Annotated in this window: 104 protein-coding genes, 10 tRNA genes, 3 rRNA genes, 3 pseudogenes, 1 riboswitch and 1 other annotated feature (2 of these 122 only partly in view); of the genes and pseudogenes, 89 read left to right on the forward strand and 31 right to left on the reverse strand. The window is 46.4% G+C overall.

The window, feature by feature from the left end; genetic code table 11:
- The 5 genes from rfbA to N4599_RS09100 all read left to right on the forward strand — a co-directional run.
- Nucleotides 1-380, forward strand: the 3' portion of a protein-coding gene (gene rfbA, locus N4599_RS09080; RefSeq protein ID WP_260899233.1) for a glucose-1-phosphate thymidylyltransferase RfbA. 490 nt of this gene lie to the left of the window's left edge; 380 of the gene's 870 nt are visible here — the last part of the coding sequence; its start codon lies beyond the left edge, outside the window; the stop codon is at nt 378-380.
- Between the two features lie 14 nt (nt 381-394).
- Nucleotides 395-970, forward strand: coding sequence for a dTDP-4-dehydrorhamnose 3,5-epimerase (gene rfbC, locus N4599_RS09085; protein WP_003715806.1), 576 nt, complete (start codon nt 395-397; stop codon nt 968-970).
- Between the two features lie 2 nt (nt 971-972).
- The gene (gene rfbB / locus N4599_RS09090; RefSeq protein WP_007124444.1) at nt 973-1,956 is read left to right on the forward strand and encodes a dTDP-glucose 4,6-dehydratase; all 984 of its coding nucleotides are present in this window, start codon (nt 973-975) and stop codon (nt 1,954-1,956) included.
- A gap of 110 nt (nt 1,957-2,066) precedes the next feature.
- Nucleotides 2,067-2,909, forward strand: a complete 843-nt coding sequence (gene rfbD / locus N4599_RS09095; RefSeq protein ID WP_260899236.1) for a dTDP-4-dehydrorhamnose reductase — start codon at nt 2,067-2,069, stop codon at nt 2,907-2,909.
- A 108-nt stretch (nt 2,910-3,017) separates the two neighbouring features.
- Entirely contained in the window at nt 3,018-5,885 is a 2,868-nt protein-coding gene (locus tag N4599_RS09100; protein ID WP_260899238.1) for a GH25 family lysozyme, read from the forward strand.
- 132 nt (nt 5,886-6,017) lie between these two features.
- Here N4599_RS09100 and N4599_RS09105 read toward each other — a convergent pair whose 3' ends face one another.
- Together N4599_RS09105 and N4599_RS09110 are read right to left on the reverse strand one after the other, a co-directional pair.
- Nucleotides 6,018-6,446, reverse strand: coding sequence for a hypothetical protein (locus tag N4599_RS09105; RefSeq protein ID WP_260899240.1), 429 nt, complete (start codon nt 6,444-6,446; stop codon nt 6,018-6,020).
- A gap of 144 nt (nt 6,447-6,590) precedes the next feature.
- Nucleotides 6,591-7,856, reverse strand: a complete 1,266-nt coding sequence (locus tag N4599_RS09110; protein ID WP_260899242.1) for an LCP family protein — start codon at nt 7,854-7,856, stop codon at nt 6,591-6,593.
- Nucleotides 7,857-8,072: 216 nt separating this feature from the next.
- On the opposite strand from N4599_RS09110, the gene N4599_RS09115 reads away from it, so the two are divergent.
- The 4 genes from N4599_RS09115 to N4599_RS09130 all read left to right on the forward strand — a co-directional run bounded on the left by N4599_RS09115 (nt 8,073) and on the right by N4599_RS09130 (nt 14,745).
- On the forward strand, nt 8,073-10,991 hold the full coding sequence (locus N4599_RS09115) for an LTA synthase family protein (RefSeq protein ID WP_260899244.1): 2,919 nt from the start codon (nt 8,073-8,075) through the stop codon (nt 10,989-10,991).
- Between the two features lie 214 nt (nt 10,992-11,205).
- A complete protein-coding gene (locus N4599_RS09120) occupies nt 11,206-12,783 on the forward strand; it encodes a peptide chain release factor 3 (protein WP_260902532.1) in 1,578 nt (525 codons plus the stop codon).
- Between the two features lie 149 nt (nt 12,784-12,932).
- Nucleotides 12,933-14,138, forward strand: a complete 1,206-nt coding sequence (locus tag N4599_RS09125) for a polymerase (protein WP_260899246.1) — start codon at nt 12,933-12,935, stop codon at nt 14,136-14,138.
- On the forward strand, nt 14,125-14,745 hold the full coding sequence (locus N4599_RS09130) for a YveK family protein (RefSeq protein ID WP_260899248.1): 621 nt from the start codon (nt 14,125-14,127) through the stop codon (nt 14,743-14,745). Before N4599_RS09125 ends, N4599_RS09130 begins: the two co-directional genes overlap by 14 nt.
- 40 nt (nt 14,746-14,785) lie before the next feature.
- Here N4599_RS09130 and N4599_RS09995 read toward each other — a convergent pair.
- Nucleotides 14,786-16,027: pseudogene (locus N4599_RS09995) on the reverse strand (transposase).
- Nucleotides 16,028-16,257: 230 nt separating this feature from the next.
- Between N4599_RS09995 and N4599_RS09140 the strand changes: the two are divergent.
- The 4 genes from N4599_RS09140 (at nt 16,258) to N4599_RS09155 (ending at nt 21,342) form a co-directional block, all read left to right on the forward strand.
- Entirely contained in the window at nt 16,258-17,304 is a 1,047-nt protein-coding gene (locus N4599_RS09140) for a D52 family tumor protein (RefSeq protein WP_260899251.1), read from the forward strand.
- 10 nt (nt 17,305-17,314) lie between these two features.
- A complete protein-coding gene (locus N4599_RS09145; RefSeq protein ID WP_260899253.1) occupies nt 17,315-19,270 on the forward strand; it encodes an McrB family protein in 1,956 nt (651 codons plus the stop codon).
- The gene (locus N4599_RS09150; protein WP_260899255.1) at nt 19,260-20,984 is read left to right on the forward strand and encodes a nuclease domain-containing protein; all 1,725 of its coding nucleotides are present in this window, start codon (nt 19,260-19,262) and stop codon (nt 20,982-20,984) included. Before N4599_RS09145 ends, N4599_RS09150 begins: the two co-directional genes overlap by 11 nt.
- 79 nt (nt 20,985-21,063) lie before the next feature.
- Nucleotides 21,064-21,342 carry a helix-turn-helix domain-containing protein gene (locus tag N4599_RS09155; RefSeq protein ID WP_260899257.1) on the forward strand — a complete coding sequence of 93 codons (279 nt, stop codon included), beginning with the start codon at nt 21,064-21,066 and terminating at the stop codon, nt 21,340-21,342.
- A 296-nt stretch (nt 21,343-21,638) separates the two neighbouring features.
- On the opposite strand, the gene N4599_RS09160 is transcribed toward N4599_RS09155, so the two are convergent.
- On the reverse strand, nt 21,639-22,145 hold the full coding sequence (locus N4599_RS09160) for a cupin domain-containing protein (RefSeq protein WP_260899259.1): 507 nt from the start codon (nt 22,143-22,145) through the stop codon (nt 21,639-21,641).
- A gap of 335 nt (nt 22,146-22,480) precedes the next feature.
- Between N4599_RS09160 and N4599_RS09165 the strand changes: the two genes are divergently transcribed.
- The 4 genes from N4599_RS09165 (at nt 22,481) to N4599_RS09180 (ending at nt 24,979) form a co-directional block, all read left to right on the forward strand.
- Nucleotides 22,481-22,669, forward strand: a complete 189-nt coding sequence (locus tag N4599_RS09165) for a hypothetical protein (protein ID WP_260898847.1) — start codon at nt 22,481-22,483, stop codon at nt 22,667-22,669.
- Nucleotides 22,659-23,015 (forward strand): IS66 family insertion sequence element accessory protein TnpB, encoded by a 357-nt coding sequence (gene tnpB, locus N4599_RS09170; protein WP_260898845.1) that lies wholly within the window; start codon nt 22,659-22,661, stop codon nt 23,013-23,015. The genes N4599_RS09165 and tnpB (N4599_RS09170) overlap by 11 nt, the downstream gene beginning before the upstream one ends.
- Before the next feature lie 66 nt (nt 23,016-23,081).
- Nucleotides 23,082-24,623 (forward strand): IS66 family transposase, encoded by a 1,542-nt coding sequence (tnpC, locus tag N4599_RS09175; protein WP_260898843.1) that lies wholly within the window; start codon nt 23,082-23,084, stop codon nt 24,621-24,623.
- A 101-nt stretch (nt 24,624-24,724) separates the two neighbouring features.
- Nucleotides 24,725-24,979 carry a type II toxin-antitoxin system Phd/YefM family antitoxin gene (locus N4599_RS09180; protein ID WP_260899261.1) on the forward strand — a complete coding sequence of 85 codons (255 nt, stop codon included), beginning with the start codon at nt 24,725-24,727 and terminating at the stop codon, nt 24,977-24,979.
- A 148-nt stretch (nt 24,980-25,127) separates the two neighbouring features.
- On the opposite strand, the gene N4599_RS09185 is transcribed toward N4599_RS09180, so the two are convergent.
- On the reverse strand, nt 25,128-26,246 hold the full coding sequence (locus N4599_RS09185; RefSeq protein WP_260899263.1) for an ATP-binding protein: 1,119 nt from the start codon (nt 26,244-26,246) through the stop codon (nt 25,128-25,130).
- A 314-nt stretch (nt 26,247-26,560) separates the two neighbouring features.
- Between N4599_RS09185 and N4599_RS09190 the strand changes: the two genes are divergently transcribed.
- The 10 genes from N4599_RS09190 (at nt 26,561) to N4599_RS09235 (ending at nt 36,111) form a co-directional block, all read left to right on the forward strand.
- Nucleotides 26,561-27,256 (forward strand): GntR family transcriptional regulator, encoded by a 696-nt coding sequence (locus N4599_RS09190; RefSeq protein WP_260899265.1) that lies wholly within the window; start codon nt 26,561-26,563, stop codon nt 27,254-27,256.
- Nucleotides 27,257-27,271: 15 nt separating this feature from the next.
- Complete coding sequence (locus N4599_RS09195) at nt 27,272-28,270, forward strand: ADP-ribosylglycohydrolase family protein (protein ID WP_260899267.1); 999 nt, start codon at nt 27,272-27,274, stop codon at nt 28,268-28,270.
- A 21-nt stretch (nt 28,271-28,291) separates the two neighbouring features.
- Nucleotides 28,292-29,671: a purine-cytosine permease family protein gene (locus N4599_RS09200; RefSeq protein ID WP_260899269.1), complete on the forward strand. Its 1,380-nt coding sequence runs from the start codon at nt 28,292-28,294 to the stop codon at nt 29,669-29,671.
- Nucleotides 29,664-30,545 (forward strand): PfkB family carbohydrate kinase, encoded by an 882-nt coding sequence (locus tag N4599_RS09205; RefSeq protein WP_260899271.1) that lies wholly within the window; start codon nt 29,664-29,666, stop codon nt 30,543-30,545. Before N4599_RS09200 ends, N4599_RS09205 begins: the two co-directional genes overlap by 8 nt.
- 145 nt (nt 30,546-30,690) lie before the next feature.
- Nucleotides 30,691-31,545, forward strand: coding sequence for an alpha/beta hydrolase (locus N4599_RS09210; protein WP_260899273.1), 855 nt, complete (start codon nt 30,691-30,693; stop codon nt 31,543-31,545).
- 120 nt (nt 31,546-31,665) lie between these two features.
- On the forward strand, nt 31,666-32,676 hold the full coding sequence (locus tag N4599_RS09215) for a LacI family DNA-binding transcriptional regulator (protein WP_260899275.1): 1,011 nt from the start codon (nt 31,666-31,668) through the stop codon (nt 32,674-32,676).
- A gap of 219 nt (nt 32,677-32,895) precedes the next feature.
- Nucleotides 32,896-33,636 carry a glutamine amidotransferase gene (locus tag N4599_RS09220; protein WP_260899277.1) on the forward strand — a complete coding sequence of 247 codons (741 nt, stop codon included), beginning with the start codon at nt 32,896-32,898 and terminating at the stop codon, nt 33,634-33,636.
- Between the two features lie 26 nt (nt 33,637-33,662).
- Nucleotides 33,663-34,640 carry a DMT family transporter gene (locus tag N4599_RS09225; protein ID WP_260899279.1) on the forward strand — a complete coding sequence of 326 codons (978 nt, stop codon included), beginning with the start codon at nt 33,663-33,665 and terminating at the stop codon, nt 34,638-34,640.
- Between the two features lie 14 nt (nt 34,641-34,654).
- Entirely contained in the window at nt 34,655-35,710 is a 1,056-nt protein-coding gene (locus N4599_RS09230; RefSeq protein WP_260899281.1) for a linear amide C-N hydrolase, read from the forward strand.
- Between the two features lie 260 nt (nt 35,711-35,970).
- Nucleotides 35,971-36,111, forward strand: coding sequence for a hypothetical protein (locus tag N4599_RS09235; protein ID WP_260899283.1), 141 nt, complete (start codon nt 35,971-35,973; stop codon nt 36,109-36,111).
- Between the two features lie 55 nt (nt 36,112-36,166).
- Here the strand turns inward: N4599_RS09235 and N4599_RS09240 are convergent, their stop codons facing one another.
- A complete protein-coding gene (locus N4599_RS09240; RefSeq protein WP_260899285.1) occupies nt 36,167-36,796 on the reverse strand; it encodes a sunset domain-containing protein in 630 nt (209 codons plus the stop codon).
- 169 nt (nt 36,797-36,965) lie between these two features.
- On the opposite strand from N4599_RS09240, the gene N4599_RS09245 reads away from it, so the two are divergent.
- The 5 genes from N4599_RS09245 to N4599_RS09265 all read left to right on the forward strand — a co-directional run bounded on the left by N4599_RS09245 (nt 36,966) and on the right by N4599_RS09265 (nt 42,167).
- A complete protein-coding gene (locus N4599_RS09245; RefSeq protein ID WP_260902535.1) occupies nt 36,966-37,040 on the forward strand; it encodes a KxYKxGKxW signal peptide domain-containing protein in 75 nt (24 codons plus the stop codon).
- Nucleotides 37,041-37,091: 51 nt separating this feature from the next.
- A complete protein-coding gene (locus tag N4599_RS09250; RefSeq protein WP_260899286.1) occupies nt 37,092-37,277 on the forward strand; it encodes a hypothetical protein in 186 nt (61 codons plus the stop codon).
- A gap of 57 nt (nt 37,278-37,334) precedes the next feature.
- The gene (locus N4599_RS09255; protein ID WP_260899288.1) at nt 37,335-37,610 is read left to right on the forward strand and encodes a hypothetical protein; all 276 of its coding nucleotides are present in this window, start codon (nt 37,335-37,337) and stop codon (nt 37,608-37,610) included.
- A 110-nt stretch (nt 37,611-37,720) separates the two neighbouring features.
- The gene (locus tag N4599_RS09260; protein WP_260899289.1) at nt 37,721-39,490 is read left to right on the forward strand and encodes a L,D-transpeptidase; all 1,770 of its coding nucleotides are present in this window, start codon (nt 37,721-37,723) and stop codon (nt 39,488-39,490) included.
- 232 nt (nt 39,491-39,722) lie between these two features.
- A complete protein-coding gene (locus N4599_RS09265; protein WP_260899291.1) occupies nt 39,723-42,167 on the forward strand; it encodes an SEC10/PgrA surface exclusion domain-containing protein in 2,445 nt (814 codons plus the stop codon).
- Nucleotides 42,168-42,237: 70 nt separating this feature from the next.
- On the opposite strand, the gene N4599_RS09270 is transcribed toward N4599_RS09265, so the two are convergent.
- A complete protein-coding gene (locus tag N4599_RS09270) occupies nt 42,238-42,762 on the reverse strand; it encodes a hypothetical protein (protein ID WP_260899292.1) in 525 nt (174 codons plus the stop codon).
- A gap of 225 nt (nt 42,763-42,987) precedes the next feature.
- On the opposite strand from N4599_RS09270, the gene N4599_RS09275 reads away from it, so the two are divergent.
- Nucleotides 42,988-44,130, forward strand: coding sequence for an AI-2E family transporter (locus N4599_RS09275; RefSeq protein ID WP_260899294.1), 1,143 nt, complete (start codon nt 42,988-42,990; stop codon nt 44,128-44,130).
- 56 nt (nt 44,131-44,186) lie between these two features.
- Here the strand turns inward: N4599_RS09275 and N4599_RS09280 are convergent, their stop codons facing one another.
- Nucleotides 44,187-44,876: a hypothetical protein gene (locus N4599_RS09280; protein ID WP_260899296.1), complete on the reverse strand. Its 690-nt coding sequence runs from the start codon at nt 44,874-44,876 to the stop codon at nt 44,187-44,189.
- A 326-nt stretch (nt 44,877-45,202) separates the two neighbouring features.
- Complete coding sequence (locus tag N4599_RS09285) at nt 45,203-45,919, reverse strand: MucBP domain-containing protein (protein WP_260899298.1); 717 nt, start codon at nt 45,917-45,919, stop codon at nt 45,203-45,205.
- A 139-nt stretch (nt 45,920-46,058) separates the two neighbouring features.
- On the opposite strand from N4599_RS09285, the gene N4599_RS09290 reads away from it, so the two are divergent.
- Nucleotides 46,059-46,655: an ECF transporter S component gene (locus N4599_RS09290; protein WP_260899300.1), complete on the forward strand. Its 597-nt coding sequence runs from the start codon at nt 46,059-46,061 to the stop codon at nt 46,653-46,655.
- A gap of 195 nt (nt 46,656-46,850) precedes the next feature.
- Here the strand turns inward: N4599_RS09290 and N4599_RS09295 are convergent, their stop codons facing one another.
- A complete protein-coding gene (locus N4599_RS09295; protein ID WP_260899302.1) occupies nt 46,851-49,067 on the reverse strand; it encodes an ATP-dependent Clp protease ATP-binding subunit in 2,217 nt (738 codons plus the stop codon).
- A 267-nt stretch (nt 49,068-49,334) separates the two neighbouring features.
- Here N4599_RS09295 and N4599_RS09300 point away from each other — a divergent pair, with 267 nt between their 5' ends.
- The 28 genes from N4599_RS09300 (at nt 49,335) to msrA (ending at nt 71,533) form a co-directional block, all read left to right on the forward strand.
- Nucleotides 49,335-49,520, forward strand: a complete 186-nt coding sequence (locus N4599_RS09300) for a hypothetical protein (RefSeq protein WP_062812986.1) — start codon at nt 49,335-49,337, stop codon at nt 49,518-49,520.
- A gap of 118 nt (nt 49,521-49,638) precedes the next feature.
- On the forward strand, nt 49,639-49,905 hold the full coding sequence (locus N4599_RS09305; RefSeq protein WP_003712636.1) for a phosphocarrier protein HPr: 267 nt from the start codon (nt 49,639-49,641) through the stop codon (nt 49,903-49,905).
- Nucleotides 49,905-51,635 (forward strand): phosphoenolpyruvate--protein phosphotransferase, encoded by a 1,731-nt coding sequence (gene ptsP / locus N4599_RS09310; protein WP_191364045.1) that lies wholly within the window; start codon nt 49,905-49,907, stop codon nt 51,633-51,635. The genes N4599_RS09305 and ptsP overlap by 1 nt, the downstream gene beginning before the upstream one ends.
- Before the next feature lie 241 nt (nt 51,636-51,876).
- On the forward strand, nt 51,877-53,094 hold the full coding sequence (locus tag N4599_RS09315; RefSeq protein ID WP_260902537.1) for a glycosyltransferase family 4 protein: 1,218 nt from the start codon (nt 51,877-51,879) through the stop codon (nt 53,092-53,094).
- Nucleotides 53,095-53,096: 2 nt separating this feature from the next.
- Nucleotides 53,097-54,128 (forward strand): glycosyltransferase family 4 protein, encoded by a 1,032-nt coding sequence (locus N4599_RS09320; RefSeq protein ID WP_191364044.1) that lies wholly within the window; start codon nt 53,097-53,099, stop codon nt 54,126-54,128.
- Nucleotides 54,121-55,140 (forward strand): lysylphosphatidylglycerol synthase transmembrane domain-containing protein, encoded by a 1,020-nt coding sequence (locus N4599_RS09325; RefSeq protein WP_260899307.1) that lies wholly within the window; start codon nt 54,121-54,123, stop codon nt 55,138-55,140. The genes N4599_RS09320 and N4599_RS09325 overlap by 8 nt, the downstream gene beginning before the upstream one ends.
- A 48-nt stretch (nt 55,141-55,188) precedes the next feature.
- Nucleotides 55,189-55,437, forward strand: coding sequence for a DUF1797 family protein (locus N4599_RS09330; RefSeq protein WP_191364042.1), 249 nt, complete (start codon nt 55,189-55,191; stop codon nt 55,435-55,437).
- A gap of 361 nt (nt 55,438-55,798) precedes the next feature.
- Nucleotides 55,799-57,373: ribosomal RNA gene (locus tag N4599_RS09335) — 16S ribosomal RNA — on the forward strand.
- A 375-nt stretch (nt 57,374-57,748) separates the two neighbouring features.
- Nucleotides 57,749-60,672: ribosomal RNA gene (locus tag N4599_RS09340) — 23S ribosomal RNA — on the forward strand.
- A gap of 82 nt (nt 60,673-60,754) precedes the next feature.
- Nucleotides 60,755-60,871 (forward strand): 5S ribosomal RNA (rrf, locus tag N4599_RS09345).
- The 16S, 23S and 5S rRNA genes sit together here with 9 tRNA genes alongside, the layout of an rRNA operon.
- Nucleotides 60,872-60,917: 46 nt before the next feature.
- A tRNA-Ser gene (locus tag N4599_RS09350) sits at nt 60,918-61,009 on the forward strand.
- A gap of 4 nt (nt 61,010-61,013) precedes the next feature.
- Nucleotides 61,014-61,085 (forward strand) — tRNA-Glu (locus N4599_RS09355).
- A 5-nt stretch (nt 61,086-61,090) separates the two neighbouring features.
- A tRNA-Val gene (locus N4599_RS09360) sits at nt 61,091-61,163 on the forward strand.
- Between the two features lie 33 nt (nt 61,164-61,196).
- Nucleotides 61,197-61,269 (forward strand) — tRNA-Phe (locus N4599_RS09365).
- 5 nt (nt 61,270-61,274) lie between these two features.
- Nucleotides 61,275-61,357 (forward strand) — tRNA-Tyr (locus N4599_RS09370).
- Between the two features lie 5 nt (nt 61,358-61,362).
- A tRNA-Trp gene (locus N4599_RS09375) sits at nt 61,363-61,433 on the forward strand.
- 17 nt (nt 61,434-61,450) lie between these two features.
- Nucleotides 61,451-61,525, forward strand: a tRNA-His gene (locus N4599_RS09380).
- A 46-nt stretch (nt 61,526-61,571) separates the two neighbouring features.
- Nucleotides 61,572-61,642: transfer RNA gene (locus N4599_RS09385), tRNA-Cys, on the forward strand.
- 14 nt (nt 61,643-61,656) lie between these two features.
- A tRNA-Leu gene (locus N4599_RS09390) sits at nt 61,657-61,741 on the forward strand.
- A gap of 193 nt (nt 61,742-61,934) precedes the next feature.
- Nucleotides 61,935-62,123, forward strand: a complete 189-nt coding sequence (locus tag N4599_RS09395; RefSeq protein ID WP_260898847.1) for a hypothetical protein — start codon at nt 61,935-61,937, stop codon at nt 62,121-62,123.
- A complete protein-coding gene (tnpB, locus tag N4599_RS09400) occupies nt 62,113-62,469 on the forward strand; it encodes an IS66 family insertion sequence element accessory protein TnpB (RefSeq protein ID WP_260898845.1) in 357 nt (118 codons plus the stop codon). The genes N4599_RS09395 and tnpB (N4599_RS09400) overlap by 11 nt, the downstream gene beginning before the upstream one ends.
- Before the next feature lie 66 nt (nt 62,470-62,535).
- Nucleotides 62,536-64,077, forward strand: a complete 1,542-nt coding sequence (gene tnpC, locus N4599_RS09405; RefSeq protein ID WP_260898843.1) for an IS66 family transposase — start codon at nt 62,536-62,538, stop codon at nt 64,075-64,077.
- A gap of 727 nt (nt 64,078-64,804) precedes the next feature.
- Complete coding sequence (nrdD, locus tag N4599_RS09410) at nt 64,805-67,042, forward strand: anaerobic ribonucleoside-triphosphate reductase (protein ID WP_191364204.1); 2,238 nt, start codon at nt 64,805-64,807, stop codon at nt 67,040-67,042.
- Between the two features lie 14 nt (nt 67,043-67,056).
- On the forward strand, nt 67,057-67,644 hold the full coding sequence (nrdG, locus tag N4599_RS09415; protein ID WP_191364205.1) for an anaerobic ribonucleoside-triphosphate reductase activating protein: 588 nt from the start codon (nt 67,057-67,059) through the stop codon (nt 67,642-67,644).
- Nucleotides 67,645-67,655: 11 nt separating this feature from the next.
- On the forward strand, nt 67,656-68,567 hold the full coding sequence (locus N4599_RS09420; RefSeq protein ID WP_260899310.1) for a SufD family Fe-S cluster assembly protein: 912 nt from the start codon (nt 67,656-67,658) through the stop codon (nt 68,565-68,567).
- A 338-nt stretch (nt 68,568-68,905) separates the two neighbouring features.
- Nucleotides 68,906-69,568, forward strand: a complete 663-nt coding sequence (apf, locus tag N4599_RS09425; RefSeq protein ID WP_191364207.1) for an aggregation-promoting factor — start codon at nt 68,906-68,908, stop codon at nt 69,566-69,568.
- Between the two features lie 558 nt (nt 69,569-70,126).
- Nucleotides 70,127-70,987 carry a MetQ/NlpA family ABC transporter substrate-binding protein gene (locus N4599_RS09430; protein WP_191364208.1) on the forward strand — a complete coding sequence of 287 codons (861 nt, stop codon included), beginning with the start codon at nt 70,127-70,129 and terminating at the stop codon, nt 70,985-70,987.
- A gap of 21 nt (nt 70,988-71,008) precedes the next feature.
- A complete protein-coding gene (gene msrA / locus N4599_RS09435) occupies nt 71,009-71,533 on the forward strand; it encodes a peptide-methionine (S)-S-oxide reductase MsrA (protein ID WP_191364209.1) in 525 nt (174 codons plus the stop codon).
- A 247-nt stretch (nt 71,534-71,780) separates the two neighbouring features.
- Here msrA and N4599_RS09440 read toward each other — a convergent pair whose 3' ends face one another.
- A complete protein-coding gene (locus tag N4599_RS09440; protein WP_260899353.1) occupies nt 71,781-73,475 on the reverse strand; it encodes a phosphoenolpyruvate carboxykinase (ATP) in 1,695 nt (564 codons plus the stop codon).
- A 126-nt stretch (nt 73,476-73,601) separates the two neighbouring features.
- On the opposite strand from N4599_RS09440, the gene N4599_RS09445 reads away from it, so the two are divergent.
- Nucleotides 73,602-74,111 carry an acyl-CoA thioesterase gene (locus N4599_RS09445; RefSeq protein ID WP_191364211.1) on the forward strand — a complete coding sequence of 170 codons (510 nt, stop codon included), beginning with the start codon at nt 73,602-73,604 and terminating at the stop codon, nt 74,109-74,111.
- Between the two features lie 161 nt (nt 74,112-74,272).
- On the opposite strand, the gene N4599_RS09450 is transcribed toward N4599_RS09445, so the two are convergent.
- Nucleotides 74,273-74,836 carry a L,D-transpeptidase gene (locus N4599_RS09450; RefSeq protein WP_191364212.1) on the reverse strand — a complete coding sequence of 188 codons (564 nt, stop codon included), beginning with the start codon at nt 74,834-74,836 and terminating at the stop codon, nt 74,273-74,275.
- Nucleotides 74,837-75,021: 185 nt separating this feature from the next.
- On the opposite strand from N4599_RS09450, the gene N4599_RS09455 reads away from it, so the two are divergent.
- On the forward strand, nt 75,022-75,945 hold the full coding sequence (locus N4599_RS09455) for an IS30 family transposase (protein WP_260899373.1): 924 nt from the start codon (nt 75,022-75,024) through the stop codon (nt 75,943-75,945).
- A 25-nt stretch (nt 75,946-75,970) separates the two neighbouring features.
- Nucleotides 75,971-76,111 (forward strand): annotated as a pseudogene (locus N4599_RS09460) (transposase); the annotation flags it as partial.
- 174 nt (nt 76,112-76,285) lie between these two features.
- Here the strand turns inward: N4599_RS09460 and N4599_RS09465 are convergent.
- Nucleotides 76,286-78,574, reverse strand: a complete 2,289-nt coding sequence (locus N4599_RS09465) for a mucin-binding protein (RefSeq protein WP_260899385.1) — start codon at nt 78,572-78,574, stop codon at nt 76,286-76,288.
- A 145-nt stretch (nt 78,575-78,719) separates the two neighbouring features.
- Here N4599_RS09465 and N4599_RS09470 point away from each other — a divergent pair.
- Nucleotides 78,720-79,404, forward strand: a pseudogene (locus tag N4599_RS09470) (PHP domain-containing protein).
- 37 nt (nt 79,405-79,441) lie between these two features.
- On the opposite strand, the gene N4599_RS09475 reads toward N4599_RS09470, so the two are convergent.
- Nucleotides 79,442-79,939 (reverse strand): GNAT family N-acetyltransferase, encoded by a 498-nt coding sequence (locus N4599_RS09475; RefSeq protein WP_260899394.1) that lies wholly within the window; start codon nt 79,937-79,939, stop codon nt 79,442-79,444.
- A 223-nt stretch (nt 79,940-80,162) separates the two neighbouring features.
- Nucleotides 80,163-80,345 carry a hypothetical protein gene (locus tag N4599_RS09480; RefSeq protein ID WP_191364163.1) on the reverse strand — a complete coding sequence of 61 codons (183 nt, stop codon included), beginning with the start codon at nt 80,343-80,345 and terminating at the stop codon, nt 80,163-80,165.
- A 190-nt stretch (nt 80,346-80,535) separates the two neighbouring features.
- On the opposite strand from N4599_RS09480, the gene N4599_RS09485 reads away from it, so the two are divergent.
- A complete protein-coding gene (locus tag N4599_RS09485; protein ID WP_260899414.1) occupies nt 80,536-81,894 on the forward strand; it encodes an amino acid permease in 1,359 nt (452 codons plus the stop codon).
- A 198-nt stretch (nt 81,895-82,092) separates the two neighbouring features.
- Here the strand turns inward: N4599_RS09485 and N4599_RS09490 are convergent, their stop codons facing one another.
- Nucleotides 82,093-82,554, reverse strand: coding sequence for a Fur family transcriptional regulator (locus N4599_RS09490; RefSeq protein WP_003713856.1), 462 nt, complete (start codon nt 82,552-82,554; stop codon nt 82,093-82,095).
- A 128-nt stretch (nt 82,555-82,682) separates the two neighbouring features.
- On the opposite strand from N4599_RS09490, the gene N4599_RS09495 reads away from it, so the two are divergent.
- From N4599_RS09495 to N4599_RS09520, 6 genes are all read left to right on the forward strand, one after another.
- Complete coding sequence (locus N4599_RS09495; protein ID WP_260899448.1) at nt 82,683-84,119, forward strand: MFS transporter; 1,437 nt, start codon at nt 82,683-82,685, stop codon at nt 84,117-84,119.
- 180 nt (nt 84,120-84,299) lie between these two features.
- Nucleotides 84,300-84,836: a DNA-3-methyladenine glycosylase I gene (locus tag N4599_RS09500; protein WP_260899452.1), complete on the forward strand. Its 537-nt coding sequence runs from the start codon at nt 84,300-84,302 to the stop codon at nt 84,834-84,836.
- Between the two features lie 49 nt (nt 84,837-84,885).
- Nucleotides 84,886-84,994: riboswitch (SMK box riboswitch) on the forward strand.
- Nucleotides 84,995-86,182 (forward strand): methionine adenosyltransferase, encoded by a 1,188-nt coding sequence (gene metK, locus N4599_RS09505; RefSeq protein WP_191364160.1) that lies wholly within the window; start codon nt 84,995-84,997, stop codon nt 86,180-86,182.
- Nucleotides 86,183-86,230: 48 nt separating this feature from the next.
- Nucleotides 86,231-86,442 (forward strand) — a binding site (T-box leader).
- 60 nt (nt 86,443-86,502) lie between these two features.
- Entirely contained in the window at nt 86,503-88,923 is a 2,421-nt protein-coding gene (gene leuS / locus N4599_RS09510) for a leucine--tRNA ligase (RefSeq protein WP_260899472.1), read from the forward strand.
- A 59-nt stretch (nt 88,924-88,982) separates the two neighbouring features.
- The gene (locus tag N4599_RS09515; RefSeq protein ID WP_191364158.1) at nt 88,983-89,246 is read left to right on the forward strand and encodes a type II toxin-antitoxin system HicB family antitoxin; all 264 of its coding nucleotides are present in this window, start codon (nt 88,983-88,985) and stop codon (nt 89,244-89,246) included.
- Between the two features lie 106 nt (nt 89,247-89,352).
- The gene (locus tag N4599_RS09520; RefSeq protein WP_260899485.1) at nt 89,353-91,002 is read left to right on the forward strand and encodes a putative polysaccharide biosynthesis protein; all 1,650 of its coding nucleotides are present in this window, start codon (nt 89,353-89,355) and stop codon (nt 91,000-91,002) included.
- A gap of 110 nt (nt 91,003-91,112) precedes the next feature.
- Here N4599_RS09520 and N4599_RS09525 read toward each other — a convergent pair whose 3' ends face one another.
- Nucleotides 91,113-91,973: an NAD(P)H-hydrate dehydratase gene (locus tag N4599_RS09525; protein ID WP_260899523.1), complete on the reverse strand. Its 861-nt coding sequence runs from the start codon at nt 91,971-91,973 to the stop codon at nt 91,113-91,115.
- 80 nt (nt 91,974-92,053) lie between these two features.
- Here N4599_RS09525 and pepV point away from each other — a divergent pair, with 80 nt between their 5' ends.
- The 6 genes from pepV to N4599_RS09555 all read left to right on the forward strand — a co-directional run bounded on the left by pepV (nt 92,054) and on the right by N4599_RS09555 (nt 98,574).
- A complete protein-coding gene (gene pepV, locus N4599_RS09530; RefSeq protein ID WP_260899526.1) occupies nt 92,054-93,454 on the forward strand; it encodes a dipeptidase PepV in 1,401 nt (466 codons plus the stop codon).
- 53 nt (nt 93,455-93,507) lie between these two features.
- The gene (locus N4599_RS09535) at nt 93,508-94,005 is read left to right on the forward strand and encodes a universal stress protein (RefSeq protein ID WP_191364154.1); all 498 of its coding nucleotides are present in this window, start codon (nt 93,508-93,510) and stop codon (nt 94,003-94,005) included.
- A 158-nt stretch (nt 94,006-94,163) separates the two neighbouring features.
- Nucleotides 94,164-95,555: a L,D-transpeptidase gene (locus N4599_RS09540; protein ID WP_260899570.1), complete on the forward strand. Its 1,392-nt coding sequence runs from the start codon at nt 94,164-94,166 to the stop codon at nt 95,553-95,555.
- Between the two features lie 139 nt (nt 95,556-95,694).
- Complete coding sequence (locus N4599_RS09545) at nt 95,695-96,825, forward strand: glycoside hydrolase family 73 protein (RefSeq protein ID WP_260899575.1); 1,131 nt, start codon at nt 95,695-95,697, stop codon at nt 96,823-96,825.
- 187 nt (nt 96,826-97,012) lie between these two features.
- On the forward strand, nt 97,013-97,726 hold the full coding sequence (locus N4599_RS09550) for a helix-turn-helix domain-containing protein (protein WP_087215825.1): 714 nt from the start codon (nt 97,013-97,015) through the stop codon (nt 97,724-97,726).
- A 38-nt stretch (nt 97,727-97,764) separates the two neighbouring features.
- The gene (locus tag N4599_RS09555) at nt 97,765-98,574 is read left to right on the forward strand and encodes an IS3 family transposase (protein ID WP_239835030.1); all 810 of its coding nucleotides are present in this window, start codon (nt 97,765-97,767) and stop codon (nt 98,572-98,574) included.
- A gap of 94 nt (nt 98,575-98,668) precedes the next feature.
- Here N4599_RS09555 and N4599_RS09560 read toward each other — a convergent pair whose 3' ends face one another.
- Nucleotides 98,669-99,301 carry a deoxynucleoside kinase gene (locus tag N4599_RS09560; RefSeq protein ID WP_003714379.1) on the reverse strand — a complete coding sequence of 211 codons (633 nt, stop codon included), beginning with the start codon at nt 99,299-99,301 and terminating at the stop codon, nt 98,669-98,671.
- A 177-nt stretch (nt 99,302-99,478) separates the two neighbouring features.
- Here N4599_RS09560 and N4599_RS09565 point away from each other — a divergent pair, with 177 nt between their 5' ends.
- From N4599_RS09565 to N4599_RS09595, 7 genes are all read left to right on the forward strand, one after another.
- Nucleotides 99,479-100,084, forward strand: a complete 606-nt coding sequence (locus N4599_RS09565; RefSeq protein ID WP_260899598.1) for a hypothetical protein — start codon at nt 99,479-99,481, stop codon at nt 100,082-100,084.
- A 61-nt stretch (nt 100,085-100,145) separates the two neighbouring features.
- Entirely contained in the window at nt 100,146-101,165 is a 1,020-nt protein-coding gene (rbsR, locus tag N4599_RS09570) for a ribose utilization transcriptional repressor RbsR (protein WP_191364150.1), read from the forward strand.
- A gap of 31 nt (nt 101,166-101,196) precedes the next feature.
- Nucleotides 101,197-102,114: a ribokinase gene (gene rbsK, locus N4599_RS09575; RefSeq protein ID WP_003714384.1), complete on the forward strand. Its 918-nt coding sequence runs from the start codon at nt 101,197-101,199 to the stop codon at nt 102,112-102,114.
- A gap of 66 nt (nt 102,115-102,180) precedes the next feature.
- Entirely contained in the window at nt 102,181-102,417 is a 237-nt protein-coding gene (locus N4599_RS09580) for a hypothetical protein (protein ID WP_191364149.1), read from the forward strand.
- Nucleotides 102,395-103,087, forward strand: a complete 693-nt coding sequence (locus N4599_RS09585; protein ID WP_260899625.1) for a CPBP family intramembrane glutamic endopeptidase — start codon at nt 102,395-102,397, stop codon at nt 103,085-103,087. Before N4599_RS09580 ends, N4599_RS09585 begins: the two co-directional genes overlap by 23 nt.
- A 515-nt stretch (nt 103,088-103,602) precedes the next feature.
- Nucleotides 103,603-104,154 carry an RNA polymerase sigma factor gene (locus N4599_RS09590; protein ID WP_191364148.1) on the forward strand — a complete coding sequence of 184 codons (552 nt, stop codon included), beginning with the start codon at nt 103,603-103,605 and terminating at the stop codon, nt 104,152-104,154.
- Nucleotides 104,155-104,735: 581 nt separating this feature from the next.
- Nucleotides 104,736-104,819: transfer RNA gene (locus N4599_RS09595), tRNA-Leu, on the forward strand.
- Between the two features lie 1,039 nt (nt 104,820-105,858).
- Here N4599_RS09595 and N4599_RS09600 read toward each other — a convergent pair.
- From N4599_RS09600 to N4599_RS09660, 13 genes are all read right to left on the reverse strand, one after another.
- Nucleotides 105,859-106,452: a hypothetical protein gene (locus N4599_RS09600; protein WP_260899636.1), complete on the reverse strand. Its 594-nt coding sequence runs from the start codon at nt 106,450-106,452 to the stop codon at nt 105,859-105,861.
- A gap of 650 nt (nt 106,453-107,102) precedes the next feature.
- Nucleotides 107,103-107,474, reverse strand: coding sequence for a hypothetical protein (locus N4599_RS09605; protein WP_260899638.1), 372 nt, complete (start codon nt 107,472-107,474; stop codon nt 107,103-107,105).
- 452 nt (nt 107,475-107,926) lie between these two features.
- On the reverse strand, nt 107,927-108,331 hold the full coding sequence (locus N4599_RS09610) for a hypothetical protein (RefSeq protein WP_260899649.1): 405 nt from the start codon (nt 108,329-108,331) through the stop codon (nt 107,927-107,929).
- Nucleotides 108,332-108,491: 160 nt separating this feature from the next.
- A complete protein-coding gene (locus N4599_RS09615; protein ID WP_260899652.1) occupies nt 108,492-109,556 on the reverse strand; it encodes a hypothetical protein in 1,065 nt (354 codons plus the stop codon).
- A 14-nt stretch (nt 109,557-109,570) separates the two neighbouring features.
- Nucleotides 109,571-109,828 carry a hypothetical protein gene (locus N4599_RS09620; RefSeq protein WP_260899655.1) on the reverse strand — a complete coding sequence of 86 codons (258 nt, stop codon included), beginning with the start codon at nt 109,826-109,828 and terminating at the stop codon, nt 109,571-109,573.
- Nucleotides 109,828-110,286 carry a hypothetical protein gene (locus tag N4599_RS09625; RefSeq protein WP_260899658.1) on the reverse strand — a complete coding sequence of 153 codons (459 nt, stop codon included), beginning with the start codon at nt 110,284-110,286 and terminating at the stop codon, nt 109,828-109,830. The genes N4599_RS09620 and N4599_RS09625 overlap by 1 nt, the downstream gene beginning before the upstream one ends.
- The gene (locus N4599_RS09630; RefSeq protein ID WP_260899661.1) at nt 110,277-110,543 is read right to left on the reverse strand and encodes a hypothetical protein; all 267 of its coding nucleotides are present in this window, start codon (nt 110,541-110,543) and stop codon (nt 110,277-110,279) included. Before N4599_RS09630 ends, N4599_RS09625 begins: the two co-directional genes overlap by 10 nt.
- A gap of 170 nt (nt 110,544-110,713) precedes the next feature.
- Nucleotides 110,714-111,028, reverse strand: coding sequence for a hypothetical protein (locus N4599_RS09635; protein WP_260899675.1), 315 nt, complete (start codon nt 111,026-111,028; stop codon nt 110,714-110,716).
- Nucleotides 111,029-111,216: 188 nt separating this feature from the next.
- On the reverse strand, nt 111,217-111,501 hold the full coding sequence (locus N4599_RS09640; protein WP_260899687.1) for a helix-turn-helix domain-containing protein: 285 nt from the start codon (nt 111,499-111,501) through the stop codon (nt 111,217-111,219).
- A 17-nt stretch (nt 111,502-111,518) separates the two neighbouring features.
- A complete protein-coding gene (locus N4599_RS09645; protein ID WP_260899691.1) occupies nt 111,519-111,740 on the reverse strand; it encodes a hypothetical protein in 222 nt (73 codons plus the stop codon).
- Between the two features lie 17 nt (nt 111,741-111,757).
- Nucleotides 111,758-112,423 carry a Rha family transcriptional regulator gene (locus N4599_RS09650; RefSeq protein ID WP_260899694.1) on the reverse strand — a complete coding sequence of 222 codons (666 nt, stop codon included), beginning with the start codon at nt 112,421-112,423 and terminating at the stop codon, nt 111,758-111,760.
- Nucleotides 112,424-112,543: 120 nt separating this feature from the next.
- Nucleotides 112,544-112,891, reverse strand: a complete 348-nt coding sequence (locus tag N4599_RS09655) for a hypothetical protein (RefSeq protein WP_260899711.1) — start codon at nt 112,889-112,891, stop codon at nt 112,544-112,546.
- A gap of 12 nt (nt 112,892-112,903) precedes the next feature.
- Nucleotides 112,904-113,146 carry a helix-turn-helix domain-containing protein gene (locus N4599_RS09660; RefSeq protein WP_260899713.1) on the reverse strand — a complete coding sequence of 81 codons (243 nt, stop codon included), beginning with the start codon at nt 113,144-113,146 and terminating at the stop codon, nt 112,904-112,906.
- A 124-nt stretch (nt 113,147-113,270) separates the two neighbouring features.
- Between N4599_RS09660 and N4599_RS09665 the strand changes: the two genes are divergently transcribed.
- The 3 genes from N4599_RS09665 to N4599_RS09675 all read left to right on the forward strand — a co-directional run.
- Entirely contained in the window at nt 113,271-113,693 is a 423-nt protein-coding gene (locus N4599_RS09665) for a helix-turn-helix domain-containing protein (protein ID WP_260899717.1), read from the forward strand.
- Nucleotides 113,694-113,773: 80 nt separating this feature from the next.
- Nucleotides 113,774-114,205, forward strand: a complete 432-nt coding sequence (locus N4599_RS09670) for a hypothetical protein (protein ID WP_260899722.1) — start codon at nt 113,774-113,776, stop codon at nt 114,203-114,205.
- Between the two features lie 418 nt (nt 114,206-114,623).
- Nucleotides 114,624-115,343 carry the 5' portion of a site-specific integrase gene (locus N4599_RS09675; protein WP_260899738.1) on the forward strand. It continues 366 nt past the right edge of the window, so 720 of the gene's 1,086 nt are visible here — the first part of the coding sequence; the start codon lies at nt 114,624-114,626; the stop codon falls past the right edge of the window.

The following is a 115,343-nucleotide window of genomic DNA, read 5'->3' on the forward strand; positions in this document are numbered from 1 at the left end:
CAAAGAGCAACTATGCGGTTACCGGCCTATACTTCTACGACAACGACGTAGTTGATATTGCCAAGCACATTCAGCCGTCTGCCCGGGGCGAGCTCGAAATCACCGACGTCAATAAGGAATACCTGCGCCGGGGTAAGCTCGACGTCAAGCTGATGGGGCGGGGCTATGCCTGGTTAGACACCGGGACCCATGATTCCATGCTGGAAGCGGCCAACTTTATCGCCACGATTGAACGGCGGCAGAATCTCAAGGTCGCGGCCCTCGAAGAAATTGCCTACCGGATGGGCTACATCGACAAGGACCAGCTGGTCAAGCTGGCTCAACCGCTAAAGAAGAATGATTATGGCCAATACCTCTTACGGCTGGCTAAGGAAGATTAAGGAGCGAGTAATTAATGTCATTGAAAGTTATTGATACGTCATTGCCTGATGCCAAGATTGTGGAAACCGATGTCTTCGGTGACCACCGGGGCTTCTTTACCGAAACCTACACGAAGAATAAGTTTGAAGAAGCCGGCATCAACGTTGAATTTACCCAGGACAACCAGTCATTGTCCGTGGAACCAGGAGTCCTGCGGGGGATGCACTACCAGTTGGCACCGTACTCCCAAACTAAGTTGCTCCGGGCCGTTACCGGGGCCATTTACGACGTCATCGTTGATATTCGGAAGGGCTCACCAGCTTACGGCAAGTGGGAAGGCTTCATCTTGAGTGAATACAACCACCGCCAGCTCCTGGTGCCGAAGGGATTCGCGCACGGTTTCGTTACCCTGACGCCTAATGTTAACGTTGCCTACAAGGTTGATGGCTACTACGCACCGGAAGCTGATCGCGGGATCGCCTTTGATGACCCTGACCTGGACATCAAGTGGCCAATGCCGGTTGACCACCTGATTCTCTCCGAAAAGGATCAGCACCACCCATCATTCAAGGACGCCGAAATTAACTTCACTTACGGGGAGGACAAGTAAACATGAATATTTTAGTTACTGGTGGGGCCGGCTTTATCGGTTCTAACTTTATTCACTACATGCTGGAAAAGCACCCGGATGACAACCTGATCAACCTTGACCTCTTAACCTATGCGGGGAACATCCACAACCTGGACGACGTTAAGGACAACCCACACTACCACTTTGTTAAGGGAAACATCGTCAACCGGGAGCTCGTCACCCACCTGGTGCACGAATTCAACATCGACCACATCGTCAACTTCGCGGCCGAATCGCACGTTGACCGGTCAATCTTGCACCCCGAAGTTTTCGTGGAAACCAATGTTCAGGGGACCCTGGCTCTCTTGGATGTAGCCAAGCGCGAGGGGGTTGAGAAGTTCCTGCAGGTTTCCACCGACGAAGTTTACGGGACCCTGGGAGCCACCGGCTACTTCACCGAGGAATCGCCACTGCAACCAAACTCACCGTACTCCGCAAGCAAGGCCTCTGCTGACATGATGGTTCGGGCCTACTACGAGACTTACGGTCTGAACGTCAACATCACCCGTTGTTCCAACAACTACGGGCCATACCAATTCCCTGAAAAGCTGATTCCGCTGATGACTTCTAACGGAATGGAAGGTAAGGACCTGCCAATTTACGGGAATGGTAAGAACATCCGTGACTGGCTCTACGTTTCCGACCACTGCCAAGCGATTGACCTGGTCCTCCGTGATGGTAAGCCGGGTGAAATTTACAACGTTGGTGGTCACAACGAACGGACCAACAATGAGATCGTCCACCTGATTGTGGATAACTTGGGAATTTCCGAAGACCACATCAAGTACGTCAAGGACCGGCTGGGCCACGATAAGCGCTACGCCATCGACCCGACGAAGATTGAAACTGAACTGGGCTGGAAGCCGGAATACACCTTTGATACTGGAATCGTGAAGACGATTGACTGGTACAAAAACAACGAAGACTGGTGGCAGCCACTGAAGGCCAAGGCAGCTTTGAAGTAAAAATGGAAGTGCGAGCCAGTCCTCGACAGGGCGGCGAGCACGTTATCTTTGGATTGAAAAAAGAGACTGTGGGTTGAACCAGCAGCCTCTTTTTTCGGAAGGGAGAACCTATGTCTAAAATTTTAATCACTGGGGCTAACGGGCAACTGGGGACCGAACTCCGCCACTTATTGGATGAGCAGGGAATTGAGTACAGCGCCTTTGACTCCCATGAGATGGACATTACCGATAAGGCTACCGTTGATGCCCGCTTTAATACGGAGCAGCCGGAAATCGTCTTCCACTGTGCGGCCTTTACCGCCGTGGATCCGGCCGAAGACGAAAAGAAAGACTTGAACTGGGCGGTCAATGAGGCCGGTACCAAGAACGTTGCCGAAGCCGCTCAACAGGCGGGGGCCACCCTGGTCTACATCAGCACCGACTACGTCTTTGACGGGACCAATGAGGGCGAGTACCAGGTCGACGCGCCGACCAACCCAAAGAATGAGTACGGGAAGGCCAAGCTGGCGGGCGAGCGGCTGGTAGAACAGATCATGGATAAATACTACATCATTCGAACTTCCTGGGTCTTCGGTCAGTATGGTAAAAACTTTGTCTACACGATGCTGCGGCTGGCAAAGGACCATGACCGGCTGACCGTCGTTGCGGATCAGGTTGGTCGGCCAACCTGGACCCGGACCCTGGCGGAGTTCATGCTTTACGCGGTTCAACACCAGATTCCATTCGGCCTGTACCAATTATCCAATGATGGCTCCTGCTCTTGGTATGAGTTTGCCAGTGAGATTTTGAAAGACCAGCCGGTAGAGGTGACAGCGGTAACCTCGGAAGAATACCCGCAAAAGGCATACCGGCCCCGGCATTCCATCATGAGTTTGGATAAGGTCAAGGCCACCGGCTTTACGCCAATCAGCTGGCAGGAAGCCCTGAAAAATTTTCTGAAACAAGTTGATTAATTGTCTGTTACAGATATTTACAATCCCGTTGCAAACGGGATTTTTATTTTTTAAAGTCTTATAATTTTTGTTATGCAGAATAAGAAAGTGTTAAGGAAGGAAGTTAAGATGGAAGCCAAGAAACGGTTTAAATTATACAAAAGCGGGAAATTGTGGTGCTGTGCAGCAGTCGCCTTTGGGGTAATGGCGTTTGGTACGGTTAATGGACAGGCCGATGATGTCACGCCAGCTACTACGACGAGCCAGGTCAGTGCGGCGGCTAGTCAAGTTGCAACCCCAACAGCCAGCACTGATTCGACGACCAACGCGACGCCGGAAAGTACCGTTACGGCTGGTACGCAAACCAGCGGCACAGCGGCTAATGACAAGACGACCGCAAAGAGTGCGACCGCTGCTGCAACGACGACCCTGAATGTTCAGCAAGTGAGTGCCACACCAGTCAGTGCTAATGCCGTGACGACGGCGGCCTATGCAGCAAGCAACAATTTATCCACTGCGGACACGATAGACATCTCGGCCTACCAGCCGAACATTTCCGAAGAAACGTTCCGGCAGTACCACAACCAGGGAATCAACAATGTTGTGGTCAAGCTGTCGGAAAGTACCGGCTGGACCAGTGGGCCCGCCCAACAGCAGGTTTCCCGGGCCCAGGCGGCGGGGATGACGGTCTCGGCTTACCACTTTGTGCGCTTTACGACTGCTGCACAGGCTCAAGCAGAGGCCCAGCTCTTTGCCCGGACGGCTCGTGCGGTTGGGTTGGGGAATGATACGCTGATGATTGCGGACGTCGAAAGCGTTCCCCAGACACAATACGCGGGGATTGTCAACAACTTGAATGTCTTCTGGCAAACGCTGAGTTCGCTGGGCTTCAATAACCACGGGGTCTACACCGGTCTGTACTATGACCAGCAGTACAACGTTAGCTCCACGGTCGGTAAGGCCCGGACCTGGGTTGCCATGTACTACCTGGACTACTCCGCTAATGCAACCCGGAGTAACTACATACGGAGCTTGGGCTACGGGGCTTGGCAGTATACTGACAGATGGAATGGTATTGATGGCTCCATTGACTTTGGGATGTTTGCAAACTATGCCGGCCACCAGACGACTAGTGCAGCGAACTTGGATAACTTTAGTATTAACGCCAATAACAACACCCTCGATGTTGCCGGCTGGTTTGCTGATAACAACAATCAGGGGAAGGGCAACCGTTATGTGATTTTACTGGATCAGGACAACGGTAACCGGGAACTGGTCCGGCAACAGGTTCAGGCAGTGAGCCGTCCAGATGTTGCCAATGCTTATCCTGATATTTATGGTACTAATAATTCCGGTTTCAACGCTAGTTTTGCCTTAACTGGTAGCTTGGCAGATGCAATTGCTAACGGTCATCATATTAGAGTTCTAATCCGCTACACTAGCTCGGCTGATGGTAATAGCGACTACAATGACCACACCTTTGATGGGGCAGTACTGAACAAGAACGTCGCCTTCTTAGATAATATGACGACTAGTGCCGCTGGAATCTATGTTGCCGGTTGGCATGCGGCTGACCAGAGTATTAATCGACCATACCATTACGTCATTTTGTATGATGCTACCACTAAATCTGAAATCGCACGGCAACAGATTGACAGCATTAACCGAAAAGATGTTGAACGTGTCAATTCGGACGTTTACAACAGTGCTAATTCAGGGTTCAGTGCCAATTTCTTGATGAATACTGCCCTCCGAACAGCAATTCAAAATGGTGATGCCATTCAAGTGATCAGTCGCTATACTGATGATGCTAATGGGGATGGCAATATGGTTGACTACTGGTTTGCCCCGCAGTCTTATAACCAGAACCAGGCTTGCATAGATGACTTTAGTATCTACAACAATCAGTTACGGGTCACTGGCTGGCATGCGGCAGATCAGTCGGTGGTAGAACCAATTCAGTGGATTATCTTGATTGATAACCAAACTGGAAAAGAAATTACACGAGCCAAGGCTATTACGACTAGTCGTAGTGATATCCAAGCAGTTTATCCTAATATTTTAAATGCTAATAATTCCGGTTTCACTGCTAGTTTCGATATTGTAAATATTCCCGCATTGCGTGCTGCAATTCTGGCGGGTCATTCACTAAAAGCGGTTGCTCGGTATTCTGATGATAATCAGTGGGGTGAAGGGCACCGGGTAGATTACTGGTTTAACAATAATGTCAAGAATTTCTATAATAGCCAGAGTGCCCAACAGCTTGAAACATTTGGTGTCAATGGTAATAATATTGTAGCCACTGGTTGGTATGCGGATAGCAGGAGCGTGGCTGCCAAGGCAATGTACATTATCCTATTTGATGCAACCACTAATCACGAGTTAGGGCGGCAAAAAGTAAATTCTTCTGATTGCCAACGTCCGGATATTGCTAGTTCAAACAGTAGTATTGCTAACGCAGAGATGAGTGGCTTCAAGGCTAGTTTCAGCATTAGTAATCCTAATATTGCGCAAGCACTCAAGAATGGGGACCGTCTTCAAGTTGTTGCGCGGTACACTGATGATGAGCAATGGGGAGAAGGCAATTACGCCCAATACTGGTTTGCACCACAGAGCCTCCAGAGTAACGAGGGCTTCTTAGACTCCATGCGGGTCAATAGTAACGGTAGTATTCAGGCTACTGGTTGGCATGCTAGTAATCAAGTAGCTGGCCGACCGTACCACTACGTAATTCTATACGACGCAACTACTGGGCATGAGTTAACACGGACTAACGTTGAAAATATTATTCAACGTCCCGACGTTCAAAAAGCATACCCGGGCATTTATAATAGTTTGAATTCAGGATTTAACGTCAACTTTGCTAGTTCTCCGGCTATTCGTCAGGCAATCAATGAAGGCCACAACCTTCAGATTATTGATCGTTATAGTGCTGACAACTATGGTAATAGTGACTACGTAGACTACTGGTTCACTCCGCGGCGTCTATCCCTGTAATATAATATCTATATCTATCTGTTGTATTAAGTTAAAAGCACCTCACAGGTAAACATGTGAACAAACAGAAAAGGCGTCATCAGCAGAAGCCGATGGCGCCTTTTCTAATGTTATTGAGAATGTTTTGAGCGACTACTCTACCATTTTGAGATAGTGTTTCGCCTCAGCAGGCGATAGCTGATAAGTATCGCTAAGGCTACTGAGAATTTCACTTTTAGCAATTCCTAGGTTATGCAGTAGCTTAGCAGTAAGTTTAATGTCTTTTGTTTGCTGGTGGGCTTTTCCTTCTGCTAACCCTTTTTCCATGCCTTCGTTTCGGGCGTCCATCAAGTCCAGTTCGTATTTCATAAAGAGTCGCCGCCTTCCTGGGTCCTGCTTAATTCTATCCATTTCATCGACAATTTGGCTAACAAGGGGGTCGCCTGCAATAACCTGGTTGTGCATGAGTTTAAGGAAAACTTGTAGCTTTATATTATCACGAAAATTAGTTGCTTTGGCATTAAAAACGATTAGTTGTTGTCCTGTTCCGGCAGCTAATTGGCAATTGTCAGCCGCTTCCACTTAGCAGCAGCCATTTGCAATTATTCTTCTCGATTTATCATCTAACTTCCTCCTTGTACTAATTAAATACGGGAGAATGATGAGATTGCATGATATTAGCATTACTAAAAAGCAAGCCACCCAAACGTAGCTTGCTTTTATTACTTAGTATTCAGCTTCAAATGATGAGGAACGAGTTCGGGATGAACTTGAGTGTCCACCAGAAACCGTATCGTTGCCATTCCCGCTGCCGGGGTCGTTGTAAGAAGCACCGCCAGGCAGGATAAAGTCAGTGTTGTTATAGCCGTCGTAGTTTGGCTGGGACTTGTACATCCGGGTTTCGTGGTTGGTTACCGTTACCGGCTTCAAGCCGAGCTGCTTCCGGACCAGTTTGGAAATTCGGTTGATCTCCTTTGGGCTGGCGATTTGGAAGGAAACCCCGTCAATCGTGGCGTTTTGCCCTTGGAAGTGGTAAGTAGAGACGTTATTCATCGCGCTGTGGTAATTACCATATAAGGTGGCAATGTCATCAATTGGGATGTTGGTCTTTACCCCGTCCCCAACGGCGTCCATGATCTTGTTGGCCGAGCTGATGGAGCCGGACTTCTTAAACTTGGTGATGACACTCGACAAGATTTGTTGCTGCCGTTTCTGCCGGCCATAATCGTTATTCGGGTCCTCATAGCGCATCCGGGAATACTTTAGTGCTTGTTCCCCATTCAGGTGTTGCTTGCCCTTCTTGAAGTGGTGCCCCTCGTAAGTGAAGGCAAACGGGTTATCAACCTCGACGCCGCCGAGGGAGTTAACGACCTTCTTGAGGACGCCCATGTTGATGACCGCATAGTAGTCGATTGGCACATCAAGCAGTTCACTGACCTGCTTAACGGTCTGCTTAGGACCGCCAATCGAGTAAGCGGCGTTGATTTTGACGTAATCAGCACCATCATCGGTGTTGACCCGGACTAAGGTATCCCGGGGGATACTGGTCATCGTGATCCGTTTCGTTTTGGGGTTGATGGTAAATAACTCAATTGAGTCGGTGTTACCTCCCTTGTTTCCCCGGTCGAGAGCCCCGACGTCGGTCCCCATGGCGAGGACGGAAACGGGTTCACCCTTTTGGAGTTTCTTGCTGATTTTGCCATCACCGTTACTAAAGACTCCGGTTGCCATCTGGTGGACTTTGTGGTATTCGTACAGGCCGCCGGCAGCCACGAGGACGATCAGCAGCCAGATTAACCACTTCATCCATTTAGGCGCGTGGTAGTGGTGCTTTTCAGGAACCGGCGGCGGGGTTGGTCGTCCGCCCCCTTGCAGGTGTGGGCGTCGGTGGTGGTGCTCGTGCGGCTCGCTATGATGAGCATTTTCGTAGATTTTCTTTTCTAGTCTTTTACGGTATTCTTCGCGCGATTCGCGATGATCGTTATTGTCCATTACAAATGTACCCCTGTAAATTATTTCTAACGTTACCTAATATAGCAAAGAATGTTGGGGCAATTCAATGCCATAATAGTAGTTTAACTTTTCCATAAACTTTTATAAAGACTCTCCGGAAAAATTTCGTAATTGCGACTCGTTGATTTCTAAACTTGAAGAAAGAAAATGTTTAGGTGATAATAGTTTAGATAATCAAAAAGAGGAATCTAAGAAATGCGAAAAGTGAAGAGCAACCTGATTTGGATAGTAATTTTATTTTGGCTTGGTGGAGCACAGGTTTACTGGAACTTAGCCCCACATCTTGCAAGCTATAATACGGCGAGCTTGCATACCAGCGCGTACCTAATCCTAAAGGGGCTGACCTTGGTTGGCCCCGACCTGCTGGTCATCCTGCTGGGGTACTATGTTTACCATTGTTCACATAAAGAGTCAATGGTGATTACAACCTGGCTAAACACGCTGGTACTGGGTTGCCTGCTTAGCCTGATGATTGCGTTAACGAACAACGACATCAGCTATTACCCATTGACGATTTATAGTAGTATGCTACCAGTTCTTCGGAATTCTTATCCTCTAATTACAGGAATTATGCTGGGGATAGTTGCTTCTAGTATTATTTCTTCAAAGCCCCCAAAGCAGCGGCAGTTAGTAGCACTGCTTTGGGGTATTCTCGCTGTGCCGTTCTTTAACCCGGTTAATGTGTGGGGGTGGAACGATAATTTTTTGGCGCTATTCTACGCTTGCCTGTTTATTCTGGGCGGTAATTTGAAACCCGCCAAGAAGCTCTGGCAGTGGGGCGGCTTCGCTTTTGCTAGTTTAAGTGCTGCTCTGCTCATCCAAGGATTAATGCCCTTTCTTAGCCTTGACGGCTCGACCATCAATCGTTTTACGACGGTTACCAATGTTCTGAATGTGGTAACGGCATATATGATAGCTGGACTGCTGGTCAATGTGCTGGTAAAGCCGGTGCCTAATTACCTCTTATCTGTAGCCGTTATTTTAACAAATAGTTCTGTGCTCGCTGTATTAGCCGCACTTGCTGACGAAAAAATAGTTGCTCATTCTACAGTCCGGACCGCAGTGCTGACTGTAATAGTAATCGCTCTTGCCCTTTGTATTGCGGGAGCATGGCAGTGGCTTCTGCACAGACGGTGGGCGCGAAGAATAATTCAGCGGATTGACCAATTTGCGTCACAAGATTTTGCTGGACAAAGAGTAGCAGTAAGGAAGACACTAAGGAAACTTGACCCAGATTTAATGTTAGCTGCTATTTCCTATATTGTAGCGGTTGCTTCAATGTTGCTGATGAATGATAGCTGGCGAATTCAGCCGAACGTCGGCCCGGACTACAATATTATTACTTACGCCTTTACACAACGGGGGCTACTGTTATTGCTGGCAACACTCCTCATCTTCACGGTCGTTAAGTTTATTCAGGCGATCAGCAAGCGGTACTGGCTTAGCCTGGCGGTTGTGATTATGATTAGTTGCGCCTTTATAATTGCCAACCGTGAAAAGATTGCTGCTCGTAACGAACCGCTTTTGCCATCGGATATGGCAATGGTAAGGGTAGCGGGAAGCCTTTTTGGAATGGTTGCTCCGGCTCTTTGGATTGGTGTTGGAACGGGACTGGTTATCTTAGTCGGGCTGGTTTATTGGCTGGAAAAGAAGCACCCGGTCGAGCTGGCGTTTAAGAAATACTGGCGACTGACTTATCTCCTACTAGCACCGTTCCTCTTTGCCAGTTGTTTGTTTTGGAACCATTCTGGGACACCATTGAATAACCTCTTAACGTCCTTGGGTGACCAGCCAATGTTTTACAACCAGTTAAGTGGTGCACGGATTAACGGCCCACTAATTCAGTTTATGAATAACGTTGACGTCAGGGTGATGGATCAGCCCGCTGGCTATTCTCGAGCCCGGATGGAACAGATTGTTAACAAGTATCAGAAACAGGCGGGAAGGATTAACAACCACCGGCAAAATGAGCTATCCCAGCAGACGGTTATTTTCAACCTGAGTGAAAGTTTCTCTGACCCGAACCGAGTTCCGGGAGTTAAGCTGAAAAGCAACCCAATCCCTGCAATCAAGGAATTGCAAAAAAATAATACAGGGGGGGTGATGATTAGTTCTGGCTATGGTGGTGGAACGGCCAACATGGAATATATGACCTTGACGGGTTATAGTATCAGTAACTTTTCGCCGACCCTGCCAGTTCCGTATACCCAGCTGGTTAATAAGCTGAAGGCCAACCCTTCCATCGTGGATAGCTTTAACCACGCGGTGGCTATTCACCCGTATATCGGTACCTTTTATAACCGAACGAGTGTCTACCAGAAATTTGGCTTTGATCAGTTTTTCTACCTGGGGAGCAAGGATAAGATTAGACACCAGTACCGAATCGATAACAGCCCCTACCTGTCTGACCAGACTGCTTACCAAAACGTTTTTGACCAGTTAAAATCCTACCGTCATGGTCAATTTATTAACCTGGTGACTATGCAAAACCACTTCCCGTATTCCGATAATTACTATCGGCACCTTAATCGCTACCGGTCCGTCGGTGTGTCAAACGGTACCAGTGCCAATGAGGTTGACGAGTTTAGCACCGAAATTCACTATACTAATAACGCTGTTAAGCACTTTATCAAGCAGATTGATGGGATTAACCGGCCAATTACGATTGTTTTTTACGGTGACCACTTGCCGGGAATCTACCAGAATAACATGGCAAAAGATGGGGTAAAATTGCACGAGACCGAGTACTTTATTTACTCTAATAAGTATGCTCGGGCCCATGGTGCGAAGAACTTTAAGCAAGGCACGGCGGTAGTAAGTCCCAACGACTTTATTGCCATGGTTGCCAAACAAACTAATTCCAAGGTTACTTGGTATCAAGCGTTATTAACAGATGTCTTTGAAAAGCTTCCAGCGATGGCAAAAAACGTGGAGGCCAAGGGTGATGTTAATACAGCCAAAGCGGTAGCACGCACAGACTTTGTCAATGATCAGGGTAAGCTGGTTAAGGAAAGCAGCCTGACTAAGCAGCAAAAGCAGCTGCTACAAGATTACCGTCTCGTCCAGTATGACGTCACTGCGGGCAAGAAATACATGTTGAAATATTTGAAGTAGAGACTAACCCTGTGTCGTTTGGCACGGGGTTATTTTTATTAGGTGGACGGTAGTTGAAAAATGAGCTCTTTTCCTGAAAAAATCACTATTATTAGCCGGAATCGTTATAATAATACCGGTGATTTAACCTTACGCCCGATTGCTTTACGCCCCAGAATATCTTAAAATATAAAAGATATTGCGCAATTTTAAATATGAAAGGAAAATACTGATGATGTCACCAAAACAGCTTGCTGAAGCAGTGAATAAGCGGCGGACGTTCGCTATCATTTCGCACCCGGACGCGGGGAAGACGACGATTACCGAACAGCTCCTTCTTTTCGGGGGTGTAGTCCGGGAAGCTGGGACCGTTAAAGCCCGGAAGACCGGTAACTTTGCCAAGTCTGACTGGATGGAAATCGAAAAGAAGCGGGGAATCTCCGTCACTTCTTCCGTCATGCAGTTCGATTTTCAGGGTAAGCGGATCAATATTCTGGATACTCCAGGGCACGAAGACTTTTCCGAAGATACCTACCGGACACTGATGGCCGTGGACTCCGCGGTCATGGTGATTGACTCCGCCAAGGGAATCGAGCCGCAGACCAAGAAGCTCTTCCAAATCTGTAAGATGCGGGGAATTCCGATCTTTACCTTCATGAATAAGTTCGACCGGGATGCCCGGGAACCACTTGACCTCCTAAACGAAGTCGAGGACGTTTTGGGAATCGAAACCTACCCGATGAACTGGCCAATCGGATCTGGTCACCAGTTTAAGGGAATCTACGACCGCTTTAACCACCGGGTGGCTCTGACCCACCCAGCAGACCCTGAAAACCCCTACCTGCCGCTGGATGAAGATGGCAACGTTCAGGGTGATAACCCGCTGGCTGGCGATGGTGAATGGCAGGATGCCCTGGACGGGATGGAACTCCTGGAAGTTGCCGGCAACGAATTGGACCGGGATAAGATTGCCAAGGGTGACCAGACACCAGTCTTCTTTGGCTCGGCATTGACGAACTTCGGGGTGCGGACCTTCTTGGAGAACTACCTCCAGTTTGCCCCTGCGCCGGGTGAACACAAGACAGAAGACGGGGAGGTCATCAAGCCGTTGGCACCAGATTTCTCTGGCTTTGTCTTTAAGATTCAGGCCAACATGAACCCGCGGCACCGGGACCGGATTGCCTTTGTGCGGATCTGTTCGGGTGAGTTCGACCGGGGGATGGACGTTATCCTGGAGCGGACCAAGAAGCCGCTCCGCCTGTCAAACGTGACGGAGTTTATGGCGGATACCCGGGAAAACGTCGAAAACGCGGTTGCCGGGGACATTATTGGCCTGTACGATACCGGGAATTTCCAGATCGGGGACTCGATTTACACCGGCAAACAGGACATTAAGTTTGAGAAGCTGCCGCAGTTTACACCGGAACTATTCATGCGGGTTTCGTCCAAGAACGTGATGAAGCAGAAGTCCTTCCACAAGGGGATCAACCAGTTGGTTCAGGAAGGGGCTGTCCAACTGTACCGGTCATACAGCACCAACGATTACATTCTGGGTGCCGTGGGGCAGCTGCAGTTTGAAGTCTTTAAGTTCCGGATGAAGAACGAGTACAACTCGGACGTTGTCATGGAACAAATGGGGAGCAAGACGGCCCGCTGGATCGACCCAGAACAGCTGGACGAGAAGATGTCGTCTTCACGGAACATCCTGGTCAAGGACATCCACGACCAGCCACTCTTCCTGTTTGAAAACCAGTTTGCCGAAAACTGGTTCAAGCAGAAGTACCCGGACGTAAAGCTGACGGCGAAGTTGTAGGGGGGATATGACAATATTACCGGATAACTTGTTTTAATCAGACGCAATGTGCTAAAATTACTTCTGTTTTTAATTACTCCCACAGCCAGTAGTTATCAAGAATTAAATTAACAAAATTCATTTAACCGTTCTTGAAAGGAGTTAGTAAGTTGGAAAAAAGCAATTCTTTGGTGAAAATTTGGGATTATCCTATTAATGGTCGCCAAGTATATTTTATTGCCTTTATGTTTTACTTTTTACCAACGTTCTTAAGTGAAACAACCTTCTTAACAGAAAATCACTGGTTAAGGATATTGTCTTATGTGTCAGTACCTTTACTTCTTCTTAAAATTTTTGTTTTAGATCGGTGGAAGAAAAAAGAGCTTTTTCTAATATCACTTTTGTTAATCCTTGGGGTGATAGTTTGGCGTACAGCTCACTACCCTGATTTATTAGTAATTGCTCCATTTATTATTGGTGCAAAAGGTGTTAACTTTCGAGACATCATCTGGTGGTACTTTTATTTAACGCTCTTTCTTGTGATGATGGTGATGGTTTTCTCTTTAGTTAAAATAATTCCTAACCTTATATACTATTCTAAGTTAAGACCGACAAGGTATTCACTGGGGATGCTCTACCCGTCGGTTATTGCAGCTCATTATTTTTACTTGGCCTTGGCTTATTGCTACTTAAGGTTTGGCAAGCTAAATGTGATAGACTATTTGTTAATCGTTTCAGGTGACGTTGTTTGCATGCTGCTTACAAATACTAAGTTAGATTTCTTAGCAACGCTTATTATCATACCGGTAATGATCATTGCTCAACGAGCTTTTTTAGGAGGACGATGGGCTAGCATAATAGCTGCCTTTTGGTGGATGGCCACTCCAGTTTCGGCAGCCATTATGATTTTTCTTTCTTATTTCTATAATCCTTCTAATCATCTTCTTAATAGAATCGATTCTTTACTTTCAGGTCGACTTGCGTTAGGTCATCTTGCTTTTGAAAAGTATAATGTGAATCTGTTAGGAAGAACGATCGTTGAACACTCATTTGCAGGGATAAAAGGACTAAAATTTGCCAATGGTAGTATTGGCTCTCCCAGTAACTATTTTTATATCGATTCTTCATACATCCGGATGATTCTATTGTGGGGATTTTTGGCTTTTATTATTGTAATTGCCTGTCTAACATTTATTGCGATTAGGTCAACAGTTCGGAAGACTTTTGTCCTTTCGGCAGTGATTATGGTTTCTTCATTGAGCTTTATGTTTGAACCGCATATCATTCAGATTATTTATAATCCGTTTCTACTAGCCTTGTTATCCAATAGTTATTTCAGTAATCTTTATAAGGGGAATAAGAATGAAAAATACTAAAATTAGTCTAAAAAACATTTCAAAGATTGTTTGGCATAATATTATTTTGATTGTTATTGCAACACTCCTTTTTGGGCTTGCTGGCGGCCTATATGCAAAGCACAAAAAGCATACTGATTATGTGTCGACCCGGAATTTAATGACTAGTAGTTCTTATCGGGGGGCTGCTGCCAATGAGGAGGTTCAAGCTAATATTAATTTAGGAGACACCTATGCCAAAATTGCTGAAAGTAAAGATGTCGCACAGGCTGCCCGTAAGAATTTACCAAAAAGTATTAGAAAAGAATATAATGCAGAGCAGATTAGTTCAATGGTCAAGGCACATCCAATTCCGCAAACTACAATAGTAAAGGTTAGCGTTAAGGCAGATACCGCGAAAGCATCGTCTAAGATTGTCAATGAGGTAACCGCTGCTGCAGCTAAAGAAATTCCAAAGAAGGTTCCTTCAGCTGGGAAGATTTCCCTTTTTGCTAAGGAAACTGTTGCTGATGCACAAAGTAATACTACTCCTTCAACTAAAAAATTCGTGTTGCTTGGTGCAGCAGTAGGTTTCCTGTTAGGAATGGTAGTAGCATTTTCAGTTACTACATGGACTAAGTTAGTTTAAGTTATTTGTTAAAACTTCTTAGAAAAATAGAATAGTTTTGTTAAGCAGCTCGTGCCTGAATTTTGGTGCGGGCTGTTTGCTTATTCTTCCAGTTAATGGCAGTGAGAGGAGAAAACTAATCCTGAAATCGGCGAAGTTCCGAAATCCATAAGCAATCCGCTTAATGACTTTGATTTTATTGTTGGTGCCCTCGACGGGACCGTTAGTATAAGTCTCGTACTTAAAGCTATGGAAAATCTCTTTCTTATGTTGGCGGAGAGTTCACTGCACTTTTTGCAGAGAAGTTGGAACTGTTAAGACGGGAGCCTGGTAGTAGGGATAAGTCTGTGCGAGATTTTCATCAAAATTGAGTAAGCGATGAATAGCTTTGATGTTGGTCAATTGGGTATAGCCAAAGTTGGCTTGCCGTCAGTAGTTAACGTACTTGAGATTACTAGCAGGCGTTAGGATTAGCTTCAAGAAGTGTTTCAGAATTCCTTCACTGGTATGTTTCATTACTTGAATCTGAATTTAATTAAGTGCACGGTAGGCTTGGGCAACGACGTGGAAGTAATCCGCAAGAATGATGGCGTGGTAAAAAGCTCATGAATCAGGTGCCGATAAGGGGATAAATCGACCGTGACGGTCTGGACAGCTAAGCGGGCTGAACGATCGTAGCGGAGAAAGAGCTCTGCTAGTAACGGTTACGCCGGGAGAGAATAATATCTAAGGTTCGATGGTTTTTCAATGTCCATCAAGAACATTCTCATTTCACTGGGGGCCATCTTGCCAGATTTGAAATTATCGAAGGGCGAGTGCCGGGACAGCTAACAGTAGTTGGGTTTGAAGAAGCTATCAAGGTTCATAATGACTCGACGGACTGTCTAGTCAGAAACACCCAGGCTTTTAGCTAGTTTCTTTTAAGATTGGTTGGTCGTCAGAGCATCATCGCCCGTTGCTTAATGGCCTAGGCAATGTGGTTGCGACTTTGGCTGTGACGAAGCTGGTAACTGTGGTAGGACAATTATCAGAAAGCCTACCGAAGTATTTTTATTTCCTAATGGATCAGATAGTGGGCTGAAGCTATGGGCCAAGGGCATTAACTGTCTCAGAGCCATTTTTAGGTGTTGGCTGACTATAGCGCGGACAACGTAATGGGTAAAATTGAATGAAGTGTAACAATCCAGTCGTCCTGGTCTTCAACCGGTTCAGTGAAATGCTTCTCATCTAATCCTGGGTGATAATATTTAACTCCTAAGGCAACTTTGGTAGAATAATCCGCGAAAGATGGCCCTTTCTTAATGACGAAGAGGTGGTGCAACTATCTTTCGTTTTTATTTTAAATTGTAGAACCCTAACTGTAAGAGGGCGTGAGTTACTGAAGAAGCATAAATTATGTTCTTTTTATACCAGTATGTAACATTGTAAATATATTAACTTAGTTAAAAATGCCAAACTTGTTGTATGCGTAATCTGATATAATTATTAATACAACAAATTACAATGTTATTTACAAGGGAAAGGTTTATAAAATTGAAAATAGATGCGGAATTGGAATTTATTTTACGTCATATGTCTCTAAAAAATTTTATAAGTATAATGCGAAAATCAGGGGGATACTTTGGTGACGCAAAAAAAATAAACAATAAGTATAGAAAATATTTGATAGATAGTCGAATAATAAAACAAACCGTACCAAGAAAAGTATATAATTGCATACTTAGTGAAGTTAGAGCAATAAGTAATGAAACGCTAGAAACAAAATACGATAATACAAAGGAAAATTTATTTCAATTAATCTGTAAAAAATATCTTAGTAAAGAAAATTTAACTGAAATTATATTCGAATATTCTAAACTTAATAATGAAACGCATACACGTAATATAGTAAATCATGAGGGGAAAGAAAATTATCAAAAAAAGTTAAAAAAACTAAAAGAGAAAGTTGGCATAGCTAATGAAGCGAAACAAACTAAAGAGAAATTATTGAGAATAGCGGAAAAAGAAAGGAAGAGGCTAGTAATAGAGAATACTCAAATTCGGTCTGAGCTAAGCAAAAATAAAGAAGAAATTGATTCTCTAAAGAAGTTATTAGCAGCGCATAAAGAAAAAGAGCAGATTGAAAGCGGCAACGAGGTTATAAGCGACTTAAAAAGTGAAAACGGGATTTTAAAACGTAAGTTAAGTTGGACTAAAGAGGCCCTTATAAATAAGACCGGTGAGTGTAAACGAAATCTTAAAGAAATGCAAAAACTTCAAGACAAAATAACAATGCTTGAAACTAAACGTTACTTAATAGTAGGTGTACCCGTGGATTTTAATTTTATAGCATTGAAAATACCTAAAAATATCAAATTAGATATATTTTCAAAACAGAGTAGTAATGAAAATATAAAATCATATGGTACATTTACTGAACTAAAATCAAACTTATCATATCAAATAAGTGAATATGTAAAAGTAATTGCTTTTAATTGTGAAATCCCTAGAGGAGATTTAATGCGATTAGAAAAGCTCTTTGGTACGAGTAGAATGTTATTAATAGATAATGTTGATAATTTAGAAAATATATTAAATTAAGGAGTCAAGTATGAGTCAGTTATATATCGGTGTTTGGAACCATAAAGATCAGTTTGGAAATTTCTCTGAAAATGGCGGGATCTTTTTTGATCGAAATAGTAAGATTATGTTTAATCTTCAAATCTTAAATGCGTCTAGGAGTGAGCTTAGTGATAAGCAAGTTCATGTTTTTCCACGCGAATTAGAAAAGATTTCCTTTCAAGATAACTTTTATGATGACAACGAAACTAGAAGAGAAACGTTAAAAAATTTCATAGAAGGAAAAATATTTATTTTCAAAGTATCAGAAGAGCAACAGGATAATCCTTATGCATACGATATAAAAATGCATATAAAGAATAACGACTTTCATAATGATGATAAGTTCGAAGAAATACCTATTTTAATGGATAGTGAAAATAATTATGAAACTATAAAGAATAAATTAATCAAGGGAGAAACTATTAGGTCACGTGCTGTCAGTATGATAAGCGATAAACTAGATAGTATTAGTTCATTTATGATTACCAAGTCTAGTCATGATGAAAATTGGATACTATTTGAAAATGTTACTGCGTTATCCACAGATGGTATGGAAAGTATCCAGTATCAAAAGCCAAGCGAAAACTTTCCAATTACCGTACGAAGAATTGTTGATGATACTGCTATGGATGGTTACTACTATGATAATGGTGATGATCGTAATATAAATCATAATATTATGTTTGTCCCAACACGTTATTTAAGAGAAAATGACAGTCAACTTGAAAAATTTACAAAAATTGTGACAAGGCGACTAGGATTAACTGAAAATGACAATGAAGGTATTGACGAAAGTAGCCAAGATGTGGATTTGCTATTTTTAAAACAATTTCATGAAGTTATTAAGTCATCTGAGTATCAACTATTGTTAAATGAAGACGACATCATTAAGTTGCATACATCTATTAAATCGAGTTTGTTAACAATATTAGCAGGACTTAGTGGAACCGGTAAATCTAAGATTATTAAGGCTTATGCGGAAGCTCTGGGTATACTCAATGGTGACTTAGGAAAAGGGCAACCTAATGATATTCCAGAAGAAAGGTTTAAATTTATTTCTGTAAAACCGTCATGGCAGGATGACAGTGATTTACTGGGATTTGCTGATACTATAAGTAATAACTTTCGACCAGGCGATTCAGGTATTGTAGATACATTAATTGATGCGAAAAATAACCCTCGTTTTATTTACATTATTGTTTTAGATGAAATGAATTTATCAAGAGTAGAGTACTATTTCTCACAGTTTCTATCTGTTCTAGAGAGAAGTAGTTCTGAGCGCTACCTAACTTTATATAGCAAATATTTAGAAACGAGGCTTTATAATAGTGATAAATACAGTAGTAAAATTTTGATTCCAGAGAATGTTAGGTTTATAGGTACAATGAATATTGATGAGTCAACATTTGAGTTATCAGATAAATTACTTGATAGAACTAATATTATAGAATTGCATACAGTACCTTTTTACAATAAAAAGGATATATCTCATAAGTCTATGAAAGATGTAAAAAGTACAAATACTTGGCATAATTTTGAAGTCGGCTTATTAAACTATTCATCAAATGGAGGCTCATTAACTGAAGAACAATTACAATTCCTTTGGGAATTGCATTCGGAAATTAACGATGAATTACCAAACGTAGGAATTAGTTGGCGAACTATAAGATCAATTGATGCCTATATTAATAAGGTTCCTTCTACTTACGCGAATGATATAGGTAAAATATTAGATTGGCAACTATCTACACGTATTTTAACAAAATTACGAGGGACGGAAAGCATGCTTAATTCTTTGATTTCGTATGATGAAAAAGAAAAAAAGCCAAAAGGGAAAATTATTAATATTTTAGATAAGTATTCTACGTTATCTGACTTTCAAGAAAGCAGAAAAAAATTACTTATTAAATCTAAAGAATTGAAGGTAAATGGTTTTGCTAGATAATATTATCTTGACTGGGGCACATGGTCAAAAAAAGATTTTTCATTTTTCTAAAGATGAAGAACAAATGGATTTTATAGAAATTGAAGAGAACACGGAATGGCAACTTCAATTTCTATCACCACCAAAAGCAAGATTGTATATAGATGGTCTTGACCTTCTTGACGATGAGCGTATTCAAGAAGATGAACACGGCCTTTATATTATTCCTAGTTCTAAACCCTATGTAATTTATAACCATGAAAATAATGATAAAAAATATTTGCCGGGTATTTATAGACTTAAACTGGTGTTGAATAATAATAAATTTTTTAGTTGGCTAAAAATTATATCTAAATTTATTTCTGAAGATGAACTAGTGTTAATGAGACAAGATGTGGAAAATGCTGTAAAGGGATTGTCGAGGATGTTTCAATCTAACATTAATGGTAGTCTTTCTAATTATTCACCGACACTAAGTTTTGAACAATTGCAAGCTTTAAGCATTTTACATGAACAGAGTGTGAAATTTAACCTTAACTGTTTCTTTATTTCAAGTAACCCCAGATATAGTATTGGAAGTTACTATCACTGGACAAGAGATATGAAATATCCGCTTGATAATAATTCTGTTATCAAAATGTCTAAGAGAAAGGAACACGATGTTATCTACAATAAAGACTATAAGATCACTATGAATAGTCCAGAAAATAAAGCTTTGAAAAACAATATTTTGAACATATTTAGGATTGTACAAGAAATAGAAGATGGATTAAAAAAGATAGAAAATATAAAATCGACTTCTGACATAAGGAAAGATCTAATACTTATTAGAAAATATAAAAGTCAATTATCCTTTTTAATTAATAAAACCTGGTTAAAAAATGTTAGTGGTGAAAACGATAATACTTCTATAAATAATGCGTATCTAGATTCTAAATATCTGTTCTTTCGGAAATTATCTTGGAAATTAACTCATATTTCTAATTTTAAACCACAATTTGATCGTCAGTATCAATATTATTGGCGTAGAACTGATTTGTTATATGAAATTTGGGGATTTTTAGAGGTAATAAAAGCATTATGTAAACTTAAATTTACACCCCAAAGTGGTTGGATTTTTGATGGTAGGAATCTTGAATTTCAACCGTTAAAACCAGGGACTTGCGTTTGGTTTGTTGGTAATTTAGCATCGGGCCGGAAAGTTAATTTAAAGGTAAAGTATGATGACGCTATTACTGCGTTAAATGCTACTGAAACATCACAGGAACAACCATTATGGCATGGAGCATCACATAATAGGCCTGACATTCGTGTAGAAATATATGATGCTAGTATGATATTTCAAAATGTAATTGTACTTGACACCAAATATCGAAGACTAAGAGATATTTATAAATTTTCTAAAAGTGGGTCTTTGAATCAGTTAACGTCTTATCGTGACCAACTATTTAGTCCATATCCATTTAAAGATGCTAAATATGCTGGTTGTAAGCAGGTAGTGACTTTGGGCAATCGTCCATCTGCTGTTTTAAATGTAGGGGTACTTTTTCCGGGTAAAATTGTTACTAATGCTGATACCATAAAAAAATATAATGATATTGAGCCTATTCCTACTTTTCCTTCTCGTAATGATAAGAATGCATTATTGGATTTCTTAAGACTAAACTTGGAGTTACAAGATGAAAGATTTAATAAGCTTAGCAAAATATTGAAATTGATAGGAAGAAACGAGTAAGTACATCAGTACTAGTAAGTTAAGTAAAGTGCCCTACAATGTTAGACAAGAAATCTAATGATTGTGGGGCACTTTTCATATGGTCAAATACAAACCCGGATTAAAAGCGCAGATTGTACATGAACATCTTTCAACGTCTCAGAATACTTATGATTTAAGCGAAAAATATCAGATCGACAATCAACGTATCGGTGAATGGGTTCAAAGATATCGAAAGAACGGGATTGATATCTTTAAACCTCGACGACATAAGCGAACATTTACCACCGATTTCAAATTAATTGTGATAGACTACTACCAAACTCATGAGGATTCAATGGCTGAAGTAGCGGCTCGTTTTGACATTTTAACGGCGTAAGTTTCGATATGGCGCTCACAATTTAAACAAAGCGGAATCGCAGCTTTGAAGCCTCACCGAAAGGTAGGCCGTCTAAAATGAAATATGCCAAAAGCAAGCTCGTTAACTCGCCAATAAGAGTAAGTTAGACCGGTTAAAAGAAGAATTAGCGAAGAAGAACCAGGAACTCTATGACACAAAGTTGGAGCGCGATATCTTAAAAAATCACTGTCCCTGTTCGGACCCTCAAAGCCAGAAAGAAAACTTAAATAGTAGATTAAGCCAGGAACGGTCAACCAGCACAGCTAAAAGGCGAGTCATTCCCTTTCACCATCAATCCTCTTATAAGCAAGCTTCTCAATCACATCACAGTTTTGCGGGTACTTAGCCAACAGAGTCTTTTGGTCAAAGATTTCAAAATCATGGTAGTCAAAGCCGGGTGCAACGGCACAACTAACCAGGCTAAAGCCATCTGCGTTGACTGCTGAGCCAAAAATAACGCCGGCTGATACCCGGTACTGGAGTTGTTTGCCCTTGTCCAGATGGGGATCGAGGATGACTTGGCTGGACGAACCATTAGGGTAGAGAATGTAAATCGTAATCGGATCACCAGCATGATAATACCAGAGCTCGTCATGCTTCAGCCGGTGAAAGTGTGATGGCGAACTGGCATCCAGCAAGAAATAGATGGAAGTATAGTAGTAGCGATCCTTATTTACAGTGACCGGTGCAAATGTGTCAGCACTGTGATAAACCTGGCGGTACCAGCCGCCCTCCGGATGGGGCTGAAGATGGAGATAGTTGATGTAATCGGCCTTGTTCATGTCGGTGGACCTCCTCAAATTAATGTGAACATTATACCATTAAGCGGACAACTTTGTTCGTGCTAATTATATTGTTAATTTGCATATCGCATTCTCTCAGTATTTTGAGGGAATGTTTTTTTATGGAAAGTAACGACTAAGAAATTGGAATCAACCAAAAAGTACAACAGAATTCGCTGTTAAAATGAGAGAGGAAGTTGTGTTGCAAAGGTAGGATAGATAAATCATATAATGTACAGAAACGGTTACATGGTAAGCAGTCAATAACAACACGTCTATGAATTATTCAATGTGCCTTCTATACTGAGACTATCCCAGTGTAGGAGGCATTTTTGATGGAAGAAAAATCTGAAATTATTACCCCAGTTTTTAAAAGTAAGGATACCTTTAATAAAAGCAAACGCATGGCCTCGCGGCCCGCAGTAAAAATGGAAGTTAATGATATAAGATTAACTGCTTTCCGCGGAGCTAATCCTAATTTGGTAAGTGAAATAGCTAAGGTGATTGTTCGTTATGCTCATTGATTGGACGGTCCCGGATTATGTCTATCTGGTATGCGGTAAAACGGATTTAAGAAAAGGCATTGATGGTTTAGCAATGGTTATCGCTGAGAACTATGGACTTGAGCTATACAATAATTCTTTATTTCTTTTCTGTGGAAGTAGAAATGATCGGTTCAAAGGATTATTTTGGGATGGTGAAGGATTTATCCTTTTGTACAAACGCTTTGAAAATGGCCGACTTAAGTGGCCCAGGTACAGTCAGGAGGCAAAACAACTATCCAGCAGACAAGTTAAGTGGTTATTAGCAGGACTTAATCCGCTTCCGGTAAAGCAAATTAAGCCTGCCAAACCCGGTAGTTTTTATTAGATCACTCCTTTTTAAAATGATGGTTCTTTGGTATAATATCAAGGACATCAAAGGAGGTGACGCACGATGACTGATTCAGCCGAGAAGAGAATTAAACAGTTAGAAGAACAGTTGGCAGAAGCAAATAAGAAAATTGCCCAATTAATGGCAATTATTAAGCTTCAACAGAATCAAATGTTTGGGAAAAAAACTGAAGTTATTGATAAAGTAGCTGAGGGCCAACAATCACTTTTTAATGACCAAATCTTAAATCAGCTACAAGACAGCGATGTATCAATCACTGAAGTGATTGAACAAATACCAAGGAAAGTAGTGCGTCACCGCAAGCCCAAGGCAAGTGGTCAACGGACTACTTTTTTGAATAATTTGCCTCAAATTAATCATGTTATTCACCTTGAAAGTAACCTTTGTCCAGATTGTCATCAAGAAATGAAACTAATTGGAAAACATCTGTATAGTCGTGAACCAAAACTAAAGCCAGCAGAACTTTTATGTGTAAACTACTATCAGGAAAGTTATCGCTGTAAAACGTGCCACCGTCGTGGTGGCGATAAAATTGTTAGTAGTAAGATGCCACAGAGTCTCTTACCGCATAGTTATTTTTCCAGCTCAATTTTAGCGAAAGTGGCGGAATATAAGTTTAACTTGGCGTTACCATTTCATCGCCAAATTAAGCTCTGGCAAGCCTTAGGTTTGCCAGTCAAAGGGCGCCAATTAGCAACTAATATTATCAAAGTAAGTCAAACTTATTTAGAGCCCCTATATCAACGGCTACTTAATCTAACTAAGCAAGAGGCGGTTATTCATATGGATGAAACACCGTTTAAAGTAATCGATGAGCGTAATGAAACCAGCTACTTCTGGGTAACTAGAACTACCGAAGAGTTTAGTAAGCATCAAATTGCGTTGTTTCATTATTTTAATACTCGTTCGGGTAAAATAATCGGTAAGCTTATGGGGCACAATTACAATGGAGTTATTATGTGCGACGGCTATGGTGGTTATAGTAATCGACTATATCCTAGGGCAAAGTTTGGTTCATGCCTGGTTCACATTCGTCGTGAGTTTTACCGAATAACACGGCTACTGAAAAAGGAGCAGTTGAAGCATTCCAAGGCTTATCAAGTGCTAAAATTGATGCGTCCGATTTTTTATTACGAAAATCGGTTAAAGTATCATAATCAAATTGAAAAGCTTCAACAACGAAAGTTGTTGGTTAAGCCTTTAGTAGACCAACTGTATGATTATCTGGAAGAAATTAACTTTCCCCAGGGTCAATTAAAAGCAGCCATTAATAATGCCTTGAAACTTAAAAAGCGAGTATATCGAATCTTTGAAAATGGACAAATTCCATTGACCAATAATCCGGTGGAACAAACAATCAGACCATCAACTCTGATTCGTAAAAATAGTTTATTCGCTAAAAGTATTGATGGTGCACAAGCCAGTGCAGTTTACTACAGCTTAACTGCCACTGCAAAATTAAATCATTTGAATATCTATAAGTATTTTAAATACTTATTTGATCACCTACCAAACCGCGAGGACGAAGGCCTCGAGGCTTATTTGCCATGGGCAAAACAAGTACAAAGAAATTGTCATGAATAAACAAGAAGGCGTCCAAGACTAGATCAAAAAGATTCGGCCTTGGACGCCTTTTTGTCAATACGTATCAATAACGACTGCTTACGTTACATGGAGGCAATAGTATGGATAATGTAGTTAACCCAACGCAGGGCCGGAAGGATTTTTTCAAGATTATTAAGGAAGTTAATGTAAATAAGAAACCTGTGATGATCAAACCTACCAAGAGTAAGAAAAAAGGCGCAGTTATAATTGGTGAAGATGATTGGAATGCCATCCAAGAAACGCTGTTCCTGGCGAATCAAGGAGTAGATAAGCAAATCCGGGAACGGGAAAATGATGACGTAGAAGATTTCGGTAAGGCATGGAATGAGCTATGAGTAATGCTAGTTAGTAGTAATGACTAATGGCTTTCAAAACTAGTAATAATACAGTAAAGCCCAGGGAGACAGCAATTCCCTAGGCTTTTCGCTTGGCATATAGGTGTTGTAAAATTCGGCTGTTCAATGGAGCAACTCCATCCCCAAATCAATAAAATGGATTATAGCGGATCGAGTTAGGATCCTGTGTATCAGCTAGGTACTCCTTGAACAGTGGCAGCTTAAATCGGACCCGGCCATTACCCGCGGGACTAATCAGGTCCTGCTGAATCATCCGCCGCCGGTACTGGTTAACGTAGTTTTGCTGCTGTTTAGCCGACTTTTGGTAATCCATTAGACCAGCAATCTGACTTGTCGTCAGGTTATTAGCTGTTCCGACCAGGTATTCACGGTCGTGGTTGGACAAGTTATCGAAGATGATGTCGTAGCTTTGCGTGAACAGGTCCTGGATGTACAGCGGCTTAATTGCGTCAAAGGTTTGCTGACTAGCAGGCTGCTGACTAATCTTAGTGGCATTCCACAGCTTATAGCCCAGTAGTTGAAAACCAAAGGAGTAGCCACCGGTCAGTTGAGCAATTTGGTGAGAAACACCTGGGTCGAAGTTGAGGTGTTTCTGGTATTCCATTTCAATCTCGTTTAGGTTCAGCATCGTGGTTTGGATATGCCGAGCACGTTTTAAGAAGGTCAGTGTTTGGTCATGTTCAATATCGTAGATCATTTTTGGCAAACCGTCAGCGACCAAGTAAAAATTAAGGTTGTGCCGTTTTAGATTTTGCAGGAGTTGGATAAACTCTCGGGTGTTTTCCTTATGATTAAATTCATCGATAAAAATCACGACCCGCTTGTGGAGCTTAGTCAGCATTGTCATGAAATTTTCAATGTCCTGGGTCGTGTAATCCTCATTGTTCTTGCTGAAGCTAAGGCCAAAACCCATCACCGAAATTGATGAAAGCTTGTCAGTAAGAGCATGAATTTTGAAAAGGTTTTTGAGGTTGTGCCCGAAATTTTGGACCATTCGCTGGTTATTGTCGATTTCCACTACGTACGTGTTAGTCAGCTTCATCACCTGTTGTTCAATTTGGGTAAGGAGAGCTGTTTTCCCAGATCCCCGCAGACCGGTGATAAAAATGACCCGGTTCGGATCGTCGTACGCGATTGCTTGAGCAACTGACGCGGGGCTTTCAAAATCACTTTGGTAATTTGGGAGAATAATTTGTGGGGGAGTTCCGAAGCTCGGATCAAATGGATTTCGTGCGTTGTTAGTCATTTTAGTTCACCACCATTTTTACATTATTTTACATTTTGATTTTATTTTACATTCTTTTACATTTGCAGTCCACTTTTAGAACTTCGCTGTTGTACTACTGAGCATGTCTACATCAGTATTAATATACTTGCTGCAGCAAATGGGATTGCTAGGACGGTTAGACATCCTTTCATTGTTTATGGAAGGGTGTCTTTTTTATCAATTCAGTTGCCTACATTATTATTCTTTATGTTTTTTACCTCAAGAAAGCGCTTGCTATTTTGCGATTCGATGTTAATATGTACTTGAGTACTCAAGTGTTAAGGATGGTAATAATGTATTTAGATCGGAATGGTAACTTGCGCGCACAAATAGTTTCAGCAATTCAGAATGATATTTTTACTAATAGAAAGGCTGGGGATAAACTGCCCTCTGAAACAGAATATTCAAAAATGTTTGATGTCACGCGGACAACGGTGCAAAAGGCCCTAAAAGACCTTGAACAGATGAACCTGATTGAAAAGGTTCAAGGCAAAGGTTCCTTTGTCCGGCAGACTAAGCCGCGGGTCAAGCTCTTTAACTTTAAAGGCTTTTCTGACTACGCTCGCCAAATCGGTGCTGTCGCTGTTAACAGAATTATTTCGGCAGAGATTAAGCACGAAAATGGACGAGAGCTGTATGTTTTGCGCCGGTTACGACTAATTAAAGCAGATCAAAATCTGACCCCGATGACTCTTGATGAGTCAGTACTTGACTTACAACGGTTTCCCGGTTTGAACGACTATGATTTTTCTAAGCAGTCTCTGTATGAAACTATCCGGCAGGAATATAAGACTTACCCATCGACTTCACTCCTTCGGATGTCGGCCTTGTCGGCTAATCAAGAGGAAGCCAAGCTGCTCGATTGCGATGAACATTCTGCCTTGCTACAAGCAGAGGGGATCGTTCATGACCAGAATGGTGAAACGGTCGAGAGGGTAAAAGTTATTTATAGTCATTATGCAGAATTTGATTTGACGTTAGGAATGTAAGAGGAAGTGCACAGCATGAGAGATATTGATAAAATTTTGGGAGCTTTGTATGGACAGGCGATTGGCGATGCAATGGGGATGCCAACCGAGCTCTGGCCAATTCAGCAAATTCAAGCCAAGTTTGGCAAGCACATTACGACTTTTTTAGATGGTACTGAAGACAACGACATTGCGATTAACTTCAAAGCAGGCGAGTATACCGACGATACTAACCAGGCGTTTGCAATCCTGGATGCGCTCATTGAAACTAACTGGCAACCTGATACCCGAGTAATCGTTAAGCACATTATGAAATGGGCTGACCAGGTCGGCGCCTGGACCAATAATATTCTTGGACCAAGCAGTAAGGCAGCTCTGACTCTGGTTAAGGAGGGAAAAAATCCATCCGAGGTTACCAAATCGGCCCTTACAAATGGCTGTGGGATGCGGATTTCACCAATTGGAACTCTGTATGCTCCTGATCAATTGGATGAGCTGGTCAAGATGGTTTATGAAGTTACAAAGATTACACACTCAAGCGATGTTGCCATTAGCGGGGCTGCAATGGTTGCTGGTGCGGTAACGGCTGCCTTAGCAGATTATGATTGGGACAGCATTATTGCTTACGCAGAAAGAGCAAACGATGCTGGCTTCAAGCTCGGGGCGCCAACCTGGGCGGCCCATAACAAGGAACGGCTTGAAGTTGGCCTGCGGCTCGCTGAAAAATACGCTGGCGACGACGAAGCCTTTAGTCAGGCAATCTATAACACGGTGGGGACAGGGACGATGGTTTCCGAAAGCATTCCAGCAGCCGTTGCAATTGCTTATTACGCTCGAGACGTAAAAAAGAGCGCGATTATCTGTACTAATTTAGGTGGTGACACGGACACGATAGGAGCCATGGCAACTGCGATTTGCGGAGCCAAAGTTGGTGCTCAGGCAATTCCAGCTGACTGGAAGAATTTAATTGACCACAAGAATCCACAACATAATATTAAGGAGTTTGCGCAACAGATTAGCACTTTCAATGGCTAGAAAATAATGAGGTGATTTCTCATGAATAATGACTTTGTTAAAGTTCCAGAAGAAGATAAGACATTAAGTCCGGGGAAATTGTTTTACAATTGGTTTGCAGCTAATATCGGGATAATGGGTTTTGTTTATGGTGCAATTATTGTCAGCTATCGTTTGTCATTTTGGCAATCCATTACGGCAGCGTTAATTGGGGCGTTGACTTTTGCAATTCCCGGTTGGGTAGCGATGATTGGCCGGCGTGAGGGGGTAACTACCTTCAAGATGAGTCGTGCGGCGTTTGGAATTTACGGTAATAAGATTCCGAACTTTATGGCCTGGCTCAACATGGTCGGCTGGCTGGCCGTTAATGTGATTACTGGGACGCTGTTATTTTCGGCGATGCTGAAGACCATTCGAGTACCCCAAACTGGGTTTACGAAGCTGATTTGCCTGGTAATATTTGCCGGCCTGGTTATTTTATCGGGGATCTTTAAGGAAGATACCCTGGCTAAAATTCAAACCTGGCTGAGCTGGATCTTTGGCGCCCTGACCTTAGTGATGCTGATTATGTTCTTAGTGAACGCTAATTGGGATGAAGCATTTTCGATGAAATCCGGTAGTTGGGTGACCGGCTGGCTACCAGCGGTTGCCTTCGTTGCGGCGGGGTCGAGTATTTCCTGGTCAATGGCTGCCGCTGACTGGGGAGCCTATGTTCGCCCTGACACCAAGCTATCGGCCACCTTTTGGAATACTACGATGGGGGCCGCAACGCCACTGTTCATTTTAATGGCCGGCGGAATCCTGTTAAGTACGATTTCACCTAGTTTGGCAACCGCAAGCGACCCTTATCAGGTGATGTATAACGCGATTCCAAGCTGGTTTGGTTTTCTGTACTTCCTAGTTGCGGCCGGTGGAATCATTCCACAATGCCTGGTATCTTTCAGGTCCGCGCGAATCAACCTAGCGACGATTGGGATTGAAGTTACCCAGAAGACTTCCCTGATAATCCATGCTTTAATTATTGTTGTCATTTCTGTTTACGTTTTATTTATCTCCGGTAACTTCCTAACCAACTTTGAGCTCTTCTTGAACTTCCTGGGAATTTGCTTGGCCTCCTGGGTAGCCATCTTCCTGGTGGATAACGTTATTTACCGGCGGCAGGGCTACTCTGTCTTTTTGATGAAGGAAGATTCGCCGGTCCGTTATAACTGGCCGGGAATTATTTCCTGGGTTATTGCAACGGTCTTTGGCTTTCTCTTTACGTCAAATGCTGTTTATAGGGGCCCGTTTGCCCACGGAATCTTTGAAAATAACAGCAGTTTAGCGGTCTTTGTTTCGGGAATCGCCGCCATTGTCGTGATGTTTGTGCTTTCGTTGTTTGTAAAGAATGGCAAGAAGACTGGGGATGAGCAGCATGGCTAGCAAAAGTCTGATCCTGGGGGCGGCGTTTGTGGATGTCATTATGGATATTGCACAGATGCCAGAATCTGGCGGTGACGCTACCGCTAAGTTCAAGTCCAATCACGTTGGCGGCTGTGCTTTCAATGTTTACGGAGCAATTAGCCATTATTTGGGGAAGAACAGTACTGACTTACTGGTTCCCGTTGGCAACGGGCAGTATGCGGAGATTGTCCGACAAACGTTGAAGGAAAAAGGAATTCCGGTTATTTTGCATGAAAATTCGTTTGATAATGGCTGGGATCTGTGCCTGGTTGAGCCTTCGGGAGAGCGGACATTTATTACCGTTCCGGGAATTGAACAGCACTGGGATGAGTCGTGGTTTAAAGAGATTAATTTAAGCGATTACGACTACTTCTACATCAGCGGGTACGAAATGGAAGACCCCCGGGCAGCACGGGTAATCCTAAAGTGGTTGAGTGGACGGAAATCGGGGGCACGAATCCTGTTCGATGCTTCACCCCGGATTAGTCATATCGATTCCGCAACTGTGTCCGCGATTTTAAAGGCGGAGACGATTGTTAACGCGAATGAAGACGAAATCAGTTACCTGAGTAGTAAAAGAACCCTTGCTGAGCAGGCAGCTGATATTTACCGGAAGACTAAGACGCCTGTCATTGTTACTCTTGGAGCACGAGGAACATACCTTTATGACGCGGGTGGCGGACGGTCGATTCCTGCTAAGCAGGTTAAGGTCGTTAACACGATTGGCGCTGGAGATACGCATTGTGGTGGTGTATTGGCCGGCCTTCAGGAAGGAATGGCGATTGATGAAGCGGTAAAGCTCGGCAATCAGTTATCCGCAGAGGTGATTCAACAGGAAAGTGGTAGTTTATAAAGTAGAATTGCGATACTAAAGCAGCTCGTACCTGAGTTTTGGTGCGGGCTACTTGCTTTTAGGGGTTAAAACCCACCGGTTTATTAGGTTCTAATTATTTGTTACAATCAAGGCGATTGGATTAGGAATAAAGGAGTTGTTCACGATGAAGAAGACGATTGATGTACCAGCAGTTCGTGACGGTTTGTGGATGGATACCGATATTACCTACGCCCAGGTCCCAGGTTGGCTAGGCAACACTACCCGTGACCTGAAGCTGACCGTGATTTGCCACTTTCAAACGGACGATGATAAACGCTACCCAGTAATCTTTTGGTTCGCCGGTGGTGGCTGGATGGACACTGACAACAACGTCCACCTGCCGGACCTGGTTGACTTGGCCCACGCCGGCTACATAGTGGTCGGCGTCGAATACCGCGACAGCAACAAGGTCCAATTTCCCGGCCAACTGGAGGACGCTAAGGCGGCGGTTCGCTATCTGCGGGCGAATGCCGACCGTTTCCAGGCCGATCCAGACCGCTTTATCGCGATGGGGGAGTCTGCCGGCGGGCACCTGGCCAGCATGTTAGGGGTGACAAATGGCCACAAAGAATTTGACCGGGGCGCTCACCTTGATGTTTCAAGTGCTGTTCAGGCGGCGGTCCCGTTTTACGGGGTTGTGGATCCGCTGAGTGCTAAGCAGGGCAGTGTGACGGACGACTTCGACTTCGTTTACCGGAACCTACTGGGGGCGGAACCCGAAGCGGCACCAGAGTTGGACCGGGTGGCGAACCCGTTGACCTACATCGACCAGAATACCGTGCCATTCCTGATTTTCCACGGCAGTGAGGATAAGGTGGTGCCGGTGCAGGACAGTGAGCGTCTTTACGATGAATTAGCTGAGAAGCACGTCCCGGCCGATCTGTACATCCTCAAAGGGGCTGAGCACATGGACGTGAAGTTTTTGCAGCCGCAGGTCTTTAAGATTATCGAGGACTTCTTGGCAGAACATTTGAAGTAGGAGCTGCTTTTTGCCGGAAAATGAACACTCTTACGTTGCCTTAGGAAGTATCTGCTTAAGCATTTACTGGTATAATTAAACCAGTAACTAGTATTGGACTGAATTTCGATGAAATATACAATGAAAGATATTGCGCAGGCCGCGGGGGTGTCATTGAGTACGGTTTCTTTAGTGCTCAATGACCGCCCGGTCCGCGTCAGCGACAAGACCAGGAAGCGGATTAAGCAGATTGCGGCAGAAAACCACTATCAGCCTAATTCCGCGGCGGTTTCTTTAAGCCGGCACGTTAGCTATAACATTGGCTTGATTGTTCCCGACATTACCAATCCCTTTTTTGCCCAGATGACACGGGAAATCAATGAACAATTAGCGCAGCATGGCTACTCTACCTTATTTGCTGATAGCAATAATTCGGCAGAAAAGGAAAGACATATTCTTCACAACATGGTATCGCGAGGAGTTGATGGTATCCTGCTAGTGCCGTCCAACGAATTTTTCTACCAAGACATGGAGAAGCTGCAAAAGCAGATTGATGAGACCGGGAAGCCGTTCGTGCTAGTTAACGCAACTGCGGATAAATTAAGGGTTTGCTCAGTCAATTTTGATAACTTTGAGGGGGCCGCTCTCGCCACCCAGGAGCTGATTGACCATGGTCACCATAATATCGCTTTTATCCAAGGAAAAACTCAATATGTCAACGCACCAGAGCGTTACCAAGGTTATCGTCAGACGCTAGAAAAGAATGGCTTGACGTTTCATACCGACTTCCTTTATGAAGGCGACTATTCGATTGAAAGTGGGTACCAGGCAGCCAGCTCCATTATTAATAATAATGAAGTCACCGCTGTCTTGAGCTCCAGTGATATGATGCTCTTTGGAATTATCAAGTGGGCTAATGAACACCAGGTAAACGCCTTTAACCGGTTCTCAATGATTGGTTTTGATAATGATCCTTACGACGTGATTACTCAGTATCCATTGACCACAGTTGACCAGCAAATTTCCAAAATGGCTAGTGAGAGTGTCGGAGCTCTCTTAAAAATGATTGTTGCTAAAAAAATTACGCACCAGAAATTAATCGTAACTCCCGAGTTAATCAGGCGTCAGTCCGTGCGAATGATCAAAAAATAATCCTTTTGTTCGATAAAAGCGTTTACATTTCGTGATTATGTGTTATATTTAAGACGAAGTTTGCTAATGATTCTTTTAATTTGAATGTCACTTAATATCAAAATTGGTCGATTTTAAATACATTCGGATTAAAAGATTTTTTTTAGCAATTTGATAAAGCGCTTTATCACTTCAAGAATCATTTACTTACTTCAATTTTAGCTTGAAGGAGGGCTTTAGATGGCAAACGTTTTGATTGCAGGCGAATCATGGATTTCTTCGACGATTGAATATAAGGGTTATGACTCCTTTACCAGTACCAAACTTGAAAATGGGTGTGCGCACCTCATTAAAGAACTAGAAGCACATGGTCATTCAGTGACGCACTTATTTGCCCATGATGTTCCTGAACTATTTCCGTGGTCTGACAAGGAATTGGATGAATATGATGTAGTTATTCTCTCGGATATAGGTGCTAATTCTATTTTGCTTCCCGATAAGGTTTTTAATAAGGGAGAAGCAACCGTTAACCGACTTGAACTATTAAAAAGCTGGGTCTTAAACGGTGGGGCCCTGATGATGGCAGGTGGCTACCTATCATTTGCCGGCTTTGAGGGGAAAGCGCACTATCATGGGACCGCGGTAGAAGATGTTCTGCCGGTCGATATTCTTCCGTATGATGATCGGCGAGAAGTTCCACAAGGACTGCTTCCGCAGATTACTAAGACTAACCCAATTACTGAAAAGTTGGGCAAGTTCCCGCCAATTCTTGGTTATCAGTTAGCCACCCCTAAGGAAGGGAGTGAAGTTTTACTTACTGTGGATGATAATCCGTTGTTAATTACCGCAAGTTTTGGAAAAGGCAGGTCATTGGCCTATATGAGCGACATCGGTCCTCACTGGGCGTCAAATAAATTTATGGATTGGAATAATTACGGGGAGTTTTACTCCCGTTGTATTAGCTGGCTTTCTAATAACTAGGTCTGAAATGGGAAGAAGGTTTAAAAATGAATTCCTCAAACAATAGGGTAAAGAAGGACATCGTGATTCCCTTACTTGTACTAGCAACTATTTTTGCTGGAATGCTCTCACCGTTACAATCGGCTGTAAATGGTCAGCTCGGTAACACTTTGCATGGCGATGGAAATGCGGCGGCAGTCATTTCGTTTGGCTCGGGTTTAGTCGTGATGACGGTTATCATCCTCGCCCGGCATTCGACCAGGGCGCAGTTTGCCTCTATTCCGCGGAAAATGCGCGCTCATGATCTTCCGTGGTGGAACTGGATTGCTGGAATTTGCGGAGCAATGGTAGTCTTTTCTGAAGGGGCATCTGCTTCAGTCCTTGGTGTTGCCACCTTTCAAACGACGTTAATTTCCGGGCTGGTGATTTCCGGATTACTTTGTGACCGTTTTGGAATTGGGGTGGATGTAAAACAGCCGTTTAATTTTGCTCGGATCCTGGGCGCGGTATGCGCGATTGCTGCGACGATCTTGGTTGTTTCGCCAAACTGGTCAGCTCCGAAAGTAATCGGTCTTGCCGTTTTGCCGTTCTTAGCGGGAATCCTTGCTGGTTGGCAACCGGCGGGTAATTCCGCAATTGCCAAGGAAACTGGTTCAATGCTAGTGTCGATTACTTGGAATTTCATCGTTGGCTTTTCTATTCTGACGGTTATTTTGCTGGTCAGAATTGGGATGGGCCAAGTCAGTTTCGAGCTTCCCCACGTTTGGTGGATGTACTTGGGCGGACCCCTGGGGCTTTTGTCGATTGCCTTGATGGCATTGCTTGTGCGTGGACTGGGACTGCTTCTACTGGGCTTGGCTTCGACTGCTGGTCAGCTGATTGGTTCAGTCTTGATGGATTTGCTGATTCCCCAACTTGGTGCTCATGTGTATATGGTAACTGTATTGGGAGCGTTAGTAGCCCTGATTGGTGCCGGAATTGCAATGATCCCTTCGCAAAAAGAAGCGGAATCTACGAATAATTAAGGAGGTGGCTGCAGATGGCTTGTACCGGAATAGAATTAGTTAGCAAGCAGGGGAATCCCTTTTGGGGACGAACCCAGGATTTTGAACAGCATTTTGAATATTCAGGAGTCAAGATTCCCAAGGGTTACAATTTCTCATCAATGTCTTCGCCTTTTATTACTCAGCAAGCGGTGATGGGAATTGTCTGGGCGAAGGACTTGCATAAGTCCCCCGTCTTATTGGATGGAATTAATGAAAGTGGTATTTGTGGCGGTTCATTTTATTTTGATCATTTCTATCGCTATGTATCTACGAAAGAAGTTAAGGATAGTGGCAAGACGCCGATCCGGGGCGAGGAAATTTGTAGTTGGATTTTAACTCATTACGGCAGTTTAGATGAGATTAAAGAAAAATTGAATCAGGACGTGGGGGTTACGAATGAAGCTGGACCAATGATGGGGATGTCGGTACCTCAGCATTGTGTCTTTGTTGACAAAACTGGTCGTTCAATCGTTGTGGAGCCTTCTGTCCCCAATGGATTTAAGATTTACGAGAATAGACTGGGCGTGTTCACGAATGCGCCGACCTTTGATTGGCAGATTAATAATGTCAAACTATGGTTAGAACGCACAACTGGGCGTAGCTATGATTACAAGATGGATGAAGAAATTGAGCCAATTGCAATGGATGAGGCGACTAGCGGCATGGTTGGCATTCCAGCGGATTATAAACCAGAGTCACGCTTTCTGCGGGCAGCGTTTGCTAAATTACTTTCTCCGACGGTAAGTGATAACGAAGCGCTTAACCAAATTTTTCAATTGATCACAACGGTTAACACACCGAAAGGCTCGCTAAGAATAGGCGGTAATGAGAAAACAATTTATGCCTGGACGCAGTATACTTCTGGCTATGATATTCGGCACAAAAAGCTATTTGCCTTCACCTACGATAACCGTAATTTGCGAGAACTAGATTGGGGAGATACCGCAGATTGGGGTAATCAGCTTAGCTTCTTCTCGTTTATTGCTCCACAAAAGACGGTGCCATTTATCGCAAAGAATAGCTGGAAAGAAGGTGAAAACACCCTTTAAGACAACTGTTTAATCTAAAATAAACACGCCCAAGCGAGATTATTACCCCTTAAATCTCGCTTGGGCGTGTTGTGGTGATTTGACGAAGTTGGCCTATAGTGGATTACTATGACTGTGAAGATGCGTTGAGGAAGAACGTCCGATGTTTTAACTGTTTCGAAAATAATTAAAAACGTTCACAAGGAGTGCAATAATTTGCATCAGCCAATTTTTGGCGACTGAAAAAAAGGATTAAGGCCGACCGCCGCTCACCAGGAGTGGTGTGCGAAGTATCTCGCCGGTCAATGCTGACGATTCTTGTCCAGCTACTAGGCCAGCAAGTCATTACGCCAGCCGACCTAGTTGACTTTAGTCCCGAGTTGAGAGCGCAAGTTGACGACCTCAGTAATCTATATAATTAAGCAGAAAACAACCAAGCCCGCTACTGGCATACCAGCAACGAGCTTGGTTTGTTTTTTAACGGAGTGCTTTCCGGTATCCGGTGGCCTGCGCTTCCGCTTCTGAGTTAAAGTACACGGCATTGCCAGAGTTCATCCGGTACCCCTGCTGGCCCGGTGTGTGGTAAACCATCGTCCGGCTGTTACCGACAATGGTTCCCGCTTGGTCGGTCGTCATATCGCCATTATTATGCAGGTTTGCGTTACGATTCTCCGTAGTGGTTGAGATGTCGGTGCTACTGGTGCGCTCACTAGCAGCATATTCGGTTGATTCGGTATCCTCACTGCTATCTTCAATGGATTCTGAATCGAAGTCATCCTTATCCTCATCATCGTCACTCGAATTATCAGTAGAACTACTGTCAGCATGCTTATGGGTAGTTTTAGCACTGCTGCTTGCTGCTTCATGGTGGCTAGTTTGTTGACCACCAGAAAGGGTCCCTGTAAAACCAAAGCACAAGACCATCGCGACCACTGCCGGGAGCAACCGTTTCTTCAGCAGTGTTTGCCGGTTATTCTTATCGCGCACGGCTTGATAAAGAAAGTAGCCGCTGGCACAGAGGGCAACGATTCCGCCTACAACTAAAAAGAACTTGATAAATGCAAAGAAAATAACCAAACCAATAATAGTAATAACTGTATTTCTCATTCTCTTCCTCCCGAATAAACAAAATATTTTTTCATTATACGGAAATATTATTGTGATGAAAATGCTAAAATTTAACTGAATAAATCAGCAGATAGTAGAAAGTTGCCATATTAAGGCCCGGGTCATTGTATAATATGGGTGATTATCATTAGGGGAGGACTATGAATCCATGAAGGAACATAAGAAACTGCATAAGCATGGAAAATTGTGGGTCACGGCCACGATTTTCGCCGTGACGTTGTGAATCCCAGTCGGTACCAGTCAAGCTCAGGCTGCCACTGACCCGGCAACGATCATGCCAGCTGTCCAGCAAGTCGGTCAAGCTACTACGGGTGGGGGTCAAAATGGGAGGGAGACCAACCAGCAACCTTCTGCCACTACACCTCAGCGGGATGCTAACCAGGGTACTGCTGTAGCCAGCCAGGCAACTACTGACCAGGCTAACATCAACCCGAATGACCATGCAACTATGGCTGGCTAGACCAGACGAAGCTGGACTCAGATGGTAGCCTGAACGTCAGTGGCTGGCACGCAACGAATGAATCGCAAGGCCGGCAGTACCACTACATCATTGCCTTTGATCCAATTCACCGGACGGAAATCGCACGGCAAGGTGTCACCGAAACCGCTACCAAGCGTCCGGATGTTGCTCAAGTCCACCCGGTTGCTGGTGCTGCGCAGTCCGGCTTTAACGCCAGCTTTGATCTTAGCCAGCAACTGGCAAATCTTAGTCAAGTTCAAATTATCAGTCGGTATACTGATGATCCTACTGGGAACGGTAATGCGGCGGACTACTGGTTTGCGCCAATCGTAATTGACCGTGCCAATCGCGCGAGCCTTGATTTAGCTACCGCAATTGACGGCCAGCTAGTAGTAGCTGGTTGGCATGCTAGCAACGCGGCCGCGGGCAAGAATCACCACTACGTGATCTTCTTTGACCGGACGATCAACAGTGAAATCGGGCGGGGTGAGGTCAAACCCATTGCACGTCCGGACGTCGCCAGAGCCGTTCCCGACGTTTACCATGCCGACCAATCTGGTTTTACAGCTAAAATTGCGTTAAATAAAGTTAACCTGAACCACCAGATTCAGATCATCAGCCGCTATAGTGCTAGTGCGGATGGCAACAGCGACTACCTGGATTACTGGTTTAACTCAATTACCGGTGCTAACCAAGTCAACCAGGGCTGGTTGGATAGCTTCAACCTCAGTGACGGTCAACGCTTGAGCTTTGCTGGTTGGCACGCTAGCGGTTTAGCACCGTTTGAGAATAACCACTTTGGAATCCTTTACGATTTGACGGCGAACTCTCAGGTCGCCGTTGTCAAGACAAGTCTGGCCAATCGCCCAGATATTGCCCGCTTGTTGCCAAACGTTCCAGAATCTGGACAGGCTGGCTTTAGCGGTCAAATTGATTTGGCGGGGCTAAACCTGCAACCTGGTCACCAGTACACGCTCGTCAGTCGGTATTCCACCAGTAACGACGGCAACGGTGGCGGTGGGCAGTATAGTGACTACTGGTCACCGGCTTTTACGTTGAACCAACACGCTTTTTATATTGATGGCCTCCAGATGACCGAGCAGGGGCTGCGGGTCAATGGTTGGCTCGTCAGTGACCAATCGCTTACGAAGACTCATCCATACCTCATTGTCCTGAACAACGGCAAGGAAGTTAACCGGGCGGCGCTCACCTTCACCAGTCGGCCTGATGTTGCTAAGGCTTATGGTCAGGTTTATAACAGTGCTAACAGCGGCTTTTCGACCTTAGTCAAGTTAGACCCGGCCCAAGTCAATGGCAATATCCAGCTGATTCTTCGCTTCTCAGATGATCCAGCTGGTAATGGCAACTACGACGACCAGTACAGTCAAACTTATGCTTCGAACGCTGGCAATTTTGACGCCATCCAAGTTAATGCTACCGGTATTTACGTCAGTGGTTGGCACGCTAGCAATCAGGCTGTTGGTAAGCCGTATCAGTATCTGATTTTTGTCGACCAAAATGGTCATGAATTATACCGGCAGGAGGTCTTAGACAAAAACCGCACCCGGGGAGATGTTGCCAAGGCAGAGCCGGCAATCTACAACAGTGGCAAGTCTGGTTACCAGCTTGGCTTCAATATTCCAAACCAGCTCAACCACCACATGGTGCGGATTATCCACCGGATTACCGACGACAAATACGGGAACGGCAACGCGGTCGACGAATGGTCCGGCTTAGTTTCCATCAATGCGATGCGGACACCGATCGACTACCGACAGCCGTCTGAATACTTTGACTACCCGAACTTGAGCCAGCTCAACAACTTCTGGATCCATGTCCGGATCGGCCAAAACCGGGTCTACCTGATGAACAACAATGACGTGGTTTACACAATGTACTGTACCGCTGGCTACTACCAAAACGGGGTCAGCACCACGCCCCTTGGAACCTACTACATCCAGGCCGAGCGGGGCAACAGCTTCTACAACGGTGCCTTGGGTGAGGGGGCTAACTACTGGACGTCCTTCCTTAACCACGGGGAATACCTCTTCCACACGGTTCCGACTGACCGCTGGGGCAACTACAAACCATACGAAGCCTCACAACTGGGCATCAACCAAGGTTCCCACGGCTGTATCCGGCTCTCTGTTCCCGATGCCTACTGGATTATGCACAACGTTCCAACTGGCACCCGGGTTGTTATTGATAATTAATTACTTTTACAGAGAGAGTGAAAAAAGCACCGAAAATCCACGCTGATTTTCGGTGCTTGTCTTTTCGCCGCGCAGCCTATTTGGGAGTGGTCCAGTGTTTGAATTGCCAGCCTGCGACTACGCTGGGGTATCATTATCCATAAAACGGCTAAGAGACGGAGGTTATTCCCACTCCCATTTCGCTTGAACTCATAGTAAAATATTACAAGATTCACATGAGGGGGAGCATTTAATGAACACTACGGTTGCTAAACTAATCGCTACGGCGGCGGTTACAACCTTTGGCTTGACGCTGATCACCACGGGCGCTCGGGCCGATGATGTTACCGTCAGTACGACAGCCAACCAGCCAACTACTATCCAGTCCACAACAACTAATCTAAATCTCTATTCCAAAAACTTGTCCCGGGTCCAGGCTACCCAGGCAATTAACTTTCCGGCCGGCTACACCCTCGACGCAGTTCGTAATGTCAATAGCCAGGCGGCGGCCAATGCCTTCGAGCAGACCGCCCAGCAGGGAATTTACAATAATAACTACCAGTCCAACCGACTCGCGGCCACCCAGGCGGTTGACCTAAACAGCCTGACCGCTGACCAGGTCAGCCAGCTTAACCAGTACGGGCTTAACCTTGTCAACCGGGCCCGGGCTGAATTTGGCCTAGAGCCATTTACCCAGGATGCCGGAACCATTAACCAGGTACGAGCAATGGCCCTTGAGTACCAGTTTCGTGACGAGTCCCTCCTCAATGGTCACTGGCACGATTACGAAATCCTGCAGGGTCAGTCCGAAAACATCGCGGCCCATCAGGTTTATGTGGATAATATTCCAAACCTGGCGGCGCGACCATTTGCCAGCGCGGTGGGAACCGACTTCGTGAACGTCAATGCAGTGCCGCTATTTACCATTAAGACGATGGATGACCTGCAAGCCTGTGTTTACTATGGCTTGATGGGGATGTTCTTCAACGACGCTGGCGACCTCTTCGGCCACGCCCAGAACTTCCTGACGGTCCAGCAGCCAATCACGACCCTGGCCCTGTACCCATCCCTGACCTACGCGACGGGGAGGGGAACATGGTCAAACGGGATCCCATTTACTTTCCGGCTGGAAAATGTCGATATGCACTATATCTGGACGACCGGGACCAACTATAACCGGGATGACTTCAGTAACCAGGGAACGGTCACTCCAGACTGGGACCGGACTGATAATGGCAACTACGCCTACTTGGATGGAGCCTTTATCACCAGTTCTGGTCAGCTCGTGGCGACTGGCTGGCACGCGACCAATGCCTCCCAGGGGCGCCCTTACCACTACCTGATTGCACTCGACCAGAATGGACACGAGCTTCAGCGGGTGATCACCAACCGGGTTGACCGTCCCGATGTTCAGCGAGCTCATAACGTCTATGACGCGGCCAAGGCAGGTTTTTCAACCAAGCTTGATCTGGCAAACCAGCTTGCTAATGTGACCAGTATCCGCTTGATCAGCCGGTATAGTGGTAGCGCGGATGGCAACAGCGATTACGTAGATTATTGGTTTGCGCCGCTCTCGGTGGACCAGGGGAACTATGCCAATCTGGATGGTGCCACGGTGGTGGGTGACCAGCTCCAGCTCAGCGGTTGGCACGCCAGCAACCAAGCGTCTGGAAAGGCGTACCACTACATCATTATTTTGAATAATGGTCGCGAAGTGGGGCGGCGGTTGGTGTCAGCAGGTACCAACCGGCCGGACGTGGCTAACGTTTACGGCCACATCGCTGGCGCTGGGCAGTCCGGCTTTAGTGTGAACTTTGACTTGGCCGCACTCAACTTTAATCAGCGGCTCCAGGTATTGAGTCGCTACACAGACGACCCCGCCGGCAACGGCAACGCTGTCGACTACTGGTTTACGCCGCTGACGGATGGCCAGTACAGTAACCAGGCTTACCTGGATAACTTTACAGTCGGCAATGGACGGCTGAAAATTGCTGGTTGGCACGCGAACGGGGTCAGCCGGTTTGAACAGCACCACTTCATCATCCTGTTCGATGTGACGGTGAACCGTCAGGTAGAATCGTACCTGGTTATCGCTGCCGCCCGGCCCGATGTTCAACGAGCTTACCCGGGAGTTGCCAACGCCGGGCAGTCTGGCTTTGAGCTAACCTTAAACCTGACGGAACTCAACCTGATTCCCGGGCACCGCTACGTGATTGTCAGCCGCTATTCTAGTAGTGCTGACGGCAACGGGAATGGTAACGGCAGCCAGTACACCGACTACTGGTTCACACCCCAGAAATTATTGTCACAGAAGGAAGCAGGGTACGTAGACCAGCACGTCCTTCGTCAGGCTAATGACCAAGCTAAGTTGACAGTTGCTGGCTGGCGGGTCACTAACTTGGCTCGTGGCTACCACACCCTGATCCTGTTCGATAACACGCGGGGCCGGGAGCTGGCCCGGCAGACGATTGCCGACACGCCAACAGGTTTGGCCCGGCCAGATATCATGCGGTTGTACGGACGGCAGTATCTGAATGCTGCGCACGCCGGCTTTACAGGAACGATAACTTTACCAGTAGGGTGGCCGCAGGGGGATGACTATACGATAATTAGCCGTTATACCCCGACCCCCGATGCAAACCGTGACTACGTGGATGTTTTCTACCACTTGGGAAGCTTACAATTTGAACAACTTTAATGGAACACAAAAAGCCGCTCGAGAAAATTCCCGAGCGGCTTTTTGCGGAATGCTATTATTAGGTCACCGGTTAGTGGTGGCTAACAACCGCATTGCTTGGCAGTTGACCAGACCAGTCTTGGTATTGAACCTGTGAACTGCCCTTGGCAGTGTAACGATCCATCCCGTCGCTATCAACGTGGTGGGTAACACCCTGAGCGTCAGTCCAGCTGGCAACATCACCTAAGCCGAGTTGGATGTTTTGGTTTTCCTTCACGCTGCTGGATGATTCTTGGGCAGCCTTTGCAGGAGCAGCAACAGCACTGGCATTAGCACTTCTCGTGGAAGCAATAGTGCTGCTTGCTGCTTGGCTGCTAGCCTGCTTGGAAACCGTACTTGCGGAGCTGCTGTTATTCGAAGTTATCTTTTGTTCGCTAGTACTTTCCTTAGCTGCTGCCTTGTCGCTAGCTTTCTTATGGTTCTGCTTAACGACCTGGGCGCTTTGCGCTTCGTGACTCTTGTGGGTCGTAGTTGCACTATTGGCAGCGCAACCGCCTAACCCTAACGCAAGCATAACAACTAATGAACTCTTTAAGACCTTTTGATTTAACTTCATAATAATAGCACCCCTTCCGCAATGTTTTTTAACATTGTTCTTTTCTTTCAATAGTTATATTGTAACACGGTTGAAATATTTATGTAACCTTTTAGACAATAAAATGTCAATTTATTTCAAACTTAGTCATTTTTCGTAATAAATGTTTAATGAGCTGGTGATTACGACCAGAAAAGGGGACCTAAGCTATCTTTTCGGTGGTAAAAGGCTTACTATATTATACGAATGCTTAACGAGAAACGAGGAGAAAACGTGAAAGAAAAATACTACCATTGGCTCTTTTGGCCGAGCCTACTACTGGTGATCGCGGCTCTGATTTGGGTGTGCACCAAGATCCAGTTTATTTTCCAGCCCTTTCTTACCTTTATTTCAGTAGTCTTTGTGCCATTGATTTTGTCGGGTTTTCTTTATTACATGCTCAACCCGATTTTGAAATTATTACTGAAAGTCCGTCTGGGTCGCTTTCGCCTTAACCGGGGCGTTGCTAGCTTGCTGCTGGTTTTAATGCTGATTTTGATTATCTGTGGCGGCCTGGCAATGTTGATTCCGCCAGTGGTCAAGGAAATTACGAGTCTGGTGGCCCACTTGCCACAGACGGCGAGCGGCTTGCAACGGCAGCTGAATGATACGATCCAGCATTCGCCTCTGAAAAATATCGACCTGACGGCTTACTACCGGCAGTTTGATCACCAGCTTGCAAATTATGCCCAGGTGGTCCTCAAGGGTCTATCATCGCGGATTGGCGACGTCATTAATGCGGTGACGAATATTACGGTTGTGACCATCACGGTGCCAGTAATGCTCTTCTATATGCTGAAGGATGGGTCCAAACTGGGGCCAAGCATCCAGAAGTGGCTATCACCGCACCACGCTAAGGAAGTCGACCAGCTGCTGGGGAAGATGAATGATACCCTGTCTTCCTACATTGCGGGGCAGGTAATTGAGTGCTTGTTTGTGGCCGTCTTTACCTCGCTGGGCTACCTGTTGATCCACCAGCCGTTGGCCCTGGTGCTCGGGATTGTTGCCGGTCTGTGCAACATTATTCCCTATATCGGTCCTTATATTGGAATCGCGCCGGCACTCTTTGTGTCACTGACGATGGCTCCGCAGAAGCTGATTTTGGTTATCATTGTGGTTATTGTGGTCCAGCAAATCGACGGGAACGTGATTTACCCGAATATTATCGGGAAGACGCTCCAAATTCACCCGTTGACAATCATCCTGCTCTTGCTTGCAGCGGGCCACATCGCGGGAATTGCGGGAATGATTCTCTGCATCCCGTTCTACGCCGTCCTCAAGACGATTGCGGAATACTTCTTTGATATTTACCGGATTGAACACCCGGTAAAGGATGAAACAAAAGAATAATAAAAGAAGCAGTTAGATGGACATTCCGTCTAACTGCTTCTTTATCTTTAAATGGGTTAATTCATGCGGTTAACAACCCCGTGGTTCGGGTTGGCGTTAATCTGGTTGTCGAAGTTAACTACCCATTGGTAACCGCCATCATGGTAGTGGAGGTTGAATTCCCGACTATCATATTGAACAGCTTGGCCTGGAATCGGGTCATAGCGATATTCATTGGTAATCGTGCCATTGTTGTGGTTGATGATATCAGACATATCCCAATCAACGTTATGGGTCCGTCCTTGCTCATCGTTCCAAACCCAGTAGTAGAAAAACGGTGCCGGTAATTCTTGTTCGTCATTGTTATTAACTGCTTGCTGGGTGTTTTGTTCAGGCCGCACAAGCTGATTGCTTTGGTTAGCATTAGTTTGGCCTGCGACAGGAGCCTGGTTGCCGGAAGCTACCGCGTTGCTGTTAGCGAGTGCTGGATTAATAACGCTGGCTGGCTGATTTACGTTTGCATAGCTCGCGGGGGTCTCAATGGCCGCCTGGTTAGCAGTGGCCTGGTTGCTTTCCTGCTTAGTGCTTGGCTGGTCAGTGCTATCGTTAGCGGCTTTCTTATGGTTATTTGCTTTCGTGACCTTTGCGGAAGTTGGCTCGTGGCTAGTCTTATGCGTGCTGGCACTATTATTGGCCGCACAGCCACCAAGTCCGAGTGCGAGTAATAATACTAATGAACTATTGATAATGGCTTTATTTAATCTCATTATAAACACCCCTTTAACCGCAGGAGGCATTACTACTTCTTGTTTACACTATTATTGTAACATATCAGCAATTAAAATGTAATGTTTTTGTAATAAAAATCATAAAAAGAGAGAATACTAGCTCGGCTAGTTCACCATCCTGTTTTCGCACGGGCACTGCGCTACGGTTTTCCTTTAAAATAAAAGAGGCTGGGAATTAACTCAACCTCTTTAATATTTTAAAGTTAGTAATGCCTCAGTGCAGCAAGCCTTCCTACAGGCTATCTGCGCGTCGACGGAGGTGGGACGACGAACTAGACAAGCTAGTTCTGTCCCACTCTCATACTTTAATCTTCTTGATTATCGACAATGACGTAGTTTCCAGTGATGAAGCGCTGGTCGCCAATTTGGTACCAGGTAATTTCGCCATTATCATCTAACTTACCGCTGATGCTGACCCGTTTACCATCGGGGATGGTCGCGACCTTTTTGCCATAGGGGGCGTCATAGACATCGATTTCCCGGTTCGGCAGGTAATCCACGGTTCCCTGAACGTTCTTTAGCGGTAGGATTGTTAACTGATCCGCCAGTGTGGAAGGCTGGTGATCATTATTTTGGTAGGGATTGGTGATGACGCGCATCCCCTGGTAGCGAACCCACTGGTCGGCGCCCAGCTCGTACCAGGTGTCACCATTTTCGGTATTGACCCGGTGAAAGGCCTTAACAACAATTCCGGCGGGGAGGGGGATGTCAATTGGCAAGCCCTTGACGTTATCGTAGACCGTGGCTGCCTGGTCGATTTGCAGGTAGGTATCAACGGCTTCGACTTCCTGCCAGTTGTCCTTCCGATAATAGAACTTGACGTCCTTGCGCTGCATGTTAAAAGTGCCATCGGTCGCACCGTCGACGTCGACATAGCGGTAGCGGGGAAAGTTTTTCCGTTCAACGTGGTACTTGCAGCCGGCGACGCCCCGCATCAGTTGGGGGACCATTAAGTTCTCACCAGTGTCAATATCAAGGTAGTACACCCAAATTGGGTTGCCAGTTTTCAAAGGTTCTAACACGATTCCCACCTCATTGTAAAAGATAATTAATTTAATTATACCGCATTTTGGCCCTTAGTCCCTGAGAAGTCAGAAACTAGCCAACTTTATTTCCGTTTGCTAAAATAGTTTCAGTAAATTTACAAAAGGGGATAACCAGATGAAACGCCGCCAACAGATCCAGCGAAGCACCATTCGCTCAATTTTGATTGCGATTATTATTTTACAAGACTTCGTACCATTTTTAGGGAACATTCCGGTTGGCCCACTGAGTATTACAACCATGCACGTAACCGTGATTATTGCGGCAATCGTGGTTGGACCGGTAGATGGTGCCATTATCGGCGGGGTCTGGGGAATTCTGACCTGGGTCCGGGCCTTCGTCGCACCGTCAAGCCCCCTGGCCCCCCTGGTCATGATTAACCCCCTGGTTTCGGTGGTGCCGCGAATCATGATTGGGTTGGTAGCGGGTTACCTTTACCGTTGGCTGGCCCGCCTGAGTAAGCAGCCCCGGCTAGCGATGATTCTTGCGGGAATCGCTGGCAGCCTAACGAACACCGGCCTTGTCTTGGGAGCAATCGCAATCTTTTACCGGACTCCGGCTGTGGCACGGGCCTATGGAGTTAACGTTGCTCACTTGCTGCCTGCTCTTGAAACGATCATGGCGACGAATGGACTGGCTGAGCTAGTTTTTGCCGCTATCGTGGTGCCACTGGTTGCTTACCCGGTCTTGGAAGTGCGCCGGCGATTAGGATAGGAAAAAGGGCTATGACATAAGTACTATTACTTAGATAAAAGACGAACAGCGCAGTACACAAAGGGGCTTCAGTGCTCGGTAAAGCCGAACGCTGAAGCCCTCTTTGTGCTTTCTAAAGACTAGCTGCGCGTCGACGGGGGCTCGAAAACGAAGCCGATTTCGACTTCTGTCTCGCTCCCTTGATTGAGCTAGTATTTACTTGTTTTCTGCTGGTGCTTCGGCTGGTTGGGTGGCACCGGCGGCAACGACGGTAATGTTGCCAGCAGAGTCTAGTTGGGCGGCTAAGTCGTGGACGTCACCGTGGTCAAGGACGTAGTCGGCAATCCGGTCTTCAATTTGTTCTTGGATTACCCGACGAAGAGGCCGAGCCCCCATCTTCGGATCGTAACCCAGGTCGACCAGCTTTTCGTCCACGTCATCCGGAACGGTAATGTGGAGGTCCTTTTCCTTTAGCATTCTGTTAACGTCATCGATCATCAGGTTGACGATCTTCATCAGGTCCTCCTTGGTGAGGGCGTTGAACTGGACGATGTCATCAAACCGGTTTAAGAACTCCGGCTTGAAGTAGTTGGTTAACTTGTCGATGATCGAGTGGGTCGAGCCAGCAGCTTCGGCTCCAAAACCAACACTGGCAACTGCATCGCCCGTTCCGGCGTTGGAAGTCATAATGATAATCGTGTCCTTGAAGCTAACAGTCCGGCCCTGGGAGTCAGTCAGTCGGCCGTCATCCAGGATTTGCAGGAACATGTGCATGACATCCGGGTGGGCCTTTTCCACTTCATCCAGCAGGATCAAGCTGTACGGGTGACGCCGAACTTGTTCAGTCAGCTGCCCGGCTTCTTCGTAACCAACGTAGCCAGGAGCTGCCCCAATCAACTTGGAAGTGGACGTCTTGTCCATGTATTCTGACATGTCAAAGCGAATCATGGCGTCCTTAGAACCAAAGAGCTGCTTAGCCAATTGCTTAGCAGTTTCGGTCTTTCCGACCCCGGTTGGTCCAACGAAGAGGAAGGAACCAATTGGCCGACCGGACTTATTCAAGCCGATCCGGTTCCGCCGAATTGCCCGTGCCACCTTGTCAACGGCCTGGTTTTGGCCAATTACGTGGGCTTCCAGTTCCTTATCGAGGTCCCGTAGCTGGTTTTCTTCCTGCTGCTGGAGGTCACCAACGGGGATGTTGGTCTTTTCCTCGACAATCTTTTGCATATCCTGAGCAGTAACCGTTGCGGACTCCTCAGTGTGGTTTTCTTCGGCATCCTTCTTAGCCTTTTCCAGTCGGGTAACTTGGTCCCGGTAGAAGGCGGCCTTCTCGTAGTCCTGGTTGTCAACGGCTTGCTGCTTGTGCGCTTCGGCCGTGTGAATCTCGTTTTCAATCATGTTCGGGTCGGCCGTCTTCAGGGTCAGGTTCTTGCGCGAGCCAGCTTCGTCTAGGAGGTCGATCGCCTTGTCCGGCAGGAAGCGGTCCTGGATGTAGCGGTCAGAGAGCTTGGCAGCGGCAACGACCGCTTTGTCGGTGTACTTGACGTGGTGGTAGTCCTGGTAGCGGGCCTTGATTCCATTCAAGATTTTGATGGTTTCGTCCACGGATGGTTCGTCGACTTCGACCGGTTGGAACCGGCGGGCGAGGGCTGCGTCCTTTTCAATCTTCCGGTATTCATTCAGGGTCGTCGCGCCGACTAATTGGAAGTCGCCACGGGCGAGGGCCGGCTTCAAAACGTTGCCAGCGTCCATGCCGCCCTCGGCATTTCCGGCACCCATAATTTCATGGATTTCATCAATGAAGAGGATGATGTTCTTGTTTTTGCGAACTTCTTCCATTAATTGCTGCATCCGCTTTTCAAATTGGCCCCGAATTCCGGTCCCTTGAACTAAGGATACAACGTCTAAACGGATGATTTCCTTATTAGCCAGCTTTTCAGGAACTTGGCCGGAAACGATGGCCTGGGCGAGGCCTTCAACTACGGCGGTCTTACCAACCCCGGCTTCACCGATTAGGACCGGGTTATTCTTGGTCCGCCGGTTTAAAATTTCAATGACCCGTTTAATTTCGTTGTCCCGGCCGATTACCGGGTCAATTTTACCCTGGCGCGCCATTTCAGTAAGGTTGATCCCGTATTGGCCGAGGATGCCCTTACCGCCACGCCGCCCGCCGGCTTGTTGCCCCTGGGGACCAGCGGCTTGACCATTCTGGCCGGCCGCCTGGCTTTGCATATCGTTCATTGCGTTCATAAAGTCTTCGAGACTTCCAAAGTTAAAGTTATTCATTCCGTTACCTCCGTTCATCAGATTAGTTTGGAGATTTTGTAATTTTTGGTAGCATTGTTGGCAGAGGTCAATTTGCACCCGCTGACCATTAAAGTTCATTTGTAGGTGGATTGATGCGGGATTTTGATGACAATTTTGACAGAGCATCAGGTAAATACCTCCTTGATAAAATCATGGCAAAAAATGTTTGACCATTCTTGACTATTGATTATATTATACTTACTTTTTATTACAGCGCAAGTCAAGTGTCTCGACCTGGCTAAAAAATACCGCCTGCTTGATTGCAGAGGTGATATGGCCTTTCTAATCAGGAAAAGCAGCTGATTTAGCATTATTTTAGCACTCTTCAAGTGAGTTTGCTAAAGAGGGTCACTCAGGGGTCGTGTATAATAGAAGAAAAATGGAGGCGAGAAGATGGCAGAACAAGATTATCAACAGCTCCTCGACGACTTGCGGGCAGGGAAAATCGACCAGTTTGAAATTGGACCAGAGCAGTTTCAGGAATTTCAGCCGGTCTACCACTCATATCCCTACCGGACCCAAATTGTGGGGAAGGCGCACATTGGCGGTAAAATCATCTACCGGTTGGTAAAGCGATAAGTGCCCCGGACTCGCTTGTATTTACCGCTTACAATTGCTAAAATATATCTATCGAGGTGTATCGGTGGTAGAATAATCACTGATAAAAGTAAATCTGCTCGAAGGAGACTGATTAATAATGGAAAAACGCGATTTTACTATTACTGCTGAAACTGGTATCCACGCACGTCCAGCAACGATCTTGGTACAAGCTGCTTCCAAGTTTGCTTCAGACGTTACCCTGTCATACGAGGGCAAGAGCGTTAACCTGAAGTCCATCATGGGTGTAATGTCACTTGGTGTGGGCCAAAACGCCAACGTTACCATCACCGCAAGTGGGGATGACGAAAAGGAAGCCCTGGATGCCGTTGCTGAAACAATGAAGAAGGAAGGATTGACTGACTAATGTCTTTACTGCTAAATGGGTTGGCAGCGAGCAACGGGATTGCAATTGCTCCTGCCTACCTGTTAGTGGGGTCAGATCTGCCTGTTCAAAAACAGCATACTAATGATAAGGATCATGAGGTCACGCGGCTTCATGATTCTTTTGCGTTCAGCCGCCAGGAACTTCGCCGCATTCGTGACCAGGCCCACGAACGATTAGGGCAGCGGGCGGCCGCTGTGGTAGATACCCAATTAGCAATGCTGGGGGATCCGGCCCTCTTTGCGATGATGCGGCAAGAGATTATGCAGTCCGGGGTGACTGCGGAGTGGGCGGTCAAGCAGACCGCGGATCACTACCTAACCATTTTTGAAAAGCAAAATGACAATGATTACTTGCAGGCGCGGGGGACGGCCATGCGGGATGTTGCCAAACGGCTGCTAAGCCACTTAATGGCGGTGGAACTTCCGGATCCGCAAAAGCTGGACCACCGGGCAATTATTGTTGCCGCAAACATCACTCCGACCGACACCGCCCAATTTGACCGGCGCTATGTCGCTGGGTTGGTTACTGATACAGGGGGCCGGACCTCACACTTTACCATTATGAGTCGGACCCTTTCGCTGCCGGTCGTTGTCGGGACAAAAACCGCAACGACGGAAATCCAAAACGGTGACCTCCTCATTGTCGATGGCATTCACGGCAAGGTAATCGTCCGGCCAACGGAGGAAGAGCTTGAGCAATACCGCTTACTGGCTGGCAAGTTTGCCCGGGAGCAGGAAGCCTGGGGAGCGGTTCGGAACCAGCAGACAATTAGTGCGGACGGCCGGCACTTTGAAGTTGCTGCCAACGTGGGCACCCTGGCGGATATGGAGGATGCTCGGAAGAACGGCGCCGAGGGGATTGGCCTTCTTCGGACCGAGTTCTTATACATGAACCAGTCCCGCTTGCCGAGTGAGGAGGAACAGTTTCGCGCCTACAAGCAATTTGTCGCGGGGATGAATGAAAAACGGGTGGTTGCCCGCACCCTCGATGTTGGGGGAGACAAGCGGCTGGGGATGGTCCCGCTGCCGAGCGAGGCGAACCCCTATCTTGGTTTTCGCGCTATTCGGATTGGGTTAGCCCGCCCGGAAATTTTGCGTCCCCAATTGCGGGCCCTGCTCCGGGCGTCTGTTTACGGCCGGCTGGCGATTATGTTTCCGATGGTGGCAACGTTAGAAGAGTTTCACCAGGCCCGGGCAATTTTGGAGGAAGAACGGGCTCAACTTAGTTCGGCGGGGGTTCCACTGGCCCAGAACGTTGAGCTGGGGATGATGCTGGAAATTCCCGCGGTTGCCATGATGGCGGATATTTTTGCCCCGGAGGTCGACTTCTTTAGCATCGGCAGCAACGACCTGATTCAATACCTGTTCGCGGCGGACCGGGGGAACCCACGGGTGGCCTACCTTTATCAAGAGTTGCACCCCGCAGTCTTGCGGACGGTCAAACGAGTGATTGACGCCGCCCATGCTGAAGGAAAGTGGGTTGGAATGTGCGGTGAAATGGCAGGGAACCCGTTGGCCGCCCCCTTATTAATGGGGATGGGGCTAGATGAGTTTTCAATGAATAGCAACCGGATCTTACAAATTCGGTCCCTGATTAAGAAAATGAACACCCGCCAGCTGCAACCGCTTGTGCACCGGGCGTTGAATGCACAAAGCGCTCCGGAAGTGGCGGAGCTGGTTCGCACAGCGCTTCCGGAACTCAATAGATAGGAAGGACGGGAGCTGACTTTTCAATAAGGGCAGCCTGTCAAACTAAACAACAACCAGGAGATGAGCCGTTACCAGCCAATCACCTGGTTGTTTGTTTTAAGAAAGACTTAATCCATCCATCAGAGCTTGTCGCTTGTGGTAATTCATCTTACAATAAAAAATACGGGTCTTTGCTAAAGAAAGATGCATTTAGTATAATAGCTAATATTATGGACGAAAATAATAGATGGGAGCAGTTAGTGTGAATATCGGTCTTTTTACAGATACATATTTTCCGCAGGTCAGCGGGGTGGCGACGTCGATCAAGACCCTCCGTGACGAGTTAACTGCTCAGGGACACAACGTATACATCTTTACGACCACTGATCCCAAGGCAAAGGAGGATGATGTTGAGGCGGGAATTTACCGCTTCCCGAGCATCCCCTTTGTCTCTTTTACTGAGCGCCGAATTGCGGTGCGCGGAGCCTTTCGGGCAGTCCACTTGGCAAAGAAGTTTCAGCTAGACGTGGTTCATAACCAGACCGAGTTTGCGCTGGGGATGATGGGCAAGATAGTTGCGCACGAGTTGAAAATTCCGTGCTTGCATACTTATCACACGATGTACCAGGACTACCTCCACTACATTGCAAATGGTCACATTGTTAAGCCTAAGAATGTAGCGACCTATGCCCGACTCTACATGAAAAACATGGATGGAATCGTGGCTCCAAGTGAGCGGGTGCTAGATACGCTCCGTTCGTACGGGATTAGTGCGCCGATTCGGATCATTCCCACCGGAATTAACTTACGGGTTTACCAGCAGTGGGATTCTCCCGCGGAGCTGGCGGCCCTACGGGAAAAGTACGGTTATGAGCCGGATACGCCGGTCCTGTTGTCACTTAGCCGGCTGGCTTACGAAAAGAATATTCATGCGCTGATTGAGGCGATGCCAGATATTCTGGCCCAGGATCCCCGGACCCAGCTGCTGATTGTTGGGGATGGTCCGGCCCGGACTACTTTGGAACGGCAGGTTCGGCAGATGAAGCTAACTGACCACGTTCAATTTGCTGGTGAGATTAAAAACGCGGACGTCCATCATTATTACCAGATGGCGGACGTTTTCGTGTCAGCCTCGGATTCGGAGTCTCAGGGCTTGACCTATGATGAGGCCCTGGCTTCCGATCTGCCAATTGTAGTGATGCGGAGCGTGTACACGGATGAGCTGATTGATGATCCGGCGATTGGGGTTAGTTTCCAAAAACGGGCAGACCTGGTAAAGGGAGTTCATTACTACCTTAACCATCCTGCCAGTCAGGAATCCCATGCTCGCCGCCAGGAAAAACTTCACGCGATTTCGGCAGAGGTGTTTGCAAAACGGGTGGTCGCTTTTTATAATGACTGCCAGGAACAGCTTGCGGCAGAAGAAGCGGCGAAAGCCCACCATCATTCTCGTCGTCTATTTCATCGTTCAAGGAGTTAGTGATGATTAAGATTACAATGTTTTCGTCTGCTGATAAGGTAGCTGGCCAGGGGGTCGGCAGTGCCTACCTGGAATTGGTCAACCTGCTACGGAGCCGGTGCCAAGACCAATTGGACATCCAGATCAACCACTACCGAGAAAGCGACATTAGTCATTACCACACAATTGATTTACCCTTCTATTTTTCGACGTTTTCCAAAAAGCGGGGCCGAAAAATCGGCTACGTTCACTTCTTGCCGGAAACACTGGAGGGGAGTTTAAAAATCCCACAGCCTTTTCGTGGGATTTTTTACCATTATGTCATTGCCTTTTATAAACGAATGGACCATTTAGTGGTGGTTAACCCGTCTTTTATTGATAAGTTAACCGCTTATGGTATTCCCCGCCAGAAAATTACCTATATTCCAAATTTTGTTGACGCCAAACGTTTCCACCCGGTGGATGCAAGCCAGCGTGCGCAATTGCGGCGTCATTACCACCTGCCTGCGGATAAGTTTGTCGTTTTAGGTTCGGGGCAGGTACAGGAACGCAAGGGAGTACCGGACTTTATTACCTTGGCGCGGCAGAATCCAGACGTTCAGTTTATTTGGGCCGGGGGCTTTTCCTTTGGACGGTTGACGGACGGCTATACAGAGTTGAAAAAAGTTGTCGATAACCCGCCAAGCAACCTGCTTTTTACCGGAATCGTTAGCCGGGACGAAATTGCCGATCTAAATAACCTAGCGGACTTGTTTTTGCTCCCTTCTTATAATGAACTTTTCCCAATGTCGGTCTTAGAAGCGTTTAGCTGTGGGACCCCAGTAATGCTGCGGGACCTTGACCTGTATCATTCAATCATTGCTGGTGACTACGAGCCGGCTAAGGATGTGGATGAGATGCAGGTAAAACTGACCCTCTTACGAAATGACCCGGCGCGGCTGGCTCATTGGCAGGAGCAGGCTCATCGGGCGGCCCAACGCTACTCGGAGGATCATTTAGCAAAGGTTTGGCTTGCCTTTTACCAAAGCCAGGTAAAGGAGGGCCAGCATGAGTAGGAAAAATTGGCTCGCTCTGGTTGCGATGCTGCTGATTGGTGGGGGGATCGTTGCCTACTCCCTACGGACCGTCAACCTCCGCTTACTGATCCAGGACTTTTTTACCCTTAACTGGTGGTGGATGCTGGTTGCATTAGCCTGTATTTGTCTTTACCTAATTCTAGAGGGGGTCGTGGTGAAGATTTTTATGAATAACCGTCATGCTGACTTTACCTGGAAAGATGCGCTGCGGTTGCCCCCGATTGAGCAGCTCTTTAACGGGATTACGCCCTTTTCCACCGGGGGTCAGCCTGCCCAGCTTGTAGCAATGCTGCAGTGTGGCGTTGACGGGGGACTGGCAAGCTCGGTTCTCTTGATGAAGTTCGTGGTTTTCCAAGCGATGATCGTGATTAACTTCCTGGTCAGCTTACTGATTGGTTTCCACTTTATCGCAGAAAAACTCCATGCGTTATCACTGCTGGTATTGCTGGGGTTTGTTATCCACTTGGCGGTGATCGTCGGTTTGCTGCTGGTGATGTACTGGTACGGATTCACCAAGCGGGCCCTGAACTTGTTGATTAAACCCTGCGCCTGGTTTATGAAACCGCAACGGTACGAGCGACTACGAATTTCTTTGAATGAAAAGGTGGACTCTTTTTATCAGGAAAGTCTCCGCATGAAGGAAGAATACGGGAAGATGGCTAAGGTCTGCCTGGTAACGTTGTGCCAGCTGTTTTTCTATTATGCGATTCCATACTTCATTATGCTGGCACTTGGGGTTCACGGAATGAACTTTATAATGGTGATTAGCCTCCATGTGCTTATTTTCATGATCATTTCGCTCTTCCCAATTCCGGGAGGAGCAGGTGGGGCAGAGTACTCATTCTCCGTTCTTTTTGCCAGCTTTATTGGTTCTGGTACTAAGCTAGTGTTGGCGATGATTTTGTGGCGGCTGTTGACGTACTATTTCGGGATGTTCGCCGGGATGGTTGCATTGTTTATTAAACCAGATAAAATTAAACATGAAGATTAGCGGTTGGGGATGTTCTCCAGCCCTTTTTAGTTAAGGAGGATTGACTTAGTGGAAGAATCAATGTTGCTGCCGATTGTTCGCCGCCTCAATGCGATGCGGTGTGATACAAGCGGGAAAAGACAGCGTCGGATGTTTGAACAGTTTGGAATTCCGGTTTGCGAAGTGACCTATGTTCGTGAAAGCGATGAGTTTATTTTTGTGCGTTTCCGTCCACAGGAACGGTTCTGCTTTGACAGCATTGACTTAACGGCGATTGAAGTTTACGACAGTTTATATGAACTGCGGCATACTTTTTAAATTCAAAAAAAGTGTTGACGAACAGGGGAATGCCTGGTATATTATTACTTGCTGTTACGGAGCAGTGTGATTGATGCTTCAAAATAGTTGTTGACAGAGATTTACATCTTTGTTACCATGAATGAGTTGTCTTGTGAGATGATAATCAAGAATCGTTAAAAGTTGTTCTTGACATCAAATCACCTTGATGATAAAATATAAAAGCTGTCTGATGACAGCTTGGTAGACCTTTGAAAACTGAACAAAGTTTCGACGAATCAAATGTGTAGGGTCTTCGGTCACTTCGGTGATTGAAGCAAAAACATTTGCGAAGTCAATTCGCTTAATTAATTTGAAATAGAGCTATTCAAGTTCTTATATTTTATATGAGAGTTTGATCCTGGCTCAGGATGAACGCCGGCGGTGTGCCTAATACATGCAAGTCGAGCGCACTGGCCCAACAGAAATGACGTGCTTGCACTGATTTGACGTTGGATTCCCAGTGAGCGGCGGACGGGTGAGTAACACGTGGGCAACCTGCCCCAAAGCGGGGGATAACATTTGGAAACAGGTGCTAATACCGCATAACTTGGAAAACCACATGGTTTTCCAATAAAAGATGGTTTCGGCTATCACTTTGGGATGGGCCCGCGGTGCATTAGCTAGTTGGTAAGGTAACGGCTTACCAAGGCGATGATGCATAGCCGAGTTGAGAGACTGATCGGCCACAATGGAACTGAGACACGGTCCATACTCCTACGGGAGGCAGCAGTAGGGAATCTTCCACAATGGGCGCAAGCCTGATGGAGCAACACCGCGTGAGTGAAGAAGGGTTTCGGCTCGTAAAACTCTGTTGTTGGAGAAGAACGTGCGTAAGAGTAACTGTTTACGCAGTGACGGTATCCAACCAGAAAGTCACGGCTAACTACGTGCCAGCAGCCGCGGTAATACGTAGGTGGCAAGCGTTATCCGGATTTATTGGGCGTAAAGCGAGCGCAGGCGGTTGTTTAGGTCTGATGTGAAAGCCTTCGGCTTAACCGAAGAAGTGCATCGGAAACCGGGCGACTTGAGTGCAGAAGAGGACAGTGGAACTCCATGTGTAGCGGTGGAATGCGTAGATATATGGAAGAACACCAGTGGCGAAGGCGGCTGTCTGGTCTGCAACTGACGCTGAGGCTCGAAAGCATGGGTAGCGAACAGGATTAGATACCCTGGTAGTCCATGCCGTAAACGATGAGTGCTAGGTGTTGGAGGGTTTCCGCCCTTCAGTGCCGAAGCTAACGCATTAAGCACTCCGCCTGGGGAGTACGACCGCAAGGTTGAAACTCAAAGGAATTGACGGGGGCCCGCACAAGCGGTGGAGCATGTGGTTTAATTCGAAGCTACGCGAAGAACCTTACCAGGTCTTGACATCTTGCGCCAACCTCAGAGATGAGGCGTTCCCTTCGGGGACGCAAAGACAGGTGGTGCATGGTCGTCGTCAGCTCGTGTCGTGAGATGTTGGGTTAAGTCCCGCAACGAGCGCAACCCTTGTTACTAGTTGCCAGCATTCAGTTGGGCACTCTAGTGAGACTGCCGGTGACAAACCGGAGGAAGGTGGGGACGACGTCAGATCATCATGCCCCTTATGACCTGGGCTACACACGTGCTACAATGGCCGGTACAACGAGCAGCTAACCCGCGAGGGTGTGCAAATCTCTTAAAGCCGGTCTCAGTTCGGACTGCAGTCTGCAACTCGACTGCACGAAGTCGGAATCGCTAGTAATCGCGGATCAGCATGCCGCGGTGAATACGTTCCCGGGCCTTGTACACACCGCCCGTCACACCATGGAAGTTTGTAACGCCCAAAGTCGGTGGCCTAACCATTTGGAGGGAGCCGCCTAAGGCGGGACAGATGACTGGGGTGAAGTCGTAACAAGGTAGCCGTAGGAGAACCTGCGGCTGGATCACCTCCTTTCTAAGGAATAAAACGGAACCTGCACATAGTTGAAACTTTGTTTAGTTTTGAGAGGTTTACCTTTCAAAACGAAGACGCTTATTTGGGCCTATAGCTCAGTTGGTTTAGAGCGCACGCCTGATAAGGGGGGGGTGGTGGTTTAATTCCTTTTAGGCCTTTTTTTTGGGGGTTTTGTTCGGGGGGGGGGGCCTTTTTTGTAAGGGGGGGGGTTTGTTTTTTCCCTTTTTTTTTTTTTGAGCTTGTACTTTGAAAACTAAATAATATCTAATTTCTTTTTATTGAAAACAATAAACCGAGAACACCGCGTTATTTGAGTTTAATTAACGAAATAATCGCTAACTCAATTAATCAGGGTGATCACGAAGTGATCATCAAGGTTAAGTTATGAAGGGCGCATGGTGAATGCCTTGGTACTAGGAGCCGATGAAGGACGGGACAAACACCGATATGCTTCGGGGAGTGGTAAGTACACTTTGATCCGGAGATTTCCGAATGGGGAAACCCAACCAGCTTAGTCGTTGGTTACCTGACTAGTGAATCTATAGCTAGCAGGGGGAAGACGCAGTGAACTGAAACATCTCAGTAGCTGCAGGAAGAGAAAGAAACATCGATTCCCTGAGTAGCGGCGAGCGAAAGGGGAAGAGCCCAAACCAGTGAGCTTGCTTGCTGGGGTTGTAGGACTGAACAATGGAGTTACCAAGATGCGACGTAGTCGCAACAGCTGGGAAGCTGTGCCAGAGAGGGTGATAGCCCCGTAGACGAAACGTCACATTCTCCGTTCAGGATCCTGAGTACGGCGGGACACGTGAAACCCCGTCGGAAGCAGCGAGGACCATCTCGCAAGGCTAAATACTACCTAGTGACCGATAGTGAACCAGTACCGTGAGGGAAAGGTGAAAAGCACCCCGGAAGGGGAGTGAAAAAGTTCCTGAAACCATGTGCCTACAAGCAGTCGGAGCCCGTTAAAGGGTGACGGCGTGCCTCTTGCAGAATGAACCGGCGAGTTATGATTGCATGCAAGGTTAAGACGGAAAAGTCGGAGCCGTAGCGAAAGCGAGTCTTAAATGGGCGAATGAAGTATGTAGTTATAGACCCGAAACCAGGTGACCTACCCATGTCCAGGTTGAAGGTGCGGTAAAGCGCACTGGAGGACCGAACCCGTGTCAGTTGAAAATGGCTGGGATGAGGTGTGGGTAGCGGTGAAATTCCAAACGAACTTGGAGATAGCTGGTTCTCTCCGAAATCTCTTTAGGGGGAGCCTTGAGGAAAAGAATCATGGAGGTAGAGCTACTGTTTGGACAAGGGGCCCGTCATGGGTTACCAACTTCAGATAAACTCCGAATGCCATCGATTTATACTCAGGAGTCAGACGATGAGTGATAAGATCCACCGTCGAAAGGGGAACAGCCCAGATCACCAGTTAAGGTCCCTAAATATATGCTAAGTGGAAAAGGATGTGGAGTTGCATAGACAACTAGGATGTTGGCTCAGAAGCAGCCACCATTTAAAGAGTGCGTAATAGCTCACTAGTCGAGTGATCCTGCGCCGAAAATGTACCGGGGCTAAGCATATTACCGAAACTGTGGATGTGCACTACGTGCACGTGATAGGAGAGCGTTCTAAGGGCGGCGAAGTCAGACCGTGAGGACTGGTGGAGCGCTTAGAAGTGAGAATGCCGGTATGAGTAGCGAAAGACAGGTGAGAATCCTGTCCACCGAATGACTAAGGTTTCCTGGGGAAGGCTCGTCCTCCCAGGGTAAGTCGGGACCTAAGCCGAGGCCGAAAGGCGTAAGCGATGGCTAACAGGTTGAGATTCCTGTACCAGTTGAATGCGTTTGAATGATGGAGGGACGCAGGAGGCTAAGCGAACCGCACGATTGGAAGAGTGCGGCCAAGCAGTAAGTCAGTAACTGAGTCAAATGCTTAGTTGCGAGTTGACAAGCTGTGATGGGGAGTGAAATTAAAGTAACGAAGTCGCCGATGTCACACTGCCGAGAAAAGCTTCTAGTGAGTATTCAACTGCCCGTACCGCAAACCGACACAGGTAGTCGAGGAGAGAATCCTAAGGTGAGCGAGAGAACTCTCGTTAAGGAACTCGGCAAAATGACCCCGTAACTTCGGAAGAAGGGGTGCTGGTCGCAAGGCCAGCCGCAGTGAAAAGGCCCAGGCGACTGTTTATCAAAAACACAGGTTTCTGCAAAATCGTAAGATGAAGTATAGGGGCTGACGCCTGCCCGGTGCTGGAAGGTTAAAAGGATGGGTTAGCTTCGGCGAAGCTCAGAATTGAAGCCCCAGTAAACGGCGGCCGTAACTATAACGGTCCTAAGGTAGCGAAATTCCTTGTCGGGTAAGTTCCGACCCGCACGAAAGGCGTAACGATCTGGGCACTGTCTCAACGAGAGACTCGGTGAAATTGAAATCCCTGTGAAGATGCAGGGTACCCGCGACAGGACGGAAAGACCCCATGGAGCTTTACTGTAGCTTGATATTGAGTGTTTGTACTGCTTGTACAGGATAGGTAGGAGCCGTAGAAAGCGGAACGCTAGTTTCGCTGGAGGCGCTGGTGGGATACTACCCTTGCATTATGACCACTCTAACCCGCAGCACTGAACGTGCTGGGAGACAGTGTCAGGTGGGCAGTTTGACTGGGGCGGTCGCCTCCTAAAAGGTAACGGAGGCGCCCAAAGGTTCGCTCAGAATGGTTGGAAATCATTCGGAGAGTGTAAAGGCACAAGCGAGCTTGACTGCGAGACAGACAGGTCGAGCAGGGACGAAAGTCGGGCTTAGTGATCCGGTGGTTCCGCATGGAAGGGCCATCGCTCAACGGATAAAAGCTACCCTGGGGATAACAGGCTTATCTCCCCCAAGAGTCCACATCGACGGGGAGGTTTGGCACCTCGATGTCGGCTCATCGCATCCTGGGGCTGTAGTCGGTCCCAAGGGTTGGGCTGTTCGCCCATTAAAGCGGTACGCGAGCTGGGTTCAGAACGTCGTGAGACAGTTCGGTCCCTATCCGTCGCGGGCGTAGGAAATTTGAGAGGACCTGTCCTTAGTACGAGAGGACCGGGATGGACATACCGCTGGTGTACCAGTTGTTCCGCCAGGAGCATCGCTGGGTAGCTATGTATGGACGAGATAAACGCTGAAAGCATCTAAGTGTGAAACTCGCCTCGAGATGAGATTTCCCATTCCCTTCGGGGAAGTAAGACCCCACAAAGATGATGTGGTAGATAGGATGGAAGTGGAAGTGCAGTGATGCATGGAGCGGACCATTACTAATCGGTCGAGGACTTAACCAAGGCAAAGCGGAAAGGTTTGTTGGAAAGGGATAGATATTGTTTAGTTTTGAGAGCGCAAGCTCTCATCTCGGAAGAGATGAAGTGTGGTGATGATGGCTTGAAGGATACACCTGTTCCCATGCCGAACACAGAAGTTAAGCTTCAACACGCCGAAAGTAGTTGGGGGATCGCTCCCTGCGAGGATAGGACGTTGCCACGCGATTGACGGACTTTGGCACCTGGCTTTGTGCCGGGGTTCGGATACTGGAGAGTTGTCCGAGTTGGCCGAAGGAGCAGCATTGGAAATGCTGTATACGGGTTAAAGCCTGTATCAAGGGTTCGAATCCCTTACTCTCCGTTATGACCCGTTAGTCAAGTGGTTAAGACACCAGCCTTTCACGCTGGTATCGTGGGTTCAAATCCCGCACGGGTCACTTTTGGAGGATTAGCTCAGTTGGGAGAGCGTCTGCCTTACAAGCAGAGGGTCACAGGTTCGAGCCCTGTATCCTCCATTAACAACTTAATAGTTGTTACCCATACACGATGGCTCGGTAGCTCAGTTGGTAGAGCAACGGATTGAAGCTCCGTGTGTCGGCGGTTCGATTCCGTCCCGCGCCATTTATGGAGGAGTAGCGAAGTCTGGCTAAACGCGACGGTCTGTAAAACCGTTCCTTCGGGTTCGGCGGTTCGAATCCACCCTCCTCCATTTATAGGGATATAGTTAAACGGTATAACTACGGTCTCCAAAACCGTCATTGTGGGTTCGATTCCTACTATCCCTGCTTAACTGAATATTTTGGCGGTATTGGTGAAGTTTGGTTAACACACCGGTTTGTGGGTCCGGCACGCGTGGGTTCAAATCCCACATACCGCCCTTATGATTGAACATGAGGGTCTTTCCTGTTCAATCTTAACTATTTGGTGGTATAGCCAAGTGGTAAGGCAGAGGTCTGCAAAACCTTTATCATCGGTTCAAATCCGATTACCACCTTTTAGTTAGCTGATGCCTCTGTGGCGGAATTGGCAGACGCGCTGGACTCAAAATCCAGTTCCCGTTGAGGGAGTGTGGGTTCGACCCCCACCGGAGGCATTTTACAGATACTATTCAGCTAATATTAAATAGGCTTGAATTGCTGGCTTAGAAGCGTTCAAGCCTGTTTTTATTTTAAATTTTATTTCTGCTTGGACATCAGTTAAAATGTAAGCAGTCAATAACAACACGTCTATGAATTATTCAATGTGCCTTCTATACTGAGACTATCCCAGTGTAGGAGGCATTTTTGATGGAAGAAAAATCTGAAATTATTACCCCAGTTTTTAAAAGTAAGGATACCTTTAATAAAAGCAAACGCATGGCCTCGCGGCCCGCAGTAAAAATGGAAGTTAATGATATAAGATTAACTGCTTTCCGCGGAGCTAATCCTAATTTGGTAAGTGAAATAGCTAAGGTGATTGTTCGTTATGCTCATTGATTGGACGGTCCCGGATTATGTCTATCTGGTATGCGGTAAAACGGATTTAAGAAAAGGCATTGATGGTTTAGCAATGGTTATCGCTGAGAACTATGGACTTGAGCTATACAATAATTCTTTATTTCTTTTCTGTGGAAGTAGAAATGATCGGTTCAAAGGATTATTTTGGGATGGTGAAGGATTTATCCTTTTGTACAAACGCTTTGAAAATGGCCGACTTAAGTGGCCCAGGTACAGTCAGGAGGCAAAACAACTATCCAGCAGACAAGTTAAGTGGTTATTAGCAGGACTTAATCCGCTTCCGGTAAAGCAAATTAAGCCTGCCAAACCCGGTAGTTTTTATTAGATCACTCCTTTTTAAAATGATGGTTCTTTGGTATAATATCAAGGACATCAAAGGAGGTGACGCACGATGACTGATTCAGCCGAGAAGAGAATTAAACAGTTAGAAGAACAGTTGGCAGAAGCAAATAAGAAAATTGCCCAATTAATGGCAATTATTAAGCTTCAACAGAATCAAATGTTTGGGAAAAAAACTGAAGTTATTGATAAAGTAGCTGAGGGCCAACAATCACTTTTTAATGACCAAATCTTAAATCAGCTACAAGACAGCGATGTATCAATCACTGAAGTGATTGAACAAATACCAAGGAAAGTAGTGCGTCACCGCAAGCCCAAGGCAAGTGGTCAACGGACTACTTTTTTGAATAATTTGCCTCAAATTAATCATGTTATTCACCTTGAAAGTAACCTTTGTCCAGATTGTCATCAAGAAATGAAACTAATTGGAAAACATCTGTATAGTCGTGAACCAAAACTAAAGCCAGCAGAACTTTTATGTGTAAACTACTATCAGGAAAGTTATCGCTGTAAAACGTGCCACCGTCGTGGTGGCGATAAAATTGTTAGTAGTAAGATGCCACAGAGTCTCTTACCGCATAGTTATTTTTCCAGCTCAATTTTAGCGAAAGTGGCGGAATATAAGTTTAACTTGGCGTTACCATTTCATCGCCAAATTAAGCTCTGGCAAGCCTTAGGTTTGCCAGTCAAAGGGCGCCAATTAGCAACTAATATTATCAAAGTAAGTCAAACTTATTTAGAGCCCCTATATCAACGGCTACTTAATCTAACTAAGCAAGAGGCGGTTATTCATATGGATGAAACACCGTTTAAAGTAATCGATGAGCGTAATGAAACCAGCTACTTCTGGGTAACTAGAACTACCGAAGAGTTTAGTAAGCATCAAATTGCGTTGTTTCATTATTTTAATACTCGTTCGGGTAAAATAATCGGTAAGCTTATGGGGCACAATTACAATGGAGTTATTATGTGCGACGGCTATGGTGGTTATAGTAATCGACTATATCCTAGGGCAAAGTTTGGTTCATGCCTGGTTCACATTCGTCGTGAGTTTTACCGAATAACACGGCTACTGAAAAAGGAGCAGTTGAAGCATTCCAAGGCTTATCAAGTGCTAAAATTGATGCGTCCGATTTTTTATTACGAAAATCGGTTAAAGTATCATAATCAAATTGAAAAGCTTCAACAACGAAAGTTGTTGGTTAAGCCTTTAGTAGACCAACTGTATGATTATCTGGAAGAAATTAACTTTCCCCAGGGTCAATTAAAAGCAGCCATTAATAATGCCTTGAAACTTAAAAAGCGAGTATATCGAATCTTTGAAAATGGACAAATTCCATTGACCAATAATCCGGTGGAACAAACAATCAGACCATCAACTCTGATTCGTAAAAATAGTTTATTCGCTAAAAGTATTGATGGTGCACAAGCCAGTGCAGTTTACTACAGCTTAACTGCCACTGCAAAATTAAATCATTTGAATATCTATAAGTATTTTAAATACTTATTTGATCACCTACCAAACCGCGAGGACGAAGGCCTCGAGGCTTATTTGCCATGGGCAAAACAAGTACAAAGAAATTGTCATGAATAAACAAGAAGGCGTCCAAGACTAGATCAAAAAGATTCGGCCTTGGACGCCTTTTTGTCAATACGTATCAATAACGACTGCTTACGTTAAAATAAGGGCGTCCATTTGCCTAAAAGCAAATAAATTTTATAGAGATGACCCTCCAGGATTATAAACTTGTTCCTAACAGAATGATCCTCGGGAATGTCAGCGAGGGGTCAACCCGGGTGCTTCAGTAGGCTAAGACAACGGCAGCGCTAAATGCAGGCTGGATTGCCAGTTAGGTGCTGCGTTAAGACATTCTATTAAGAGGCTGGGAGGTTTTCCCGGCCTCTTTAGTCTTTTTAAAAGCGGTAGTTCTTAATTAAAGTTAGCGCTTCGTATCATCAGACGTGGGACCCTACGAATAATAGCCGTGCAGCTAGTCCCACCTGCCGAGGAAGCTCTTTCTCGCCTTTCCTATGCTTGAAGAATGATGGTTCCTTCATGTGTGGGCAAGTTAAAATCAAATATATCTAACGATAAAGCAAACTGAGATTTAGGAGGCAGGAGAAAAGGGTAACTGTTGGGCTAGTGAGCGTGTCAGAGGGAATTGCTCTTTTTATCGTGTAATCTAGTTAATCGGTTTAACCAGGGAAGGGAGTAATCCAAATCCTAACCACAACATATAGTGGTAAAAATGTCAATCCTTTCTACCAATTGTATTTGTGCTAGTATATAAACTGTTAACTTTTGAAGGGAGACGGCATTAATGAAGGTCCAAATAATTGATAAAAAAAATTTAAATAACCTGGCAGATGTGAAGGTTATTAAGCGTGATGGGACCCCCAGCTCCTTTTACGCCTACAAGATCGACCTAGTCTTAGACGCCCTGGATGCCGACGAGCAAACGCGGCACAGCGTCGATTTGGCCATTTTCAATGCCTTAATGGGAAACCATGAGGTACAGACGAGTACGATTGCTGATTTATTCGTCGCTGGGCTCAAGGCAGCTGGTCATGATGACCTGGCTAAGCAGTACCGCGACTACCGGCAAGCGGATGAACGGGCTTTTGCCGAGGCGACTAACCCCCAGCACAAGCTAGAACAGCTTTTTGGGCGCAAGGACACGGTGGTCCACGAAAACGCCAACAAGGATAGTCGGGTTTTCAACACCCAGCGTGATCTTGAGGCCGGGGTTGTCAGCCGGGCCCTCGGTTTACGGATGCTTCCTGAGGTGGTTGCCAAGGCCCACCTCCGTGGTGATATTCACTGGCACGACCTGGATTATTCCCCAGTGACGCCGGAAACGAACTGTTGCCTAATCGATTTCGACGAGATGTTCAAGCACGGCTTTAAGATTGGGAATGCCTGGGTTTCCTCGCCCCGCTCCATCCAGACCGCAACGGCCCAGATGTCCCAGATCATCGCTAACGTTGCCTCCCTCCAATACGGGGGCTGTTCGGCCAACCGGATTGACCAGCTCTTGGAACCGTACGCGAAGATTAACTACGAAAAGCACATGGCGGATGCAAAGAAGTGGATTGCTCCCGACAAGCGGGAGGAGTTTGCCCGTGAAAAGACCAAGAAGGATATCTACGACGCCATGCAGGCACTGGAATACGAGATTAACACCCTTTACTCTAGCCAGGGTCAGACCCCATTCACGACCATTAATTTTGGCCTGGGGACATCGTGGATCTCGCGGGAAATCCAAAAGGCTATTTTGCAAATTCGGATCAAGGGACTGGGGAAAGAACACCGGACGGCAATCTTCCCGAAGTTGATCTTTACTATTAAGCGGGGGCTTAATTTGAACCCCGGCGACCCGAACTATGACATTAAGCAGCTGGCCCTGGAATGTTCGACCAAGCGGATGTACCCCGACCTCTTAATGTACGACAAAATCAAGGAAATCACCGGGAGCTTCAAGACGCCAATGGGCTGCCGGTCCTTCCTGCAGGGCTGGACGGACCCCGAAACGGGCAAGGAAGTCAACTCCGGCCGGCTAAACTTGGGGGTCGTCACTGTTAACCTGCCACGGATCGCCCTGGAAGCCCATGGCGACAAGCGGCTCTTCTGGGAAATTTTCCAGGAAAAGATGGGTATCTGCAAGCAGGCCCTCGACTACCGGATTAAGCGGACCAAGGAAGCCAAGCCTGAGAACGCCCCGTTACTGTACATGTACGGAGCCTTTGGCAAGCGGCTCAAGAAGACCGATAGTGTGGATGAGGTCTTCAAGAATAGTCGGGCCACCGTTTCGCTCGGCTACATCGGCCTTTACGAAGTCTGCACGACCTTCTACGGCCCAAACTGGGAGCACAATCAGGAGGCCCATGATTTTGCGGTTTCAATTACCAAAACGATGCACGACCTCTGTGCCAAGTGGGAGGACGAAGAGGGCTACCACTTTAGCCTCTACTCCACGCCGGCAGAATCGCTGACCGATACCTTCTGCCAGGATGACCTGAAAAAGTTTGGCCGGGTTGCTAACGTCACCGACAAGGAATACTACACTAACAGTTTCCACTACGACGTTCGAAAGCACCCAACCCCGTTTGAAAAGCTGGAATTTGAGGAGGACTTTCCTTACCAGGCAGCGGGTGGCTTTATCCACTACTGTGAGTACCCAAACCTGCGGCAAAACCCGAAGGCCCTGGAAGCCGTTTGGGACTGGGCCTATGACCACGTGGGCTACCTGGGAACAAATACGTCAATTGACCAGTGCTTCAAGTGCGGCTTTAAGGGCGAATTCAAGGCGACTGCCCGGGGCTTCAAGTGTCCCCAGTGTGGCAACTCCGACCCGGCAACCTGTGACGTGGTCAAGCGGACCTGCGGCTACTTGGGGAACCCCCAGGCGCGGCCAATGGTTCACGGCCGGCATGAAGAAATCATCCACCGGGAAAAACACATGAGCCCGTCGATGATCAAGCACGCGGCGGCCTTTGAAGCGGCCCGGCAGTGTGACTCACGTGAAGGTCACGCTACCGTTAAGGGTCAGCAGATTTAACGGGAGGGGATTAAATGGTAGAACATCAGCGCCAACGCTTACCGAAGAATCCTCAACCGCAGGAGTGGCTTGCTACAGACCACTCCCTCCAGTACGTGGCCGATTACAAGCCTTTTAACTTTGTTGACGGCGAGGGGGTCCGCTGCAGTGTCTACGTCAGCGGTTGCCTCTTTAACTGCCCAGGCTGCTACAACAAGGCTGCTCAAAACTTTCACTATGGCCAACCCTATACCCAGGAGCTGGAAGACCAGATTATGGAAGATCTTTCGCAAAGCTACGTCCAGGGCTTGACCCTGCTGGGCGGCGAACCCTTTCTTAACACCCAGGTCTGCCTGAAACTGGTTCACCGCTTGCGAAAGGAGTTTGGTCACACTAAGGATATCTGGTCCTGGTCGGGGTATACCTGGGAAGAATTGCAAAAGGAGTCGGCCGATAAGCTGGAACTCTTGCATAACATTGACATCCTCGTTGATGGCCGCTTCATGCTGGCTCAAAAAGATTTAACCCTCCAGTTTCGGGGAAGTGCCAACCAACGGATTATCGACGTTCCGAAGTCACTGGACCAGGGACAGGTAGTCATCTGGGACAAGCTAGTTCACTAGGGGGTTATGCGATGACAGTTAAAAAGCAGGCTGGAAAAGCAGAACCGGACTGGCTGCAAAAGAAGCGCCAGCTAGCGACCCTCTTACAAAGCCATTTTCCCGTGCTCCCGGGGCAAGAACAGTGGCTCCCATGGCAAACAACTAGCTGTACTGGGCAGGAGAATGGTGGCTGGCTGCGTCATGCTGGAACTTACACTGCGCTTCCCCTGGAAGAGGCGGTGTGGGACTACTCCGAACTCCTGCAGGAGAACTTAATGGAGAAGGCCCTCCGCTGGCAGGACAACCAGTTGTTTGCGGGCCACCTTGCCAACATTGACGGTGGTCAGTTCATTTACGTGCCCGATGATTGCCAGTTAACGGTGCCGCTTGAGTTCACGGGGCAGGGGTGCTTTGCTAACCCCCATAATGTGATTATCGTGGGGGCCCGGAGTCAGGTGACAATCGACGAACGGCTGATGGTGAAGAGCGCCCAGGGCTTATTCGCCGGGACTGAAATTTTGCTGGGTGCCGGGGCCCGGGTGGAATACCGGCAGGCAAATGACTTGCGGGCGCCGGTAGTTTACACGGCGGTTCACGCCTACCAAGCTCACGGGGCTACGCTAGACCTGCACCTGGTGGTTGCAAACCAGGGAGCAGTCACGGTTAGTGCCAGCGACTTTCTCGATGGGGCTGGCAGCGAGTGGACGACGACCGCCTTGCTGGATCCTGGGGATACCGGTCAGCTCCGCTTTATTCCGGTTGCAGATGGTTTTGGTCAAGGCAGTCATGCCGACTTGACTACCTATATCAACGACCAAGGCCAGGGGCAGGTTAAGCTGACCCCATTTAAGACCGGCTCAGGAGAACCGCTTCCTTTGAAGAGTACGGTTATTAGAAAATCGGGAGCGGCCAAGTGGCCCCTAAGTCTTACTGGGGTGCAGTAATCGTTACGACAGTATTACAAAAAGTGTTTAAGACAGTTTAAAAGTGGTCAAAATCAGCTTGGCAAGCCGGTTTTGACCACTTTTTTTCGTGTGTTTGTTACAAATATCCATCCTGGTTGGGGAATGAATTAAGACCGAATTGATGCGCTTATTCCGCATTATCATCACTTTTTTAATGGCCTATGTTACGGATTATTACCAGCGGCTAGAAATTGAAAATTGGGGGTAATTGTGGTGTAACCTCGAGGCGTTATAGTATTAACTGTTGATTGATATCAATCGTTTCTCAAGAAAAGATCGCAAAATCAAAAATATGAAAAGGATGGGATTTTATCTCTATGAAGTTATCTAAACACATCGCAAAAATTACCGCTGCTGTTGCTGGTGCCGTTGCTTTAGGAACCATTGCTACCGCGACGACTGCAAATGCAGATTCAATTTACACGGTGCAAAGTGGCGATACTTTATCAGGAATTTCCTACAAATTCGGTCACGATTTGAACTTTGTTGACACGCTGGCTTCTTCCAACAACATTGCTAACAAGAACCTGATTTACGTCGGTCAAAAGTTGGTAATCAAGGATAATGGTGAAGTTGCACCAGCAACGCAGGAAGAAGTCGCAACCCTGCCAAGTTCAAACGGAACTAACCAGGCTGCTAGCCAGACACAGGCGGCCACTCAACAACAAACTGCTGGTCAAGCCCAACAGGCTACGGCTACTGCAACAACCCAGGCTGCGAATGCCGCTGCTTCTAACTACACTTCTAGCGTAGCTGGTAGTGACGCCGCTGCTAAGGCCTGGATTGCTGCTCGTGAATCCGGTGGCAACTACGGCGCAACCAATGGTCAATACATTGGTAAGTACCAATTATCTGCTGCTTACCTGAACGGTGACTACTCAGCCGCTAACCAGGAACGGGTTGCCGACCAGTATGTTGCGAGTCGTTACGGCTCTTGGACTGCTGCCCAGGCGTTCTGGCAATCACACGGCTGGTACTAAAATTAATCAACATAAATATTAATTGCAAGGAGGCTGGGAATTAGCTCAACCTCTTTAATATTTTAAAGTTAGTAATGCTTCAGCGCAGTAGCTGGCTGGCAGGTCAAATGCTGATAAATCAGCATTTGACCAACCTAGCCATCCTTGCGGAGGTGGGACGACGAACTAGACAAGCTAGTTCTGTCCCACTCTCTTTTTTGTTTAAAAAGAGTTGACCCGCCTAAAGGTTTGTTATATGATAATGACAATCAAATTATAAAACGCTGAGAAAAGATGAGTAACTATTTAAGAAACTGGTCCAGAGAGCGGAGGAAGGTGGGAGCCCGTCCGGTTAAGGATAGTGAAGATGGTCTTGGAGCGGTTCACGGTGGTGAGTCAGGTAGCAAGCAACCGTGCGGGGTGACCTCGATATCAGGTCTGAGTATGTTAGTACTCAATGAGGAGTGGGCTGTGAGGTCCAGTTAAATCCGGGTGGTAACACGTTAGAACAGCGACGTCCCGAAGAGCAGAGTTGAACTGCTTTTCGGGACGTTTTTTTATATTAAGGAGGAAGTGCAAATGCAGAGAAGAAAACGGCGGCAGCGCCGCAATTGGATTATTGGAATTATTGTTGTCCTGTTAGTGCTGGGCGGACTTGGCCGCCTCGTTTATCAGCGCCACCAGCTGGCAGCTACCAAGACGGTCCGGCTGGGGTTAGTTGGCACCGATTCCGAACCGGTTTGGGACAACGTCCGGGCCCGGCTGAAAAAGGAGCACATCGAGATTAAGTACGTGACCTTCAACGATTACGTCCAACCAGACGTGGCGTTGAAGGAAGGCAAGATTGATCTGCACTCCTGCCTGACCCGCTATTACTTTGACTCTTATAATAAAAGTCAGCACGCCCATTTGACCAGTATCGGCAATACGGTGATTTCGCCTCTGGGAATCTACTCGAAAAAGTACTCGGGCTTAAAGAACCTGCCGGATGGCGCGACAATTGCAATCCCAAATGAACCGACGACCCTAGGACGGGGGCTGAACCTCCTGCAGTCGGCGGGGCTGATCAAGGTCAAGGGCAACAGCGGAATCAGGCCGTCGCTCAGTGACATCACGGCCAACCCGAAAAAGCTGAAGTTCAAGGAGGTCGATCCCGCGGAAACGGCCCGGGCGCTGACTTCTGTGGATGCGTCAATCATTAACGGCAACTACGCGGTGGCGGCAAACCTGCAACCAAAGAAGGATGCCCTCTACCTGGAGCCGGTCAACAAGCAGGCCCGGCCGTACGTCAACATTATTGCAGTTCAGGTCAAGGATAAGGACAACCCGACCTATAAGAAAATCGTTGATGCCTACCAGACTGAGGCCACTAGGCAGGTTATCCAAAAGACTTACAAGGGCAGTCAGGTAGCGGCATGGCCGATCTTTGGCCGGAACTAAGCTATGAAGGAGGAAATGCAAATGAGTGTAGACACAGCAATCTTTGCGGGCGGGTGCTTCTGGTGCATGGTTCAACCCTTTGATACCTACCCGGGAATCGAGAAGGTCGAGTCCGGTTATACCGGCGGCCACGTGCCCAATCCGACCTACGAGCAGGTCAAGTCGGGGGCAACCGGGCATACGGAGGCGGTGCGCATTACCTTTGATCCGACAGTCGTTTCTTACGCGGACCTGGTCGAAATCTACTGGCAGCAAACAGATCCGACGGACGCCATGGGACAGTTTCAGGACCGTGGTGATAACTACCGGCCGGTAATCTTTGTTAAGAATCAGGACCAGCGCCGGATTGCAGAGGCTTCCAAGAAACGGTTGGCGGCGAGTGGCCGGTTCGCAGACCCAATCGTCACCCGGATTGAGCCGGCCCAGCCCTTTTACCTGGCAGAAGACTACCACCAGCAGTTTTATAAGAAGAATCCGGAGCGGTTTGCGGCCGAGGAAGCGGCTGGTCGGGACCAGTTCCGGCAGGAGCATTGGAATAAAAAGTGAAGATGTGATACGCAACAAGGCCTCCAATTCTGGTAAAACCGAACTGGAGACCTTGCTTACATTGTCTTTGTAATTGAAGAAGTGAGAAAAAGAGGCTGGGAATAAATCCAACCTCTTTGCTATTTTAAAGTTAACACTGCCACAGCGCAGTAGCTGGCTGGCAGTTCAACCGCTGATTTATCAGCGGTTGACCAACCTAGCCATCCTTGCGGAGGTGGGACGACGAAGTTACATTATTAGCTATCAATTAGTTGTTCATCAAGACGTCGAGCAGCTCCCGTGCAGACTCCTGCAGAGCTTCCTTGGACTTGTCGTTCCCCAGGTGGGTGTAGACTTCACCGACGTAGACGCCGTTGTTGAAAAGTTTATTGAAGATCTTGTCGATAATCGGCTTCGTCTTTTCTTCCTCTTGAACCGGGCCAAATGGATTAGCAAAGAAGGTGGTGCTCATGCCGACCTCGTCAGTCGTCCCCAAGGCCTTCCGTTTACCGGCAACGAAGACTTTCTTGGCTTCGTCTTCGTTGTCAAAGCGGTGGATACCAACCTTGTCATCGTAGTTGTTAGCGTAAACCCACATGTCGATTGGGTGGTGCTTGATGATGTTTTCATAAGCATCGGCAGGGATGATGACCCGGGCGTTGGAAAGTTCAGGATTGAGGTAAACCCCGCGGTCCATGTTGTTAAAGGCGACCGCGCTGGACAGGTCATCGAGCCGGACAAAGGCCCCGGTTTCTGTTCCCTGGGCGTAAACCTTGCCGTCTTCACCGATTGCAAAGCTGCCCATGTCATCAAAAATGGTCTCCATGTCAACAATCTTGTCGTCAGCAATTTCCTGCATGGCTTCGATTGATTCGGACTTGCCGGCGCCGGAATCGCCAAAGAAGACCACGTTCTTTTCCTTGCCGTTAGTGAAGCGAACCCGGAGCATGGAACCGTGGATTGGTAAGCGACCGCTGTAAATCTGGTGTAGGTTGTGCAGGGTCAGACACATCTTCTTCATGTAGCCGAAGTAGGTGGTCTTGTCCGTGTATGGCACTTCGCCGACCCAGATATCGTTAGCAGTGTCGTGGTAGTAGTGGGAAACCATCCCTTCGGTTTCTTTCAGGCCGAAGAGGAGGATTAGGTCGGGCTTTTGGCCCTGTACTTCATCGGGGCGGGCCAGCTGGAAGAGGTTGGAAAGGGCAATCCCGTTGACCAGGTAGTCCACGTTGAAGTAGATATAGGCCAGGCTTTCACCGATCTTGGCCGGGTAGCAGTACCACTGTCCCTTTTGCCCATGGAACCGTTTGATAGGATTTTCATCGACCGCGGAGAAGACACCCTCCCGCTTATTGCTCTTGGTGTGCATCATCATTGGCGGCCGGAGCATGACGGTGTCGATGAAGTCAATGTCACGGAGCTGGTCGTAGCCTTCTGGAATTGGCCAGTCGTGAGTTTGAACGAGCATTGACGCGTTGGAACCAGCGTTGACCTGCCGGTAAGTCTGGTTAGGGTAGCCCTGTAGCTTTTCTTCAACGACCCGGTAGGCTTCCCGAACCAGGTCGTTGAGGTGGCTATCAATCATCTTAAATTCGTTCCCGGCGATCTTGCTGTTGTTGTAATTGATGACTGTTACCCGTAATAGTGACCGGTAGAAGGAATACAATTCTTCAACACTGGCCAGAATGTCTTTCGGGTCATACTTATCAAAGGCGCTATCATCATCGATTAGGATTTTCTTGAGGACACTTACATACTGGGTTGGGGTGGCGTTATCAAAAGCGTCATCATCATACTCGGGATTCTTGGAATCAAGGTAGAGCTTAATGATTTCCAACAATTCGTCACTGTTAACCAGTGAATAGGTATCCTTATAGTATGCTTGACTTAGGTTTAACAACGCGACTCCTGCATCGGTGTTGACGTACAGCGATGGGGTTTGAACTTTTTCTTGCTTAGCCATTTATCTCAATCCTTTCTTATAGCCTTGCTCCTATTATAAGCTACTTTTAATCGATTGGTGAGAAAAATCTAATATTTATCCCGTTGTGGTAAAATAGGTAGTAATAAATTATGTAAGGGGTTTCAGATGATGAAGATAAATTGTAAGCAAACACTATCAGTTTCGATTCACCGAGTCTTCAATGCCGACTTGAACGAACACGGCACGGTGTTCGGCGGGCGGATCTTAGAGTTGGTAGACGGGGAAGCATCGGTGGCGGCGATGCGGGTTACCCGGGCAACGGTGGTTACTGCGGCAATGGACCATGTTCAGTTCTTAAAACCCTTCCGCCTGCAGGATTCAATGTGCATGGAGGCGTACGTCACCGGGATCGGGCACCGTTCCTTAGAGGTGTTTGTTAAAGTGATCGGTGAACACCTCCGGACTGGGGAACGCTTTTTAGGCTTTACCTGTTTTATGACCTATGTGATCCAGGATCCGGCAGAACAGGTGAAGTATGACGAAGTGCTCCCAGAAAATAACGAGCAGAGGGCACTGGTCGCCGGTTACGAACGGCGTCGCGAACAGCGGGCAGCCAACCGGGGCCACCAGCAGGAAGCGTTAGTAGCCATTACGATTGATAAACCTTGGGAATAGCAAAACCGGCTGACCATCTCCAATTAGGAGGCGGTCAGCCGGTTTTATCAGGTGGAAGACTGCTTGTTACGTGGCCCTGTAGTTAAATTACGTGGGCTGTGTAGAATCACCGTTTGTACTGCAATCAGCGTTAGAGCCTCGCGCTGACTTTGAGAACCGGCCTAGTTTTCCTGGACGACGACTTTCGTGCCGGCAGGGACACTCATCATCCATTTGGAGTCAGGCACTGAGAGCCGGACACAGCCGTGCGAAGCGGTTTGCTTGCCTAGCTTGGCCGCCTCCGACTTGATGTAGTGACCGTCCTTATCGGTTGGAACGCTGTGAAAGAGGTAGGCCCCGTTATCATGCCAGGAGACATAGTTGTTAGCGCCACACTTGACCGCGGCATTGTAGAAGCTCGCACCCCGGTCGTCTTGAATGGCAAAGGTTCCGGTCGGCGTAGCACTGACGCGTTTGCCATGCTTGCTTTCATACTTGCCCGCGCTGGCGTACATAGTGTAGACACACCGGTGACCATCCATGATGTAGACCCGGTTTTTAGCAATGCTGACCTTGATCCAGGGATCCTTCAGTTTGTTAATATCTGGGTAGGGGATGGTCTCGGAAGACTTGAGATAGTTGATTGGCGTCCGCATATGGGAAGCGGCACTAGCAGTTCCGGGGAGTGCCAGCAAGAAGAGCGTGGCGATCCCGGTGATTAGCAGCAGGAATTTTTTAATTGTCATTCTGAGTTACCCCTTGTGGTTTAAAATAATCAAACCCATTTTAGCATAGTCACTCCTGAAATAAAGATGTATTTTTTATCATGTGGCAGATTGTAAAATTTAAGTTGAACATTTAAGTGGACAGAAAAGCCCATCAAGGTCTTTAATGGTGTTACCTCAACATTCCATTAGAAAGAAGGACCTTGATGGGCACCACTATTTTATCATTCCAGCACCGCGTTGTCATTGAAACGCTTCATAATAAAGGACGTTCCTTGCGATACATCGCTAACTACTTAGGCTTTAGTAAGACCACCATCTTTAACGAACTTCACCGGCTAAATAGTGAGTACCAGGCTGAGCTAGCGCAAACTGACTTTGAACAAAAGGTTAGTCAACGGGGGCGGAAGTCTTCGCTCACTAAAAACCTTAAACACTTGATTGAGGAAAAGATTCAAACCCAGAAATGGTCCCCTGAACAAGTTGCCCATGTGGTTGGGATTGCCTACAAGACGGTTTATAACTGGATTGATCAAAAATGGCTTGATGTGCAGTTATCTGATTTGCCTGATCATGGAATACGTCGCCATCGCGCTAAAGAAAAGCGTGGTACGTTCAGTCACGGCCGCTCAATTGAGGAGCGTCCTCATAAAATCGAAACTCGACAGGAATTCGGCCACTTTGAAGCTGATACCGTACTTTCTGGCAAACGTAAAGGTCAAGCTGTAGCTACTTTTGTGGAGCGTAAGAGTCGCCTGACAATTGTTAAACGGCTCCATGGTCGCGACAGTCAGTCTATGACTCAAGCCGTACTTGAACTAGCTAGTCAACTTCAAGGCAAGCTCAAAACGCTTACCGTAGACCATGGTAAAGAGTTCGCTAACTACCAGGCAATTGAGCAGCTAACTGGTACTCCGGTTTATTTTGCCCATGCTTATTTACCACATGAACGCGGTAGTAATGAGAACCGTAACCGAGTTTTACGGCGCTTTATTCCCAAAGGCCAAGCTATTGAAGAGTTAAGCGATCACAAGCTAGTTCAAATTAATTGGTATCTGAATTCCCGACCACTTAAATGTCTTAACTGGCATACACCAATCGAGATCTTCTTGCTTAATTTACGTCATTAAATTCGTTCAAGTTGTTTCTTGAAATCTGCCTTTTTCAAATGGACAAACCGAAGGTTTTAACAACCGCATTAAACTTATTAAGCGCATTGCTTTTGGCTATCGCAACTTCACAACTTTTAAAACTCGCATCTACTTGATTATCAATCATCAAATTACCGTAAAATAAAAGAGTCACATACCGAAGGCATGCAACTCATAAAAACTATACCAATTTAGTGTCAATTTCATTATTTTGTTAAACCAACACTAAATGGTGTAGAGCCATTAAATTAGTTATCAGTAACGAAAAAGATTATAACCTTATTTAAGACTAACTTATTCATTTAGTAAAATCAATATTCTATTCATGTTCCCGCTTCTTCCAACCGAAGCCAAAGACCCCAAGAGCTGCAAGTACAACACCTAAGAGCCCAAGTTGGTTTTCTTTTTCACCAGTTTGTGGAAGCTTCTTAGCTACTTTATTAGCAGTAACTGGCGCCTCAGTCTTAGTGGTTGAACCACTAGGCTGAGTATTTTCACCAGTTGCTTGGTCATGCTTTCCATTCTCATTTGAGGCTGGAGTCTGTGGTTTTTGTCCTTGATCCTTATCTTTGTCCTTGCTGTGATCTGGTTGAGCTGGGGTCTCATTAGCTGTATAGCTAATCTCAACAGTTGTATCCGGAGTGTTCTCGTTCACAGTAGTTTCATCAACTTGAGCTTTGTCTGGAGTATAACCCTCAAATTTTGGAGCTGAGTATGCTTCCCACTTAGCAGTAGACCATTTACCCACAGATTTGATTTCCCCAGTAGTTGCATCACGAATCACTTCCCGTGTCAATGTTGCTGTTTGTTTAACTGTTTGGTCAGTTCCGTTTGGCGCGTGGACAATAATTGTTCGAGTAATGTCCTTCTTAACATCATAGACATAAACCTTGCGACTATCCTTAACTACTTGATTATTAGCATAAGTATGACTGTAAGTGACAGTGTATACCCCCGCCTTAGTCAAATCGACCTTATCAACCGCAACGGCCGTAGCAGCCCCTGGAGCTTGGTATTCATAACTAATATCCACGTCCGTCTTTGGTAACTTTTCTAGTTGATCGCGCGTCTTCCGCTGTTGCCCTGCGTCATCAGCAGCATAAATCTCATCAATCATTGAAGTGGGGTCCCATGGCTTAGCATTCGGATCTGCCACATAGTGTTGATCCTTATCTAAAATAATAGCAGGCACAGCTTGGACGTGGATTACCCAGATAGATGGGTCATTAGAGACAGGTTTATCATCATCAACACGTTTTGCCAGTGGTATGGTGGAGTATGCATAGAATGGCATTTCCTGAGCTTTACCGTTGTTGGTAGCATACTTGACCGTGTAACCATGGTTAGCAAAAATTTCTTGAATTTTGCTTAGGTCAATAAAGTATTGCGCAGTGCCATAAACAACCGATGGTAAGTCCCCTTTTGGTAGTGAATCCATATTGAATGATCCCTTATAGGTTGGGAAGTTGCTAATTTTAAAGGCATCCCACCCATTTGGCATATCTTTGGAAATTTCCTTAACGAGCTTCCAGTCTGATTCACCAGATTGTTCCCCCATGAACTCAGTCGGAAGCAAGACTACCTGCTTAACCTCACTTAAGTCCTTCTTCACAGTTGTAAAGTAAAGAGTTGACCAGTTTTGAGTGAAACCATTACCATAGTCGTTAATATGTGGAGCGAAAGTTAAGGATGGGGTTGTGGCAGACAGCTGACCGGTATACTTAACTGGGATAACGAATTCAATCGTATCATCTGGCTTGAGAGCAACCCATGTCATAGAAATCTCAGTGGCCTGGTCTCCTACATTGTTGTGAGCCTTGAGATATTCTGCCCAACTATTATAATAGTTGCCTCCGTCACCAACTCCATGAATGGCCCATTTATAGGACTGACCTTGCTGACTACTCTTTAATTGAATACCGTCGGAACCAAGACGACTAGTATCCACTTTCAATGTCTTACCATCAGCAAAGCTAAACCAAAGTCCGGAGCTAACTTCTTTGTCACCATTGTGATAAAGCAAGTGGAATTCTAAGCTATTTAAATCAATTTGGTCGACATTAAAGATTGATTGTGAATTACCTTTGGCAGCCACATATCCTGTTACATATGTTTTACCATCTTTGCCTTTAGCAGTGTAGTAACCAATAGCATCACCATGTGTCATTTTAATCCAGTCGGAAGATGTAACCAGTGGGTTGTTGTAAACTCCTGTAGTCACCCCTGCTTTATCAGTAGTCGGAGTTGCCGGTGTGTAATCAGCTACTGCATCAGTTGATGCAGTCGGAGTAACATTTTTTTGTACTAGAGCAGGCTGAGGCGAAGTTACCTTTTGATCCTTGCCGTTATCGGTTGTAGCGTTACTATCTCCACTAGGCTGCAACGGATATGTTTGACCTCCAGTACCCGTATTGCCCGTTGAAGTCGTGGTACTTGGTGTTGCACCACTAGCAATAGTATCGGCTGATACCGCATGGTTGCTATGTAGCATAAAAGTTGTCCCCAACAATACTGATGCTACTCCTACAGATAACTTCCGTAATCCCCAACGTTGCTTCTTTTCAACATTCTTCTGTTGGTAAAATTGATGATTATTTTTAGAAATCATATTTGTTCACCCCTAAACTCATAAAATATATATAATTATCTTACTTTTAATATATCACATATTTCACCCGTGGTGCTAGTTGATTTTTTCCTAGAGGAAAATGTCTAAACATGTTGGTAAATCAACAAACTACGATGGTTACGTCGTGATAACTGAACATTTTGACTTAGCCAATCCTGTTACTAAAGTCGATGATATCCCCGATTATGAAATGTACAGTCAAACAATCGATAGCTTAAATAGGCGTTTTGGCAATCGTGTTTTAAAAGGCATCGAAATCGGTTGCATCGCTTCTGAAAAGGATCGGATCATCGACTATTTAGCCGATAAAGATTACGATTTAAAATTACTCAGTGTGCATCATAATGGTCAATATGATTATTTAGATGACGAAGTCAAAGATATGGATCCTGCTATTGTGATTCCTCAGTATTTTACACAACTTTCAGAAGCACTAGTTGTTATAGAAGCAGATGTCTTTGCTCATTTTGACTATGGTTTTCGGGTATTTGGTCTATCCGTTGCTGAATTTAAACAATATGAAGCGCAGTTTTTACCGATTCTAGATCAAGTAATCAAAAATAAATTGGCATTCGAATTAAATGCTAAGAGCGCTTACTTGTATGACAATTTAGCGTTATATGAATATGTCATCGATTTATATCTTTCACGTGGTGGTACCTTGTTTAGTGTTGGATCAGATGGGCATTACCTTGAACATTTCCGTTTCCATTTCGATGATCTTTTTGCTCTGTTAAAAGCAAAAGGTGTGACGGAATTAGCGATTTATCAAATAAGGAAAGCGAATTATGGTTCCATTACCAGTCTAAAAAAAACGTCCTCAGCATCAAAAGTGAGGACGTTTTTTTAGATTTCTTTTTCTAAAATCGGACAAATACGATCTTGTTTTCCTAAAAGAAAATGTTTGATCCCGATTTTTTTAAATCCATAACGTTCATAAAAACGAATAGCTGCATGATTTTTTTCATAAACAGCCAAACGTAAATAACGTTTTTGTTTAGTTTTAGCATAACGATTCGCTTCATCGAGTAACCGTTGCCCTAACCCTTTGTTTTGATAATCTTTGAGCAGATAGAGCCGTTGAATCTCTATAGCATCTTTTTCATCATTGACTTTCATATAACCAACGAGTATTTGATGATCCTTAATACCAATAAATTTACTGGTTGACTGTGCCAATTCTACTGCCAATATTTCAGTTGTCAATTGTGTCTGTAAATATTCTTGCATATCAAGTGGATCTGCGCCATCGATAAACGATTCATAAAAACTGACAACACTTACAACTTGTAAAGCATCTAGATCATCATGATCTAAATACGCTAGTGTGATTTGATTGTTCATCTAACTCCTCCTTTTTTACACAGCATTTTTGACACTCTCTAATCATAAACTAAATAATATTTTAAAACAAATATCTTATAAATAAAAAATGGAAGGAGGACAGAATTAGCTCAGCTAGTTCGCTGTCCCACCCCCGTCACCGCGCAGCCAGCTACTGCGCTGAGGCATTTTTATCTCCTTTAAAACAGTAAAGAGACTGAGTTAATTTCCAGCCTCCGATTCACTATTCTTCATGCTGTCCCAGGTGTTCCCGGATACCGTGGGGGAAATCCTTGTCAATTTCCTTTAGCAAGGGCACCAGGTAGTTGACATAGCGATGATATGCCTCGAGGGGTTCTAAGTCCTTCGCATTGGCTTGCACGAGGGCTACCGCGATGTCGTGCGCACGTTGTTCATTTGAAATCATTTTCTCTCACCTCGTCCCTAAGTTTACCAGACTTTCGCCGCTTGCGGCGGATTTGTTTACCCAAGGTGAATAAAGATGAGCCGAGTTGTACTGGAGCAGTAATTAGGTATACAATGAAGGTTTACAATTTACGGATCAAAAATTAGGGCGCGGTAAACTCTAAATACGAACCATAGGAGAGTTAGCAAATATGAATAAGCAACAGCGGATGAAGAGGAGTCTCAAGAGTCGGCACATTCAGTTGATGGCGCTGGGCGGAACAATTGGGACCGGACTGTTCCTGGGATCTGGAAAGGCTATTCGGATGGCAGGCCCGGCGATCCTGTTAGCCTACCTAATTACGGGGATTGTCTGCTTTGGCATTATGCGGGCCCTAGGGGAGCTATTGATGGCAAACCTCAAATACCGTTCCTTTATGGAAGCAATTCGGGACTACCTGGGCAACCGGATCAGTTTTATTACTGGTTGGGCCTATTGGGCGTGCTGGCTGGCACTGGCAATGGCTGAAATCACAGCAATTGGGCTTTACATTCAAATCTGGCTGCCCGACCTTCCCCAATGGGTTCCTGGGCTGATTACGCTCCTGATTTTTCTCTGCCTCAACCTGATTACCGTTAATATATTTGGTGAAATTGAGTTCTGGTTTGCCTTGATTAAGATTGTCGCTATCCTGGTCTTGATTGCTGTGGGGATTTTTATGATGATCATTCAGTTCCGCTCCCGGGGAGGCTACGTGGCGTCGCCGGGAAACCTGGTCGCCTATAACGGCTTCTTTGCGACCGGGTGGAAGGGGTTCGTAATGTCCTTTCAGATGGTTGTCTTCGCCTTTGTTGGGATTGAAATGGTGGGGGTCACAGCGGCAGAAGCGGAAAAGCCGCGCCAGGTAATTCCAAAGGCCATCAACGGTATTCCCATCCGGATCCTGCTCTTTTATATCGGTGCGTTGGCGGTAATTATGTGTATTTACCCTTGGAACCGGCTGTCGCCAACTAACAGCCCCTTTGTCCTGGTCTTTCGTGATGCGGGTTTACGTGGGGCAGCGAGCGTGGTTAACTTTGTGGTAATTACCGCGGCAGCATCCGCCTGCAACAGTTCCATTTACACCACCGGCCGGATGCTGGCGGAGCTGACGTCTAACGCTCACCGGCCGGCAATTCGGAGCCTTTCCCGCCTCTCAAAGCACCGGGTACCGGCCCGGGCCGTGGCTTTTTCCACGGCGGTCATCGCCCTAGCAGCGGTGCTTAACTTAACGATGCCAGGGGAAGTCTTCACCCTGGTTTCCAGTATTGCAACGACCAGCTTTCTTTTTATCTGGGCAGCGATTATTGGTGCCCACCTGCGCTTTATCAAGCTGCACCCGACCGACCGGCAGTTCAAGATGCCGGGGGCTCCGTTTACGGACTGGCTGGTCCTGGTATTTCTCGCCTTTGTGATGGTCGTGTTGTGTTTTGAAAAGCAGACGCTGATTGCGTTGCTCTTTACCCTGGCCTGGTTTGCCGTTTTGGGGGTAGCCTCGCTAAGTCAGCCGGCCCGGACAAAAATTAAATAAACTGATCAATCAGCGGCGGGGAGTGGCCCGACCGCTGATTTCAGTTTAAAAATAAAAAGGAATGAGCGTGGGAGTGGGAGCGCCCCAAATCGTGGGGCGTTTGTCTTTCGACGCGCAGCAAGTCCTGTAGGAAGGGGGGCGCGTTATTTTTTATTTTTAAAACAGTAAAGAGACTGAGTTAATTCCCAGCCTCTGTTCCTATAAGGTCTGATTTAAATGAAGCTTGCGCTGGCAGTCGGGGCATAAGCCGTGAATTTCAATGTTGCTTCCAGTCACGAGATAATGCGTTTTTTCCCGGGTCATCGTGGAAAGCTCTTTGGTGATTTCAGAAAAATGTTCATCGAAAACGTCCGTAATCTTGCCACAGTTATCGCAGACAACGTGGTAGTGGGGGCGGCCAAAGTAGTCGTAATGGGTACTGCCATCACCATTTTTTAATTCAATGACCAAATTGTAGTCGACGAAGAGTTTAATCGTGTTGTAGACCGTCGCCATGCTGATATTGTCGACCTGATCTTTTAAGTCCGCATAGATCATTTCCACACTGGGGTGGGTATGGTGGCTGATAAGGTATTCCAAAATTGTTTTCCGCTGGGGGGTGAGGCGAACCTTGTGCTTTCGTAGCATTTCCAGTGCCCGGTCCAATTCAGCTTCTGCCATGAGCAATTCTCCTTTCTTAATTTAAAATAGTTTTAATCTATCAATATTATACCATTTACAAGGAGAGATTCAAAATATATAATTGATAACTAGCAAATAATAATAGTTCTAAAAAGGGAGCGAGTTAGATGGAAAAGAGTATTGACCAACACGGCCGGCCTTACAGTCGGTTTTGGTTTATCTTTACCTTGTTAGTGGGAACTTTTACGATGTCAATTAGTCAGTCATCACTGTCGACGGCGTACCCGACGCTGATGCGGGCGTTTGGTATTTCAGCCGATACTGTCCAGTGGCTGACGACTGGCTTCATGCTGGTGATGTGTGTCAGCATGCCGATCAGTCCCTGGATGCTGAATAACTTAAACTTTAAGACGATGTTTGTCGTTGCCTTGGGGCTGTTTGATGTCGGCTCGCTGATGATTGTCCTGACCCCGGCAAGTTGGGGGAGCAACGGTTTTTGGTTTATGATGGTTGGTCGGGCGCTGGAAGCCTTCGCGGTGGGGGTCCTCTTTCCATCATACCAGTCGGTGCTCTTGGAAATCACGCCCAAGGATAACCGGGGGACGACCATGGGAATCGCTGGCCTGGTGATGGGATCAGCCCTTGCCTGCGGACCGATTGTCTCGGGAATTATCCTGAAATTCTTTGACTGGAAGAGCCTCTTTGCCTTCTTTATGATTGTTATCACCTTAATTATGGTGATGGCGGGAACTGGTCTAATTAGGGACGTCATGCCCCGGCACGAAACAGTTCTGGACTGGCTGTCCGTTATCTTATCGGTTGGCCTGATTGGGATTATGTACGTGGTCAATTTGGCGGCCAAGAAGGACGTCAACTGGCTTCTTAATGGCCTTATCCTGGTCGTCAGCGTGGCGGCAATTATTTGGTTCTGCTACCGGCAATTGCACTTGGCGGAACCGTTGCTGGAACTGCGGGTCTTAAAGACCTTCAATTACGATCTAGCGGTGTTGCTGACATCGATCTCCTACATTGCCTTGATTGTTACAACCATTATCTTCCCCCTTTATTACCAGGGAGTATTGCACGTCAGTCCCTTTGTTTCCGGGATGGCGTTGGTTCCGGGAGCGGTCTTCCTGAGTATCCTTAACCCATTGTCAGGAAAATTAGCTGATAGGATCGGCTTTAAGCCGACGATGCTGGTGGGGATGGTCATGATTATCTGCGGCTGGCTGGTTGGCTTAACCATGCTGAGTCGGCTGAGTCTCGTGGCAATGATTCTGTGCGCGATGATCATTGAAGGGGGAAACGCCTTTGTAATGATGCCAGCGGTCACCCTGGGAGCCAATTCCCTGCCCGACAAGCTGGTTCCTCACGGGACGGCCGTGATTACCACGGTTCGTCAGGTTCTGGGATCAGCGGGGGTTGCCGTAGCGACAATTGTTTTGACCGTGGCGAGCGAACACGCCCTGAGTGCTGGTAGCAAGCCATTAGCAGCGAACCTTCATGGCTACCACCTGGTTTTTATCATGATGGTGGTAATTGAACTGGTGGGCCTGATTTTGGCAGTAATGCTGAAGAACACTAAAAAGCAAGGTGCAAAGTAAGGTTAGCCCCGTATTTAAACTATGAGGGAGTCGTGAGCGGGCTGGACCAGCTTGTCTGGTTCGCAGTTCCTGCTGGCGCGTAGCTAGCCAACCACCGTCAGTGGTATTATCGTTAAATTAGCAAAGAGGCTGGGAGAATTTCCCGGCCTCCTGACTTTTATTATCTTAGGAGGACAGAATATGGCTATTATCCGTCCCGACTGGGCAAATAGTTCGGTTGCCATGCAGGATTATTACGATCATTACTGGGGCTTTCCGGTTCATGATGACCGCTTCCTCTTTGAAATGCTGAGCCTAGAAGCGTTTCAAGCCGGTCTGAGCTGGACGACGATTTGGCAGCGTCGCGCTGCATTTGAGAGGGCGTTCCACGATTTTCAAATTGCGGCCGTTGCTGAATTTGATGACCGGGACCGCGCCAGGCTGCTGGGTGATTCAGGGATTATCCGCAACCGGCGTAAAATCGAAGCCACGATAAATAACGCCCGGGTGATTCAGAAACTTGCTGCAGCTGGGCAGAGTTTTGACGACTATGTTTGGCAGTTCGTCGATTACCAGCCACAGCGCCTCATTTTAAAGTCAGGTGAACCGTTGCCGGCCCAGACAAGTTTGTCACGGCAGATGGCCCGCCAGATGAAAAAAGATGGTTTGGCCTTTGTGGGGCCAACGACTGTGTACTCATTTATGACGGCGGTCGGGCTGGTGAATGCCCGTCTTTAATAGATCCCTAATTGATTATTAATGTTACTTTGTGATAGTATTATCCTCGTTATGAAGCAAATTCCCGATAGGATTCACTTAATTGTGAAGATGCCTTGTAACCGCAACTACAAAACTACTGTTAGAGTTTCGACTAGAATATGGGGGAATTAATAAAGATGACAGAAAAACACCTCTTCACATCAGAATCAGTTTCTGAAGGACACCCGGATAAAATTGCTGACCAAATCAGTGACGCCATTTTAGACGCCCTGCTAAAAGAGGATCCAGATGCGCGGGCTGCGGTGGAAACCTCAGTGACGACCGGTCTGGTCTTGGTGTTTGGCGAAGTCTCAACCAAGGGCTACGTTAATATCCAAAAGGTCGTTCGGGACACCATCCGCAAGATTGGCTATACCGATGGCAAGTATGGCTTTGATGCTGATAACTGTGCAGTAATCACCGCCTTGGATGAGCAATCACCAGATATTGCTCAGGGGGTTGATGACTCACTGGAAACGCGGACTGGTGACAGTGATCCGCTTGACAAGATTGGTGCTGGTGACCAGGGGCTGATGTTTGGCTACGCAACCGATGAAACGCCGGAATATATGCCGCTGACCTTAATGCTCAGTCACAAGCTGATGCAGCGGATTGCCAAGCTCCGGAAGGAAGGGGTAATCTCTTACCTGCGGCCGGATGCGAAGGCCGAAGTGACCGTTGAATATGATGACGAAGGGAAGCCGCTCCGGGTAGACACCGTGGTACTGAGTACCCAGCATGATCCTGAAGCGACGCTGGAACAAATTCGGCAAGACGTTAAGGAGCAAGTGATCAAGGCAGTGATTCCTGCTGAACTGCTTGATGATCAAACCAAGTACTTCATCAACCCGACCGGCCGCTTTGTAATCGGTGGTCCGCAGGGGGATGCCGGTTTGACTGGGCGGAAGGTCATCGTTGATACTTACGGCGGGGCCGCTCACCACGGTGGTGGAGCTTTTTCCGGTAAGGACGCGACGAAGGTGGACCGTTCTGCTAGTTACGCGGCCCGGTACATTGCCAAAAATTTGGTTGCCGCTGGTTACGCTAAGAAGCTGGAAATCCAAGTCGCCTACGCAATTGGGGTGGCCGAACCAGTCTCGATTTCGATTGACACCTTTGGCACTGGTACCAAGAGTGAAGCGGAATTAATTGCCGCGGTTCGGAAAGTCTTTGATCTTCGCCCGGCCGGAATTATTGAAATGCTGGACCTGAAGCGGCCAATCTACAAGCAGACTGCTGCGTACGGCCATTTTGGTCGGACCGACGTTGACCTGCCATGGGAACACCTGGATAAGGTTGACGAATTGAAACAAATCTTGGGTTAATTTCGTTTCCCGCTTGCAAATTACGGGTGAGAAAGTTAGAATACAATTAATATTTTGATCGTAGGGGAAATAGTAGCTGGATGAACTATCGCCAGAGACCCGCTGGTGCTGTGAAGCGGGGATGGTCATCCGGTGAACTCATCCTAACAGATTGCCGCTGAACAGGAGTAGGTGGTGACGTCTAACCGCGTTAAGGCTTAGAGTGCTATGGGAATCCATAGAAAAACGGGTGGTACCGCGGATTAGAATTCGTCTCGGAGGAGCTTAGACTCCTGCGGGACTTTTTTATTACGATCATGAAAAAGAAAGGGAGACAGACTATGGCTTACGATCACACAACGATTGAAAATAAGTGGCAAAAGTTTTGGAAGAAAAACCAGACCTTTAAGGCGGACATTAATAAGGACCAGAAGAAGTTTTACGCCCTCGACATGTTCCCGTACCCATCTGGGCAGGGACTGCACGTCGGGCACCCTGAAGGTTACACCGCAACCGATGTAATGTCGCGGATGAAGCGGATGCAGGGCTTTAATGTGCTGCACCCAATGGGCTGGGATGCTTTCGGTTTGCCGGCGGAACAGTACGCCCTCAAGACCGGTCATAACCCGAAGAGCTTTACTAACAAGAATATCGACCACTTCCGCGACCAAATTCAATCACTCGGTTTTTCCTATGACTGGGACCGGGAAATCAACACTACCGACCCGGAATACTACAAGTGGACCCAGTGGATTTTTGAACAGCTCTACAAGAAGGGGCTGGCCTACGAAAGTGAAATTATGGTCAACTGGGCGCCTGATTTCATGGGTGGAACCGTGGTTGCCAACGAAGAAGTTGAAGATGGCAAGACCAAGCGGGGCGGCTACCCGGTTTACCGGAAGCCGATGAAGCAGTGGGTCCTAAAGATTACTGCCTACGCTGACCGCCTGATCAAGGACCTGGACCTGGTAGACTGGCCAGAAAGCGTTAAGGAAATGCAGCGGAACTGGATTGGGCGCTCTGAGGGGGCTTCCGTCTTCTTTCACGTTGCCGGTGACGAAGAGACGAAGATTGAAGTCTTTACTACCCGGGCGGACACCCTGTTTGGGGCTTCCTACGTTGTTCTGGCACCGGAACAGGAGTTAGTTGACCAGCTGACCACTCCGGAACACAAGGAAGAGGTTGCTCAGTATAAGGAAGAGGCTTCCCGGCGCTCGGATCTGGAACGGACCGACTTGAATAAGGAAAAGACCGGGGTATTTACCGGTTCCTACGTTATTAACCCGGTGAACGGCGAAAAGCTGCCAATCTGGATCAGTGACTATGTTCTGGCTTCCTACGGGACCGGGTGTGTGATGGCGGTTCCTTCTGGCGACCAGCGGGACTATGACTTTGCCAAGAAGTTTGACTTGCCAATCAAGCCGATCATCGAAGGGGCTGACCTTTCCGAAGGGGCTTTTGACGGTGACGGCAAGCATATCAACTCTGGCTTCTTGGATGGCCTGAACATCAAGGATGCTAAGGCGAAGATGATTGACTGGCTGGAAGAACACGATGCCGGTCACAAGCAGGTCAACTACCGGCTGCGGGACTGGATCTTCAGTCGGCAACGCTACTGGGGTGAACCAATTCCGGTTATTCACTGGGATGACGGCACGACTTCCCTGGTTCCCGAAAACGAACTGCCATTGAAGCTGCCGGATACCGACAACATCGAACCATCCGGGACTGGTGAAAGTCCACTGGCAAACGTTAAGGACTGGGTCAATGTTTATGATGAAAACGGCCGTCACGGTCTGCGTGAAACCAACACGATGCCGCAATGGGCAGGCTCTTCTTGGTACTGGCTGCGGTACACGGATCCTCACAACAGCAAGGAATTTGCCTCTAAGGAAGCGCTGGACTACTGGTCACCGGTTGACCTGTACGTTGGTGGTGCCGAACACGCCGTCCTCCACCTGCTTTACGCTCGCTTCTGGCACAAGGTTCTTTACGACCTGGGCTTAGTACCAACCAAGGAACCGTTCATGAAGCTGGTCAACCAAGGGATGATCCTGGGTTCCAACCACGAAAAGATGTCGAAGTCCAAGGGGAACGTGGTTAACCCGGATGACATCGTTGATAAGTACGGTGCCGACACGCTCCGGCTCTACGAAATGTTCATGGGGCCACTGACCGAATCCGTGCCGTGGGATGAAGAAGGACTGCACGGTTCCTACAAGTGGATTCAGCGGGTTTGGCGCCTGTTGATGGATGATAATAACCACCTCCGGGACCGGGTTTCCAACTTTAACGATGGCGAGCTGACCAAGGTTTACAACCAGACCGTCAAGAAAGTAACGGAAGACTTTGAACGGATGCACTTCAACACCGCGATTTCCCAACTGATGGTCTTCGTCAACGAAGCCTACAAGGCTGATGACTTGCCGGCTGAGTACATGCAGGGCTTCATTAAGATGATTTCACCAGTTATGCCGCACGTGGCGGAAGAACTGTGGAGCCAATTCGGCATTAGCGACACGATTGCCTACCAGCCATGGCCAAAGTATGATCCAGCGGCTCTGGTAGAAAATGAGGTCGAAATGATCCTTCAAGTTAACGGCAAGGTCCGGGCGAAGGTCAAGATGGCTAAGGACACGCCGAAGGAAGAGGCCGAAAAGCAGGCTCTGGCAAACGATCACGTGCAGAAATTTACGGCTGGCAAGGACATCAAGAAGGTCATCGTTGTGCCAAATAAGATTGTTAACATCGTTGCTAAGTAAATGAATTAAAAGGTTCCGTGGTTCTCCCGGGCCTTTTTCTTTAGAAAGGAACGTTGAGTATGGAAATCGTAACGTACCCGGCCATCTTTACCCCGCGGAATGGGCAAATTCTGGTTGACTTTCCCGACCTTCCGGAGGCTTTTACACAGGGGAAGACGATGGAGGAGGCGCTGGAGTTCGCCAAACTCGGCCTGGCAATCACCATTAACGATAAGCTGGGGCATTTCGAAGCAGCTCCGGTAGCCAGTCCGCTGGCGGAAGTGGCTGCTGCACACCCGGAAGCGACCGTTCGGGAAATACGGGTCGACCTCGACCAGTATTAGCATTAAGGAAAGCTAAAAAAGCGGAAAAGAAATTGCGCCGCGGTCTGATTCACGCTAAAATGATTAAGATTGTTTATTTTTGAAGAAGGCAGGAAATTTATGAATCATGAATGAAGAACATACTAACGGGTCGCCGCTTGCGGCTGCCAATAAGGATGCCCGGGAGAAGATGCTGAGTGGTTCCGCCTGGATGACGGTCGGCAGTATTACCTCGCGGATCCTTGGTGCAATTTACGTTATCCCCTGGGTAACCTGGTTTGACGCGTACAGTAACGAGGCCAACGCCCTCTATGCACAGGGATACAACATTTATAACATTTTCTTGACGATTGCCACGGCAGGGTTGCCGTCAGCGATTTCTAAGATGGTCGCCCATTACAATGGCCTTAATGAATACGGCGTCAGTCGCCGGCTGTACTATTCCAGCATGTACGTTGCCCTGGCGATGGGAATTGTCTGCGCAATCGTCATGATGGCCTGGGCACCGGGATTGTCAAATAACGACCCGAATGTCGTACCGGTAATTCGTTCTTTGGCATGGGCAGTCCTGATTATCCCAGCTCTGGCAATGAGTCGGGGCTTCCTGCAAGGTTACAACTGGATGGCGCCATCGGGAATTTCCCAGTTTGTTGAGCAGGTCTTCCGGGTGGTTTACATGCTGGGAGCAACCTACCTGATTATGAAGATCCAAAAGGGAAGCTGGGTCGATGCGGTTACCCAATCTACCTTTGCGGCCTTCATCGGGGCCCTAGGTGCTGGGGCGGTCCTCGCCTGGTTTTGGATGCGTCACCGGCGGGAAATGAACGAACTGGTTAACCGGGGGAAGCCAAACCGGTCGGTATCAACGCTTAGCCTGATCGGTAAGATGGTTTACCAGTCGATTCCATTTATCGTGATTGAATCCGGGGTGGCCATCTTTATGCTGATTGACCAGTATACTTTCCCTTGGATTCTGTTCCGGGTCGGCGACTTTACCCGCTACCAAGAAACCGTGCTTTACGCGCTCTTTGCCTTTAACGCCAACAAGCTCTACACGATTATTATTTCACTAGCGAGTGCGATGGCAGCCACGGTGATTCCGCTGTTAGCAACGGCCCGGGCCCAAAATGACCAGTTAGGGATGCGGAAGCAAATTGAAAATGTCCTGCAACTGTTCTACTTTATTATGATTCCTTCTTCACTTGGCCTGGCTGCGGTGGCCCAGCAGATGTATACGGTCTTTTACCGCTATGACCACGCCGGAATCGTTATCCTTGAATTTGCGGCCTTTGTGGCAATCCCTATGGGTCTGTATACCGTCGCCGCAGCGATGATGCAGGGAATTTCAGAAAACCGGCGGATGATGAAGTACCTCGGAATTGGGATTATCATCAAACTGCTGTTACAGTACCCATGTATTTTCCTCCTGCAGGGAATGGGTCCCCTGCTCTCGACCTGCCTGTCAATGTTTGTAATTGACTACCTGATTCTTCATTCTTTTAACATGGAATTTGGCCTGCATTTTAACCAGATGGCAAGGTCAACGAACCAAATTCTCTGCTTTTCTTTGATTATGTATGCCGTTACTAAGACGGTAATGGTTTTTCTCGGTCACTTTATCAGTCCGTACGGCCGGTTTACAGCATTCTTTGCCCTCGTGCTTGGGGTTATCATTGGTGCCAGCATCTTCATTTACCTAGCATTGAAGTACCGTCTGGCGGACCGAATCATTGGTTCCCGGTCAGCCACACTTCGGCAGAAGCTGCGAATTAGCTAATTGAATATGGAAAAACGTCCCGAAATGCTTCTTTAACACTTCGGGACGTTTACTTTTACCAGGCAACGGTCTGTCTTTATCTTTTGAACTGGAATTAATTTCCCGGGAAATTAATTTAAAAAGCCAATTTGGTGTTCGGTTGGTGCCTGTTCCATCTTCTTCATGAAACTTGGAAGGGCGCGGCTGATTTGGTGGGGCAAGACAATGTACTGACTTTCCGCAATCTTATCGGCGATAGCACTGTGGGCATAAACAGCCGCGAGGACTGCCTTTTGCGGCTGGCTGCTAAATTCAGCGGTAAAGCCCCCCACCATGCCGGCCAGGGTGTCGCCCATGCCGCCGACGGCCTGGGCGGGAGAGCCAATGGTAAGCTGGTAGACCTGGCTAGCGGTATAAATTTCCGTGTGGTGCTTTTTGAGAACCACCGTGGCATTAAGCTGGTCCCGGACGGTCTGATTCTTTGCTTCCGTTTGCTCACCAATTTTGATTCCGGAGAGGCGTTGCCATTCCATCTCGTGCGGGGTGTAAATGACGTTAGCGGCCGGTGCGGTTAACTTTTCGCGGGCCATCAGCGTAATGGCTGAGCCGTCAATTACCAGGTTTTGTTCGGGCCGAACATGGGCAAAGACGTTTTTTAGAATGTGCAGGCTTTGGTCGTCGTCTCCCAGACCGGGTCCCACGACAACAGTGGTTGCGGCACTCACCAAGTCCGCCAGCTGCTGGTCGGCGGTGAAGTCGGCAAACATTGCCTCTGGCAGCTGGGCGTGGAGGGCACCGGAATTGCTGGTGGCAGTTGCGGTCGTCACTAAACCAGCACCGGCGCAGACAGCGGCAGTAGAAGCCATGATAATAGCACCGCCAAAGTTACGGTTGCCCCCAACGAGGGTCACCTTGCCATAGCTTCCTTTAAAACTATTGGCTGGACGCGGCCGAATAACATCGTGCAGGATTTGCTCAGTTAATTTTTCCATTTTAAAACTCCTTTAGATTTTGTAATCGTTATAATAATGGTATCATTATTTTAGTTGAATGATTAGATGGAGGGACTAAAATGACAGAATGGTTAAAAGCGGCCCAGAGCCAAGAAAAAGATTACTTGAACGACCTGGTGGCTTTAATGAAGATTCCCAGCGTTCGAGATGACACGGCCGCAACTGATGAATACCCATTGGGGCCACGACCAGCCCAAGCACTAAAGGCCTTCTTGGAGATGGCGGACCAGGACGGTTTCAAGACCAAGAATATTGATAACCTGGTTGGCTACGCTGAGTGTGGGGAAGGGGACGAAACCCTGGCAATCCTGGCGCACTTGGACGTGATGCCAGCGGGCAAGGGCTGGGATACCGATCCATTCGACCCGGTGATCAAGGATGGCAACCTCTATGGCCGGGGTGCTTCTGATGACAAGGGGCCCGGAATGGCTGCTTACTATGCTCTCAAGTATTTAAAAGATCAGGGGGTCAAGTTCAATAAGCGGGTTCGCTTTATCGTGGGGACGGACGAAGAAAGCAACTGGACGGGGATGCACCGCTACTTTGAAGTGGAACCGGCACCGACTCTCGGCTTTTCGCCAGATGCTGAATTTCCGGTAATCAATGGTGAAAAAGGGCAAGTATCATTGCTGCTGAACGTGCCAGCGACTAATGAGGGGCCTAACCAGCTCAAGCACTTTGAGTCGGGCCTGCGGTTCAACATGGTGCCCCGGGAAGCTGTAGCGCTAGTAACTGTTAATAATCTCCAAAAGGTGGAGGACGATTTTGCCCGCTTCATCGCGGAAAACCCAATCACCGGTGAGGCAGAAGAAACGGCAGACGGCTTAAAGCTGACCGTTATTGGCAAGGCAGCCCATGGGATGGAACCCGAAAAGGGGATTAATGCGGGAACCTACCTGGCCAACTTTTTGGACCAGTATGACTTTGCTGGCGGTGCGGGCAGCTTTATTCACTTCCTCGGCCACTACCTCCACCTCGATACCCGGATGGATAAGTTTGATGGTTCCTTTAAGGATCCAGTGATGGGCGAGTTGACCATGAATGCCGGAATTCTTAACTTTACCACTGAAGATGGTGGTGACATTAACATGAACTTCCGTTTTCCAAAGGGAATTACGCCTGACCAATTAGAAGCGACCGTAAAGAAAGTTGCCGACCCATTGGGAATTAGTGTGAAACAAGGGCCGGCCCAGGAACCGCACTATGTTGACCCCGCTGACCCGATCGTGAAAACGTTGATGACGGCCTATATTGACCAAACCGGGGATCAAACGGCTAAGCCCGAGGTTGTCGGTGGCGGCACCTATGGCCGGTTGATGAAACGGGGAGTTGCCTTTGGGGCGCTGATGCCAAACACGCCGAATACAATGCACCAGGCCAATGAGTTCCAGCCGGTAGCCGACCTGATCAAATCAATGGCCATTTACATGGAAGCAATTAATGACCTCGTTACTGATTAATACTCTGAACTTATGCTAAAATAGGGTTAAATTAACTGTGGAGGCGGTTTCTGATGAGTTATCAAAAAATTTTGGTGGGTATTGATGGTTCCAAGCAGTCTGACATGGCCTTTGCAAAGGCTCTCGAGGTGGCTAAGCAAAATGATGCCAAACTCTATTTGCTGAGTGTGATCAATGGTGAACGAATTCCTTCTGGTGGTCCGAACGGCTATGGCTTTGTTGACCGAAGCATCTACAAGCCAGCAATTGAAACGATGAAGCGAAAGCTGGCAGAGTACGAAAAAAAGGCCCAAGCAGCAGGTATTACGGACGTGGTGACAGAGGTTGAAGTAGGCAATGCCAAGCTGGAGTTGGCTGAAAACTACCCCAAGCAAAATGGAATCGACCTCATCCTGATTGGTGCGACCGGGTTAAACGTGGTTGGACGGTTGATTGTGGGTTCGACCGCTGCGTACACGATTCGGGAAGCACCGTGTGATGTTACGGTTGTGAAGACGGATCTTGATAATCATAAAATTGACGTCAAAAAGAACAGTTATCCAGAAATTTAATTAGTGAACTTTGCCGGCTCCGGAGCATGATTTGGGGTTGGCAAAGTTCTTTTTTAAATCTGGTTCGTTAACGGTATCATTATCTTAAAATGCTGGTATAATGCAAATGTTAACTTTATTTAGGTAAAGCGGAAATTTTGTATCTAGGGAGTTAGAAAATGCAGTTGAAGTTAAGAAACTATATTATTGCTGTTATTGCGATCCTAGTGGTTTTACTGGGAGTAATGAGTTGGCATCAGCATAACCACTTTAACCGGAACACGACTGTCAATGGGGTGGCAGTCGGCGGAATGACGGTTGACCAGGCCTACCATAAGGTCAAGGAGAGTAGCCGTGCTAACCAGGTTTATATCAATGGACGGTTAGTCTACAAAGGGAAGGCAAGTGCGTCAGGAATTAGCAGCGCGGATAAAAGCAAGTTTGTTGCCGCGCAAAAGAAGCAACGGACCTTTTTCCCGTCTGGCAAAAAGCAAAACGTTAATGTGATGCCGAGCCAGTTAGATGATGAACAGACGGCTCTGATGCGGCGGGCAGTCTACGCTGAAACCCAGAAGATGAACCAGGGCCGCCGGGCACCTGTTGACGCATACGCGGAACTGAAAAATGGTAAGGTTTCAACGGTTGCCGCGAAGAAGGGAAACCAGTATGACGTCCAGGACCTTATTAGGCAGTTTAATAGTCAGCGGGCGAACGGGACGATTCGGTTAACAACTCACTATACCCAACCGTTGGCGGCTGATAGCAAGACTGTTCAAGCTGAAAAAGCGAAGTTACAAACCTTGAGCAAGCGGAAGGTAACTTACACGGTTGAAAAGGAAAACTATAAGTTCACCGCTGCCGATGTAATTACCCGGGCGACCTACCAACACGGCAAGTACAACTTTGATACGAGTGCGGTCAACGGGCGGATTACTAAAATCAATGAAAAACAGGCTACGCTTGGCAAGGCGTTTAAGTTTAGGACCCACGCTGGAAAGGAAATTACTACCAGTGACAAGGGCTCCTATGGTTGGAAAATTAGCGAGCAGCTAGCCGGCCAGTCCCTGGCGCACGCGATGGCAGATAACAAAAAGAATGTTAACGCCAAAAGTGATATCTACGGGATTGGCTACAACCGCCGCGGAACTGGCTACGGGGTTACTAGTAACAATGGAATTGGTAATACCTACGTAGAACTTTCACTAGCGGACCAGCATGTTTGGTTCTACAAGGACGGCAAGTGTGTATTTGATGCCGACGTGGTTACTGGAAGTAATACACCGGGCAACCGGACGCCAAGGGGGGTTTGGTACATTATGTACCAGCAATCGCCGGCAACGTTACGGGGCTTAAACGATGATGGTTCGCAATACAGTAGTCCGGTTCAATACTGGTCACCATTTACCGACAGTGGCTGTGGCTTTCACGATGCTAGCTGGCGGAATAACTGGTCAAAGACCCAATATCTGACAACGACCGGTGGCTCTCATGGTTGTGCTAATATGCACCCAAGCGACGCCGGGACTGCTTATCACGATATGGAAATCAACGAACCGGTAGTAATTTATTAATAACGAAAGAGGCGGGACGACGAACCAGTTAAGCTAGGTCTGTCCCTCCTCTTTTTATTTTTCTAACTTAATTTTACAAACGGCGTTTAAAAAAACATTTTGGGGCTTCTTACCGTATTTATTATATAGAGGTGAGAAGATGAATAAACAATTATTAACAGTAATTATTGCAGGAATGCTGTCCTTTACCAATGGCGCACCGGTATTAGCAGCGGGAATAAACGCTAACTCGGCCTACCAGGATGCCGAATCAGTAATTATCAACCAACAACAGCTTGATGAGGGGCAAATTCGCCAACAAGGCGAAGAATATACCAGTGCTTTTCTAACGGCCTTCGCGCAGCTAAGCCGGGATTATGAGCAGTCATTCCGGCAAGGAGTTGCTGACGGCCTCAGGGGGATTATAGACGGGCGGACACGGACTAAAGTTGGTCAGGCTGGCTACCAGCGGGGGTATCAACGTGGACAACAGCTTCGTCCTCAGCCGGTCCCGGCTTCGCCAAGTTCGCCGTCAGCTGCACCAACGGATAACACAACGCCACCAGTGGACCAGCCAGCACAACCAGACCAGTCCCCGGCCGCGGCGGGTCCTGACCAACAGGAATACGAAGTGCAAAGTCCTTCGCCGGATCAGGCTAAGTTTATCTCACGAATCGCCAAGAGTGCCCAGAAGGTGGGGATGGAATATGATCTCTACCCGTCGGTAATCATCGCCCAGGCCGCTCTGGAGAGCAACTGGGGAAGCAGCGGCTTGGCTCAAAAGCCCTACCATAACCTCTTTGGGGTCAAGGGTTCTTTTAATGGGAAATCAGTTGTTCAGCCAACAACGGAGTATACCCGTGATGGAGAGGAAAAAAAGATCAATGACCATTTTCGCTGGTATGAAAATGATTACCAGTCGTTATGCGATTATGCTGAAACTTTGGCGGACCCGTTATATGCTGGCGTTCACCGGGGCCAAGCCGGTAGTTACCGGGCAGCAACGCACTCCTTATTAGGCAGGTATGCAACAGACCCGCAGTATGATCGAAAACTAAATAAAATCATTGCTAGCTACCAGTTAACTAAATATGATGACCCCGTCTCAGCAGGGAAAAACAATCATGATAATCGGGAACTGCCGAAGCAAGAATCGGTGGCAGCGGTACGGGACCCGCAAAGTCACGTTTCACGAAAGAAAACCCATCATTTAACCTGGTTGTCGATTGTTGGCGGCGCTAGTTCCGCGGGTGCATTAGGATTACTCCGGCGGTTTTTCGTTAAATCGTAAAGGTGGTGTAATTCCCTGCCGCAATTATGGGATGTTCAGGTGCAATCGCTGATTGGTTAACTGTCGGTACTAACTCCCTGAATGCCAAAATAAAAACGACCAACATCAGCTTTAGTGCTGGTTATAATGCCCTCTAAGTATACAGATGAAATAGAAAATTCATCTTATACTTGGAGGGCATTTTTCTATGTCTAGGAAATCAAAATATAACGCGGAAGAGAAACTATTAATATTACATGAATTAGATCATTCAAGTATTAAAGAAGTTACATGGAAGTATGCAGTTGGCAAGAGCACTGTTTTGTCTTGGCGACTTCTTTATAAATACCAAGGTATTGACGGACTGCGATCTGATCACCACAATCATAGTTACTCAAGAGAATTTAAGTTGGCTTTAATTCAGCAGTACCAGGAATCAACCGATTCCCTTCGAGTATTCGCAGTTAAACATGGATTAAAATCAGATAAACAGTTATCAGACTGGATTATCCAGTATAATGAATCAAAACTGAAGGCTTATACGCCAAGAAAGCGAGATTCAATTATGCCAGGACGCAAAACTACTTTTGAAGAACGATTATTGATCATTGAGGACTTAATCAAGCACGACGTTAATTACAATTGGGCCGTCAATAAATATCATGTGAGTTACCAACAGGTTTATGGATGGTATCAGAAATATCGTAAGAGTGGTAATGACCCGCAATCACTTCGTGATCGGCGGGGTAAAGCTAAGCCTAAAGCAGAGTGGACAGAACTAGATAAATTAAGAGCGGAGAACCGGCTATTGAAGGCTGAAATGAAACGGAATGAGATGGAGGTCGCCTTCGCAAAAAAATTAATGGAAATTCGCAGTCGGGAGGCGAAAAGTTCTTCAAACAACAAGTCATCAAAGAACTAAATGAAGAGTACGGGTGGCCAATCAGCACTTTAAGCGAGATCGCGGGTATTACTAGAGATGCTTACTACAAGTGGACTCATCGAAAGCCAAATGCCCATGATAATGAACAAGCAGCATTACTTAAGGCCATTTTGGAATTAGAAGATAAGCATAAGTGGACCTTGGGGTATTTAGGTATGACGACACAACTAGCTTTTGAAAATAAATTGAATTTCAAGGTCGGCTTAAAGCGAGTTACTAACTGTATGAGAAATCACGGGATCAAGGCAAATGTCCGTAAGAAGAAACATAATCGGATTAAACGTCACGAAGAATATATCAATGACAACTTACTCAATGAGCAATTTGATCGTCAGAGTAAGAATGAGGTTTGGGTAACTGACACGACCGAAGTCCTATATGGTAGTGAGCAGGTAAGGAAGGCGCGCGTACATGTAGTAATGGATCTATATGGTCGCTATGTTTTGAGCTACAACATTTCAGCTACTGAAACGGCCGCATCAGCGATCGAATCCTTTAAGCGCGCCTTCAAAGTAGAACCAGACGCCCATCCGCTGATCCATACGGATCGCGGATCAGCATACTGTTCAATGGTTTTTAATGACTATTTGGCTAGCCAGAATTGCATTCACAGTATGTCACATCCGGGCCATCCTTGGGAAAACTCGCCAATGGAGCGTTGGTGGAATGACTTTAAGCTCATCTGGTTAGCTAAACGCTCTCGACCTAAAACATTGGAAGAATTAGAGCAATCTGTAAAGGACGCCATTAAATATTTCAACACTCAACGAGCCTACGCAACCAAAAACGGCTTGACCGCGGAAAAATTCCGCGCTCAAGCCGCATAAATAATTTTTCTATTTGAACTGTATACTTGACAGGCAATAGTGCCGCTGGGTGGTCGTTTTTATTTTGGCACTCTTTGGTTTTGCCTGTTAACGATTAACGAATGGTCTTTAACCGTTCATCAATCATTGCTAAAACGGTCTGAACGTTTTCTGGCTTTTCCAAATCATAAGTTTCCAGGTCAATTTTCATTTTAGGACTAGCATCGTAGTCTTGGTACCATTGCTTGTAGGCACTCCACATCTTGTAGTAGTAATCCTTTAGTTCTGGATTGTGGTCAATCTGCTCGTAGTCCCGTCCCCGCTTCTTAATCCGGTAAAGAATGGTTTCAAAGTCAGTTTCAGAATAAACCATCAGGTCAGGTGCCTTCTTCGGCAACTGTTGCAGGTCCTTCATCATATTGTCGAGAAGAGTTAGGTACACTTCCAGCTCAGTGTCGGAGATGTTTCCCTCAGCGTTATTCTCCCTGGTAAACAGGGCGTCCTCATAGATTGACCGGTCTAAAACGTTATTATCGTCGGCCAAAGCCTGTTTGATCATCGAAAACCGCTTATTTAAAAAGTAGATCTGGAGTAAAAAGCCATATTGCTTTTGGTCTTGGTAGTACAGTGGCAACACGGGATTGTCGCCAACTGGTTCAAAAAAAGCTTTAGTATGGAGGTGTTCAGCAATCTTTCCCGTTAATGTCGTCTTGCCAACACCAATCATTCCTGCTGTAATAATCACCATAGTGGCCCCTCTTTAATTTTTTTAGCACAAGAACCATGTTACTACAAAATATGGGGGATTCCTATTAAAAATTCAACTAGATTTAGTGGAAGCCGTTATTGGACGGCAAAAAGTTTGAAAAAAGCCGCTAAAACCGGGAAAATAAAGGGAAAGAACTTTAGAGGAAGTAATGACGAAATGGAGAAAGCAAAGTTGAACGAGCTCCGGGCCCAGTTGACGATTGCGCGGCAGCAGGGGACGTTAATTGAAGTTCATAACATTCCACATGACGAGTACTTTAACGTGGGCTTTGTCGTGGCCATGGATCCCACCTTTTGTCTGATGATTAGTATTGACTGGGATGGAAAAATCAACGGGCTGATTGTAATTCGTATTAGTAGCATTGATAAAATCGAAAGCAACACGGATTACTTACTGACGATTTCGGAAAAAACCAAGGTTGCCCACCGTCACGACTATTTTGACCTTTGGCACGTTCAGCAGTTTATTGATGACCATCCGGACTTTAGCCGGGGCGACCTGTTAAATAATGCCTTGAATGATTCTTATACCCACCGGCTACCCGTAGTGGTCGGTACAAGAAAATATAAGGGCGCTGATGATTTTACCGGCTTAATCGCTAGCCGGGATCGGATCAAGCTTGATTTGCATTACTTTAATGAACGAGATTTATCATCACTATGGTCATACGAGATTTTACTTGCCCAGATTGATTACGTCCGGGTTCGGGGGACCCAGGCAGCTACGGGCCAGCAAATAATGCGGGACCTTTTTCAAAATTAAATTGCAAGATAACCGAAATTAGCTTACCATTCATATTAAAGCTAATGTAAAGAGGAATAACATGGGGAAAAAAGTAACAATTCGAGATATTGCGCGCCTGGCTGGGGTGTCGGTGACGACCGTTTCTCAAGTACTGAATGGCAAGGGAAACCGTTTTAGTAAGAGCACGCGGGAAAAGATCTTAAAGCTGCGGGACGAGTACCAATATGTGCCAGACTTCCACGCCCGCAGTTTGATTATGAGGGAAAACATCAATACAATCGGGGTGCTAGTACCGAACGTCAGCGAACCTTTCTTTGGAACTTTTGTCGAAGGGGTTCAGCAGGTGGCCCGCCAGGAAAAACTGATTCCGTTGATTTTTAGCGCTAACCGGGATCCTAAACTCGAAAAGGCCTATCTGGAACAGATGGTGGAACGGTCAATTGACGGCCTGATTATCGCAAGTGCCCGGATGACGACCGAAATGATTAATCAGGCTCTGATTAACCGTGAAATCCCCTACATTTTGTTTGACCGGAATTACGATCAGGTGGGGACGCGGGTGCAAACCGATGATTACCATGGTGGTCAGTTGGCAGCACAGCACCTGGCTGAACTAGGCCACCGTAAGTTTCTCTACCTGGGTGTTAACCACCTGACCGAAAACTTTAAGCAACGGTTGGCCGGCTTCAAGGATAGTCTGCTGGCTAGTCACCTGTCCTTTAATGAAAACCGGGACGTTTTACATACAGAGCTTAGCCGTCAGGGGGGCTACAAGGCTGCCCAAGCGGTCGCAGAGAGCGGGGCCACAGCGGTCTTTACAGCTAACGATGATATTGCCATGGGGCTCCTGCGCGGTCTGCGTGAATTGAAGGTGCGGGTGCCGGAGGATATTTCTGTGGTGGGCTATGATGATATTGCCCTGGACGAGTATGTGTATCCCCAGTTGACAACCATCCACCAACCAATCTTTGACTTAGGAGTTGGCGCGGCGAAAATTTTACTTGACCGAATTGAGAACAAACACCAATCGGAGCAGGTTGAACATTTCCCAGTGCAGCTCATCCGTCGGGAGAGCACGGCGCCATATCATATGGTATAGTATTAGTACAGAACACGAGGAGGATTTCAAAATGAATAAAGTGACAATTGTCGGTAGTTTAAATGTCGACACGACGTTGCGGATCAAGCGGATGCCCCTGCCTGGTGAAACCTTAGCAGCGGAAGGTAAGAGCAGCGCCGCAGGAGGCAAGGGAGCTAACCAAGCAGTTTCGGCGGCACGGTCCGGTGCACAAACGGCGTTTATTGGTGAAGTTGGTAAGGACAACAGTGGCCAGATGATGCTGGATGAAATGAAGGCCAACGGGATTGACGTTGCCGGAATTCGGGAAAACGACCAGGTTGGTACCGGGACCGCCTCGATTCTCCTGGATGAAAATGGTCAAAACAGTATTTTGATTTATGGGGGCGCTAACCAGCAACTTAGCCCAACCGATGTGGAAGCAGCGAAGGATAAGATTACGGCAGCGGACTTTGTAGTAGCCCAGTTTGAAACGCCGCAAGCGGCAACTCTCCGGGCTTTCCAATTGGCAAAGGCCAATGGCGTTACTACCATTTTGAATCCGGCGCCGGCTCAAAAGATTGATCCAGAAGTATTGAAACTGACGGATCTGATTATTCCAAATGAAACGGAAAGCGCTGAGTTGACTGGTGTGATTATTACTGATGAAACTTCAATGCTGATTTCGGCAGCCAAGTTTGCACAAATGGGAGTTCGTAACCTGATCATTACCGTTGGGGCTAAGGGAGCGTTCTACTGCACTCAGGATGGTTATAGCTTTATTCCGGCCTTTAAGGTTAACGCGGTTGATACAACTGCCGCTGGTGATACCTTTATTGGGGCACTGTCGTCACAGCTCAAGCCGGATATGAGTAACATTGAAAAAGCCTTAGTTTATGCACAACGGGCTAGTTCACTGGCGGTTCAAAAGATGGGAGCATTGCCATCGATTCCGACTAGGGAACAAATCTTGGCGGCAAGCCAAAACTAAATCAGCAATGGGGGATGCGGCAGTTTCTGTCACGTCTCCTTAGTTTTAAAGTGAGGTTAATGATTAATGAAAGCAGAGTACCTGGTTAAGGTAATTTTACCGCCATTTATTATTTTTGCGGTTTTAGTAGCCCTGACGATCGCCAAAGTCATTTCTGGCTGGCTGATGTATGGATTATGGATTATTGGCTTCGTGGTTGCTAATATTATTGTTACCAAAATTACCGCTAAGTGGAGTTATCAGCGCCGCCGTGAGTTACGGATGAAGGAAGAAAAGAAGAATGCGGAAAATAAGGATAGGTAAACTTGGTAACTGGTTTTACCGCGTAGGAATCGTTGCGGTGTTTTTCCTGTTGGTTCAGGTGCCGCCGGTGGCAGTAGTAATTGCCAACCGCGACCCGACGAATCAAAGGTTAGCAATCAGCTTAGCCGTTGTCTTTGTGGTAATGTTTTTGGTCATCATTGCTGGCGCACGACGAGTGTACCGGCACTATAACCAGTTGCCAGTGGCTAAGGGGATTAACTGGCGCCTGGTAGTAGGCGGGTATTTTACTTTGATTGTTGGGATGATGATTTTTGGCTGGTTGAACCAGTGGCTCTTTCACCAGGCTGGGACGGCCAATAATGAAATCATCCGGCAACTGCTCAACCACAACCTGATTATTACGGTTGTCTTTGTTATATCATCGTTTACCCTGACGCCAATTGCCGAGGAGCTGATTTTTCGGGGAATCTTAACGAACCTCTTTTTTAATCGGACGGCTCTCTGGTCGAAGATGATCTTGTCTGGGCTGGTTTTTTCGGCTGCGCATACCAGCACAACGATTATCAGTTTCTTGCTTTACTGTTTTATGGGAATGGTTTTGACGTATGTTTACCGGCAATCTGGCAACTTAAAAAATAGTATCTTAGTTCACGGAATCAATAACTTAGTTGCGATGCTGATGATGGTAATGTCGTTGGCTGGTAGCTGATTACTTCAAATTTTGCAAAGGTGTTTATTAGGATGCGGCTCAGTATTATTGGCATTAAATAATTAAGAGACTGGAAGAAAAGTTTATTTTCTCCAGTCCTTTTGTATTTTAAAGGTTGCAAGTGGTTGGTATGGACGAAGGGGAATGTCGAATTGCTCTAATATAGATATACGGGAGTGGGGGTAGAATGCACTTCAACTGCTGATAATTATGTTAGTCGCTTATCGCTTGGATAGTATTTTGAAGCGCTTTCATATTTTTGCGGATTATGGGGCGGACGGAGAGCACACTGGTACGGGGGTTGGCTTTGAAGCGTTCGATTAGTCGTTTGCCAAAGTTTTGTAGACGATTGTTAATCCGGTTGACCTTTGCTAAATTGTTAACAGACACGTGGATTTTGCGTGAGTTACGCACCAGACCATGGGGAAGGCAAATACCATGGTGGGGGGATCAATAAAATAAAGGAGATCAAAAATCGTGACGAGTCAATAGCTAATATCAGGGAGTTTTTATTAATGCGTTTGAAACAAGGACCACGGGGACGTGATGGCGGTAATGGGAAACAAGAAGAAATCTTTCAGCGGTACCGCCCGCTAATTATCAAGCTCTGGCGGCGCTACTATGTTGCTGGCCTGGAATTCGCCGACTGGGAACAGGAGGCGCGGGTGGTGATTGTCCGCGTTTTAAAGGTGTACCAGGGGAGCAAAGATGGTGAGCAATTTAGTGGGTTTTTAAAACAGAGTCTGGTTAACCGCATCTTGGATTTATACCGGGCTCGGAAGGCTCACAAGCGGATTCCGGCAGGAGAAATTGGGGCATTGACGCCGGAAGCTGAAGAAATGCTGCAAGATCAGCCGTGGCGCAAACCTGAGGAGCTGGTCCATGGCCGGTTCTGTCTGCGGCAGTTGATTGCGGCTTGTTCACCCTTTGAACGTCAGGTGTTGCTTAGTTTTAATCAGGGATATTCGATAGACGAAGTTGCGGAACGCTTGCAGTGCACAAAGCGTCAGGTACAAAGTGCAATGGGGAGGAGCAGGAGAAAAATGATGGAGATTATCCAGTCATAGCTGGCACTTGTTAATTTGAATACAAAGTTAGCTTATTTTTTACCTTATTGTTGTAATCGCTTACAAAAGGTGGTATATTAAAGGCGTGGAAGGAAAAGTAAATGAGTCCATGATACGTCATGAAGTTCTCCCACCTGATAAAGTGCCGAAGGAAGTTAAGGAGTAGGCAGAAGCAACGTAAGTGTGACCTGAAATATCGTTTAGCGTTTATCTTTTAACAGTTGTGGTCACCAGGGTGCGCTTGAAGGGCGGTAAAAAAGCGACTTTGCGGAAGTTTAGAATCAAAGATAGTTAATTAATCAGTTCCAGTGCAAAGTGGCGAGATTCCTTCCGTATGAGTAAAAGGCTGGGTAGAAACCCGGCCTTTTACTGTTTTAAATAGCAAGTCATTGGCGGGTGGGACGACTGTTGCGGAAGTGGTATTTGACCGACCTGAAAGCAGCGGCCTCATCCAGTGCTGGAGGAACGGGGGAAGTCATTTTTTCAAAAAATAATAAATTAATGCAAAATACTGCTTGCAATTTTTCTGGGAATCAGTATAATAATTATTGTTGTCTGATTGATAACAACTAAATAGCGATGCCCCAGTGGCGGAATTGGCAGACGCGCAACGTTCAGGTCGTTGTATGGGTTTCCATGTACAGGTTCGAATCCTGTTTGGGGCATTTTATATGTTTTTCGTGCTTTTATATCATTGCAAAACGTTGATATAAAGGCATTTTTATTTTTCATGAAACGCTGAAAAACGTATTTAACACCCAATTTGCGGAAAAAGTGCGGAAAAAACTAAATAACTTCTTCCCAGCGTGGGCCGCCTGTTTGGGCGGTTTTTTATTTTGCTCTGCGGAAAAGGGTGCGGAAAAATCATCCCCTAATTGCTGGCGATTGCTTTTAGGGTGTCGGGATTGTCAGCCCATGCAATCCGTAAAACCGATTGAGGGCTTTTTTAGTTGCTGGGGGATGTTAACCTGCCATGCTATAATTAACGGGTATTGGGTTTATTGTGAGTTCAATTTTTGAACAGTAAAAGGCGGCTATGTGAGGGCCGTCTTTTTTGTGCTTTTGATGATGGTATAATTGGCCTGTTAGTTTTTATGAGGGGCGTTCCAGAAATGGTGCGCTTTTTTAGTGCAATCAGTTAATTATCAGTGCAAAGCAGGGACAAGTTACACCGATAAAGAAAAAGACAGCTAACCCGATTGGCTAGTTGTCCTGGTCGTTTAGTTCTTGCTGCCGTTTCTTGATATAATCTGCCATTATTGCTAGGTCGTCCTTTTGCCATATAATGGAACGCTGGAAAACGTATGTAACGTTTTTGTCTTGCTTGCGGGGATGAGTTTGTTATAATGAACTATGTAAAAAGGCGCTAGGTGGTCGCAACACCTAACGCCCGACAGTCTACTTGTTATTTTAGGGCGCCTTATTTAAGGCGTTTTTTTATTGCTATTATCGTGGTAACAATAACAGCGATAACGCCGCCGAATACTTTAGCGCTAGTAATAGTTAGCGTAATAGTCAAGGCGTCCCCTTGAACAAGTAGAGACAAACCAAAGACACGATAACCGCCCCCTCGTCTACTTTGATTAAGTGTAGAAAGCAGGGTACCTTGTCCTGTTTGTAGACTGTCTAGGCAGTACAAGGGTAGCTACTCCCCAGCGCTAACCATGCTTTAATTATATAGCTATGATGGTCACGAGTATATGGCTATTTGACTAGCCTGGTTTGTTCCTGGGGGATGAGTTCATAAGCTCTTAACAAGCCTTGTCGCTGCTGTCGTGATAGTTCTCGCTCGTTGATGTGGACACCGTGACGGGCTGCCAACTTGTCTAGGGTGCGTCTGACCCGGTAGCCCATTAGGAACCGATAAAACAGTATTAAGCCGCTAGTAACGTTGTCCTGCTTAATAGTGTCAATAACTTTTAGACGTTCGTTACACTCATAAATGGCCCGCTGGTGTGTTTCCTCCAGCTCTTGACTAACAAGGTCAAGACTATTAGCGATATATATCCGGTGAGCCATTAATTCCCAGTCGTGATATTGCTTTAGGTATGCTTTGGCTTCCCGACTAGCTGCTTTTTTATCAATGGTGGGGATGATTGACACAATAACACCACTCCAATAAAATAGATTTGCTTTTATAAATACCTCAAGGGCGCCTGTGTGGCGTCTTTTTGTTATACTAAGACTGTTCAACGTAAATTGTACCCGTTGCTGATGATAAAGGCGGCGGGCTTTTTTAATTGCTACCGTTTGAATATCAGCACCAGAATAGCCCCCACCAGCAGCATTGAAAAACATCCCCTATCAACAATTGTTGGAATTTATTGCGTGTAAAAGTCGTTGTCCGTTCCAACGTTTAAAATAATCTAACCCCCGTTATTTCTAAGCGGGGGCTTTTTTTGTATGATGGTCGTTTTAACTACGAACGTGGGCAAAAAGTTAAGTTTTGTTAGGTTCTGCGTGTACAAACATAGCAGCTAAAAGCGGCCGATTATTGCTTCTTATTGCTCCTGATAATCGCTGCTATTGTTTGCTGTGTCAACATTTGTCAGCAATCAGTCACAATCAATGATTGTTAGCTACGAATCTCACCAACATCCAGTATTATTTACGGTGCCAGCGAATGACTAAACCAGCAAGCAGCACTACCAACAGCAGGGCCAACAGTTCATAAGGCCAGTAAGTACCATCAAAGAATAAAATCATGTTATCAACTCCCGTCTAACTACGTTACGTGTCACAATGTTAGCTTTTGTTAACTACGGAACCACTAACAACGTTAACATTTCCTAACATTCTTTTAACTACAAACATCCCCGATAATGTCCAATTTTGCACAATGATTTTCAGCAAGAATTATTGTTAAACCAGCGTTTAAGGGACTTTTAATAATTGTGAAAAGCATGGAACATTTCACCAACTACAATTGGGATATTTTATCCAACAATTTAATCCGGCTTATGAACTAGACCAATGTTCTTGTAGGCAGTTGTTACCCGGTTACTTCGATAGCCAGCATAAAAGCGTTTGTGTTTCTGGTATACGAATCCCAGTAGCTCCATGTTGGCCTTGAATTGTCGATTGCTGAGCGGCTTTAATTCCTGCTGCCGGCAATATCTTTGGTAATGCTCGTAAAGGACACGGCAGGCACAATATAACCGCCGGTCTTTCTTTACTCCGTCAGAGAACACGAAACTAACAACCGTTGGGTCTGCTTCGTCCTTGTTCCTAACTCTGAAATGATAATCTTTCTTACTGTCTGCCATCCACTGCGCTAAACTGCGCCGCTTAATGACAGGGTGGCCACGATACCAGCCCATATTGTTCAACTCCTTATCCTAGATTGCTATAATTAGTCTTGAGGTGCTTTTATGCCAAGCCTTGACCGTTCACTAGATGAATACTGTAAGGGCAATTACAAGTCTTTCAGCTCGGTTGATGAGTTGTTTAAAGACCTAGACAATGCCGATGGTGATTAGCAAGTTCCAGCTTTGGGCTTGCTTTTATTTTTGCCTATGCTCTAATTTGCCATTTAAAGCTCGCTGATGCATTTTAAGCCTGAAACGATAAATTATATTGCTTGCCCATTATTCGTTTTAAAATCGGCCAATTTTAAAGCAAGAGGGCTATTCCTGATAAAAGGGTATGCTTATCCGTTCATGCTGCCAAAAATTATTGACTACGTTTTTTAGTCCTTTACCGCCGAAAAAACAAAATTATCCCCAGACTATTGTTGATATAACAACGGTTTGGGGATGTTTGTTTTCGGTGGTTAGTCAGGAATATAAGGACGCTCCCCAATGTTCAGCGTCTTTATTATCTGGCTGAGCTTATCGAAACAGTTACCGTTAACAGCTATTCCATTGTCGCCTGCCAGTTGGTCGATTTCCTCGTTAATGAATGCGGCCAGGTCTTTGAACTGCTTTAGCAACTTGTTATAACTGTCTACTAACTGCCGGTCACGTTCTAGCAGGGTAGGGATACGGTGTTTAACAATTCCTAGGTCATCGAATAACCGGTACTTGGTAAATGGAACTTTGATAAAGCCTTTTTCTAACTGCTGGCAATTCGTGGCCCATTGGTCGTTGAGTTCATTAAGTCGTTTCAGTTGGTCTTGGTTCTCTGCTATCTGAACCAGGATTTTATTAACTCGTTTTATGCTGTTAAGTTCGTTCATGGAATATCAGTCCTTTCTTTTTGTGTGTCTCAAATGTCTAAGTTCTTTATAGGGTGTCCGAAATGTCCGATTGCTTTTTAGGATGTTAGAAATGTGGGCTTTTAGGGCCTCTGAAATCTCGGAATTGCTTTTTATAGGGGTGTCTAATCTGCCTATGCGATTATTCTTCGTCCTGTGCTGTCATAACTTGTTTTATTGTGTCGTCCAGGTGGTTAATTAATGCTTGCTGAACATTGGCGATAGGATATTTAGCGCCTAGGGTGTTGGCTAACTGTTCAAGGGCTTGTTGAATGAACTCTGGGCGGTACTTGTCTAGTAGGGTGTCAAATAGCTTGTTGAGCCGTTCGTTATCTGTGGGGATGTTATCACCATCAAACAAGTTATTCAGGTAGTCAAAAAGATAATTGATTTCTGTTTCGTTGCTGCTGGTTGTTACTCCACTATCTTCTCCAGTGATTACTCCATTCTCCCTAGTAGCATTATTATCTACAGTGGAAGTAGAAGTTGCACCAAAAGAAGCATTTTCCCCCATACCCCCATTAGAAGAAGTTGTAGCAGTATACGTACCTTTACCTAAACCTATACCTGACCCTGATACTGACACTGGTACTGCACCTGGTACTGATACTGACCCTGATACTGCTACTGGTACTGACACTGAGGTAGCAGTGTTGTCACCACCTTGTCCCAGGTCTGTCCCAGAGTTGTCACCACCTTGTCCCAGGCTTGTACTAGGGTAGGCAGTGTTTGGCCGTGTGTGTATTTCTTTGGCAATTTGTTTCAATTCTTGCTTGCTTACTCGGTCAAATCTTTGTCCATTTACTTTACGCTCATTGTTTAGCCAACTGGTGTAAGAGGTGAATACTTTTTCGTTACCTTCGCTTAATGAATAGCGCCAATCATAGGTAATGAATAGGGCACTACGGCAATCATCTTCAAGGCTAGGTGTGTACCTGTCTCCCCGTATATGATTATTAACCAACCAATCGGTGATAATTAGTGTTTGAGGGTCGTACTCTAGTACATAGCCATGATTGATTAGTTCGTTCACGCTATCAGCACTTTTACTAAGCATTCTTAGCTGCCGTTTAAGGTGTCCAACTATGCCATCATCATCCGCCAGCATATTCAAATAGATATACATATTTTGGGCTTCAAGCGATAGTTCCTGTGTAAAGTTATCGTCCAGAATTAAATCAATATTTAGCATTCTACGCCTTGCCATCTATTGCCACCTCCTTACATTCCACAAATAACAACGTCAACTTGATAACCGTTCGGGGTTGCCCTGATTAATTCATTGTCTATTAATTCTTGATAGGTGTTCGGTGTGGCCCTTGAAAAACGATTAGGCAGTTGTAAGTGGTTATTGCTGATATTGCCATCTTTATCACTGGCAAGCGCCAATGCAATATATAGGAGCTTGGCTGGTGTGCTCATGCTTACGTATAAATAACTAGTCATAAATCTTTTACTTACCATTACTCCTGCTTTCATTAGGCAACCTCCAAACTCTTATAGCTCAAATATCCATCAACAAATAAACCTAGTAATTCAATGAGCTGGTTTAACTTCTTTTGGCTGCCGCCGGTCACTTCCTGAATGTCATTCAGAATCTGGCCCCGTTCGCCGTCCTTGTGTATCTTCACTGGGTAATTGCCGGCTAGTGATTTCATGATGAAATACAGGCGGGCCACGTTGCTATCCTGGTTCCTAGTTAGCTGTGAGAGTTCCCGAAATAGTCCTAACTTGATAGATTGCACGTAAATTAAGAATACGTGGACTTGGTGAACGTCATCCCCAACGAAAGGGCGAATATCCTTAGCTAATTGGTTGCATGATACCCGGTCAGGGTCGCTCAAATAGCCATACCAGAACTTTAAAGCAAGGTAGGTGGTTTTAATGTCCCAGCGTTCCCGGTGGCCGTCTGGTGCTGTCAACGTGATTACTTGCATTCTTTTTCACCGTCCGTGCTGTGGTACTCCATTAATAAGGATTTAGCGACTACGTCATTTTGCCGGTTGGCTTTCTTTGCCATTTCAACGATGGCTGATGATAGGGCGGTGAGTTTAAACCCTAGGCTTTCATTACCGGACGAAATAGAAAATAATTCCTGCTCCTCAGAAACTAAGTCGTTGATAGTTTGAGCTAAGCCGTTGAGCGTTTCAATACTGATTGAAGTTGCCTCTACTTGGTGTTCTGTTTTAGTCATTGTCTTATTCCTCCTAGTGTGGGGATGTTGTCCCCGTGATTGATTAAAAATTACATGGTAGAATAAGCAAAGCAGCGGGGAACCGTTGCAATGCTTATGTTTTGAGCCTGTTAATGCTGTTTGATGTGGTAGTTAGTCAGCATTAGCGGCTTTTTTATTTTGTCTGAACATTATTCTTCATTCCCTAATTCAGCGTTGCCAATTACCTGCGCCCGCCTGCTCATCATGGCAATTTGCGATGTGAGGGGCGCTAGTGCTTGCTGTCGTTCCTTGTCATTCGTGATGATGAAATAACCGTTGTCTGGCCGTTGGTACACGGCACCAATTGGCTGATGATGTACAACAATTAAGCGGTAGATGGTGGCCCGAATCTTGCGGTTAGTCCAGCCGGTCAGCTTGACCAGTTCACGCAATGGACGGGGCCGGTCAATTCCTTTTGGCAGCAGGGCTAAAACTTTCTTTTCTTCGTTATCTAGTTGTTGCATATGCTTAACCTCCAATAAATTCACTGATTGCAGAACAGGCGAGGGCGGTTAGCGGGACGAATGTTGCTAGGTACGCCCAGACCCGTTCGCCGGGTGCTGTGTCCCAGAATGACAATATACGATGGTCAATCGTTGCTAGTAGTTTCATGATGTTGTACGTCCTTTCGTTGCACGCTGGGGAGTTGTGCTTAATCTTGCCGGGCTTGCTGCTTGGTCATCCACTCATCAAGGGCCGCCTTGCTGTAATGCTTGCTGCCTTCGATTGTGATGGTTGGAAAGCCAATGCCCGCTTTTTCCCACCTGATAACGGTAGCGGGGGATGTTCCTAGGTACTTGGCCGCCTGCCGTTGGTTCATGTAAGGCGGGTAACTGTTGGCCCGCTTGGTGTCCTCAACGGCTTTTTTGACGGCAGCGGAAACAGTAGCGTTGATTGACGTTTCCAGCTCTGGCGGTAGGTTCAATCCAATATCCATGCTGCTACCTCCAAACATCAAACTTCACTTGGCTCGTCAACGATAAGCCGTTCATAGGGATAAACGTTTTTAATGCGCTTGATATGAAACGGCTCTTTGTCGCCATCTGTGATTGCGTCTGCTAGATATTGTTGATAGTTCCTAGCTTCTTTTTTGCTGTGAAATGCTCCATAAAGTGAAACTGCTGTGTCTTTGTCGCTTTTGTCATAAACGGCAAGCACTAAATAAATATCGTTCATGTAAAAACATCCCCTTACTACGCTAATAACAGGACGCCTTTTACTTCGTCCCAGGTCTTGTTCAAACTTACAAGCCCGATAGCAATGTTTTCCAATTGCTCATATCGTGCTTGTTCCTTAATGGTTAGACCATCAAGGGCCGTCTTAACGTGGCGCTCTTTTTTGATTTGTTGGGCGGTCATTCCACCAGTGGCCCGCTTTAATAACAGTTGGGTTATGTTGATGTAAATGTGTCTGGGAGCGTTCGGCCAGGATTTCACGGCAGCCATGAGAGTTTTACGTTGTGGTTTTTCAATGGCCCGGTTAATTTGTCGTTGGGTCAATTCCTGCTTCATGGCGTAAAACTCACGAACCAAGGATTTTTTAAATTGTTTAACCTGTGGTGTGTTATCCAACATGGTTATTAAAAATGTGGCCTGCTGTTCGTTGAGGTGATAGGTCTTTTGTGGTCGTCCTCGTCCAGGTAATTTAGTCATTTCAAATGACAAAATTCCAAAGTCTTCAAAATCCTGTTTATGGTTGTAAATGAGAACTTTTACAGCGTGTAATGAATTTCCGCTATGTTCTGCGATGATTTTGTCGGTGGTGTACGGTTCTTCGTTCAGTCCGTGAACGAATACCAGGCCAGCCAACCCGGCCAGGTCGTGTTTCTTTGCTGCTTCTTCGATAATTTTTTCTGTCATGAATTCATCCCCTTATTTCTGCTTGACTACGATACGATGAGCAGCCATTAAATTTATTTCCTCTAAACGGCTTTTTAAGCCGTTATTTTTGTTTACGGGCAATTTACCGAATTAACCCGGTCACTCAATTTCTGTTAAGCCCTGACTAGCTCTATTTGAAAATGCGGGCGTTTTATCCATGTTGCGGTGTCGTTCTTTTTGAAATTCAGAAATTTGTTTTCTTTGCTGTTTTGAAATGTTCTTCCGAATTGAAACCGTCCCGCCGTCTATATCACCCTCTAGCATGATTAACTGGTTAGACCGGTTAAGCCCTTGCCGTTGGGGATGAGTAACATACTGCTGAAACTTTCTAGCGTGCTTGGGTTCGCAAGTATAGATATGCCAGCCCCCGCTTAATGCGTCATAACTGATAATGGTTTCCCGCTCTTCCTTGGGCGGGGTTGCCATTGGTTTAATATCGTTGGCCATGAATTCATCCCCTTACTTTCCTTGGGCTGCTTCCGTGCTGTCTTTGATGTCAGCAGTTGCGTACTCGTCAATGAGCCAATCACTAAGTTTCTTGTAAGTGGCTGGTGTCACCTTGCGATGGTTACGCTTGAAAATGTTGTCTAGCGTCCAGCGGCTTAATCCAAGTTCACGACTAAGGGCCAGGACTGAAATGTTAAGCTCGCCACGCTTGCGCTTAATTGCGATTACTTGGTTTTCTGATAGATATTCGGCCATTTATTTTCACCTCTCTTACTCACATATCCGTGAATTAATTTAACTCACAATAATGTGAGTGTCAAGAATAACATTCACATTATTGTGATAAAATGCTATTATCAATTACAGGAGGTGAAAGACAATGAGTGAGTTTGACCCTCGTATGTATCACCATCACAACAGAATAAAAGAATTAAGAAAAGAAAAGGGCCTAACCCTTAAGGAGTTAGGCCACAAAGTAGGAATCCGTGATAATACATTAAGCCAATATGAAACAGAAAAACGAAACCCTAAACTTGAAATTTGGGAAAAACTAGCAGATTTTTTTGGTGTGAGTACAAGTTATATTCAAGGTCTGAGCTATGAACGTGTTGACCCGTATGAAACGACGATGAATGAGTTGAAAAAAATGCGCTTTAATGATGACCCCGAGAAAGACAAAGTTTTGCATGAACAATTTGAAAATCTATTTGAAAATATAATCGGTTATTACAACGAAAAAATAGATGAATTAGGCTCTGCAATCGGCAATATACAAGGTGACGATGATTACTTTGAGCCATAGTTATTTTGGGGGTCACTATATTTTTAATTTAATACGTCCAAGCGTGATTGACGTTAAAAGCTACTAGGGGAGATTTCAAAATGAAAAAAATGGGTTTAATCTGTGCTGCCGTTCTGCTGTGCGGTGGCCTTGCTGGCTGTGGTAATAGTTCCAGCCATAAAGCAACGAGTTCCAGCCGGGCTAGTTCTAGTAAAGTGGTCAAGCACCACAAGAAAAGCAGCAGCAAAAAGCAATCCAGCAGTTCTAGCAGTGAGGCAAGTCGGCAGGCAGTTAGCCAGTCCACTACTCAACAATCTAGTGCTAACCAGCAGGTACAAGGGAATGCACAAGCTGGCGGTAATAACAGTGGACAAGACCAACGTCCCGCTGATACGCCTGCCAATTTTAAGGAGTACGTTTCTTACACAACTGACGGCCATCGTATGACCCAATGGAACGATGCGGGTTCTTATTGTGGTGACCCAGATGTACAGTATCAGACAATTAAGGCCCAGACTGATGCGGGCTTTTAGTTATCGATACAAGCAGCCGTAACTTTTCGTATGTTTTTCTTTCGGCTTTCTTTTCATGTATGTGTTAAGCCTTGATATATCGGGATTTAATCGTTTGGCTTTCTGTTGGTTTCCTGCTGATATAGCTAGTTAGATAGCTGAATATAGCAGGTATATAGCTGAGGTTTTCTGAGGTAGCAGCCGTTAAGTGCTAGGCGTTGCATATAGTATTTTTTAGTAATTCATCCCCTCAATGCTGGGGATGATTGCACTACTGCTATTGCTACTGTTATCACTACTCATAAATGCACCGTTAACACCACTTTATTTTCATATCATGGGCTAGACCGGGTAAGCGTCCGGACTGGCCCGCTCATAAAAAAAAACGTCCTTTCAATTAGCCACGCTGGGGAGCTGTGCGGACGAAAGGAACGATTATATGAGTTATACGAGAAAAGGCAAAAACGGCTACTACGGCGTTGCTGAGTGGCGAGACAAGGACGGCAAGCGGCGGCAAAAATCTGCTGGCTGTTTCAAGTTGAAACGGGAAGCAAATGCGGCGGCTGTTACGTTAGAAAAGAAACTTAATGCTATTAATCAGCAATTAAAAGACGTTACCCTAGCCGACTATTATAAGCGTTGGTACGACCTTTACGAAAAGGACGGAATCAGTGATATTACCCAGAACCGTTACACGGTCATCGGCAACGTGATAGCTAACTACTGGGGTAACACCCGGCTGCGGGCCGTCAAGCGGTCAGACTACCAAGCCTTTATTAACTGGTATGGTGCTGACCATGCACGGGATAGTGTTTCTAAACTGAACAATGCTATCCGGTCAGCGGTCGGTTATGCGATTGACGATGATATTATCACTAAGGACTTCACCCATAACGTTAAGCTGGTGTACAGCAAGGCCCAGGAGCGGAAAGTTGAGTATTTGACCAATAGGGAACTTCAAACCCTAAAAACGGGTGTCCTGGTTAAGCTGTCGCCCCACAATACTAGCCGTTATATGATACTAACGGCTATCTATACTGGGATGAGAAAAAGCGAAATCCAGGCGTTGACGTGGAAAGACGTGGACTTCTTGCATTCCACCATTAGGGTTAACAAGTCCTGGGACGAAAAGAAAAAGGCTTTTAAACCTACTAAGACA

The organism is Limosilactobacillus oris (assembly GCF_025311495.1).
Taxonomy (GTDB): Bacteria; Bacillota; Bacilli; order Lactobacillales; family Lactobacillaceae; genus Limosilactobacillus; species Limosilactobacillus oris_A.

Bases quoted from the DNA above. Each gene is read 5' to 3' on its own strand.
- rbsR (WP_191364150.1), top strand. From the start codon at position 100,146: ATGGGGAAAAAAGTAACAATTCGAGATATTGCGCGCCTGGCTGGGGTG.
- N4599_RS09115 (WP_260899244.1), top strand. From the start codon at position 8,073: ATGCGAAAAGTGAAGAGCAACCTGATTTGGATAGTAATTTTATTTTGG.
- N4599_RS09305 (WP_003712636.1), top strand. From the start codon at position 49,639: ATGGAAAAACGCGATTTTACTATTACTGCTGAAACTGGTATCCACGCA.
- rfbB (WP_007124444.1), top strand. From the start codon at position 973: ATGAATATTTTAGTTACTGGTGGGGCCGGCTTTATCGGTTCTAACTTT.
- N4599_RS09590 (WP_191364148.1), top strand. From the start codon at position 103,603: ATGCGTTTGAAACAAGGACCACGGGGACGTGATGGCGGTAATGGGAAA.
- N4599_RS09655 (WP_260899711.1), bottom strand. From the start codon at position 112,891: ATGGCCAACGATATTAAACCAATGGCAACCCCGCCCAAGGAAGAGCGG.
- N4599_RS09265 (WP_260899291.1), top strand. From the start codon at position 39,723: ATGAACACTACGGTTGCTAAACTAATCGCTACGGCGGCGGTTACAACC.
- N4599_RS09100 (WP_260899238.1), top strand. From the start codon at position 3,018: ATGGAAGCCAAGAAACGGTTTAAATTATACAAAAGCGGGAAATTGTGG.
- rfbC (WP_003715806.1), top strand. From the start codon at position 395: ATGTCATTGAAAGTTATTGATACGTCATTGCCTGATGCCAAGATTGTG.
- N4599_RS09640 (WP_260899687.1), bottom strand. From the start codon at position 111,501: ATGGATATTGGATTGAACCTACCGCCAGAGCTGGAAACGTCAATCAAC.
- N4599_RS09155 (WP_260899257.1), top strand. From the start codon at position 21,064: ATGGTCAAATACAAACCCGGATTAAAAGCGCAGATTGTACATGAACAT.
- leuS (WP_260899472.1), top strand. From the start codon at position 86,503: ATGGCTTACGATCACACAACGATTGAAAATAAGTGGCAAAAGTTTTGG.
- msrA (WP_191364209.1), top strand. From the start codon at position 71,009: ATGAGTGTAGACACAGCAATCTTTGCGGGCGGGTGCTTCTGGTGCATG.
- N4599_RS09515 (WP_191364158.1), top strand. From the start codon at position 88,983: ATGGAAATCGTAACGTACCCGGCCATCTTTACCCCGCGGAATGGGCAA.
- N4599_RS09630 (WP_260899661.1), bottom strand. From the start codon at position 110,543: ATGACTAAAACAGAACACCAAGTAGAGGCAACTTCAATCAGTATTGAA.
- N4599_RS09250 (WP_260899286.1), top strand. From the start codon at position 37,092: ATGCCAGCTGTCCAGCAAGTCGGTCAAGCTACTACGGGTGGGGGTCAA.
- rfbD (WP_260899236.1), top strand. From the start codon at position 2,067: ATGTCTAAAATTTTAATCACTGGGGCTAACGGGCAACTGGGGACCGAA.
- N4599_RS09160 (WP_260899259.1), bottom strand. From the start codon at position 22,145: ATGAACAAGGCCGATTACATCAACTATCTCCATCTTCAGCCCCATCCG.
- N4599_RS09650 (WP_260899694.1), bottom strand. From the start codon at position 112,423: ATGACAGAAAAAATTATCGAAGAAGCAGCAAAGAAACACGACCTGGCC.
- N4599_RS09490 (WP_003713856.1), bottom strand. From the start codon at position 82,554: ATGGCAGAAGCTGAATTGGACCGGGCACTGGAAATGCTACGAAAGCAC.
- N4599_RS09440 (WP_260899353.1), bottom strand. From the start codon at position 73,475: ATGGCTAAGCAAGAAAAAGTTCAAACCCCATCGCTGTACGTCAACACC.
- N4599_RS09195 (WP_260899267.1), top strand. From the start codon at position 27,272: ATGAGAGATATTGATAAAATTTTGGGAGCTTTGTATGGACAGGCGATT.
- N4599_RS09465 (WP_260899385.1), bottom strand. From the start codon at position 78,574: ATGATTTCTAAAAATAATCATCAATTTTACCAACAGAAGAATGTTGAA.
- N4599_RS09485 (WP_260899414.1), top strand. From the start codon at position 80,536: ATGAATAAGCAACAGCGGATGAAGAGGAGTCTCAAGAGTCGGCACATT.
- N4599_RS09525 (WP_260899523.1), bottom strand. From the start codon at position 91,973: ATGGAAAAATTAACTGAGCAAATCCTGCACGATGTTATTCGGCCGCGT.
- tnpC (WP_260898843.1), top strand. From the start codon at position 23,082: ATGACTGATTCAGCCGAGAAGAGAATTAAACAGTTAGAAGAACAGTTG.
- N4599_RS09645 (WP_260899691.1), bottom strand. From the start codon at position 111,740: ATGAACGATATTTATTTAGTGCTTGCCGTTTATGACAAAAGCGACAAA.
- N4599_RS09475 (WP_260899394.1), bottom strand. From the start codon at position 79,939: ATGAACAATCAAATCACACTAGCGTATTTAGATCATGATGATCTAGAT.
- N4599_RS09600 (WP_260899636.1), bottom strand. From the start codon at position 106,452: ATGTTTTTCAATGCTGCTGGTGGGGGCTATTCTGGTGCTGATATTCAA.
- N4599_RS09205 (WP_260899271.1), top strand. From the start codon at position 29,664: ATGGCTAGCAAAAGTCTGATCCTGGGGGCGGCGTTTGTGGATGTCATT.
- N4599_RS09290 (WP_260899300.1), top strand. From the start codon at position 46,059: ATGAAACGCCGCCAACAGATCCAGCGAAGCACCATTCGCTCAATTTTG.
- N4599_RS09445 (WP_191364211.1), top strand. From the start codon at position 73,602: ATGATGAAGATAAATTGTAAGCAAACACTATCAGTTTCGATTCACCGA.
- N4599_RS09430 (WP_191364208.1), top strand. From the start codon at position 70,127: ATGCAGAGAAGAAAACGGCGGCAGCGCCGCAATTGGATTATTGGAATT.
- N4599_RS09165 (WP_260898847.1), top strand. From the start codon at position 22,481: ATGGAAGAAAAATCTGAAATTATTACCCCAGTTTTTAAAAGTAAGGAT.
- N4599_RS09615 (WP_260899652.1), bottom strand. From the start codon at position 109,556: ATGGCAAGGCGTAGAATGCTAAATATTGATTTAATTCTGGACGATAAC.
- tnpB (WP_260898845.1), top strand. From the start codon at position 22,659: ATGCTCATTGATTGGACGGTCCCGGATTATGTCTATCTGGTATGCGGT.
- N4599_RS09620 (WP_260899655.1), bottom strand. From the start codon at position 109,828: ATGAAAGCAGGAGTAATGGTAAGTAAAAGATTTATGACTAGTTATTTA.
- N4599_RS09565 (WP_260899598.1), top strand. From the start codon at position 99,479: ATGGAGAAAGCAAAGTTGAACGAGCTCCGGGCCCAGTTGACGATTGCG.
- N4599_RS09520 (WP_260899485.1), top strand. From the start codon at position 89,353: ATGAATGAAGAACATACTAACGGGTCGCCGCTTGCGGCTGCCAATAAG.
- N4599_RS09145 (WP_260899253.1), top strand. From the start codon at position 17,315: ATGAGTCAGTTATATATCGGTGTTTGGAACCATAAAGATCAGTTTGGA.
- N4599_RS09455 (WP_260899373.1), top strand. From the start codon at position 75,022: ATGGGCACCACTATTTTATCATTCCAGCACCGCGTTGTCATTGAAACG.
- N4599_RS09585 (WP_260899625.1), top strand. From the start codon at position 102,395: ATGCGGAAAATAAGGATAGGTAAACTTGGTAACTGGTTTTACCGCGTA.
- N4599_RS09325 (WP_260899307.1), top strand. From the start codon at position 54,121: ATGAGTAGGAAAAATTGGCTCGCTCTGGTTGCGATGCTGCTGATTGGT.
- N4599_RS09550 (WP_087215825.1), top strand. From the start codon at position 97,013: ATGTCTAGGAAATCAAAATATAACGCGGAAGAGAAACTATTAATATTA.
- N4599_RS09210 (WP_260899273.1), top strand. From the start codon at position 30,691: ATGAAGAAGACGATTGATGTACCAGCAGTTCGTGACGGTTTGTGGATG.
- N4599_RS09660 (WP_260899713.1), bottom strand. From the start codon at position 113,146: ATGGCCGAATATCTATCAGAAAACCAAGTAATCGCAATTAAGCGCAAG.
- N4599_RS09540 (WP_260899570.1), top strand. From the start codon at position 94,164: ATGCAGTTGAAGTTAAGAAACTATATTATTGCTGTTATTGCGATCCTA.
- N4599_RS09130 (WP_260899248.1), top strand. From the start codon at position 14,125: ATGAAAAATACTAAAATTAGTCTAAAAAACATTTCAAAGATTGTTTGG.
- N4599_RS09300 (WP_062812986.1), top strand. From the start codon at position 49,335: ATGGCAGAACAAGATTATCAACAGCTCCTCGACGACTTGCGGGCAGGG.
- N4599_RS09635 (WP_260899675.1), bottom strand. From the start codon at position 111,028: ATGCAACAACTAGATAACGAAGAAAAGAAAGTTTTAGCCCTGCTGCCA.
- N4599_RS09580 (WP_191364149.1), top strand. From the start codon at position 102,181: ATGAAAGCAGAGTACCTGGTTAAGGTAATTTTACCGCCATTTATTATT.
- N4599_RS09320 (WP_191364044.1), top strand. From the start codon at position 53,097: ATGATTAAGATTACAATGTTTTCGTCTGCTGATAAGGTAGCTGGCCAG.
- N4599_RS09180 (WP_260899261.1), top strand. From the start codon at position 24,725: ATGGATAATGTAGTTAACCCAACGCAGGGCCGGAAGGATTTTTTCAAG.
- N4599_RS09190 (WP_260899265.1), top strand. From the start codon at position 26,561: ATGTATTTAGATCGGAATGGTAACTTGCGCGCACAAATAGTTTCAGCA.
- N4599_RS09225 (WP_260899279.1), top strand. From the start codon at position 33,663: ATGAATTCCTCAAACAATAGGGTAAAGAAGGACATCGTGATTCCCTTA.
- N4599_RS09200 (WP_260899269.1), top strand. From the start codon at position 28,292: ATGAATAATGACTTTGTTAAAGTTCCAGAAGAAGATAAGACATTAAGT.
- N4599_RS09500 (WP_260899452.1), top strand. From the start codon at position 84,300: ATGGCTATTATCCGTCCCGACTGGGCAAATAGTTCGGTTGCCATGCAG.
- N4599_RS09230 (WP_260899281.1), top strand. From the start codon at position 34,655: ATGGCTTGTACCGGAATAGAATTAGTTAGCAAGCAGGGGAATCCCTTT.
- ptsP (WP_191364045.1), top strand. From the start codon at position 49,905: ATGTCTTTACTGCTAAATGGGTTGGCAGCGAGCAACGGGATTGCAATT.
- N4599_RS09670 (WP_260899722.1), top strand. From the start codon at position 113,774: ATGAAAAAAATGGGTTTAATCTGTGCTGCCGTTCTGCTGTGCGGTGGC.
- N4599_RS09120 (WP_260902532.1), top strand. From the start codon at position 11,206: ATGTCACCAAAACAGCTTGCTGAAGCAGTGAATAAGCGGCGGACGTTC.
- N4599_RS09610 (WP_260899649.1), bottom strand. From the start codon at position 108,331: ATGAACGAACTTAACAGCATAAAACGAGTTAATAAAATCCTGGTTCAG.
- N4599_RS09270 (WP_260899292.1), bottom strand. From the start codon at position 42,762: ATGAAGTTAAATCAAAAGGTCTTAAAGAGTTCATTAGTTGTTATGCTT.
- tnpB (WP_260898845.1), top strand. From the start codon at position 62,113: ATGCTCATTGATTGGACGGTCCCGGATTATGTCTATCTGGTATGCGGT.
- N4599_RS09255 (WP_260899288.1), top strand. From the start codon at position 37,335: ATGAATCGCAAGGCCGGCAGTACCACTACATCATTGCCTTTGATCCAA.
- N4599_RS09535 (WP_191364154.1), top strand. From the start codon at position 93,508: ATGAGTTATCAAAAAATTTTGGTGGGTATTGATGGTTCCAAGCAGTCT.
- N4599_RS09185 (WP_260899263.1), bottom strand. From the start codon at position 26,246: ATGACTAACAACGCACGAAATCCATTTGATCCGAGCTTCGGAACTCCC.
- N4599_RS09240 (WP_260899285.1), bottom strand. From the start codon at position 36,796: ATGAGAAATACAGTTATTACTATTATTGGTTTGGTTATTTTCTTTGCA.
- metK (WP_191364160.1), top strand. From the start codon at position 84,995: ATGACAGAAAAACACCTCTTCACATCAGAATCAGTTTCTGAAGGACAC.
- N4599_RS09495 (WP_260899448.1), top strand. From the start codon at position 82,683: ATGGAAAAGAGTATTGACCAACACGGCCGGCCTTACAGTCGGTTTTGG.
- N4599_RS09395 (WP_260898847.1), top strand. From the start codon at position 61,935: ATGGAAGAAAAATCTGAAATTATTACCCCAGTTTTTAAAAGTAAGGAT.
- N4599_RS09605 (WP_260899638.1), bottom strand. From the start codon at position 107,474: ATGGGCTGGTATCGTGGCCACCCTGTCATTAAGCGGCGCAGTTTAGCG.
- N4599_RS09215 (WP_260899275.1), top strand. From the start codon at position 31,666: ATGAAAGATATTGCGCAGGCCGCGGGGGTGTCATTGAGTACGGTTTCT.
- nrdG (WP_191364205.1), top strand. From the start codon at position 67,057: ATGGTAGAACATCAGCGCCAACGCTTACCGAAGAATCCTCAACCGCAG.
- N4599_RS09450 (WP_191364212.1), bottom strand. From the start codon at position 74,836: ATGACAATTAAAAAATTCCTGCTGCTAATCACCGGGATCGCCACGCTC.
- N4599_RS09480 (WP_191364163.1), bottom strand. From the start codon at position 80,345: ATGATTTCAAATGAACAACGTGCGCACGACATCGCGGTAGCCCTCGTG.
- N4599_RS09665 (WP_260899717.1), top strand. From the start codon at position 113,271: ATGAGTGAGTTTGACCCTCGTATGTATCACCATCACAACAGAATAAAA.
- N4599_RS09280 (WP_260899296.1), bottom strand. From the start codon at position 44,876: ATGAGATTAAATAAAGCCATTATCAATAGTTCATTAGTATTATTACTC.
- N4599_RS09220 (WP_260899277.1), top strand. From the start codon at position 32,896: ATGGCAAACGTTTTGATTGCAGGCGAATCATGGATTTCTTCGACGATT.
- tnpC (WP_260898843.1), top strand. From the start codon at position 62,536: ATGACTGATTCAGCCGAGAAGAGAATTAAACAGTTAGAAGAACAGTTG.
- nrdD (WP_191364204.1), top strand. From the start codon at position 64,805: ATGAAGGTCCAAATAATTGATAAAAAAAATTTAAATAACCTGGCAGAT.
- pepV (WP_260899526.1), top strand. From the start codon at position 92,054: ATGACAGAATGGTTAAAAGCGGCCCAGAGCCAAGAAAAAGATTACTTG.
- N4599_RS09545 (WP_260899575.1), top strand. From the start codon at position 95,695: ATGAATAAACAATTATTAACAGTAATTATTGCAGGAATGCTGTCCTTT.
- N4599_RS09560 (WP_003714379.1), bottom strand. From the start codon at position 99,301: ATGGTGATTATTACAGCAGGAATGATTGGTGTTGGCAAGACGACATTA.
- apf (WP_191364207.1), top strand. From the start codon at position 68,906: ATGAAGTTATCTAAACACATCGCAAAAATTACCGCTGCTGTTGCTGGT.
- rbsK (WP_003714384.1), top strand. From the start codon at position 101,197: ATGAATAAAGTGACAATTGTCGGTAGTTTAAATGTCGACACGACGTTG.
- N4599_RS09110 (WP_260899242.1), bottom strand. From the start codon at position 7,856: ATGGACAATAACGATCATCGCGAATCGCGCGAAGAATACCGTAAAAGA.
- N4599_RS09295 (WP_260899302.1), bottom strand. From the start codon at position 49,067: ATGCTCTGTCAAAATTGTCATCAAAATCCCGCATCAATCCACCTACAA.
- N4599_RS09275 (WP_260899294.1), top strand. From the start codon at position 42,988: ATGCTTAACGAGAAACGAGGAGAAAACGTGAAAGAAAAATACTACCAT.
- N4599_RS09625 (WP_260899658.1), bottom strand. From the start codon at position 110,286: ATGCAAGTAATCACGTTGACAGCACCAGACGGCCACCGGGAACGCTGG.
- N4599_RS09420 (WP_260899310.1), top strand. From the start codon at position 67,656: ATGACAGTTAAAAAGCAGGCTGGAAAAGCAGAACCGGACTGGCTGCAA.